Source organism: Porphyromonas sp. COT-290 OH3588 (assembly GCF_000769075.1).
Taxonomy (GTDB): Bacteria; Bacteroidota; Bacteroidia; order Bacteroidales; family Porphyromonadaceae; genus Porphyromonas.
Genome location: NZ_JRFC01000014.1, coordinates 403,701 through 519,043, shown reverse-complemented (window position 1 = coordinate 519,043; position 115,343 = coordinate 403,701). Strand labels below are relative to the sequence as shown.

At 49.1% G+C, this 115,343-nt stretch carries 86 protein-coding genes, 4 tRNA genes, 2 rRNA genes and 1 other annotated feature (2 of these 93 cut by a window edge); of the genes, 45 read left to right on the top strand and 47 right to left on the bottom strand.

What is annotated here, in order from left to right:
• From HQ48_RS03945 to HQ48_RS03905, 9 genes are all read right to left on the bottom strand, one after another.
• Positions 1-1,071, bottom strand: the 5' portion of a protein-coding gene (locus HQ48_RS03945) for a TraG family conjugative transposon ATPase (protein WP_044231752.1). Its footprint begins 1,416 nt before the window's first position; 1,071 of the gene's 2,487 nt are visible here — the first part of the coding sequence; the start codon lies at positions 1,069-1,071; its stop codon lies beyond the left edge, outside the window.
• Positions 1,068-1,445 carry a DUF4133 domain-containing protein gene (locus HQ48_RS03940; RefSeq protein WP_036845177.1) on the bottom strand — a complete coding sequence of 126 codons (378 nt, stop codon included), beginning with the start codon at positions 1,443-1,445 and terminating at the stop codon, positions 1,068-1,070. Before HQ48_RS03940 ends, HQ48_RS03945 begins: the two co-directional genes overlap by 4 nt.
• A 4-nt stretch (positions 1,446-1,449) precedes the next feature.
• Positions 1,450-1,749, bottom strand: coding sequence for a DUF4134 domain-containing protein (locus HQ48_RS03935; protein WP_044190206.1), 300 nt, complete (start codon positions 1,747-1,749; stop codon positions 1,450-1,452).
• Positions 1,750-1,924: 175 nt separating this feature from the next.
• The gene (locus tag HQ48_RS03930) at positions 1,925-2,512 is read right to left on the bottom strand and encodes a hypothetical protein (RefSeq protein ID WP_013815823.1); all 588 of its coding nucleotides are present in this window, start codon (positions 2,510-2,512) and stop codon (positions 1,925-1,927) included.
• The gene (locus HQ48_RS03925) at positions 2,500-3,240 is read right to left on the bottom strand and encodes a ParA family protein (protein WP_044231751.1); all 741 of its coding nucleotides are present in this window, start codon (positions 3,238-3,240) and stop codon (positions 2,500-2,502) included. Before HQ48_RS03925 ends, HQ48_RS03930 begins: the two co-directional genes overlap by 13 nt.
• Positions 3,241-3,269: 29 nt before the next feature.
• Positions 3,270-3,860 (bottom strand): hypothetical protein, encoded by a 591-nt coding sequence (locus HQ48_RS03920; RefSeq protein WP_044231750.1) that lies wholly within the window; start codon positions 3,858-3,860, stop codon positions 3,270-3,272.
• A complete protein-coding gene (locus HQ48_RS03915) occupies positions 3,857-4,234 on the bottom strand; it encodes a DUF3408 domain-containing protein (protein WP_235299999.1) in 378 nt (125 codons plus the stop codon). The genes HQ48_RS03920 and HQ48_RS03915 overlap by 4 nt, the downstream gene beginning before the upstream one ends.
• Before the next feature lies 1 nt (position 4,235).
• Positions 4,236-4,664, bottom strand: coding sequence for a DUF3408 domain-containing protein (locus tag HQ48_RS03910; protein ID WP_036845191.1), 429 nt, complete (start codon positions 4,662-4,664; stop codon positions 4,236-4,238).
• Complete coding sequence (locus HQ48_RS03905) at positions 4,648-5,430, bottom strand: ParA family protein (protein ID WP_036845193.1); 783 nt, start codon at positions 5,428-5,430, stop codon at positions 4,648-4,650. The genes HQ48_RS03910 and HQ48_RS03905 overlap by 17 nt, the downstream gene beginning before the upstream one ends.
• A 794-nt stretch (positions 5,431-6,224) precedes the next feature.
• On the opposite strand from HQ48_RS03905, the gene mobA reads away from it, so the two are divergent.
• From mobA to HQ48_RS09450, 4 genes are all read left to right on the top strand, one after another.
• Positions 6,225-6,638, top strand: a complete 414-nt coding sequence (gene mobA / locus HQ48_RS03900; RefSeq protein WP_036845197.1) for a conjugal transfer protein MobA — start codon at positions 6,225-6,227, stop codon at positions 6,636-6,638.
• Positions 6,623-7,852: a conjugal transfer protein MobB gene (mobB, locus tag HQ48_RS03895; RefSeq protein WP_044231748.1), complete on the top strand. Its 1,230-nt coding sequence runs from the start codon at positions 6,623-6,625 to the stop codon at positions 7,850-7,852. The genes mobA and mobB overlap by 16 nt, the downstream gene beginning before the upstream one ends.
• Before the next feature lie 16 nt (positions 7,853-7,868).
• Positions 7,869-9,881: a conjugal transfer protein MobC gene (gene mobC, locus HQ48_RS03890; RefSeq protein ID WP_044231747.1), complete on the top strand. Its 2,013-nt coding sequence runs from the start codon at positions 7,869-7,871 to the stop codon at positions 9,879-9,881.
• A 304-nt stretch (positions 9,882-10,185) separates the two neighbouring features.
• Positions 10,186-10,389, top strand: coding sequence for a hypothetical protein (locus tag HQ48_RS09450; RefSeq protein WP_028897442.1), 204 nt, complete (start codon positions 10,186-10,188; stop codon positions 10,387-10,389).
• Positions 10,390-10,652: 263 nt separating this feature from the next.
• Here HQ48_RS09450 and HQ48_RS03880 read toward each other — a convergent pair whose 3' ends face one another.
• The 10 genes from HQ48_RS03880 to HQ48_RS03830 all read right to left on the bottom strand — a co-directional run bounded on the left by HQ48_RS03880 (position 10,653) and on the right by HQ48_RS03830 (position 25,503).
• Positions 10,653-11,864 (bottom strand): ATP-binding protein, encoded by a 1,212-nt coding sequence (locus HQ48_RS03880; RefSeq protein WP_036849987.1) that lies wholly within the window; start codon positions 11,862-11,864, stop codon positions 10,653-10,655.
• 152 nt (positions 11,865-12,016) lie between these two features.
• Entirely contained in the window at positions 12,017-12,352 is a 336-nt protein-coding gene (locus HQ48_RS03875) for an RteC domain-containing protein (RefSeq protein WP_036845210.1), read from the bottom strand.
• A gap of 485 nt (positions 12,353-12,837) precedes the next feature.
• Positions 12,838-14,076 (bottom strand): DUF5074 domain-containing protein, encoded by a 1,239-nt coding sequence (locus HQ48_RS03870; protein ID WP_036849989.1) that lies wholly within the window; start codon positions 14,074-14,076, stop codon positions 12,838-12,840.
• Between the two features lie 35 nt (positions 14,077-14,111).
• Complete coding sequence (locus HQ48_RS03865; protein WP_036845226.1) at positions 14,112-16,454, bottom strand: TonB-dependent receptor; 2,343 nt, start codon at positions 16,452-16,454, stop codon at positions 14,112-14,114.
• Between the two features lie 10 nt (positions 16,455-16,464).
• Complete coding sequence (locus HQ48_RS03860) at positions 16,465-17,724, bottom strand: DUF1302 family protein (protein WP_036845229.1); 1,260 nt, start codon at positions 17,722-17,724, stop codon at positions 16,465-16,467.
• On the bottom strand, positions 17,724-18,509 hold the full coding sequence (locus tag HQ48_RS03855; RefSeq protein WP_036845232.1) for an outer membrane lipoprotein-sorting protein: 786 nt from the start codon (positions 18,507-18,509) through the stop codon (positions 17,724-17,726). Before HQ48_RS03855 ends, HQ48_RS03860 begins: the two co-directional genes overlap by 1 nt.
• Before the next feature lie 22 nt (positions 18,510-18,531).
• A complete protein-coding gene (locus HQ48_RS03850; protein ID WP_036849996.1) occupies positions 18,532-20,256 on the bottom strand; it encodes an ABC transporter ATP-binding protein in 1,725 nt (574 codons plus the stop codon).
• A complete protein-coding gene (locus tag HQ48_RS03845; protein WP_044231746.1) occupies positions 20,249-22,027 on the bottom strand; it encodes an ABC transporter ATP-binding protein in 1,779 nt (592 codons plus the stop codon). The genes HQ48_RS03850 and HQ48_RS03845 overlap by 8 nt, the downstream gene beginning before the upstream one ends.
• 20 nt (positions 22,028-22,047) lie before the next feature.
• Entirely contained in the window at positions 22,048-24,417 is a 2,370-nt protein-coding gene (locus HQ48_RS03840) for an RND family transporter (RefSeq protein ID WP_036850002.1), read from the bottom strand.
• 396 nt (positions 24,418-24,813) lie between these two features.
• Entirely contained in the window at positions 24,814-25,503 is a 690-nt protein-coding gene (locus HQ48_RS03830; protein WP_044190222.1) for a TetR/AcrR family transcriptional regulator, read from the bottom strand.
• Between the two features lie 249 nt (positions 25,504-25,752).
• On the opposite strand from HQ48_RS03830, the gene HQ48_RS03825 reads away from it, so the two are divergent.
• From HQ48_RS03825 to HQ48_RS03810, 4 genes are all read left to right on the top strand, one after another.
• Positions 25,753-27,147: a DUF3945 domain-containing protein gene (locus HQ48_RS03825; RefSeq protein WP_044231745.1), complete on the top strand. Its 1,395-nt coding sequence runs from the start codon at positions 25,753-25,755 to the stop codon at positions 27,145-27,147.
• 34 nt (positions 27,148-27,181) lie between these two features.
• Positions 27,182-29,311: a type IA DNA topoisomerase gene (locus HQ48_RS03820; RefSeq protein ID WP_044231743.1), complete on the top strand. Its 2,130-nt coding sequence runs from the start codon at positions 27,182-27,184 to the stop codon at positions 29,309-29,311.
• Positions 29,312-29,448: 137 nt separating this feature from the next.
• Positions 29,449-29,880, top strand: a complete 432-nt coding sequence (locus HQ48_RS03815) for a DUF1896 family protein (RefSeq protein ID WP_036889352.1) — start codon at positions 29,449-29,451, stop codon at positions 29,878-29,880.
• Entirely contained in the window at positions 29,867-35,359 is a 5,493-nt protein-coding gene (locus tag HQ48_RS03810) for a helicase-related protein (protein ID WP_044231742.1), read from the top strand. The genes HQ48_RS03815 and HQ48_RS03810 overlap by 14 nt, the downstream gene beginning before the upstream one ends.
• 104 nt (positions 35,360-35,463) lie before the next feature.
• On the opposite strand, the gene HQ48_RS03805 is transcribed toward HQ48_RS03810, so the two are convergent.
• Positions 35,464-35,781 (bottom strand): helix-turn-helix domain-containing protein, encoded by a 318-nt coding sequence (locus HQ48_RS03805; RefSeq protein WP_013815805.1) that lies wholly within the window; start codon positions 35,779-35,781, stop codon positions 35,464-35,466.
• The gene (locus HQ48_RS03800) at positions 35,765-36,118 is read right to left on the bottom strand and encodes a helix-turn-helix domain-containing protein (RefSeq protein ID WP_004584306.1); all 354 of its coding nucleotides are present in this window, start codon (positions 36,116-36,118) and stop codon (positions 35,765-35,767) included. Before HQ48_RS03800 ends, HQ48_RS03805 begins: the two co-directional genes overlap by 17 nt.
• Positions 36,119-36,339: 221 nt before the next feature.
• Here HQ48_RS03800 and HQ48_RS03795 point away from each other — a divergent pair, with 221 nt between their 5' ends.
• The gene (locus tag HQ48_RS03795; protein ID WP_036847881.1) at positions 36,340-36,618 is read left to right on the top strand and encodes a helix-turn-helix domain-containing protein; all 279 of its coding nucleotides are present in this window, start codon (positions 36,340-36,342) and stop codon (positions 36,616-36,618) included.
• A gap of 36 nt (positions 36,619-36,654) precedes the next feature.
• Entirely contained in the window at positions 36,655-36,957 is a 303-nt protein-coding gene (locus tag HQ48_RS03790; protein ID WP_036847878.1) for a helix-turn-helix domain-containing protein, read from the top strand.
• A gap of 49 nt (positions 36,958-37,006) precedes the next feature.
• On the opposite strand, the gene HQ48_RS03785 is transcribed toward HQ48_RS03790, so the two are convergent.
• Positions 37,007-37,369 carry a hypothetical protein gene (locus tag HQ48_RS03785; RefSeq protein WP_036847875.1) on the bottom strand — a complete coding sequence of 121 codons (363 nt, stop codon included), beginning with the start codon at positions 37,367-37,369 and terminating at the stop codon, positions 37,007-37,009.
• Positions 37,370-37,386: 17 nt separating this feature from the next.
• Complete coding sequence (locus tag HQ48_RS03780; RefSeq protein ID WP_036847871.1) at positions 37,387-38,622, bottom strand: site-specific integrase; 1,236 nt, start codon at positions 38,620-38,622, stop codon at positions 37,387-37,389.
• 722 nt (positions 38,623-39,344) lie between these two features.
• Between HQ48_RS03780 and HQ48_RS03775 the strand changes: the two genes are divergently transcribed.
• The 9 genes from HQ48_RS03775 to HQ48_RS03740 all read left to right on the top strand — a co-directional run bounded on the left by HQ48_RS03775 (position 39,345) and on the right by HQ48_RS03740 (position 49,969).
• A complete protein-coding gene (locus HQ48_RS03775) occupies positions 39,345-41,969 on the top strand; it encodes a DUF5686 and carboxypeptidase-like regulatory domain-containing protein (protein WP_081969712.1) in 2,625 nt (874 codons plus the stop codon).
• 11 nt (positions 41,970-41,980) lie between these two features.
• On the top strand, positions 41,981-42,148 hold the full coding sequence (locus tag HQ48_RS09350; protein ID WP_160225908.1) for a hypothetical protein: 168 nt from the start codon (positions 41,981-41,983) through the stop codon (positions 42,146-42,148).
• A 336-nt stretch (positions 42,149-42,484) separates the two neighbouring features.
• The gene (locus HQ48_RS03770) at positions 42,485-43,606 is read left to right on the top strand and encodes a glycosyltransferase (RefSeq protein ID WP_044231740.1); all 1,122 of its coding nucleotides are present in this window, start codon (positions 42,485-42,487) and stop codon (positions 43,604-43,606) included.
• A 105-nt stretch (positions 43,607-43,711) separates the two neighbouring features.
• Positions 43,712-44,299: a sugar transferase gene (locus HQ48_RS03765; RefSeq protein ID WP_044188805.1), complete on the top strand. Its 588-nt coding sequence runs from the start codon at positions 43,712-43,714 to the stop codon at positions 44,297-44,299.
• Positions 44,300-44,337: 38 nt separating this feature from the next.
• Positions 44,338-45,255, top strand: coding sequence for a polysaccharide biosynthesis/export family protein (locus HQ48_RS03760; RefSeq protein ID WP_081969711.1), 918 nt, complete (start codon positions 44,338-44,340; stop codon positions 45,253-45,255).
• A gap of 14 nt (positions 45,256-45,269) precedes the next feature.
• Complete coding sequence (locus tag HQ48_RS03755; protein WP_044231736.1) at positions 45,270-47,666, top strand: GumC family protein; 2,397 nt, start codon at positions 45,270-45,272, stop codon at positions 47,664-47,666.
• A gap of 36 nt (positions 47,667-47,702) precedes the next feature.
• Positions 47,703-48,569 (top strand): beta-1,6-N-acetylglucosaminyltransferase, encoded by an 867-nt coding sequence (locus HQ48_RS03750; protein WP_052408954.1) that lies wholly within the window; start codon positions 47,703-47,705, stop codon positions 48,567-48,569.
• Positions 48,570-48,615: 46 nt separating this feature from the next.
• The gene (locus HQ48_RS03745; protein ID WP_044231733.1) at positions 48,616-49,488 is read left to right on the top strand and encodes a hypothetical protein; all 873 of its coding nucleotides are present in this window, start codon (positions 48,616-48,618) and stop codon (positions 49,486-49,488) included.
• Positions 49,489-49,495: 7 nt separating this feature from the next.
• The gene (locus HQ48_RS03740; RefSeq protein ID WP_044231732.1) at positions 49,496-49,969 is read left to right on the top strand and encodes a S24/S26 family peptidase; all 474 of its coding nucleotides are present in this window, start codon (positions 49,496-49,498) and stop codon (positions 49,967-49,969) included.
• A 77-nt stretch (positions 49,970-50,046) separates the two neighbouring features.
• Here the strand turns inward: HQ48_RS03740 and tsf are convergent, their stop codons facing one another.
• The 4 genes from tsf to rplM form a co-directional block, all read right to left on the bottom strand.
• Entirely contained in the window at positions 50,047-50,871 is an 825-nt protein-coding gene (tsf, locus tag HQ48_RS03735; protein WP_044231730.1) for a translation elongation factor Ts, read from the bottom strand.
• 98 nt (positions 50,872-50,969) lie between these two features.
• Complete coding sequence (gene rpsB, locus HQ48_RS03730) at positions 50,970-51,791, bottom strand: 30S ribosomal protein S2 (RefSeq protein WP_044231728.1); 822 nt, start codon at positions 51,789-51,791, stop codon at positions 50,970-50,972.
• Between the two features lie 142 nt (positions 51,792-51,933).
• Positions 51,934-52,320 carry a 30S ribosomal protein S9 gene (rpsI, locus tag HQ48_RS03725; protein ID WP_044188821.1) on the bottom strand — a complete coding sequence of 129 codons (387 nt, stop codon included), beginning with the start codon at positions 52,318-52,320 and terminating at the stop codon, positions 51,934-51,936.
• A 10-nt stretch (positions 52,321-52,330) separates the two neighbouring features.
• Entirely contained in the window at positions 52,331-52,786 is a 456-nt protein-coding gene (gene rplM, locus HQ48_RS03720; RefSeq protein ID WP_044188824.1) for a 50S ribosomal protein L13, read from the bottom strand.
• Positions 52,787-53,996: 1,210 nt separating this feature from the next.
• Here rplM and HQ48_RS09285 point away from each other — a divergent pair.
• From HQ48_RS09285 to HQ48_RS03635, 17 genes are all read left to right on the top strand, one after another.
• Positions 53,997-54,152 carry a hypothetical protein gene (locus HQ48_RS09285; protein WP_160225906.1) on the top strand — a complete coding sequence of 52 codons (156 nt, stop codon included), beginning with the start codon at positions 53,997-53,999 and terminating at the stop codon, positions 54,150-54,152.
• Between the two features lie 28 nt (positions 54,153-54,180).
• Complete coding sequence (locus HQ48_RS03715; RefSeq protein ID WP_152568302.1) at positions 54,181-55,656, top strand: hypothetical protein; 1,476 nt, start codon at positions 54,181-54,183, stop codon at positions 55,654-55,656.
• 164 nt (positions 55,657-55,820) lie between these two features.
• Positions 55,821-57,812, top strand: a complete 1,992-nt coding sequence (locus HQ48_RS03710) for a DNA topoisomerase 3 (RefSeq protein WP_044231725.1) — start codon at positions 55,821-55,823, stop codon at positions 57,810-57,812.
• Between the two features lie 129 nt (positions 57,813-57,941).
• On the top strand, positions 57,942-58,694 hold the full coding sequence (gene lptB / locus HQ48_RS03705; RefSeq protein ID WP_044188832.1) for an LPS export ABC transporter ATP-binding protein: 753 nt from the start codon (positions 57,942-57,944) through the stop codon (positions 58,692-58,694).
• 94 nt (positions 58,695-58,788) lie between these two features.
• Positions 58,789-58,860, top strand: a tRNA-Glu gene (locus HQ48_RS03700).
• A gap of 34 nt (positions 58,861-58,894) precedes the next feature.
• Entirely contained in the window at positions 58,895-59,149 is a 255-nt protein-coding gene (gene rpsT, locus HQ48_RS03695; RefSeq protein ID WP_044188835.1) for a 30S ribosomal protein S20, read from the top strand.
• Between the two features lie 32 nt (positions 59,150-59,181).
• Positions 59,182-59,256, top strand: a tRNA-Glu gene (locus HQ48_RS03690).
• Positions 59,257-59,594: 338 nt separating this feature from the next.
• Entirely contained in the window at positions 59,595-60,539 is a 945-nt protein-coding gene (locus HQ48_RS03685) for a ribose-phosphate pyrophosphokinase (protein ID WP_044188842.1), read from the top strand.
• Between the two features lie 806 nt (positions 60,540-61,345).
• Positions 61,346-64,229: ribosomal RNA gene (locus HQ48_RS03675) — 23S ribosomal RNA — on the top strand.
• A 4-nt stretch (positions 64,230-64,233) separates the two neighbouring features.
• Positions 64,234-64,317: a sequence feature (23S ribosomal RNA rRNA prediction is too short), on the top strand.
• Between the two features lie 160 nt (positions 64,318-64,477).
• Positions 64,478-64,587, top strand: a 5S ribosomal RNA gene (rrf, locus tag HQ48_RS03670).
• A gap of 422 nt (positions 64,588-65,009) precedes the next feature.
• Positions 65,010-68,216, top strand: coding sequence for a T9SS type A sorting domain-containing protein (locus HQ48_RS03665; protein WP_044231723.1), 3,207 nt, complete (start codon positions 65,010-65,012; stop codon positions 68,214-68,216).
• A gap of 914 nt (positions 68,217-69,130) precedes the next feature.
• On the top strand, positions 69,131-72,412 hold the full coding sequence (locus HQ48_RS03660) for a SusC/RagA family TonB-linked outer membrane protein (RefSeq protein WP_235300189.1): 3,282 nt from the start codon (positions 69,131-69,133) through the stop codon (positions 72,410-72,412).
• Between the two features lie 7 nt (positions 72,413-72,419).
• Positions 72,420-73,970, top strand: coding sequence for a RagB/SusD family nutrient uptake outer membrane protein (locus HQ48_RS03655; protein WP_044188548.1), 1,551 nt, complete (start codon positions 72,420-72,422; stop codon positions 73,968-73,970).
• On the top strand, positions 73,970-74,596 hold the full coding sequence (locus HQ48_RS03650; protein ID WP_044188551.1) for a fasciclin: 627 nt from the start codon (positions 73,970-73,972) through the stop codon (positions 74,594-74,596). Before HQ48_RS03655 ends, HQ48_RS03650 begins: the two co-directional genes overlap by 1 nt.
• A 3-nt stretch (positions 74,597-74,599) precedes the next feature.
• Positions 74,600-75,085: a hypothetical protein gene (locus HQ48_RS03645; RefSeq protein WP_044188554.1), complete on the top strand. Its 486-nt coding sequence runs from the start codon at positions 74,600-74,602 to the stop codon at positions 75,083-75,085.
• Between the two features lie 85 nt (positions 75,086-75,170).
• Positions 75,171-76,493 (top strand): thioredoxin family protein, encoded by a 1,323-nt coding sequence (locus HQ48_RS03640; protein ID WP_044188557.1) that lies wholly within the window; start codon positions 75,171-75,173, stop codon positions 76,491-76,493.
• 143 nt (positions 76,494-76,636) lie between these two features.
• Positions 76,637-79,480 carry a pitrilysin family protein gene (locus tag HQ48_RS03635; RefSeq protein ID WP_052408951.1) on the top strand — a complete coding sequence of 948 codons (2,844 nt, stop codon included), beginning with the start codon at positions 76,637-76,639 and terminating at the stop codon, positions 79,478-79,480.
• A gap of 665 nt (positions 79,481-80,145) precedes the next feature.
• Here HQ48_RS03635 and HQ48_RS03630 read toward each other — a convergent pair.
• The 5 genes from HQ48_RS03630 to gldE form a co-directional block, all read right to left on the bottom strand.
• Complete coding sequence (locus HQ48_RS03630) at positions 80,146-81,795, bottom strand: fumarate hydratase (protein ID WP_044231722.1); 1,650 nt, start codon at positions 81,793-81,795, stop codon at positions 80,146-80,148.
• Positions 81,796-82,030: 235 nt separating this feature from the next.
• Positions 82,031-82,831, bottom strand: a complete 801-nt coding sequence (locus tag HQ48_RS03625) for a patatin-like phospholipase family protein (protein WP_044231721.1) — start codon at positions 82,829-82,831, stop codon at positions 82,031-82,033.
• Positions 82,832-82,871: 40 nt separating this feature from the next.
• Positions 82,872-83,807, bottom strand: coding sequence for a 4-hydroxy-tetrahydrodipicolinate synthase (gene dapA / locus HQ48_RS03620; protein WP_044231720.1), 936 nt, complete (start codon positions 83,805-83,807; stop codon positions 82,872-82,874).
• 1,007 nt (positions 83,808-84,814) lie between these two features.
• Positions 84,815-85,405 (bottom strand): 4'-phosphopantetheinyl transferase superfamily protein, encoded by a 591-nt coding sequence (locus HQ48_RS08995; protein WP_052408950.1) that lies wholly within the window; start codon positions 85,403-85,405, stop codon positions 84,815-84,817.
• A gap of 1 nt (position 85,406) precedes the next feature.
• Positions 85,407-86,711 (bottom strand): gliding motility-associated protein GldE, encoded by a 1,305-nt coding sequence (gene gldE / locus HQ48_RS03610; protein ID WP_044231719.1) that lies wholly within the window; start codon positions 86,709-86,711, stop codon positions 85,407-85,409.
• A 190-nt stretch (positions 86,712-86,901) separates the two neighbouring features.
• On the opposite strand from gldE, the gene HQ48_RS03605 reads away from it, so the two are divergent.
• From HQ48_RS03605 to HQ48_RS03580, 6 genes are all read left to right on the top strand, one after another.
• Positions 86,902-86,976: transfer RNA gene (locus HQ48_RS03605), tRNA-Pro, on the top strand.
• Between the two features lie 181 nt (positions 86,977-87,157).
• Positions 87,158-87,655 (top strand): hypothetical protein, encoded by a 498-nt coding sequence (locus HQ48_RS03600; protein WP_044231718.1) that lies wholly within the window; start codon positions 87,158-87,160, stop codon positions 87,653-87,655.
• A gap of 160 nt (positions 87,656-87,815) precedes the next feature.
• Positions 87,816-88,070 (top strand): type B 50S ribosomal protein L31, encoded by a 255-nt coding sequence (locus tag HQ48_RS03595; RefSeq protein WP_044188574.1) that lies wholly within the window; start codon positions 87,816-87,818, stop codon positions 88,068-88,070.
• Positions 88,071-88,316: 246 nt separating this feature from the next.
• A complete protein-coding gene (locus HQ48_RS03590) occupies positions 88,317-88,574 on the top strand; it encodes a hypothetical protein (protein ID WP_044231716.1) in 258 nt (85 codons plus the stop codon).
• A 22-nt stretch (positions 88,575-88,596) separates the two neighbouring features.
• Positions 88,597-89,997, top strand: coding sequence for a TIGR00341 family protein (locus HQ48_RS03585; protein ID WP_235300188.1), 1,401 nt, complete (start codon positions 88,597-88,599; stop codon positions 89,995-89,997).
• Positions 89,998-90,186: 189 nt separating this feature from the next.
• The gene (locus tag HQ48_RS03580) at positions 90,187-95,916 is read left to right on the top strand and encodes an alpha-2-macroglobulin family protein (protein ID WP_044231714.1); all 5,730 of its coding nucleotides are present in this window, start codon (positions 90,187-90,189) and stop codon (positions 95,914-95,916) included.
• Between the two features lie 89 nt (positions 95,917-96,005).
• On the opposite strand, the gene HQ48_RS03575 is transcribed toward HQ48_RS03580, so the two are convergent.
• The 14 genes from HQ48_RS03575 to HQ48_RS03510 all read right to left on the bottom strand — a co-directional run bounded on the left by HQ48_RS03575 (position 96,006) and on the right by HQ48_RS03510 (position 111,310).
• A complete protein-coding gene (locus tag HQ48_RS03575) occupies positions 96,006-96,923 on the bottom strand; it encodes a ribonuclease Z (RefSeq protein WP_044231712.1) in 918 nt (305 codons plus the stop codon).
• Positions 96,924-96,951: 28 nt separating this feature from the next.
• Positions 96,952-97,398, bottom strand: coding sequence for a nucleoside deaminase (locus tag HQ48_RS03570; protein WP_044189470.1), 447 nt, complete (start codon positions 97,396-97,398; stop codon positions 96,952-96,954).
• Positions 97,399-97,401: 3 nt separating this feature from the next.
• Entirely contained in the window at positions 97,402-97,605 is a 204-nt protein-coding gene (locus HQ48_RS03565; protein ID WP_044189467.1) for a hypothetical protein, read from the bottom strand.
• Between the two features lie 20 nt (positions 97,606-97,625).
• A complete protein-coding gene (locus HQ48_RS03560) occupies positions 97,626-98,999 on the bottom strand; it encodes a YihY/virulence factor BrkB family protein (protein WP_044231711.1) in 1,374 nt (457 codons plus the stop codon).
• 138 nt (positions 99,000-99,137) lie between these two features.
• Positions 99,138-99,221, bottom strand: a tRNA-Leu gene (locus HQ48_RS03555).
• A 140-nt stretch (positions 99,222-99,361) separates the two neighbouring features.
• Complete coding sequence (locus HQ48_RS03550; RefSeq protein ID WP_044231709.1) at positions 99,362-101,704, bottom strand: TonB-dependent siderophore receptor; 2,343 nt, start codon at positions 101,702-101,704, stop codon at positions 99,362-99,364.
• A 597-nt stretch (positions 101,705-102,301) separates the two neighbouring features.
• Entirely contained in the window at positions 102,302-103,093 is a 792-nt protein-coding gene (gene lpxA / locus HQ48_RS03545; protein WP_044231708.1) for an acyl-ACP--UDP-N-acetylglucosamine O-acyltransferase, read from the bottom strand.
• An 8-nt stretch (positions 103,094-103,101) separates the two neighbouring features.
• Positions 103,102-104,487 carry a bifunctional UDP-3-O-[3-hydroxymyristoyl] N-acetylglucosamine deacetylase/3-hydroxyacyl-ACP dehydratase gene (locus HQ48_RS03540; RefSeq protein WP_044231707.1) on the bottom strand — a complete coding sequence of 462 codons (1,386 nt, stop codon included), beginning with the start codon at positions 104,485-104,487 and terminating at the stop codon, positions 103,102-103,104.
• 1 nt (position 104,488) lies between these two features.
• Positions 104,489-105,538, bottom strand: coding sequence for a UDP-3-O-(3-hydroxymyristoyl)glucosamine N-acyltransferase (lpxD, locus tag HQ48_RS03535; RefSeq protein WP_044231705.1), 1,050 nt, complete (start codon positions 105,536-105,538; stop codon positions 104,489-104,491).
• Between the two features lie 11 nt (positions 105,539-105,549).
• Positions 105,550-106,386, bottom strand: a complete 837-nt coding sequence (pyrF, locus tag HQ48_RS03530; protein ID WP_044189450.1) for an orotidine-5'-phosphate decarboxylase — start codon at positions 106,384-106,386, stop codon at positions 105,550-105,552.
• Positions 106,387-106,401: 15 nt separating this feature from the next.
• The gene (gene prfA, locus HQ48_RS03525; RefSeq protein ID WP_044189448.1) at positions 106,402-107,490 is read right to left on the bottom strand and encodes a peptide chain release factor 1; all 1,089 of its coding nucleotides are present in this window, start codon (positions 107,488-107,490) and stop codon (positions 106,402-106,404) included.
• A gap of 27 nt (positions 107,491-107,517) precedes the next feature.
• The gene (locus HQ48_RS03520) at positions 107,518-107,931 is read right to left on the bottom strand and encodes a hypothetical protein (protein WP_044231704.1); all 414 of its coding nucleotides are present in this window, start codon (positions 107,929-107,931) and stop codon (positions 107,518-107,520) included.
• A gap of 50 nt (positions 107,932-107,981) precedes the next feature.
• Positions 107,982-109,145 carry an AIR synthase-related protein gene (locus HQ48_RS03515; RefSeq protein ID WP_044231703.1) on the bottom strand — a complete coding sequence of 388 codons (1,164 nt, stop codon included), beginning with the start codon at positions 109,143-109,145 and terminating at the stop codon, positions 107,982-107,984.
• A gap of 263 nt (positions 109,146-109,408) precedes the next feature.
• Positions 109,409-111,310, bottom strand: coding sequence for a T9SS type A sorting domain-containing protein (locus HQ48_RS03510; RefSeq protein WP_044231701.1), 1,902 nt, complete (start codon positions 111,308-111,310; stop codon positions 109,409-109,411).
• A gap of 10 nt (positions 111,311-111,320) precedes the next feature.
• Between HQ48_RS03510 and HQ48_RS09555 the strand changes: the two genes are divergently transcribed.
• On the top strand, positions 111,321-111,446 hold the full coding sequence (locus tag HQ48_RS09555) for a hypothetical protein (RefSeq protein ID WP_255327528.1): 126 nt from the start codon (positions 111,321-111,323) through the stop codon (positions 111,444-111,446).
• Positions 111,447-111,671: 225 nt separating this feature from the next.
• Here HQ48_RS09555 and HQ48_RS03505 read toward each other — a convergent pair whose 3' ends face one another.
• The gene (locus tag HQ48_RS03505; RefSeq protein WP_044231988.1) at positions 111,672-112,595 is read right to left on the bottom strand and encodes a glucosaminidase domain-containing protein; all 924 of its coding nucleotides are present in this window, start codon (positions 112,593-112,595) and stop codon (positions 111,672-111,674) included.
• 1,181 nt (positions 112,596-113,776) lie between these two features.
• On the opposite strand from HQ48_RS03505, the gene HQ48_RS03500 reads away from it, so the two are divergent.
• Both HQ48_RS03500 and HQ48_RS03495 read left to right on the top strand, forming a co-directional pair.
• Positions 113,777-114,085 (top strand): DUF3467 domain-containing protein, encoded by a 309-nt coding sequence (locus HQ48_RS03500; RefSeq protein ID WP_044231700.1) that lies wholly within the window; start codon positions 113,777-113,779, stop codon positions 114,083-114,085.
• 195 nt (positions 114,086-114,280) lie between these two features.
• Positions 114,281-115,343, top strand: partial view of a 4-phosphoerythronate dehydrogenase gene (locus HQ48_RS03495; RefSeq protein WP_044231699.1) — the 5' portion only. Its footprint extends 68 nt past the window's final position; only the first 1,063 of its 1,131 coding nucleotides appear in the window; the start codon lies at positions 114,281-114,283; the stop codon falls past the right edge of the window.

Here is a 115,343-nt window from a genome sequence, read left to right as displayed (position 1 = left end):
TGGCTTGCACTCCATCAGTGCCAGCTGACTACCCACATCATTGCGGATAAGGCGGAGTTCCTCCTCATCCTCGCTCCACGCCAAGACATTGCAATGACAGCGGACGGAGGTAAGCCCGAAGCTGTGCGCCTCGTTCAGATACTCGTCAATCCACTGCTTGTTGATCTGGTTGCTTCGGCTGTAACGGGAGAGCGAGTGCATGTTCCGAGCATTCTTCTCGAAGCGTTGCAGGTTCTCCGCACTGTCGTCAATCAGCACATACTGGTTATAGATATGGTTGCACGGCAACAACAGCCCCACGGGAGCGGCAAATGAAAGGCGGCAGTCACTTCGGTCGGTGGATAAACGCTCATACCGCATATCCGTAGCAACCTGTCCGGGCAGATCTTCCGTATCGGAGAGCGTATGCAGGCAGAGCCGTTTGTCGCCGATACGCATGCTGTCGGCACGGAGGTCAATGTCTTCCAAGACCGTCGTGTCAGAGAGGGACAGAGAGAAGTATTTTTCTATAAGTCCCGGCTTATCCTCTGTCCCGATAATTTCCTCATTGCTCAATCGAGTAAGACAGACAAAGCCGCTCTCATTGATAATTCTCTCGAATTGCTCGGTAGCTTCAAGAAATTTTCGGGCGGTATCCTTGTCCCGTACCTCCTTGGGGATGACATGCCCCCGGCAGAGGGAGGAAAAGTTGCTCTGCTGTCGGCTGCGGTTCTTGGTTGTCTTAGTCAGGAACAGATAACAGTCGTGATGAAGGAATGGTCGCTCGTTGAAGTGCCGCTCGAAACTTCGGGAAAGGAAGCTCATATCCTCCTTTTGCAATTCCGGGCGGTAGCCCTCCTTGACGAACCAATCCTGTTTGTGTACGATGCTGTAGGTCGGCAACACCTTGATTGCCTTCACCCAAGCCGAATGAATGGCGACATACTCCGCACTTGTCACCGTATAGAGTTCGGGAAGTTCGACCCGAAAAGCGACCGTGATGTCGGCGTCCTTCGAGAGGATGCACCCCTCTTCGACGGCAAGCAGCGGAAAGCGATTCTCCAGCGTGGTGGCTTTCAGTATATTTCTCATTGCCTTTTCTCCTTTTCTTTGTTTTTCCTTTCTTCCTGTTCTCTCTTTACTCTTCTCTGTTCCTTATGTCGGAACAGACGGGGAATGCGTCGTCGGTTGATAAGGTAACGGGGATGGCTGTGCAAGGCGGAACGCTTCATCAGCCCATATTCCCCATACTTCCTGTTCAGGGAGAAGGTCTGCCACACCAGAACGGATGCGGCAGTCCCTCCGAAGCCGATACAGATCCATTGATTGACACCCGCCATGTAGAGGATGACAAACAGCACGAAAAGGGCGAGTAGCCCTCCGGCGAAGATGAACAGATATTGGCTTTTGAGTCCCTGAAACTCTACCGAGCGACCGATTCCCTTGTTGATGGGATAGGTCTCCATAGGCTTAGAGGAAGAAACTTCTCAGAATGGTGGCTGCGACAATGAGGAAGATACAGGCCCCGAACCAGCTCGCGGCGGTCTTCGAAGTGTCCGGATCTCCGGACGAGAACTTTGAATAGACCTTTACCCCACCGATAAGTCCCACGACCGCGCCGATGGCGTAGATGAGTTTCGTGGCTGGGTCGAAATAACTCGTCACCATGTTGGTGGCTTGGTTGATGCCCGACAAGCCGTTCCCTTGGGCAAAGGCAGAGGAAATGGAAAGCAGCAGGACGGCTGCGATAAGAAAATGTTTCTTGGTCATAAATCTTTGTTTTGTGCCAGAAGGATTGGATATGTCCTCCCGACGGATGAATACTGTTGTTACTTTTGGATGTTAGTGGTGGCTCTCTTAGAGTCAGCCGTACTCTTTTTCTTTCATTGTTCCTGTTATATTAAAGGGTCCATACTATTGGGGGTAAAACCGATCGGAAAAGGTGTTACGCTTTTTTGCCGCTGTAAAGCTCCTCGAAACGGGCACGGACGATTTCATCGATCGTGGCCGAACGTTTCGCATCGCTTCGGAGCGTTTCCATCAGCCGGGTTCCTTCCAACGCTCTCAGCGTATCGCTGGTACTCTGTCGCTCTGCTTCGGTGTGGGCGTGGCGGTGAATGACCGACAAGGCTTCCAGCACCCGTTCAAAATCAATTCCCATGGCGTATTCTCTTTCCCCCTGTATGGGAAGTTCTTCGTCCTCCTCTTCAAACGATGGTGCATCCGAAGACTCATACGTTAAAGGAATCTCATCCATGTCGGGCAGATTATCCGGCTCTTCCGATAGTTCTTGTCCGTTTTCGAGGGCAAATGTAGAAGCCTTTTTTGCTTCCGCCTCGCCTTTGGCATAACTGCGTACTTGTGGCGTCGAGTGGCAGAGTTTGAAGCGACTTTTACCGATGATTTCTGCTTCAGAGACTATTTGGCAAGGCTTTTTGGGTGCTCCCTTCTTTCTTCTTTTCCGCTCATACAAGAGAAAAAGAAATAGCCACAGGAGATAGAGCAAGAGAGCGGCAAGGGCTATTCGGTACATAGGCGTTGCAGGATTTCGTGAAGTTCATCGCCTAAATGCTTGCATAGCTGACCCAACTTTCCGCCGTGAGGAGGGAAGAGGGTGCATACCCCTCTTCTGCGTTCGGAAAGCAGCGGACGATACAAACGGGAGTGGCTCAATGAGGTCTGCATCAGCAATGCTCCCGTTTCATCGGCAAGGGTGCGACAGCGTTCGTCGGCATCCTCGCGTTCCCAAGCCTGTATCATATTGCGAAGCAGGTAAAGCTCACGGATATTGCCCTTGCCCATCGTCAGTATCTGCTCTCCCAAGATGTCGATGAAACGGCGGACAGCTTCCATATCCATCGGACTGCCCGTAACGGGAAAGAGAACGGCGTCCATTGTCGAAAGCAGTTCCACTGTCCCTTCGGTACGCATCAATGTAGGGAGATCGAAGAGGATACAGCGAGGGGGATTGTCCGCACAGTGTCGCTCCACCCTGTTCAGGGCTTCCTGCACCGGAGCGCAGATAATCGGATAAGGGGTGCAGGGTATCCGATGCTTCAGGTGCATCAGGCTTTGATGATTTAGTTCCTTCGACTCTTGTTGCCGCAGACGGGCGATGGTATAGACGGGATGGTTGCAGTCCACGACGGCGACATCGTATCCTCTGTAGTAATGCAGAATGCTTGCGGCAAGTGCCGTAAGCGAGGTTTTGCCGACACCGCCCTTGGGGGAAGCGATGGCGAGATAAATGGGTTTACTCATATTTTCTCTTTTCTTTGAATGGGTGAATACTATGTCTTGATAAATCGTTTGTAATCGAAGTTGCCTGACTGAACCTCTTTCGGAGCTTCTTCGGCAACGCGCTCCAGCAGTTCGCGGACACGTTCTCCGGCCGCTTTCTTAATCGCTTGGAACATCGGGGAGTCGTGTATCTTATAGATGGTTTCGGCGGCTTTCGCAGCTTCCTCTATCGGGGCATTCTTACAGGAGAGGACACTGCCCATTTGTTGCAACTCTTCCGCGGTGATGCTTTCCGAAAGGGAGTGGCTTTCACCTTGGACTTCCACCAATACATAATCCTCTTCCTCTTCGGGAATGTCCGGAGAGGTCTCTTCCGACATTCCCGTTTCAGGCGTCTGTTCCTGTAACTCTTCGTCAATGGGCAACTCGGCTAAAAGGACATTCTCCTCTTGGGAGGATTCCTTTTGGGGGATACGGATGGTGACGACGACTTTCCCCTTGCCCCGTTCCTTGAAAAAGAGTTGCAAGTCACGGTAGAGTTTTATGGCACTCCGATAGCGTCCGTACAGGAAGCGGGCGACCTGCACGCTGCCGAGATAGGCTAAGCCGACCAAGAGCAGAATAAAGACGACCTGCTTCATCGCTCGAAACGTTTACGGAACTGTTGCTCAAACAAGGCGTCTATCTCACCACGGTGACTCTCTAAGTGATGCCGGAGGATATGTTCTACGAATGCCCCAATCGTCAATTTGCCTGCGGCTGCCACGTAGACGATTTCGGCAATCTCTTCCTGTGTCTTTTTGGAAATGAACACGCCCTTTCGGTCTCCGATGCTCAGGGGTTGCAGAAAGGCGGTTTCATAATCGCTTCTCTCTTCCTGAAAGAGACCTATAGAGTGTCCCTCGGAATGTTCGATGAGCGTGGTGGAGTTACGGATGGTTACTTTTGAAGAGACGCTTTTTCGTTCTCTGCAGGTCTTATTGCTTGCCATTGGTTGATCTTTTTTCTGTTTCATATCACAATAATTTCTTGAAGTTCTTTTCACTTAATCGGTTGATTTCTTCCTTGTAGTCCTCTAAATGTTTGAGCAGGATATTTTCCACGTACATGCCCAATGTCATCTCCCTCTTTCGGATGAAGAGGACGATTTCCGACAGTTTGTCCTGCAACTCTTTGGAGATGTAGATTGCCTTGCGGTCATACAGGTCATTGCGGTGCATGAAGAGTGAGATGTAACCTCCTTTGGCGGGATTCTTGCGACGTGTTCGGATGGGTAGTTGCGGTTCTTCCGAGACCTCTTTCCCTGTTTCCGGAACAGACACATCCACCTCTTCGACGGAGGCAGGCGGTATCATCTCGCTCTCTTTCTTTTTCATCGGGATACCCTGCGAAATCAGTTCCCGGATGGCGACGGGGTCTATCGCCCCTTTATTCTTCTCTGCCATACGCTTCAGGTTTTACGATGGATAGGATTTCCTCCACAAGCTCTTTCAGACGACTGCCTTTGAGCAGCGTGCGGGAGGCGGGAAAGATGGTCGAACGGAAGAGGGTTGTACCCTCATCCATCACTTCCTTTTTGTAGCGGGTCGTATTGGGGACTGCCGTCTTCAAGACCGGAAGTCCCAACTCGGCAATGACCTTTTCATACATCGTATAGAGGGGTGTTTTCTCTCTGCCGTCTACCATGTTCCAAAAGAGGTAGATCCCTTTGTTGGCAGTGTCTGTATTGTCGGTTATCACCTCCTTGATGATGGCTGAAAAGCTCAACGTGCTTTCCAAGGATATACGGTCGGCGGAGATGGGTGTGAAAATGTAATCCATATTGGAGAGAGTGGTCAGCACACCGTCATTGTTGATGGTTCCGGGCAGGTCAAAAAAGACGAAATCCGTATCCGACTCATGTGTTTCCAGATATTCCCTGACCGTATCCACGGCTGCCTCTGCCGTGGCACAAAGGATGGTGTACGTGGGCTTTTGCAACTCGGAGAACTGGGTGGCTGCCAATTCCTGCAGCGCGGGGTTGCGATCCACCCCCTGTGCGTCACGCTGACGCATCGCATTGATGCTGAATTGCGGATAGTCGCAATCCACCACAATAAGGTTATACCCGCAGGCATAGTGCAGGTAACTCGCCGTCAAGACCGTAAAGGTCGTTTTGCCGACACCGCCCTTCTGGGTGGAGAAGGCTATGAAAACAGGTTTCTTTTTCATTTCATTTTCTGTTTAATGGTTCTACATATATGTGAGGAAAGGCGTATGCACACCTTGGCTTGTTTCCTTGAAAAGGCAGATATGGAAATGAGTCCGTGAGGGAATAAATCTCCGGACAGGCATACGATAAGGTATTCCGATAAGAGAACATAGACCCACTTTGGGGGATATGTCCCTCCTTGTATAAGGGTGGAGCTATATGACGGGAGGCATACTTGCACACGTCCACCCATCCATACTTCCACGCTTGTACCCTTGCACAAGGGTATAAGGGTACATGGGTGCAATAACTTGTAGATATTCTCATTCCAGTTCCCATTTCCTTGATTGTCTGTTCAAATGGATGCGGACAGGTTTTTAGACTTGGATAGGCAGGTATGTCCACCAACCTGCCCCTGTTCGACGGAGCAAATATAGATGCCCTCAAAGCCTCTTTTCTACCCTTTTTGCTAACTGCGTACTTGTGGCGTCGATTTGCGTATTTGTGGCTCCGTGAGAGGTAAGTGGTTTAGACACAACGCTTAGTAACTTTGCACCCAAGTGGTAAGCCGAAGTCTTCGAGACATAAAGCGTTCTTTTTTGAGATACTCGACTTCCGTCCTTCGCGGACGGATTTATTTGCGTCGGAGCAAATAGCAAGGTATGTTTTATGCAGCACGACTCCGTTTTTGCAGCATAAAACCCTTGCTCTTGCAGAGGGCTGAAAAAACTCCGAAGTCGTTTTTTCTTGGAAGGGAGAATGCCTTGTCTCGAATGCCGGTGATGCCGTGAAACACTAAAATCCAAAGTAGAAAATGAAACAAAAGAAAATGCGGGGCATAAGCTCCAAAGAGAAGACCGAGAAACGAGTCTCGGTAAACTTTACCGCGATGGAATTTGCCGAGTTTCTCTTCATGAAAGAAACGGCGGGCGTACAAAGTCAGTCGGCTTTCATCAAGGCGAGGGTCTTTGACAAGACTTTCCGTGTCATAAAAGTAGACCGTTCGCTGCTCGACTACTATCAAAAATTGACGACTTTGTACGGGCAGTTTCGCAGCGTAGGGGTCAATTACAACCAAGTAGTGGTCGCCTTAAAAAGCAATTTCACCGAGAAAAAAGCCTACGCCATGCTTGCCCAACTGGAAAAACTGACACTTGAATTGGCAACTATCGGAGGCGAAATCGTACAACTCACCCGTGAATTTCAGGAGAAATGGTCGCAAAAATAAGCTACGGGAGTTCCCTTTTCGGGGCGTTAGCATACAATGGAGAAAAGGTAAACGAGAGTGTCGCGAAGATTTTGGAGACCAACAAAGTGTTTTGTTCTGCCGATGGCACACACGATATTGCTGCTTGTTTTCAGGACTTTCTGGCATATATGCCGAGCCAAGTTCGCACGAAGAAGCCCATTATTCATATTTCCCTGAACCCGCATCCTGATGATAAACTCTCTGATGAGCAGTTCTCTGCCATCGCACAGGAGTATATCGAAAAGATGGGCTACGGCAACCAGCCCTTTGTCGTGTATAAACACGAGGACATAGACAGACATCATTTGCATATTGTCACCTTAGCCGTTGATGAACAAGGGAAGAAGATTAACGATGGCAACAACTTCTACAAGAGTAAGCATATCACCCGAGAGATAGAGCAGAAATATGGCTTGCTGCCTGCCGAAAGGCAACGGGCAAAAGAGACTTTTCGACTGCAAAGAGTCCGTCCTGAAGAGGGAAATCTCAAAAAACAACTGGCTTCGGTTATCAAACCTGCAGCGAAGTTCTATCATTGTCCGAGCTTCAAAGAATACAGAGCCTTGCTCTCCACCTATAATATATGCGTGGAAGAGGTGAAGGGAGAAATATATGGAAAGCCCTATAATGGATTGGTCTATTTTGCTACCGATGATAAAGGTAAAAAGGTGGGGAATCCTTTCAAGGCTTCTCTTTTCGGGAAAGCTGTCGGATATGAAGCCCTACAAAACAGGTTCAAGGCTTCAAAGGAGAAAGTGAAAGAAAAACATCTTGCTCCCAAGACCAAAGCGGTCGTAGCCGGAGCATTGAGGCATTCTGCCACAAGAGTGGATTTCAGGGATAATCTCTATCACAAGGGGATTGATGTCCTCTTTCGTGAGAACGACGAAGGGCGGCTCTATGGCATCACCTTCATAGACCATAACAACGGCTGTGTGGTCAATGGCTCACGATTGGGCAAGGAACTTTCGGCAAACGCCGTTGCCGAGTGGTTCGACCGCCCGCATCCCGAACTGTCTGCTCCAATACAGCAGAGTGAGAAAGGCAGTATTTCCCAAACTCAGACTTCGGACGGAGATTCCGTCTTGGGCGGTTTGCTCGATTTGCCCTTGGAAACCCATGGTACGGATTGGGAGGAAGAGCTGTTCCGCAGACGGATGCAGCGTAAGAAAAGAAAACAACGTAAACTCTAAAAAAAACAGAAAGATTATGTCACAACAAGAAGACGATTTGAGGGCATTGGCGAAAATTATGGATTTTCTGCGTGCCGTGAGTATTATATTGGTGGTTGCCCACCTCTATTGGTATTGTTACGAAGCCATCAAATTATGGGGTCTGAATATCGGTGTGGTGGACAGGATACTGATGAACTTCCACCGGACGGCGGGGTTGTTCGGAAATATGCTTTATACCAAGCTCTTTGTGCTGGTACTGATGGGGCTTTCCTGTTTAGGAACAGAGGGCGTTAAAGAGGAACACATCACTTGGTCTAAAATAGGAGTGTTCATGGGCATCGGTTTTGTCTTTTTCTTCCTCAATTGGTGGATACTCGCCTTGCCTTTTCCCATTGAAGCCAATGCGGCTCTCTACACCTTTACGATAACCATAGGGTATGTATGTCTGCTGATGGCGGGACTCTACATGAGCCGCCTCTTGAAAAACAACCTGATGGAGGATGTCTTCAATCAGGAGAACGAATCCTTTATGCAAGAGACAAGGCTCTTGGAAAACGAGTATTCGGTCAATCTTCCGACCCGTTTCTATTATCGCAAGAAATGGAACAAGGGCTGGATAAACGTGGTCAATCCTTTCCGTGCGGTCTCCGTCTTGGGAACGCCGGGCAGCGGTAAGTCCTATGCCATCATCAATAATTTCATCAAGCAGCAAATCGAAAAAGGTTTTGCCATCTACTGCTATGACTTCAAGTATCCCGACCTCTCCACGATTGTTTACAACCATCTGCTGCATCATTCGGAAGGGTATAAAGTCAAGCCGAAGTTTTACGTGATCAACTTCGACGACCCTCGTCGATCGCACCGCTGCAATCCGATACACCCCGATTTCATGAGCGATATATCGGATGCCTACGAATCGGCTTATACGATTATGCTCAACCTCAACAAAACATGGGTACAGAAGCAGGGTGATTTCTTCGTGGAATCGCCCATCGTCCTTTTTGCCGCCATCATTTGGTATCTCCGCATTTTCGAAGGAGGGAAATACTGTACCTTTCCCCACGCCATTGAGTTTCTCTGCCGTAAATACGAGGATATATTTCCCATCCTGACCTCTTACCCCGAATTGGAGAATTACCTTTCTCCCTTTATGGATGCTTGGCTCGGAGGGGCGGCTGACCAGTTGCAGGGGCAGATAGCTTCCGCCAAGATTCCCTTATCGAGGATGATCAGTCCGCAGCTCTATTGGATTATGACGGGCGATGATTTCACGCTGGACATCAATAATCCCCAAGAGCCTAAAATCCTGTGTGTAGGGAATAACCCCGACAGGCAGAATATCTACGGAGCAGCATTGGGATTGTATAATTCGCGTATCGTCAAGCTCATCAATAAGAAAGGAATGCTGAAAAGTTCTGTGCTCATTGACGAGCTGCCTACCATATACTTCAAAGGGCTTGACAATCTGATTGCCACCGCGCGAAGCAACAAGGTGGCGGTATGCTTGGGCTTTCAGGACTTCTCGCAATTGAAGCGGGATTATGGGGACAAGGAAGCGGCTGTGGTGATGAATACCGTCGGAAACATTTTCTCCGGTCAGGTGGTTGGCGAAACGGCAAAGACATTATCAGAGCGTTTCGGGAAGGTGCTTCAAAAGCGGCAGAGCATGAGCATCACCCGAAGCGACAAAACGACCTCCATCTCCACGCAGATGGACAGCCTGATTCCACAGAGCAAGATTTCCACGCTCACGCAGGGAATGTTCGTGGGAGCGGTCGCTGACAACTTCTCCGAACGTATCGAACAGAAGATATTCCACTGTGAGATTGTGGTGGACAATGCAAAGGTGGCAAAGGAAACAGCTGCTTACCGACCGATACCTATTCTGACGGATTTCACGGATGAAAACGGAGAGGATATGATGGAGCAGGAAATCAAGGCGAATTATGAACGGGTAAAGACGGAGGTGCGGGAAATCGTGGAACGGGAGTTGCAACGGATTTCCGACGACCCGGAACTCTCCAAACTACTCAATACCAAGAAATAATGGCTGTTTTTCTTGGCTCTAAGGCTGGATTTTCGTACTTTTGAACACACAAAATGATGACACTATGAATTGTTTTAATCATACCCAAGAACCGGCGGTAGCCCAGTGTTCCGATTGCGGGAAAGGGCTGTGCTCCGAATGTGCGGGAAAGTATCAGCCGATACTCTGTACACCTTGTTTTCAGAATAGAAAACGCAGCGAGATTTGGCGAAGTATCTTCTGTATGTTGTTTCTCATCGCCTTGTTTGTCATAGGTTTCAAGTGGAACTTCTTGGCGACCAAAGGCTTTGAGGATATGAGATGGATGTCCGGATATGTGCTGATGGCGATATGGTCGGGCTATCTCTTCGTGGAGAAGTTTATTCCCTATAAGATGGTTGCGGGGACAAATGGACAGTGGATTGTTTACTATATTATCAAACTGCTCCTCTTTGTCGTCATAGGAGTTTTCACCGCACCTTTCACCTGCCTGTGGGCTGTCTACAGAGTTATCAGGGCTTTTCGGTAAGAGGATGCAAATTCTCCAACTAAGGGTTGGATTTTTCTAATCTTCTTTTGCGAGACACGAAGAGTTTCTGCGACCAATAGTTGCAGAAACTAAATCAAGGGAGGTACTCCGAAACCGGAATACCTCCCTTTTGATTTACTGCATCTTGTGTTCTCTTCATTTCGGCTCCCTTATAAATGAAGAACGCCCCTCAAGTATGCTGTCTTTCGACGCGCCTGAGAGGCTTATTGTCTTTTAGTTATATCCTGCAGAGAAGTATAACATCATCCCAACAATACCTCTATGTCACACCTCAGAAAGTCTTCCAACGAAACGCCTCCCGAGCCCACGACAAAAGATTTCTTGGGATGGAATGCCTCCACAAAGACAGGAAGACCTGAGTTCATCCCGCGACGACCGCTTTTCACCTCAATAGCTGTCACCTCACCATCGTTTACGATGATGAAATCCACCTCTTTGTCCTTATCTGCCTTGTTCCTTGCAGGCTCTCGCCAGTAATACACTTGATAGTCTGCCTCCTCTGCCATGCCCAGCAAATGAGCACCTACCGCACTCTCCACCCATCGCCCCCAAAGCGTCGTGTCCGTTCTGTCCATAAGGAACGACCTGCCTTTATATGCCGTCAGCAAGGCGTTGTTGTACACTTGGTATTTGGGAATGGAGCCACGCTTTCGGGCCTCATCATTGGCATACTTTTGCAATCCCGTCAGCAATGCACACTGGTCGAGTATCTCCAAATACGAAGCCAACGTAGTCACGTTGCCGGCATCCTGCAGTTGTCCCATCAGTTTTGTCAGAGAAAGTATTTCGGCAGAATAACCGCACCCTAACTCAAACAATTGTTTCATAAGGGCAGGCTTGTAGATGTTGGAGGTCATCAGTACATCCTTTTCGATGGCGGGAGCCACCAACGAATCCTTGATATACTTACGCCAACGCTTTTCGTCACCAATCATGTGGGCTGCACCGGGATAGCCGCCAAAGTAGATGTACTCGTCGAGTGTCACTCCGAAAGCGTCGTGCATCTCCTGATAGCTCCAATGCCCGAGGCGAATAAGTTCAAAACGCCCTGCCAACGACTCCGTAAGTCCTCTCTTGAGCAACAGACGGCTGCTGCCCAGCAGTACCACCTTCAGATTGACATGCTTGCGCGTGTCCTCGTCCCATTCTCTCTTGACCACCTCGCTCCAATTGTCAATCTTCTGGATTTCATCAATCACAAGCAGGCGTTCAGCCTCTCCACGGAGTGTCATGGTGGTTCGTGCTCCTTCCCACACTCGGCGTATCCAGTCGCTGTCTTTCGGATCGACGGCATCTGCTACTTCTACCGAATATGGAATAGGTACGTCCTGCAGCACCTGCCCTACGAGAGTAGATTTGCCTACTTGTCTCGGACCTGCCAATACTTGCATAAAACGCCTTGGCTCCTGAATGCGTGCTTTCAGCGTGTGATATTGTTTGCGAATATAGTTCATGCTCAAATCTAATGATGGATTTACTCAATTGTGATGAGTATTTTACTCAATTCTGCATGTAAAAATACTCAATTCTCTCTGTTTCTCCAAATAAAATTGCCGTAAACTTAAGGTAATCGGCAAATGAGAGGGAGAGAGTTCCTCCTTTTGATTCACCGTTTCTTGAACTTGCCGCCTTTCAGGTCGCTCTCCACCATACGCTTGTTCAGCTTCTCTCGGAGTTCATCAAGAAAGTAGGTTCGGCTGTCATCCTTGCGGCGTTTCATGTTCATATAGACGTTGTAGCAGTTCTTGATTTCTACACCAAAGATTTCAGAAAAGGTATCTGCCAATTCTTCTATACCGATTTCACCATCGTTAATACAGTCACAGGTATCGAGTGCATAGAGTAGTTCGACCAAGTCGGTTGCTTTACCTGTCCAATGGATACAGAAGGAATTGGATTGCAAACTCGGAGGTGATAAAGATAAAACTCCTTGCATTCGCATATACCATAATTCTAACTCTTTGTCAATGACGTATAGCAGCTCTGATACATTTTTTCCCCATCTCCGTTGTTAATCCGCTCTTTTCGTAGATTGTTTGTAAATGGAATCGAGTGTAACAAAGAGCCCGAAATAAAGATTGTGGATTTCTTTCCGTTTCGCTTAGTTTTATTACATCCTTGATAAAACTATCACAAACAGCCCTCATTTGGATTGCTGTCAAATCATTTGAAATTAGTTGTTCAAATGCAGTTGTTTGTATAAGTCGTTTCATATTGATAATTTATTCATTATAATCTCGTTTTCCTCTTTGTATTTCAATTGTTCATCTTTTTGTTCGATTGCAGGTTCTCCACATACAGAGGCAAATGATGGAGATTTGTAGTATCCGTATCGGTTCTAACTTGAACTAGAGGATAAAAAAGAGGGCAAAGAAGAAAGCAGAGGGTTCTGCTCCCGTCTTCGCCCTCTTGGTTATAGGCTATGATTTACTTGCCAATCCATTCTATTGCCATAGGGTTTCCTACAGTGGTTATCATAGGAGTTGGATTGACCTCAGATGTCCGAGGATTGAGATAATAGATTCCTTTGGTCGTTGCTGAAGCATTGCAGATGGCCAAGCCGTCTTTATACTTAGAGACCAATACACCATAGCCGTTGGACAATTCCAGTCCTTCAATTTTCGTCATCTTCTGATTGTACAGGTCAAATACAACGGCTCTGCTTGCGATAGCGGCATGCCCTGTTTCGCCAGGCTTGTAATAGCCCGGAACATCAATGTATCCGTAGGCTTTGCCGCTGGCTATATAACAGATAGAAGCCGCAAATCCGGCCGTTTTCTCTTCTCTTTCAATAGTTGCTCCGGTTATCGTCCAATGATATGTGGGGTCAAAATCCGTTTCGCCCTTTTTGATTCGCAGTATGCCAGCCTTATGTCCTGCTACCATTCCGAAATTGCCGAGACAAGAGATGTATATATCCCCTTTTTCATCCATGAACAAAGACTTCGGGTCAATGGGACGTGTAGCTTGAGAGAAACCACTGGCTTTCTCCGAAATCATCTTGACCAGCTTGTCCGTCTTCGAGTCAATGACGGCTACATCTGCTTGTTTGTAATCTTTAGGGCTTGTCCAGCCTCCCACCATCTGACTTAGACCTGCAAACACGTATCCGTCACGTTCTATCATAATTCCTATGTCGGGATTATTGTCCTGTATGCCCAAAGATGTCAGGTCTATCTCTCCCGTCTTCTGCATTGTCTCGGGATTGAAAATGTAGATTACCCCCAATCCGGCAAGCGACAGATACGCCTTTGTCGGAGACAGCTTGACGAGGCTGTTGGCACTGTTGTTGGCAGGCAATGGCATACTGCCCACTTTCTGCAAACCACTGTTTGTGCGGCGATACTTGATCAGTTCATTCTTGTCCATAGTCATGTGATAGCTTGGGAAGACATAGACCTCATCACCTATTACCATGGGGTAAGAACTGCCAAAGGGAACATTTATGCCATTTTTATTGTCAACAGCCATCGTCGTGCCCAACTTGGGCTCGTCAATGAGTTGCATATAGACTGTTCCATCCATGCCCGTAGCATTGGGCAAGGCTGTCAGTAGCAGTACATTTCCCGTACCTCCTGCTATGGGAGTGTCCGGATCGTTCTTGTCACATGAGTTGAGACACAGTGCAGCAAACATGGCTGCTGCGAAAATCATTTTCTTTTTCATTGCTTTTTTTGTTTAATTGATTATTAGATGATTGATTACTTGAACACATATCTGAATCTGACGATGAAACTACGTCCTGGCAAGGGGCGATTGAATTCGCTGATCATTTGCGTATCGGTCAGGTTGTTTATTTTCCCCATAATGAAGTAGCGTCCATTGCCGAAACTCTGCTCAAAGCCCATACTGCATGAGAAGGTTCTCGGTATGCGATGCTGCTGGAACTGGCTTTGCTCGAAATCATAAAGGTATTCTTCCACGAATGAGGCATCGGTAAATATGCGCGTGTTCATTCCTCTGCCTCCGAATAGATTCTCCTTGTGAAACTCCAGTCCTGCATTTGCCATCAGATAAGGTATATTGGGCATACGGCTGCCCTTCGTCGGATTGGCAATGGTGGTGTTTTGTTCATACCTACGCATATCTCGCAGGTCTTGATAGGTCGCGTTTACGTAACCATAGAGCCAACGTGTGACATCGGCTTTCACCTCTGCTTCCACACCAAGAGTCCTCATCTCGCCAAAATTTTGATACTGCGATTGCAAGAAGCCTCCCGTAAAGCGAATCATGTCCTGTAGATACATGTAAAAACCATTTACTTCTACTTGCATGTTGCTGGGAGACTTTCCTGTCAGGTCAAACATCATTCCCACGTTTACACTTGTGTTGCGTTCAGGAATCAAATTGCCCGCAGGAGCTATTACATATCCATCGCCCAGCAGTTCTTCTTCCGATGGAAGCCTTACATCATACCCGAGTGACGCTTTTGCCATCAGGGTGGGAGTGATACGGTAACGAAGCGCATTGCTGATGCCGAAATCATTCTTGCGAGTATCTATATCTTCCGCTGAATTTGTAAGAATACTTGCCATCCGCGTTTTCATCAAATAGTGGTAATACTTGATATTGACAGAATTGAGGAACTTATCGTCTGAAGAGCGATAGTCGTAGTTCAATCCCGCCACCCAGTTGAGCATATTGCTTGGAAATTCAGTACGGTAGCCAATGACCTTGTCCTTTATTACATCCTTGGGGTTGGCACGGGCATATTTCAGCAAAGAGTTAAAGTTGACCGAATGGTTTTCATTGACAAGATAGTTGAGATTCAATTTGTGCTGTAATTGGTGCTTATCATTCGTCAATAATGAAGCCCATTTGCCGATTTCGCCACCAAATTTGGAAGCCGCCGGATAATGCGTTCCGTCCCAATGTGTGCGATGAGAGGCGGTATCGGCAAAATTATAGTTGGTGTAAATATATCCCAGTTGCCAATCCAAGTCCAGCCCTTCCAAGAGAAAGTTGTCCTTCTCCATCTTATTGGCGAAAATAAAAGCGTTGGAATGGCTGTGGGCATACTGAATATTTGACTCTATCCCCTGTATATCCTTATAGGTATGTATGAAGACAGGTTCAAATTCCACCAAATCAAACCACCACTTCCGAGCCTTAAAGCTGCCGCCGATAACCGTCTTCTTAAACTTGTCGTGATCTCGGGTTATCGTAAGCCCCTCCTGGAAGGGAGACTTCATCTTGTAGTTATTGTCGGAATGGTTATAAAAACCTCCTAACCCGAACTCGATACCTTTTGAAGCAATGTTCATCTTGCTCACCACAGATGCTTTGTGGGTATTGAAACTTCCATAAGAATAATTCACGTCCAAATACTTGGGAGGATACTCTTTGACGACAATGTTTACGGCTCCTCCCACGGCAGATCCTCCGAACTTGGCGGGAACAACACCTTTATATATCTCAATGCGATCAATCATTTCCACCGGAATATCATTGATGTCGATAAAATCGGAATTATCGTTCATCGGATGCCCGTCAATGAAAAGTCCAATACGTTTTCCTTCCAACCCACGTACCGAAATACGAGAAGCACTGCCCACACCACCCATCGTCCGCACGGTGATACCGGCAGTCTTTGCCAGAACATCCTGCACATTGTTGACCGTTCCTTGTATCTGACTCATGCTGATTACGGATATAGGCATTGCCTGCTCCCGTATCTTACGGGCTTCGCTCTTGCCCATCACAATAACCTCTTCAAGCGATTGGGATTGGGCTTTCATGCGGATGATGATTTTCTTGCCTCTCTCCTTACCTACTGTGATCTTACTGGTTTGCGCGTGGTAACCCATAAATTTCACGGTAAGCGTATAGGTGGCTGGGGGGATGTCAGAAAAAGAGAACTCCCCATGCCCATTTGCTGCAACGCCCTTTTTCAGTTCCTCTATAAAGATGGTTGCACCGGGTAGCGGTTCTTCGCCTGAATCGTCGATAACTATGCCCGCAATCCGTCCTCCCCCTGTTTGAGCGGAGACACTAAGGCTCATGAGCATTAGTGATAAGAAAAGATAGAGTACTTTCTGTTTCATTGTTTTATTGCTAAAAATTATATTTTGCCTTTGCCCATATTTCTGAATTGTTTTTGTACCTACCGAATATCCCCTCATTGCCTCCAAACCAATCATAACCTACCGATAGTTGAATGTGGTCATTCAGCGCATAGGAGGAGGTAAAGCGGCTGAACCATCCCTTGTGGTTGAGGTCGAAATAGGTGAAGTTGGATAATTGCAATGTGCTGTCCAACAGTTTTTTAGACACATTGAGCGTGAGGAGTGACTGATGACGAGGTTGTGCTATTTGATTTTCATATCGCAGAATACTTTCCGAAGAAAACTGCGCCATCACCATCCATTCATGAGGCGCATACCAATCCACGCCCACGAGATAATTCACCGTGTTGAAGCCCTTCTGCTCCATAGCTCCCGCCTCGGGTTTGTAGCTGAAATGCTTGTCCACATTGAATGCTGCTTCGCCACGTAGGACAAACTGCCCCAACGGCTTGGATATATCTCCTCCGAAGAATCCCATGCGGTAATATCGTGGAGATACGGCCATGTGGGTACCTGAAGATCGGTAGGTAATCACAGGCATCTTGTTCCACGTATGCAAGGCAGCAATGGAAAAATCCACTCCCGGCAAGGTAAAGCAAAGTTTTCCTCCATATTCCATGTTGGAAAAACGGAACTTTGGGTGGCTTCCGTCCTCGTGCCAGACAAGGGGCTGAACGGTATTTTTAGGCAGCACGCTCCATGGATTTCCGGCATCGGTCGGCAACTTATACCCCTCGAAGGTCGGTACGGCAAGCAGCTCTAACTTCATCTTCTCATTAAAGACAAAGAAGCGCAGGGCATTGACCGGCATACGGATGTCATCGTAGTCCTGTGCCAAGAACTCCGTCATATCCATCGGAGAAACCAAGTCGGTAATGCGCACTCCGTCTGCCACACCCCAAATGACCAGTTGCCGACCGAGGCGAAAGCCCCAGTGCTCCTCTCTGTGGTCGAGATATGCCTCCCGCAGTTCAAACCCCGTGCGTTCCTTCAGCAAGGCATTGTGGGTGGCATTGAACGAGACAAAGAGCGTCGAACTGCCAAAACTTTTCCCTATTTCACCCTTTACCCGGGTGCGTGAAGACATAAAGTCGTTCGGCTTCTCGGAACGGGCGGCATGATAGGTATCAACAAAGCCTTTGAGTTGCCACGATGAAACCCCTTCTTCCTGTCCCCATGCGGCGTGTAGGGACAAGAGTGAGAGAAACAGCAGCAAAAACTTTATAGAACGATTACTTGTGTTTGTCATCAGAACCTACCTTTCTCCAAAGTGGTAACATTGAATTTTGTCTCCTCCATGGGAAGGTCATACTTGGGATTCTTAATTTCAAGAATCGTTTGATGCTCTGTCTGCACATTTGTCATGTGTAGCTTCTGTGCAACCCAGAATCCTGCTACTTTGGCAATGTCCGATAATTCAAGACGGCGGTGCAGCTTCCCCATTTTGTCATAATACTCCACCTTGACGGCTATCAGACAGTCTTGGCGTATGAAGGCTATTTTCTTGGAATAAATCTCGCGTTTGTCTTTGGGCGTAGATTCCAATTTCCAACACTTATGCCCATCTATTTCTTCTTTACCCAGCAGTTTGTGCGTGTCCTCATCCACGTTGCGACTGCCCATATCATCATAGGTAAAGTCACTGCCCATAAAGTAATCTTGCTTAGCAGACGAGCCGCTGATACGTCGGGTTTTCTTCATGGCGGGCAGGTAGAGCCATTTATCATCGTCCTTGTCGGGGTTGTCATAATCCCACGTGAGAAACCCCGTACCTTTTACGTCACCGGGGTATTGGAAGAACATAATGCTCTTGCGGTCTTTCTTTCCTTTGCCCACGTCGATGGAATAAGAAATCAGTTTGCGCTCGCGCACTGCTCCGCGCTTATTAATCAGTTTCATCACCAATTCCGATTGACGGGTATCGCCATCGGGACGGTCTTTTACTTTTTGGGCAATCTCTCTGCCCGTCTGAGCCATTGCCGTGGCGGCAAAAGCCAATACCACCAAACTTGTTAAAATAATTCTTTTCATCATGATTGATATTTTGTTGTTGATTTTATACCATTGACTTTTCAAGCATCTTCCGATAGGTCGCTGATTGTGCCTGCAACTCTGCGTCAGTGCCCATAGCCTCAATCTTGCCTTGATTAAGCAGCACTATTTTATCGGCTCCGCGAATAGTACGCATCCGATGGGCGATGACAATGACCGTCTTGTTTTTAATCAGCTCCGACAAAGCCTCCTGTATCAGGTTTTCGTTTTCCACGTCGAGCGAGGCGGTGGCCTCGTCCATCAGGATGATGGGAGCATCTTTCAGTATGGCCCTTGCTATGGAGATGCACTGGCGCTCGCCGCCGGAAAGCCGCTCGCCGTTTTCGCCGATAATGGTGTCCATGCCTTCGGGCATGCGGTCGATAAACTCATCGCAGCGGGCTATTTTGGCAACGCGAGCCACCTCCTCGTCCGTAGCTCCCTTTCTTCCTACGCGGATATTCTCTTTTATGCTGGTGTTGAACAGCACCACATCCTGAAAGACAATGGCGTAGTTTTTCAGCAGCGTTTCGGGGTCTATCCGGCTGATGTCCTCGCCACCCAACAGTATCTTACCCTGCTGAATATCCCAGAAACGAGCTGCTAATTTGGTGAGGGTGGTTTTGCCGCTTCCGGAAGGACCGATCAAGGCGGTAACTTCTCCTTGCTTGGCGGTGAAGCTCACGCCGTTGATGACGGTATGGTCCTCGTAGCCGAACACGACGTCTTCGAAATCAATGCTGTAATCCTTGGGACTCATTTCCTGTTTGCCTTCCTGAACGGGCATGGTTTTAATCTCTTTGATACGCGTCACCACGCCGTCGAGCGCCACGATCATCGCCATAAAGGTGAGGATTCCCTCGATAGGCAGGTAGATGCTTGCCGTAAGGATGAGATAGGCGATATAGACGAGGATGTTGATTTGTCCGGCAATCAGCATATTGGCGCCGACAATCGCCACCGTGACGATGCCGAGCTTCATCAACATGCCTGCCAATGACGTGGCAATACCGGCGTAGAACTCCCCTTTCATCTTTGTACGGGTATTGCTGTCCAGCTTGTGGCAGAACTCGTTTAGTGACCGATCTTCCAGGTTATAGGATTTGATTTCTTGTATTTGGTCTATTTTCTCTTGCAAATCGTCGAACACTTCGCGACCGGTTTTCACGCATGCGTCCATGGTTTTCCGTTGTTTCCTTTTAGAAAGGGAAAAGAGCAGCAACGAGACGGGAATAACCCACAATGCCGCCAATCCGAGCTGCCAATTGTAGGCGAGTATCATAATGGAAACGATAATCGTGGAAATGGAAGTGGCATAGATATGCGGTACGGAGTGCGAAAATATCTGTTCATAAAGTTGCAAGTCGCTCATCATGGTTGCCGAAAGGTCGGACACATCGCGCTTGCCGAAATAAGAAAGTGGCAGTTTCTTCAGGCGGTTGGCTATGTCGATGCGCGAGTTGGCACTCTCGTTATAAACATTGTCGTAAAGGCGCACATAGTCCCACCTTGCCACGATAAACATCACCAACAGCATCACTACGATGATGACAATATAGTCGGCAAGAGTTAGTTCTGCCGGTGCGGGAATGCCTTCCAGACCGCCCAGATACTGAAACAGAAACATAAATCCGACGATGGGTGGAAACATCTTGGTCAGATTCAGGATCGTGTGCGAGAAGATAGATTTTTTCAAGTTCTTCGCTCCCTGATCCGACATGGCATATTTTTGCTTTAAGAAATTATTCATTTTTACCTCCTATTTTCCAGTTGGCAGCTTTTTGATATTCGTTCCACAGCTTTTTGTAGGCACCACCTTGGGTTAATAATTCGTTATGTGTACCGCTTTCCACTATTTTGCCGTTCTCCATCACAAGGATTCTATCGGCATTAACCACGGAAGAGAGCCTATGGGCAATCATTAATGTGGTTTTGTCCTTTGACAGTTCCCTGAACGAAGCCTGAATAATATGCTCATTTTCGGGGTCGGCAAAAGCGGTCGCCTCGTCAAGGATGACAAAATCGGCGTTCTTCAGGAAAGCTCTCGCAATGGAAAGTCGTTGGGCTTCACCGCCTGAGAAATAGGTCCCCTTGGTACCGTAAACCGTATCCAAGCCCTTTTCTAAATTATCGACAATCTCTTTGGCTCCGGCCCTGACAAGAGCTTGCTCTATCTCCTCATTGCTGGCGTTGGGATTACCCAACAATAAATTCTCGCGCAGGCTCATCTTAAAGAGCTTGGACATTTGGAATACAAAAGCGATCTTTCGCATCAGCGCCGTTTTCTCATATTCCTTGATGTTGGTGCCTCCGACTAAAATTTCGCCTTCATCGGCATCATAGAAACGGGCTGCCAGACGTGCCACGGTGGTTTTTCCGCCTCCAGAAACACCGACCAAGGCAACAGTTTCTCCTTTGTTCACTTTGAAAGACACATTGTCCAGCACTTTTTCTTTCCCGTATGAAAACGAGACGTTCCTGAACTCCAGACCATCTTCAATTGCAGTTTTTCTGCCATAAGCGAAGTCGTCGTAATCCAAAGCGACGTCAATTTTATCCAATGCCAACTCGGCCAAGTAGATGAAGTTTTGAATAGATGCACTACGCATCATAAAAACACCGAATACTGGACCTATCAACAGATAGATAACAGAATTGCCCAGCACCTGCCGCATGTCGCCGCCTGTGGTGAACAGCATGATGGCAACGGGTACCAAGAAGAATGCTGTGGAACTTGAAATTGCCTCGTACAGCGACATTTTGTTTTTGAATCCCATGCTCCACCGTACCACGAAATCTTTCATCTTTACGATGAGCGAATAGAAACGTTCGAAACTCTCCACGCTCTGGGCAAAGGTTTTCACGACCGGTATGCCGCGCACGTACTCCACCGACTCGGCGGAAAGGTTGGCAAGTCCTTCGTAGTATTCTTCCCGCATCTTCATACCCTTTTTGGTGCTCATGGTTGCCATCAACAACATGCTTATGACCATCGGTATCAGGCTCACCAAGCCTAATCGCCAGTCGAAAAGGAAGAAGAATACCAACAGCACGATGGGCGAAACGATGGTCATGGCAAAGTCCGGCAGCTGATGCGCCAGCATGGTGTGGGTCTCGCCCGCTCCATCGACAATGGTTTTGCGTAGGTTACCGCTTTCGCGGTTGGCGAAAAAGCCCAACGGTTTCGCCATCATCTTCTTCACACTGAGCTTGATGATGTTCGCCTCTACCTCAAAAGCGAAGAGGTGGGATACCATTAGCGCAAAGAAATAGAGCAGCATTCCTGCTGCGGCAAAACTCGCCGCCAGAATTGCATAGTACCGTATGGAAACTCCATCGACACTATTGCTCAAAATAATCCCGCTGACAATCTTATGGATATAAACCATAGGCATCAGCACCATAATACCCGATAGGGATGAAAAAATCATCGCCAGCGGAAGCATATAGCCCTTCTTGCCTGCGTATGGCAGCAACCGCTTCAAAACGGGCGTTTTCTTCTGTTTTTTTGTAGTATTCATTTGTATTCAATTATGTTTGTTCACTCAACCCGAGTTTCGTTTGTATTTGTCTCCTTACCGAACAGGTTGAACTTTTGGAACAATATGGGAGTGACACAGAGATCGGCAAGCAGTGCCGATACAATACCTGCCACGGAGAGTACCCCCATGTGTATAAAGGAAAGGCTTTCAGAAGTAGTATAGACGGCAAAGTTGGTACAGATCACTATGCTTGTCAGCACAATCGGTGTTCCAATAGTGCGGAACGAACGGAGGATAGCCTCCCGGTAATTGCCCCGGCGGTCGAACTCCAAATGCCCGTGGTTGATAAAGTGAATGGTATCATCTACTGCCAATCCGAGAATCATCGGCATGATGGTGGCGGTCATCATATCCAACGGATAGCCAAACCATCCCATCAGACCGCCTACCACCAAAGCCGGGGTAAGGTTGGGTATCAAACCGATAAGTCCGATACGTACACTGCCGAAGACAAGCATCATCAGGATGCCGATAATCAGAAGTGAAATAGCGAAAGAAACCATCTGTCCGCGAGCTACATACTGCATCATCGCCGTAAACTGTGGAATGCTGCCTACGGTAGTGACTGTGGCTTTCGGGAAAAGCTTTTTGGCATGAGCAACTATATCGTTCAACTCCCGTTCTGTTTCTCCGGAATCGTATGAATTCATCTCGACCATCAGGCGAAGGCGCCGATAATCATAATCGATCCAGTACTCTGCCTCACTACCTCCTGCATTTTCATAAAGGAGTAGCAACTGTGCCACCTCTTCAGGATTGTGAGGGATAGTATAATAAGAGGCATCCCCATCGTGCAGGGTTTGGTTCAGGTCTTTGAGGATATTCAATACCGTGGTTGTGCGCTTGGTTAATTTATACCTGTCTACGTGTTGTGCTAAGGAATCTAATCGCACTAGGATTTCGGGCGATTTTGCCAATCCATTATCAGGCAGTTCTATCATCACATCATAGGTATAGACAGACCCAAGTTCACTCTCGCCCACTTCCAAGAGGTTGTTTACATAGGCTATCTTTCGCCCCATGGTTCGCTCCACGTCAAAGGCGGTCTCTATTTTGGTGAATTGATAGACAAGAGCGACAGTGATCATTCCGGTAAGCCATAGTATCAAAGTGCCGTGTTTAAGTACCCCTACCCCCATCTTCTCTAATTTTCGGTCTAACCATCGTCCGCCTGTTTCCTGCACTTTGGGGTGTGGTTTTCCGTCCTTACCAAAACTAAGGAGCACAGGCATCAATGTAATGGCTATAAAGAACGCCAGCATCACGCATGAAGAAGTCGCTATACCAATAAAACGCATGGGTTGCATTGGTATGGCAAGGAAGGAAAGCAAGGCGGCAAAGGTGGTGAGTGCGCTGAACAGCACCGGCCATCCCATTTCTCTCACTGTTTCTTCTACCGCTTGTTTCCTCTTTCCGTGTATGAGAAATTGGCGTTTGAAATAGGAATACACGTGGATGTTGTATGCAATGGAAACGGCAAATGTCAAGAGCATGGGAATCATCACCATGCCGCTATCTATTGTCATACCCACGTAACCTAACATACCGTAAACAATGACAATGGAGCCTACGGCAGTGACAAGCGGCACGACCACTCCTCTAAAGGAGCGCGTTACCAATAGCAGGATAAGTATGGAGATTAGGGTGGCGATACCCAGCACACGGGGCATTTCCTTATTTATCCATTTCATTTTCATGGCGGTAACATAGGGCAGTCCCGTTCCCTTGGGATGGAGCTTTTGGTATTTGTCCTTGGTGATGATATGCTCCAGCTCGTTACCCGTCAACACCTCAGGAGCAACGGCATTCTTCCCCTTGTTCCACACTGAGTCTTCTGGGAAAGTGCGCAGTTTGAGTATAATCCACGAGAGTGTCCCGTCTTTGGAAACAAGCCGCTCTGCAACGTGAGGTTTCAGGTAAGCCTTGTGGCGTATCTCCTCCAGTTTCGCCGGATCTGATGGGATAGTGTCCGGTACAATCTGTTCGATGTCAATGCCTTCTTCTCCACCCATCATAAACTCGATGTCGGTGAGCGACGTGATTTTGTCGGCATACGAAAGGCTGTCCATCATCTCGTTGGTGAGTTCACGGATAAGTTCCAAATTCTCTTTCGTAAACAAATTGTCGCATCGGGTCAGTACCGCTGCGAAATTGTCATTTCCGAATATATCCTTGAACTCTTCTGTCTTAACAAGCATCGGATCGTCTTCGAGAAAGTAGTCTTCCCACGAAGCACTCACCTTGAAGTATCTTAACCCTGTAAATCCTATGGCAAAGACGAGGATAGATAAGCTTAGTACCAGCCATCGTCTTTGTACCATCCATTTGCCCCGACGAGCAAACCAATCATTGATTCTTTCTATTTTCATATCATTTGCTGTTTGTAAGTTGTTTCATTCATTGAGGGCGGATAAAAGCGTTTCAACTTCTGATAATCGCTTCGATATTGTTGGCTCAAAAACGAACAAAAGTCTGTTCTGTTCAAAAACAAAGCGAGCCGCCCTAAGTGGGCGACTCGCTCTATGGAATACGTTATTGAAATATCCCGTTTCATACTTTTGATTGTTAAGGTAAGTCCCATAATTCTGTCTGAGTACATTCAGTACCGTTATTTTCGTCTTTCGTTGTAATCATCTCTTTATCCGAAATATCTTTACAATAGGTGTTTCTCCGATTTTGCGTAATCCAAGATTCCTCACAAAGGAAAAGTCCACCTACTCCCTGTACAAGAGTTAATTCTTCATTGTTAATAATATTAGTGACACTCATATACTGTTTGTTTTTATTCTACTGGAATAGGAGGAAGTCTTACTTCCAACCATTTTCTTTTCTCTGTTACATTCCACATTCATGAGCTTTTTCCATCCTCCCGTGCTAAAGTGGATATACTCACCAATAAAACATTCTATTTCCTCTTGGGAGAGTTCTTCATGCAGTACCACTTCTTTCATCATATTAATCCACCAAGAACAAGTGAAATGCATAAAGAATGGAGAAATCTGGGTGCGTAAATCCGGATAGAGTTCTTTCATTCTCTCCAGATATTCCATGCCGATTGCAGTGCTTTTTCCAATCCACCGCTCCCAATAGTCTTTGAGTCGGGAATCTTGTGTGTCGAGAAACAGCAACTTAAACTCTTTGCGATAACGGGTTATAATGCCCATCACCTCCTGCATGGATTTACGATGATACTCCTCAGAGGTGAAAATTTCAAGGGAAAGACTTTCGTTCCGGTTATGATTGTCCAGCATGCCGTTCATCGCCTCAAAAAGCGGATGTAGGACAACAGCCAGCAAATCATCTTTACAGGGATAGTAATTGTATATATTGCTCAGACCAACACCCGATAGTTTGGAAATTTCACGCATAGACACAGCCTTGTATCCTTTTTGGAGAAAGGCTTCCCGAGCTGTTTTTAGCAATAACTTGCGTGTATAATCCTTTGGCGTTTGCATAGATCGATATACACTGTCTCAATTTAGTTGCAAAGTTCTTAATATTTCCTTGCATAGACAATACCTAAAAATAGTGATTTTTGTCGGTTCTTCGTGATGCTATAGTTTTGCCCACACACAGTGTAAGGAGCCACTTCTATCCATATCGACGCCACAAGTACGCAGTTATCTCAACCCTCTAACATACACTGTTTCTTTGATTTACTTTTGCCCATGCACCGCTGTTGGTGTCATTAAATACATTGTAATATGGACGAAAAAATCAAGGACCAAGAAATCCTTTTGGTCAAGGATCAGAAGAACGAGAACCTCCGAGCCGTAGCCGGAGCAGATGAAAAAGGTGGACTGAAAACCGTACCGCCCACCGCCGAGCATGAACAGAGCTTCCTGAAGTTCGACAAGCACAGCAATGCGCTGGAGAACTTCCTTTCCAACTTCATGCGGCAGTTCAAGCACCCCACACCGCTGACTTTCTTCAAGGTTCCCTTTGAGAGTGCCGTTGCCAGTGCCCGCGTACTTTCGGAGATGCTCAAAGCTCCGGAAGTCCCCTCCAATAAAGAGATGCTGGACTCTGCCCGTGTCAATCCTTCGGACTATACAGGAGAGCAGAAGCAGTTCTTTCAAGGCATTGACCCCGACAAGGTGAAGTGGGAGCAGTTCGAGCAGATGGGTGTAAGCCGTGAGAGTCTCGAAAAGGGCAAGCATCTTGATGACCTACTTCAATACCGCAAAACTCCGCTTATTCCCATCGCAATCAAAATCGGAGAAGTCTCCCTTTACACCGATGCCCGTCTTTCTCTGAAAGCCTCCGGAGACGGTACGTTTATCCCCGTTGTCCACGCCATCCGTAAGGAACCTCAATTGGAGCGTGAGTTCTTCGGGCATACCTTCACCGACGAGGACAAGAAAGCCCTCAGAGAAACGGGCAACCTCGGTCGTACCGTGGAGCTGACCTTCCCCGGCAAAGATGAGCCAACCCGCAGTTTCGTGAGCATCGACCGCCTGACGAACGATATCATCGCCCTGAGTGCCGACCGGGTACGCATCCCCGATGAAATCAAGGGCGTGAAGCTGAGCGATGAGCAGAAAAAGGAGTTGTCGGAAGGCAGAAGCATCTATGTGGAGGGCATGACCTCCAAAACGGGAAAGCATTTCAATGCCAACCTTCAATTCAATGCCGACAAGCGGTCTATTGAATTTCGTTTCGGCTCTCCCAAGCAAGGACAACGCCAAAGACAAGCTCCCGAAGGACAGGAACAAACGGAGCAGAAAGAACTGCGTGTCCCCAAGAAGATGTTGGGACGTGACATCTCTCCCGAAGAGCAAGCGAAGCTCAAAGCAGGTCAGACGGTCTATATGACCGGGCTTATCGACAAGAAGGGAGAGCCTTTCAATGCCTATGTACGTCCGAACTTCGAGAAGAACAAGTTCGACTTCCTCAAATGGAATCCCGACAAATCCCAAGCCAAAGAAGTTACTCCAGACAATGCTTCCCGCACGCAAGTCGCCGTCAATTCCGAAGGCAAGACCAACGAGGCTACCAAGCATGTGAAAGAGCCACTCAAACAGGGGCAGACAGAACCTACCGCCCAGCAGGAACAGAAGGAAGAAGAGAAGAAGCGTTCCAAGGGAATGAAAATGTAATCCGCCACCACTAACATCCAAAAAGTAAGAACAAATGAAAGTCATCATAGCAGAAAAACCGAGCGTAGCTCGTGAAATTGCCCGTGTTATTCGGGCAACCAACAAGAAAGAGGGTTATATTGAAGGAGGCGGCTATGCCGTCACTTGGGCACTGGGACACCTGATAACGGCAGCCATGCCCGAAGCCTACGGCATCAAAGGTTTCCACAAAGAGAACCTGCCGATTCTTCCTCCCGTCTTTACCCTTATTCCCCGTCAGATTAAGGAGGGCAAAGGTTATAAAGCCGATGCTGCGGCAGTCGCCCAATTGAAAGTTATCGAAAAACTCTTCCGAGCGTGCGAAGGCATTATCGTCGCCACCGATGCCGGAAGGGAAGGTGAGTTGATCTTCAGGTTCATCTATGAGTATCTCGACATCGCCAAACCCTTCGACCGCCTATGGATCAGTTCCTTGACGGACAAAGCCATCAAAGAGGGACTTGCCCATCTGCAAAGCGGAGCGGCGTATGACAATCTCTATTATGCCGCCCGTGCCCGCAGCGAAGCCGACTGGTTGGTGGGTATCAATGCCACCCAAGCCATATCCATTGCGGCAGGAAGAGGCACTTACTCCTTGGGCAGGGTACAGACTCCGACTCTCTGTATGGTCTGTTCCCGTTTCTTGGAGAACAAGAAGTTCGAGCCGCAACCATTCTGGCAACTCAGCCTTACTGTAAAGGAAGGTGATGAGAGTTTCCGTTTTTCTTCTGCCGACCGCTGGTTTGATAAGACGGAAGCCACTGCTCTGTATGAGAAACTCCGAAATGCTTCTGTAGCTACCGTGGAAACGATTGTGCGTAAGGAGATCAAGCAGGAGCCACCGCTTCTGTATGATTTGACCACCCTACAGAAAGAAGCGAACAGTCAATTCGGCTATTCGGCGGAACAAACCCTTTCTTTGGCGCAGAAACTCTACGAGAAGGCGTACATCACCTATCCACGCACGGGCAGCCGTCATATCCCTGAAGATGTGTTTGCCGAAATACCTGCCTTGATAGCCTTTTTGCACGACCATTCCGTTTGGGGGTTCCATGCCCGCCGACTAACCGAATTTAATGCGCATTCGGTGGACGGCAAGAAAGTAACCGACCACCACGCCCTGCTCATCACGGGCAAGAAGCCGATAGACATGTTCGGAGAGGAAGCGGTCATCTACGACATGATAGCCGGACGTATGCTCGAAGCTTTTTCCACCCGTTGCGTGAAAGATGTCAGTACGGTTACTGCCGTCTGCGAGGATGTGAAGTTTATCCTCAAAGGTGAAATCATCAAAGAAGAGGGTTGGCGTGCCGTCCTCAAAAACAGCAGGAAGAAAGACAAGGAGCAGCAGGAAGCCGAAAAACGGGAAAGCAGGGAAAACGGAGAAGGCATCATCATTCCTCAATGGGAGGAAGGTAAGCAACTTCCACTCTACGCCTGTTCCTTAGCACAGGGAACGACCAAGCCCAAGCCTCTGCACACGGAAAGCTCGCTGTTGGCTGCTATGGAGACGGCGGGCAAGGAGTTGGAGGACGAAGAATTGCGTGCTCAGCTCAAAGATTGTGGTATCGGCACGCCTGCTACCCGTGCCGCCATCATCGAAACCCTCTTTGCCCGTGAATACATGGTGCGCCAAAAGAAGTCGCTCGTCCCCACGGAGAAAGGACTTGCCGTCTATTCCATCGTCAAGGAGATGAAAATCGGCAATGCCGAGATGACCGGACAGTGGGAAGCGGACTTGGCGAGAATCGAACGGGGAGAATTGAAAGAGCGGGATTTCCGCAAGGGCATCGAAAGCTATGCCACACAGATTACCGATGAACTACTCTCCTCCAAAATCCTCTTTCCCAAGAAACAGAGCGACATCCATTGCCCCAAATGCGGCAAAGGGTTATTGGTCTTCTATCCCCGATGTGTCAAATGCTCGGATGCCGATTGCGGGCTGACGCTTTTCCGCAGCGTGGCAGGCAAGAGCCTCACGGACGAGCAACTGACGCAGTTGGCGGTGAACGGGGAGACAGGCATCATCAAGGGCTTCACCTCCAAAGCGGGCAAAAGCTTTGAGGCTTCGCTCTCCTTGGACGGAGAGTTCAAGACGGTCTTTGTCTTTCCCGAACGCAAGAAAACGGGCAAATCCCGAAGGTAAATCCCCGTAAATTGCTAATTTTGCCACTGAATGATGCGGTCATAAACAATCATATTGTTTTTACTGCGGATTTTAGTGGTGGCACTCGGCGGGGACGTCGAGTGCCTTTGCATTATACACCCATTAAAATCACAGATATGACAGCCATTCGATTTTCATACTACGAGCTCTCCCTGCTCTCTTTTCTTCGGGAAAGCCATCCCGAAAAAGCCGATGACATTCCCTTCGTCAAAGAGCGTGCGGCAGCCGCTTCCGAAGTCTATGCCGAAGCCTTCGATACCGGTCTTCCCATAGCCGAATGTATCGGCATTGCCAATAAGACGCTCTATGCGGGTCTGCACTTTTCCCGCCACGATACCATCTCCTCTGTTCTTTGGAACGAGTTCTCTGCTGAAGTACCGCTTGAAGCGGTCAGGGAGACCGCTATCCGCCTGTGCCCGCTCTTAGAAAGCATCTTCGCCAAGTATCCGATTTCGGACGAGTTCGCCTATATGCCCGAATACAACTCCCTCTATACGGAGATTACGGGTTTTGTCCAACTAAAACTCGAAGAGGATGGCAAGCTATAACAAGAAGGAGCATCTAAGGGCAAACATAGAAGCCATCAAGACGGTCTTTGCCCTGCATCGGGAACAGCGCACGGCGACACCCGAAGAGCGTACGATATTGGAAGCCTATACGGGCTTCGGGGCTTTGAAGTGTATCCTCTCTCCTGCCAACACGATGGAGGACATCGCCCGATGGAACAAGTCGGAGCTGGAGCTTTTCCCCTTGGTGATGGAGTTGCACAGCATCATTAGAGACAACACCGCTTCCGAATCGCAATACAAGAGTTATATGCAGAGCCTGAAAAACTCCGTGATGACCGCTTTCTATACTCCTGCGCCCATAGTGCGGGAGATTGCCGTTGCCTTACAGGAGGCAGGTATCGTCCCCAAGCGAATCCTTGACCCTTCGGCGGGAATGGGCGAGTTCATCCGCTCTTTTGATGCCATTGCAGCCGAAGGACATACGACTTTCGGTTTTGAGAAAGACATTCTCACGGGGCAGATGCTCTCCGCCCTGTACCCCGAAAACAAGATACGCATCCGAGGGTTCGAGGAAATCGAATCCAAGTTCGGAGGTTATTTCGACGTGGTTAGCAGCAACATTCCTTTCGGAGATATGGCTGTCTTCGACCCTGTTTTCAGCAAGACGGACGAACCAGCCCGAAAGGTCTCCCGCATGTCCCTGCACAATTACTTTTTCGTCAAGGGGGTAGATATGCTCCGTGAGGGTGGCGTGCTGGCATTCATCACCTCGCAAGGCGTTATGAATGCGCCAACGAACGAGTCTGTACGGGAGTGGCTGATGAATCATACCCGCCTTGTTTCGGCGATTCGCCTTCCTAATAATCTCTTCTCGGAAAATGCGGGGACAGAAGTGGGCAGTGACCTTATCGTCCTGCAAAAGCAGAGAGGAAAGACAAGTTTGACCGAAGAGGAACTGCGTTTCATCAAGAGTGAGAAACGCCCTAGCGGGGTGCTGTTCAACACTTATCTGCGAAGTATGTCACAGATCGTACATACCGAGTGGAAGCAGGACACCGACCCTTACGGCAAGCCTGCCATTCTGTTCCATCACGAGGGTGGAGCGCAAGGCATCGCCACCGATATGGGTAAAATCCTACGGGCTGATTTAGCCAAACGCTTGGATATGGCGTTGTACCAAAAGCATATCTTCATACAGGAGCAACCCCAAGTTAGCATTGCCGTTCCTCCCGAAATAAAACAGCGAGAAGTGACGCTTACGTCTGCCACTTCGGAAGAAGAGCAATCACACCAAGAGGTGGTGCAACTGAAAAAGGAACAGCCGACAGAGCAACCCCGAAGCAGTGTTGCACCACAGGTACAACTACTCGACCTTTTTGGCAATATCATTCAAGAGGAGAAACCCAAACGAAAAACCTCCTCGATGAAACGTGCTGTGGCTTCCACCCCTTCTCCCACTGTCGAAATAAAGCAACAAGAGACTGCTATGGGACTGTTGGAGACAGGAGAGTTGTGGTGGCAGCAGAACAAGGAGAAAGGGATGCAGCAGCGTCCCTATGAGGGCTTATGGCATGAACACCTCAGAGAGGGTTCTTTGCTTGCCTCGGACTTTCAAGTCGGAATGCTTGTCCGTGATATGGAGGACAATCAAATGTTCCAGCCCATAGACCTCTCTTCCCAAGAACGACAAAAAATGTTACTCTACATAGACCTGCGAGATGCTTACCATACGCTCTATGATTATGAAGCGGAACGCGAGGTGGCGAATGAATCCCTGCGACAGAACCTCAATGAACTGTACGACCGTTTCGTGCGGCAGTACGGGTATCTGAACGATCGCAAGAACCACGAGCAGATCCTGATGGATGCCGGTGGCAGGGAGATCCTTTTCTTGGAACGAAAGGTGGATAAAGAAACGCTCAAAGCCGACATTTTCCATCAACCCGTTTCTTTCAGCCTGCACGAGGTAACAGAGGTGAGCAATGCCCAAGAAGCACTTTCGGCTTCACTCAATAAATTCGGAGCGGTGGACACCGGATATATGCTCTCTTTGCTTCCCGAAAGTTCCGAAGAGGAGATGCTCTCCGACTTGCACGGCAAAATTTATTACAATCCCTTGGAGGGAGAGTATGAAATCGCCGAAAAGTTCATATCGGGCAATGTGGTTGCCGCATCGGAACGTATCGAACAATATCTCTTGGAGCATCCGGAGGACACAAGGGCGCAAGTCTCCTTGCAGGCCCTGAAAGATGCCATCCCCGAACCTATTCCTTTCGTGGACTTGGATTTCAACTTCGGGGAGCGATGGATTCCCGTAAACCTTTACTCTGATTATGCCTCGCACCTCTTCGATACCGAGGTGACGATACGCTACAATTCAAGTGCGGACGAATACTCCGTGGATGCACGGGGCCACAATGCCAACATCTGGGACAGATTCTGTGTGCGGGGACAGCATCGTCGCTACGATGGTATTGCCTTGATGAAGCATGCCCTGCTGAATACAACGCCGGACATCACCAAGAAAATCATGGTCGGAGACAAAGAGGTCAAGGTACGAGATACCGAAGCCATACAGATGGCAAACGCTAAAATCGATGAGATACGAAACGGCTTTACTGATTGGTTGAACGAGCAGAGCGATGAGTTCAAGAAGCGATTGGAAAAACTATATAATGATACTTTCAATTGTTTTGTTCGTCCTCAGTACAATGGATCCCATCAGACATTCCCCGACCTCAACCTGAAAGGCTTGGGTATCGAAAGCCTGTACGACAGTCAGAAGGATGCCGTGTGGATGTTGAAGCTTAACGGAGGGGGTATCTGTGACCATCAAGTAGGGGCAGGGAAAACGCTTATCATGTGTGCTGCAGCCTATGAGATGAAACGGCTCGGCTTGGCGAACAAGCCGATGATACTCGCCCTCAAAGCCAACGTGCAGGAGATAGCACAGACCTTCCAAACGGCTTACCCGAATGCCAAGCTGCTCTATCCGGGCAAAAACGACTTCACCCCTGACAAACGGCAAAGGATTTTCCACGATATCAAGAATAACAACTGGGATTGCATTGTCCTCACACACGACCAATTCGGTATGATACCGCAATCGGACGAGATACAGCAGAAAATCCTTCAGGATGAGTTGGACAGTGTAGAGGAGAACTTGGATGTCCTGCGTCAGCAGGGGCGCAGTATCTCTCGTGCCATGGAAAAGGGGCTTGTCAAGCGACAGATGAATTTGCAGGCGAAGTTGGATGAAATCAAGTTCAAGATAGAGAACCGAAAGGACGACGTGGTAGATTTCAAGACCATGGGTATAGACCATCTTTTTGTAGACGAGTCGCATACTTTCAAGAACCTGATGTTCAATACTCGCCACGACAGAGTGGCAGGGCTTGGGAACAGTGAGGGAAGTCAGCGTGCCTTGAATATGCTCTTTGCCATACGAACGATACAAGAACGGACGGGGAAAGACTTGGGAGCCACCTTCCTTTCGGGTACGACCATATCGAACTCACTTACGGAGTTGTACCTGCTTTTCAAATACCTGCGTCCCCAAGCCCTCGAAGCACAGAATATCAAGACCTTTGACGCATGGGCTGCCATCTTCGCCAAGAAGTCTGTGGACTATGAGTTCTCTGTTACCAATGAAATCGTGCAGAAGGAGCGTTTCCGCTATTTTATCAAAGTGCCTGAGTTGGCGGCGTTCTACGCTCAAATCACCGATTATCGAACGGCAAAGGAGATCGGCATAGACCGCCCCGAAAAGAATGAGATTATGCACAACATACCGCCTACACCCGAACAGGAGGAATTCATAGCCAAGTTGGTGGAGTTTGCCAAGACAGGTAATGCGGAATTATTGGGACGAGAGAAACTCTCCGATAGAGAGGAGAAAGCCAAGATGCTTATCGCAACGGATATGGCTCGAAAGATGAGCTTAGATTTGAGACTTATTGATCCTAACAAGTACGGAGATCATGTGGACAACAAAGCCTCCCACTGTGCTGCCAAGATTGCGGAGTATTACCACAAGTTTGAGGAGCAGAAAGGAACGCAATTTGTATTCAGTGATCTAGGTACCTACAAGCCGGGCGAATGGAATCCCTATTCCGAAATCAAGCGCAAGTTGGTGGAAGATCACGGCATACCCGCTCAGGAGATACGCTTCATTCAGGAAGCCAAGACTGACAAGGCAAGAAAGACGCTCATCGCAGGCATGAATGAAGGTTCAATCCGAGTATTGTTCGGCTCTACTTCAATGCTCGGAACGGGTGTAAACGCCCAAAAGCGTGCTGTCGCTATCCATCATTTGGATACACCATGGCGTCCTTCTGACTTAGAGCAGAGGGATGGACGAGCCGTGCGTAAGGGAAACGAGGTAGCCAAACTCTATGCAGACAATAAGGTGGATGTTATCATCTATGCGGTGGAAAAGTCGCTTGACAGCTATAAATTCAACCTGTTGCACAATAAGCAGCTTTTCATCGAACAGCTGAAAAACAATCGTATGGGTAGTCGTACCATCGATGAGGGCAGTATGGACGAGAAGTCGGGAATGAATTTTTCCGAGTATGTAGCCATTCTTTCAGGAAATACCGACTTGTTGGAAAAGGCGAAATTGGAAAAGAAAATAGCCGGTTTGGAGAGTGAGCGACAGGCCTTCATCCGCAGTAAATCATCCTCCCGAAGTCGTTTGGAGGAGGTTATGCGAGCAGTGGATAGCAATAGGGAACTGATTGGTCGTTTCAGAAGCGATTGGGATTTATACCAAAGCCGAGTGCAAAAAGATAAAGAGGGCAACATACTCAACCCGATAACACTCAAAGGAGTAGAGGGTAAAGACCCGAAATGCATTGCAGCTAAACTGACAGAAATCAATGAAAAAGCACGTACTCAGGGGGAATACTTTAGTATTGGAAGCCTCTACGGATTTAATCTCGTGGTCAAGACAGAATCCTCTTCCAAAGATCTGTTTGACCTTTCACAGAACAAATTCTTCGTGATGGGAGAAAGCGGAATGAAGTACAGTTACAACAACGGCAAGATTGCGACAGACCCACAACTAGCCTGTATGAATTTCCTGAATGCCTTGGAGAAGATACCCGGCTTGATTGAGAAATATCAGGCAGACACGGAGAAGATTGCCAAGGATATTCCTGTTTTGCTGGAGGTGGTAAACGGTTCATGGAAGAAGGAAGAGCAGCTCAAAGACCTCAAAACGGAACTTGCCGCACTTGACCGAAAAATACAGCTTTCCCTAAAGCCGATTGAAGAGGGAGAAAGCCAACAGGAGGGAACGGAGATGATGCAAGATGAAGCAGGAGAGACGAAGGAAATGGAACGCTCATGTTCGATTGAGCCGTCCGTCATTGCTCCCTCTGTCGATACTTCTGTGGCTCAATCCGACAGACCATTAGAAAGCAACGGGCAGAGTATCTCTGCTACACAGTCCGCAATGGACGGACTACCGCCGTCTCTGGCAAGAAAAGTGTTTATTGTCAGACCTAAACTATAAAATGATTTCTCTCTAATTAATACCTCAAACAGTAGCCCCCGCCTTGTCATCACGACAAAACGGGGGCTTAACGACTGTGCACAATCAATTTACTCACTCTAAAGTCACATAGGTTTTTTCTTTGTTCTTTTTCGTTTTAGGTTTTCGGTAAAGTGGGCTTTCATGAAAGAGAGAATTTCCGATTCCAAGTACCAAGTTTTATGGTAGATAATGTGGAAAGGAAGTGTCCCGGAAGCACGGTAACGTTGCAGAGTACGCTTGCTGATTTGAAGCATCATACATACCTCTTGGTTATCCAACAACGGCTCTCCATCTATCATCGGACGTTGGGGAATGTCGGGAGTCGTCTGTTTCAACTCATCGAAACGCTTCATGATGCGTTCCATCCAGTCAAGAAAGGTCTCTCTATCCAATAGTTCCATCCTTTATCTTCCTACTTTTAAGTTTGAAGTTATGCCGTAGTTCTTCCATGTTCTTCGGATTACAGTAGAGACTTCTGTTGCGTATCGCCTCCTCGATGTCATGTAGGTCGTAGTAGCAACGCCCATAGATTATCTTGTAGCCAATTCGGTCTGCACTGCGCATACGCTGGAGGGTACGTTTACTGATACCGAGTATCTCGGCTAACTCATCGTTGGAGATAAGGCGGTTTTCATACTCCGTCTTTGCCTTTTTCTCCTGCTCCACATACCGAAGAATCTTTTCTATCTTACCTATCAGTTCCTGAAAGGCTCTGCTTTCTAGTGTAATGACATCCATAACTATTTTACTTGATTATGGCACAAAGTTCGGGAGGGACAATAGGATGAATTGTATGGTAAATATGTACTGAATAAAGATTTTTCGCCTCAGTTTCAAATATTCTTCGACAAAGGCATCCATATCGAAGCCAGAAGTACGCTATAATGGATAATCAGGGGTAGGAGTCTCTTTTCGTAACTACATTTGTGTGGAAGTGAAAATTAAAACGGACAAGAATTATGGAAGTAATAGCAATAGAGAGGAAAACGTATGAAGCCATGATGGAGCATTTCCGCATTCTGACAGCCAAAGTCGATGCCCTGTGTCGGGAGTGTGACGAGAAGCGTATGGGCAGGTGGCTGGACAATCAGGATGTCTGCCAAATCCTGAACATCAGTTTGCGTACCCTGCAAACCTATCGTAGCACCCGAATGTTGCCCTATACGCAAATAGGGTATAAGATGTTCTATAAACCAGAGGATGTCGGAAAACTGCTCGAACGATCCTCTGCTTTATAACCAATAAATAACATCACCACTAAATCCAACGTAAATATGAACAATAACGTAAAGACAAAGAACGACAAAGAGATTGCATACTTTTTCAACGCCGGCGACCGCATGATAAAAGGCATAGATGCTCTGCGGAAAAAGAATAGACCCTTGCTTGATGGGCATCGCTACCTGACGGATGATGAGTTGTCCCGTCTATTGCATATCAATCGACGCACGTTGCAAGACTATCGCAACATGGGAAGGATTTCCTTTATCAAGTTAGGCGGAAAGGTACTCTACCGAGAAGAGGATGTGGAAAAGCTGTTGCAAGAGAATTATCGCCCTCGGTTTGAGAAGCCTTGACAGAAAAACAGGCAGCAAGAAGCATTTTTCTTACTGCCTGTTCTCATATTCAGTTGTACCATCCACCTTTGCCATAACACACAAGTAGCGGAGAACTTGTTCTCTTCTTTTCGGTCACTCTTCCGATTATCCATTTACGGAAGCTCTTGGCTTCTGGAGAGGCAAATCGAAACGATAGTATCGTTATCATTTCAAGATTGTATAAATCTACAGCACCGTCCTTAAACATTAACCTTCGCATCACCTCATCTTCCCTGAGTAAGCCCTCTTTGAAGATAGACTTGATGTGGTTGCTTACCTTACCGGAGAATACGCCGAACAAATCGGCTATTTCACAAGCCGACATCCAAACAGGGCTTGTCGGAATATGTACCTTTCCGCCCTCTCCAATGGTTATGATTTCTCTTTTCATCGTTTGTCCTTCTTGTATTATATCGTGATCTCATTGAACTGCTCTACCTTACTCAGTTTATCGGAGAGTGCCGCCATGTCCCGACTCTCCTTTTCGTGAGTGATTTTGGCGTAAATCTGCGTGGTGCGGATATTCGTGTGTCCGAGCATCTTGGAAAGGGTTTCGATAGGAACGCCGTTGGTCAGGCAGATTTCCGTTGCCATGGTATGGCGACTGGTATGCCACGTAATCTCTTTTTCGATACCGCAGAGTCCGATGATTTTCTTGATGTTCTTGCAAGCGGTTATATACGTCGGAACGGGCAGAAGCAAATTATCATTCGCCATACCATCGTATTTCTCGATAATCTGCTTAGGAATATCTAAGAGCATGATGTTGGACTCCACCCCTGTCTTTTGTCGCTTGGTCATAATCCAGAGTTTCCCGTCAAAGGAGGTTTGAAGATTATCCTTGGTCAGGTTCTTCATATCGGTAAAGGACAAACCTGTAAAGCAACAAAAGATGTATAAATCCCGAACCAGCTCCATCGACTTGCGGCGGAATCTCAAATCCAACAGCCTGCGAATCTCTTCTTTCGTCAGATAATCTCTATCGGTACTCTCGGCAGATATGCTGTAATCGACAAAAGGGTCACGGACTATCCATCCGTGGTTCTGGGCAATGGTAATCATACGGCGCAGGGGCATCATGTAAATCCATACCGTATTGTTACAGCATTGCTTTTCGGTGCGCAGGAAGATGTCAAAGTCCGTAATGAAAGGCGGAGTGAGTTCTTTCAAAGCAATATCGCTGACATGGTAACGCATCTTGATGAACTCCTCCAAATGCTTGTAGACCGTACAGTATTTTTCGTAGGTAGATTTGCTTCGCAAACCGGCATTGAGCAGTTTGGCGAAGTCCTCATTGTGCTGCGCGAAGACTTTCAGCAAGGTTTCATGCCGCATTTCCAAACCCAAGAAAGCGTTCTTTACTTTCTCGGCAGTGACATAGTTATCCCGCTCGGCTATCTCCTTGTATTTGGCATTGATACCGACACGTATCTTGTCCAAGAAACGGTTGGTTTCCAACGCAACGGTACTTTTTCCAGAAGCGCGATTGCTCTTGATGTCCCACAAATCGGGATGGATGTCGCATTTGCAACTGAACTGGGCAATGGTGCCGTCAATGGTGATACGACACATCACGGGAACGGAACCATTCTTCTTGGGAGCGTTCTTTTTGAGGTAGAACAGAACCTTAAACGTACTACGCATAACTCTGACTTTTATGGTTTACAAAACTATTTATTGTCAGGTTATTTGTTGCTACGCAAAACATTGTCGTTCAATGGTAAAGAAGCAGTCCGCAATTTATTTGCCTGTTTCCTTTCATCGAAGTACCTTTGCAGGAGGTAATCCCCGAAGTTCAGGTCGGATATTGCGCTGTTCGTTACCGCTTTTCCCAACCCTCACTTGCAAAGGAGGTGGTAATGTTTTGGTAACGCTGCTCTGTCCGGAGGTGGCATAAATCCGTCTTTTCGAAGTTCTCCGCCAAATGGCTTAAAATCCAAAACTGACTGACTCACAATTTATTTGCGCCATTTCGCCTTTTCTTGAACCTTGAGGATAGATTTTTACATAAAAGTAGACGAATGCACAGGTGTAACTTTTGTGTTTTTAAGCCAAAACGTGCCGTCGTGTCAAGGAGCAGAGTGGTTTCTACTACTTTCAGAGTTCCGTACCGAGTCGCTTCACTTTCAAGAGCTCGTTCCTCTACTTCATGGGTACCTACAAGGACAAGTGGTAGCTCCCTTGGTATGGATTGGGAGGGAACGCTACAGATTTTACGCCCATTGTCGATTGTGCTTCTCGCCCTATGGTATGCTCAAGCATTTTGAGGCGGGACAATTTGGGGGGATCAAGATGCGTTTTTAAGGGGCGATTGCTTTTTAGATATCTTTGCATTTGATTTTGTATTTGAATAGATTGGATTGTCAATGACTTCTAGGATCGAAAACTCTATAAGGTGGAAGTGTATTTTCTGGATAACCTCATTACTCTGCCTCTGCCGTATTGATATGGTGGAGGCTCAGACTCTGAGCGGTCAGGTTGTTGATGCCAAAACCAAAGAAGCGATCCCATACGCCAACGTACTGGTTCAGGGAGGAGAGAAGGGTATCGGCACGTCGTGTGATGCTAGTGGGCGCTTTCGACTAGAGCTCCCCACGGCGTCTGTGAGCCGAGGACGAGTCAAACTCCTCTTCAGCTCTATGGGCTACAAAAGCCTTGAGTACACTTGGAGAGAAGATAGCCGACCTGCTCTGGGGCGGATCGCTCTACAGGAGGCGTATGACGAGCTCGAGGCAGTGGTTGTGCGCCCACGCAAGGAGCGGTATAGGCGCAAAAATAATCCAGCCGTTATGCTCATGGAGCGTGTTATCGAGGCTAAGGATCGCAACCGAGTCGCTGCATTTGAGGACTACTCCTATCAAGAGTATGAGAAGATCTTGATCTCTCAAGTAGGCTCTCGCCCGGGGAAGAGATACTTTGGCCTCAAAGCCGAGGTGGCGGATCGGTTTAGGGACTCGGCTACCCTCATTAGCTCTGTTACTATGCCCCTCTCCTTGAGGGAGAAGCAGACCGTTTTTGCCGCACGGGGCGGATCTTCCTTGCTGCCAGTGATCACGGGGCGTCGTCTGCATGGTGTAGAGGCTGCTATGGACGAGGGGGGAACGACCAACAGCATTGATATGCTGCTAGCAGACTTCGATGTGTATGACAATAATCTCCAGCTCCTGCTGACGGAGTTCCCCAGCCCGCTCAACAGGCAGTGGGCAACACACTTCTATAAGTACTATATACAAGATACTGTTAGCTACGAAGGGGCGCCTTGCTTCTTGATGCATTTTAGGCCTATGAACCCACGGAGTGTGGGTATGAATGGGCATATCTGGATCGATACGGTACAGCTCTCCATGCGCCATGTGGAGATGACGCTCCCCAACGTGGCGAGCGTCAATTGGGTGGAGCGCATGAGTATCTCCACTTCCTTCGCTCCCGTCCAGACGCCACGAGGAGAAGTTTGGCTCCCCAAGACCAAAAAGCTAGGGCTTGTGCTCAAGCCTACGGGGCTCATCAAGCAGGGACTAGAGGTTGAGGTAGAGCGTGACTACCATAGCTATCGCTTCGGGCAAGATGCGCTTCGGGCCGAGTATCTAGATCCGAGGAGCCTTCTGCCCGAGAGTGAGCGCCTAGCGGCTATGCTCATCAAGCCGGGTAACTATGGGCTTGTAGAGCGCCCTCAGGCGCTCTCTCGCAAGGAACAGAAGGCGGTGGACTTCGTCAATTATTTGCAGACTCACAGAGGGTTCAATATCCTTAGCTCAATTGGTCGCCTCTTCGCCACTGGCTTTTTTTCGATCCCCCTAGAACCTCTCAATAAGGAGCGCATCAAGTTCGATCTGGGTCCATACGAAACATTGGTTGGGTACAATCAGCTGGAGGGTGTACGGCTAAGGCTTGGAGGAATGACCACTGCCAATCTGATGCAACACCTCTTCCTCGAGGGCTATGCTAGCTATGGTCTGCGAGATCAGCGGTGGAAGTACTATGCCCAAGCGACCTTCACTCCCAAGCGGCGCAACTATCACGCCTTTGAGCATCCTCGTGATCATATTTCGCTGACGGCCCACCGAGATTTGTTTATCCCCGGAGATGAGGGCAGCTCTATGTTTAAGGACGGTTTGGCCAGTCTACTTGGCAACATTGACAATCGGATTCGTTTCTATGGTGATAAGTATGCTCTTAGCTACGTCAAAGACTGGACAGACCAGCTCAGTACCTCGATCTCGGCTCAATATATACGTAAGGTGCCTACGGGGGACTTGGCCTACTACCGCCTAGATGAGCAACTCGTCCCGCAGAGTGTCGATCATATTGCTCAGACCTCAATCAACCTTGGTGCTAATCTCTCGATCGGAGGAGGGAGATTTAGGCAGGTACGACAAGGTAAGTCTTTCGATCTCACTCGCTATCGTCCATCTTTTGGGGTGTCGCTCAGCCTATACCCCAAGGGACTCCCCGGTAATATGCAAACGTATGCTCACCTATCGGGTAGCTACAGCCAGCGGATCCATCTATCGCTCTTCGGGCGTCTTGATGCAGAGGTCAATGCAGGTATTGCCCTCGGTGCAGCTCCACAAACTTCGCTCTTCTACCCCACGGCCAATACTGGTTGGATTCTGCGAGGCGGAGCCTTCCAGACTCTGCAACCTCTGGAGTACATCGCCGATCGCTATCTGCGCTTCCAAGGTACATATCACCTCAATGGGCTGCTTCTAAGTAGGCTCCCCTTGGTCAAATACCTCAATCTAAGAGAAGTTGTTAGCTTGCATGGCTTTTGGGGAGATATGTCGGCCGATGCTCGCAAGCCTCGTGTCGGGGCAGAGTACTTGCCACAGTTTGCTCGGCCGATGAACAATCATCTACATCTAGAGCTGAGTGCTGGAGTGGAGAATATCTTCAATATCCTGCGTGTGGACTATTTCTACCGCCTAACGGATCCTCATTTGCCTGTATCTCATAGGCAGGCTATACGTGTACAAACGAAAATTACATTCTAGAAGACCAAGGTATGATCAACAGAAAGAAGCGTACAGCCTTGTGGCTAGCTGGTATCCTCCTATTGGTTGTCGCACTCATACTGGATCGGCTACGTGCAGAGCCCAAGGTAACGATCCCACTTATCATCATGATAGCCCTTGCAACCTTCCATACCTTTCGCCCTCGTCGAGAGGACTAAGCCTAGCGGTAAAGTAGCCGAGGGCAAACTATGTTTGTGAGTGTTGGGTTCTTCGTCTTCTATCTTCAGGTGTGCTTAGACGCCTGATATAGGGGCTTGGGCAAATGCCTTGGGTAAGGCCTAGAGCGCCATTAGATATTGGTAAAATGGACTGGGGATCTTCCCGGATTGCTAGAGCAATCCAATGAAGTCAGCCCAAAAGAACACAAGATTGCTCACGGAGGGATGAATAATTGTTTTTCTTTGTCAAAAAAAATTAAGTCTTTTTGATATCCCTTGTGATAGATCTCTCAAAATGCATATCTTTGTCAAGCAGAAGCGAAATAACGTGTGTTTATGGAACTAAAGGTACTTCAGCTTGGCAAGTTTCATCCTATCAAGGGGGGGGTAGAGAAGGTGATGATGGCTTTCGTGAGAGGGTTATCCGCTGGCAATGTTTATTGTGATATGCTCTGTGCTTCGGCCGATGATGAAGTGGGTGAAACTCGGCTAAATTCATACAGTAAGATTATTAAGACAAAGACCATCGCCAATAAGTCGGCTACCATGATTTCTCCAGATATGATTTCTAAATTGAGAGAGATCTGCCATGACTACCATATTATACACATTCATCACCCAGATCCGATGGCTACATTGGCCCTGCTCTTGTCCGACTACAAAGGGAAGGTCGTGTTGCATTGGCATAGCGATATCCTCAAACAGCGGTTTCTACTTAGGTTGTACCTGCCGCTCCAGAGGTGGCTTGTCAATAGGGCAGACCTTATTCTTGGCACTACGCCTACCTACGTACAGGAGTCGCCCTATCTCAAGCAAGTGCAAGAGAAGGTGAGCTACCTGCCTATTGGCGTGCGTGAGCGAGTCGCCGATGATGGTGTCATTGCAACCATTCGTAATGAGTACGCTGGCAAAAAGATTGTTTACTCCATGGGACGTCTGGTCCCCTATAAGGGATATGAATACTTGGTTGATGCGGCCACGATGCTTGATGATAGCTATGTTGTCTTGATTGGAGGTAGTGGTCCCCTCAAGGCTAGTCTGCAACGCCGTGTGGCAGACTTGGGCTTGTCCGAGAAGGTGCGTATCCTTGGCTTTATCCCCAATGACTTGGAAGCTGCCTACTATGCTGCTTGTGATGTGTTTTGTTTGAGCTCAACGATCAAGACAGAGGCCTATGCGATCGTTCAGGTTGAGGCCATGTCTGCGGGGAAACCTATTATAGCGACAAAGATCGAGGGGTCAGGGGTCTCTTGGGTTAATGCACATGGAGAGTCCGGACTCAATGTCGCCCCCAAAAATGCTCAGGCAATAGCAGATGCCATTCAGACTATCTGCTCCAGCGAAGAACTCTACGATAAATTGAGCCGAGGCGCAAAAAAGAGATATTTGGAGCTATTCACAAGAGAAAAGATGCAGGCTGGATTGTTCGAGCAGTATCGCAGAATCCTTGCGTGGTAGGACCTTCGCCTGTAGGAGATTTGCTCTATGCTCTTGATATAATGTCGTATTAAGTGTAATTTTGTGGCCTCAAACATAGATCTAGGTTACTATTAAAATTTATTTATGGGGTTGATACTTAAGCGTATATTTGACTTTCTTCTAGCGCTGATCTCTTTGATTATTTTCTCGCCGCTGATCTTGATTATAGCGATAGCTATCAAACTCGAGGATCGGGCGGGTACTGCTATATATAGTCAGGAGCGGATTGGATATAAGGGGCGCCCATTTGTCTTGTACAAATTCCGCTCTATGAAGATGAATGCAGAGGACGAAGGTGCTCGGCTCTGTCAGGGAGAGAAAGATGATCGTCTTACGAGGGTAGGGGCATTCATTAGAGCTCATCATTTAGATGAGTTCCCTCAGCTCTGGAATGTCCTGAAGGGTGATATGTCTTTCGTTGGCCCGAGACCCGAGAGGGAGTTCTATATCAAGCAGATTATGGAGCGCCGCCCAGATTACGTCCGCTTGTATGCCCTAAGACCGGGCCTGTTTTCGTATGCCACCTTGTATAATGGCTACACAGATACGATAGAAAAGATGATTCGCCGATTGGACTATGACTTACAGTACTTGGAGAGTGTTTCGATGTGGACGGATGTTAAAATTATCTTTCTTACGTCATTTTCTATTATCTTTGGGAAGAAATTTTAGTTCAGATAATATTGTATCTAGAGGTTAAGTAAACAATTATGATAAAACTGATAACCCGATCAACCCTTATTTGCCTACTCTCCATCCTGTTTTTGGGAACGAGCTGTGATGCACCGAAGCAGTTTGCATACATGCAGGACGTAGACTACGCAAAGCAATATGCCGTATTGCATAATAACGAGGTCGTCATTTCTTCAGGCGATCGTATTAGTATATATGTAGGGAGTGCATTCCCCGAACTTGCTGCCCCTTTCAATGGTGGCGCTTTTGATGCAGGTGGAGGACTCACAGCCCTTACTGGAGGACCGACATCAACTCAAGGTCTTTCTGATGAGGATAGCCGAGGGCAGCGTAGGCTGGGGTATTTGGTCGGTTTGGACGGCAGTATAAATTTCCCTGTGTTAGGTAAGGTGCAAGTTGCGGGTAAAACACTCCCAGAGATTAGAACCATGCTTGAGGGACTGATCATTGAGAGCAAATACCTGACGGATCCTAGGATTGAGGTGTTTCTAGCTAACTATAAAATATATCTCCTTGGTGCTATCGCCAATCAAGGCAAAGGACAAGCTGGAGGCCAAGGGCAGGCAGCCCAGTTCTCCATGTTCACGCCTCTTTCGGAGGTTCGAGGAGGTGTGTTGCGTGTAGAGGCTCAAGATCGGGTCAATATTCTAGAGGCTATTGCGATGACGGGAGATTTGCCTCAGAACTCAAGGGTGGATAAAATTAAGGTTATTCGTAAAGAAGCACTAGGCTACAAAACCTATGCTCTAGACCTTACGTCTGTCGATGTTTATCAATCGCCAGCATTCTATCTCATGCCTAATGACATTGTCTATGTTCAGCCTCGCTACCGCAATGTGGAAACTATCGACAGAGCTATGCAGCTTAGTGGGTATGTATTCTCAACCATATCATCTATCACAGCGCTAGTGGCGCTGGTTAAACTCGCTAAGTAAAAGGAATACGTCGTATGACTCCAGCTATTACACCGCAGTCTTCCTCGAAGCAAACCAAATCCGCAGGAGCAGTCGTCGCGGATATCAATCTGATTGACCTGTTCTTCTATCTCCTTGGCTACTGGAAGTGGTTCCTACTATCAATCCTCTTGTGTACGGGCTATATGTATTATAAGTCTGCTAAGCAGGCTTATACTTATGAAAGCGTTGTGACGGTCATCGTGCGAGATCCGGCTCAGCGTACTTCTATTGACCTTGATTTGGTCGGTAGACGTAGCCGTGTCAATATAGAGAACGAGCGTCTTCAACTACGCTCTCGTGTCGTAATCGCAAATGCTATAAAGGCTATTAATGGCCATGTCCATTACGGCATCATAGATGGTTTGCGCCCTATTGAATTGTACAAATCGGCTCCTATACAGGTTACCTTTGCTGATTCGTTGGATAAATACCATCAGTTTGAAGTCACATACAAGGATGCTTCTTCGATTGTGTTGAGCCGAGAAGGAGGAGAAACTAAGCAGGTACAGTTGGGGGAGGAAGTGACATACGAGAAGAGTCGGCTTATTGTAGTTCCGTCTAAGGATTATAATGAGCCGTGGCCTAATAAAGCTATTAAGATAACTCGCTTGCCAGTAAAGGATTTGGCTGCGTCCTATCAAGGCCGTTTGTTTATTGGACAACCTGAGAATAGGGCTACAGTACTCAGCCTAACGCTTACGGATAACTCCAAGCAACGTGCAACCGACCTGCTTGAAGCAATCGTTGATGCTTACAATGCAGAAACAAGTAGCGTTCGTAACCAAATTGCTGTCAATACTGCTCGATTCATCAATGAGCGCATTGCTAACTTGAGTGAGGAGCTAGATGCGTTGGCGAGTAATATTGATAGCTTCCAAAGGGCTAATAACTTTATTGCTCCCGAAGTGGTGGCTGGAGCATACACCAGTAGAGCGCAGACAGGGCATGAGGCTTCTTTTGAAATAGATGCTCAGAAGCGCCTCGCTAGATACTTCCTTGATTTTATCAACAATCCAAGTAAAAGGAATGAATATCTGCCGCAAAATATAGGTTTGAATAATGCAGCCTTGGAAACTGCTATCACAGCATATAACCAAGTTAAACCTGAGTATGATCGTTGGCTTGCTACTACTGGAGGCATGGAAGACCACCCCATGGTTCAGAAATACGCCAAGGCTATGGAGCAGACGAGAATGTCGATTAGGCATACTTTAGAGGGCTATATCAAGTCACTTGATCTACAGCTTAGAGAAATTGAGATTCGCAATAGACAAGGGCTGGTCGAGATGATGACGGTTCCTAATAAGCAGCGTCAGTGGCTTGACATTGAGCGTCAGCAGAGAATGAAGGAAGCTCTCTATACCCAGCTCCTATCCAAAAGGGAAGAGAATACTTTGGCTCAGACAGCTCAGAGTAACAATGCCTATGTTATGGATTTTGATACAGGGTCGAATAGCCCTATTAGCCCAAATACAACACGTACGTTGCTCATTAGCTTTGCAATCGGACTTTTTATTCCGACGGCCTTCTTCCTTCTAAAGCTCCTTACAGATACTAAGGTCCGTACACGCAAAGACGTCTTGGAGCGTGTCAGCATTCCTTATTTGGGCGATATCCCACAGTCGGATACGAATCTCTTCGTGGCTGTAGAGCCTCAGGGGTCTGACGCCATTACGGAGGCGTTCCGAGTGCTTCGTACGAATATGGGTTTTATGAAGAAGTATGGAAGAACTTCGGGGCAGCGCATCATGTGTGTGTCTTTTGGTGCTAATGCGGGGAAAACCTTCACGACTTATAATTTGGCAAGAAGCCTTGTCTTTGCAGACAAGAAAGTCGTGATAGTTGACTTAGACCTGCGCAAGGGGATGATGAGTAAACGCCTAGAGATGTCCGGACGAGGAATGACGAACTATCTATCCGACGATTCTATCAAAATAGAGGATGTTCTGCGTCAAGATAAGAACTGCCCGAGCCTTCATGTTATCCCAATTGGTAGTTCTGCTCCTAACCCTGCAGAGCTATTAATGAGTGAGCGAATAGATGCTCTTATGGATGAGCTGAGCGCGAGGTATGACTATGTTCTTATTGATGGTGTGCCGTTTGGTATTGTTGCTGATGCTACGATTGTCAATAGGGTTGTTGATTTGACATTGTTCATTCTTCGCTCAGGTACTGTAGACCGACGAGTATTGCCAGATTTACAGCTCCTCTATGACGAGAAGATATTAAATAATATGGCCATAGTACTTAACGGGATCTCCTCTCAGAATAAGGGCTACGGTTATGGTTACGGTTATGGTTACGGCTATGGTTACGGCTATGGTTATGGCTATGGTTATGGCAATAAGAAAGAGCGGAGTGGTATTTTCTCTCGGTTCAGAAAATCATAGTTACCTATGAGGTCTGCTAAACACTGTTATCTCATTATGGCACATACGGACAAGTACCTGTTACAGGTACTTGTCCGTATGCTTGATGATGAGCGGAACGATATCTATCTTCATGTAGATAAGAAGTGGAAAGAGTTTTCTCCCTCTTTTTTGTCTGTAGTGCATGCCAATCTCTATATTCTAGATAAACGTATCGATGCTCGCTGGGGACATGCTAACTTGATAGAAGTAGAATATAACCTGTTTGAGGAGGCTTATCGTAGAGGAGGGTACCTTTATTATCACTTGCTTTCTGGGGCAGACTTGCCCATTAAGCCTCAAGACTATATCCATCGTTTCTTCTATGAGCATCAAGGAACTGAGTTTGTTTCTTACTGGGGAACTGAGGATAATAACGCAGATGCTTACTATAAGGTAAGTCGATATCATTTCTTTATGGAGTATGAGAAAATCCCAAGTCGATTACTTAGCATCTTGATTGCTAAAGCTAGGAGGATTATTTCGGATGTTCTTTATCTTCTTCTAGGTGCTAGATCATATCCATGGCGCCTCTACAAAAAAGGAGCCAATTGGGTTAGCATAACAGATGGAGCCATTGGAACCCTTTTGCAGGAGAAATCTAAGGTCTTGAGGCGTTTTAGATGGACCCGTAATGGTGAAGAGATTTTTCTCCAGACGATTCTATTGGAATCACCTTTTCGAGAGAAGATTAATGTTTCTTCACCTGACGACCATGCTGCGATGAGGGAAATCCGATGGTCGACTGGAGCCGTTTCTCCTGATACCTATACGATGCAGGATAAGGACTTCTTGCTAGCGTCTGATATGTTGTTCGCTCGTAAATTTAGTTCCGAAGTGGATCGTGAGATTATTGACTTCATACAAAAAGAATTTGCGAAGTAATATTGATTGATCTTTCTCTATTCCCTCAACTATTTAATCCTAGACTATGCCTCAGTTGATCTATCGCATTGCAGAGCAGTATCTCGTGCTCAATACACTCGACCCTATTGCTACGGCAGCTATCTTGCCGAATTATGAAGCTTTTCGCCAAGCCTGCCTTCCCGATGGAGTGCAGCCTTTGGTTGAGGTATGGGGCGACTGCTCTTGTACCTCATCTGTAGACGACAAGCTCTTGGAGGAAGTCGAGGATATCTATTACCATTCCCGGGTATATAGGCGAACTAACGCTGATATACGCATAGAGATGATGCATTTGGGCGTAGAGGAGGTTGGCTGCTTTAGCCCCAACTGGCGTCAGCTCCATTGCCGATCTTCGCTGACTAACAAGAGAGCTCGCTATTTGATTGATCGTCTTATCATGATTGCTTTCAGCATCGTGACTTCGGAACTTCGTATGCTCAAGGTACATGCCTCCGTGACGGAGCTTCATGGAAGAGCTTTGATCTTCTTGGGCGTTAGCGGGACGGGGAAAAGTACTCATAGCCGTCTGTGGCGTCAGTTTGTGCCTGAGGCTACTCTGCTCAATGATGACGAGCCTATCGTTCGGGTTATGCCTGATGGTTCGGTTAGGGTCTACGGTTGTCCGTGGAGTGGTAGTACGCCCTGCTACAAGGATCGTTGGGCCGAAGCTGTGGCATTTGTACATCTACGCCAAAGCCCAGAGAATAAACTCACAAAGCTCTCGACACTTCAGGCCTTCGATTCTCTCTTTTCCTCCTCGGCTTTTATGTTCTCCGAGACTAGAGTTCGAGAGCAAGTGTTCAATACTGTTGCTGATGTTTTGGAGCGAGTACCCGTATACCGATTAGACTGTAGGCCAGATGAGGAGGCTGTTTCTCTGACTAGATCTTTGCTTTAGTATTATTATGGATACGCGCCTGAGCCGTGTGCTTGTGCTCGATAACGAGGTGTTCTTTGCCCAAATCCTCAAAGAGCTTGAAATGGGCAAGCGGGTAACGATATTTGCTAAGGGCTGGAGTATGCTTCCGATGATCTGGCAGGAGCGGGACACCCTACTTCTGGCGCCTCTATCGGTAGATAGTATATCGCTGGGGCGAATAGTTCTGGTCAAGCTCTCTGACAAAAGATATGTCATTCATCGAATAGTCAAAATGGAGGGGGAGCAACTAACTTTGCGAGGTGACGGCAATCCATATCAGATAGAGCTCTGCACCAAATCTCAGGTGTTGGCTGAGCTCGTTGGCGTAAAGCGCAATGGCAAGATGATGATGCGTGGCTCTAAGCGTTGGGCTATATTTGAGCATTTGTGGCCTAGGCACCCACTGCTACGGCGTGCCTTGCTGCGTATCTATCGTCGGCTGAACTCGATCTCTTCTTGATAAGAGGAACGAAAAAGCAAAGCCTCGGTTTCCTTTGTGGGAGCCGAGGCTTTTTGATTGACTGAGCTAGAGGATCATTACTCTGCTACTAGAGAAGCACGGTAGAATGCCGTTGGAGCAAGCGTCTTGGTCTGCTCGTGTAGGTACTGACCAATAGTCTTTTTGTTGTCCTTAACAAACTCCTGCTCTAGGAGCGTATTTTCCTTGTAGTACTTCTTGAGCGCACCCTGAGCGATGTGGTCGATCAGGTTCTCTGGTTTGCCAGCCTCGCGAGCCTTCTCACGTGCGATCTCGAGCTCACGCTCCTTGATCTCGGCAGGTACATCAGCCTCAGTGATACCAACTGGGTTCATAGCAGCGATCTGCATCGCTACGTCGCGAGCCACCTGAGCGTCGATAGCTTCGTTGAAAGCAACGATCGTAGCCAGCATATTACCGGGGTGGATGTAAGAAGTGGCAGCAGCACCCTTAACGAACTCGTAGATGCCGAGCTCCATCTTCTCACCCGTCACACCGCTACGCTCGGTGATGTGTTCCTGTACAGAGCGACCATCGGCCATGGGGGCAGCGAGGATCTCTTCCTTGCTAGCACCACGCTTTTCAGTAGCTACAGCTAGTACAGCCTTGGCTAGGTTGATGAAGTCTTCATTCTTGGCTACGAAGTCAGTTTCGCACTTAATGCCTACCACTACAGCGAAGTCGCCATCGTGAGCAGCTAGTACGCAACCTTCTTCGGCGTCACGGTCGCTACGCTTAGCTGCGATAGCCTGACCACGCTTGCGTATGATCTCAATAGCCTTGTCGAAGTCGCCTGCTGCTTCTTCGAGGGCCTTCTTGACGTCCATCATACCAGCACCCGTCATCTTACGGAGCTTGGCGATGTCTTGAATTGATACAGCCATTGTATTATCTAATATCTTTTGTTTGGTTTAACTTACTTCTTATTAGAAGACTCGGAGGCTACTCACTATGGGGTAGCCTCCGAGCTTTATTAAGAATCCTAGTCTTCCTGCTCTTCTGTTGCTACGGCTTCTTCTTGAGCAGCGCCACGCTCACGGCGAGCACCACTGCGTCCGCGACGGATGCGACGTGGTTCTTCTTCGCCAGCTTCTGCAGCTTCGCCCTTACCCTCAGCCTTGCGCTCTTGTAGGCCTTCTGCGATAGCAGAGCACATGGCGCTTACGATGAGCTCTACTGCGTTGGCAGAGTCGTCGTTGGCAGGGATAACGTAGTCTACATTGTTGGGGTTGCTATTGGTGTCCACAATAGCAAACACAGGGATACCTAGGCGATTGGCCTCGGCTACAGCGATGTGTTCCTTCATCACGTCTACAACGAAGAGTGCAGATGGCAGACGATTCATATCGGCGATAGAGCCTAGAGTCGTCTCCAGCTTAGCACGCTGACGTGTGATCTGGAGCTTCTCACGCTTAGAGAGATTATCAAAAGTACCGTCGCTGGTCATCTTGTCGATGAGGGTCATCTTCTTGACGGCCTTACGGATCGTTGGGAAGTTGGTAAGCATACCACCGGGCCAGCGCTCCGTCACATAAGGCATACCAACGCTCTTAGCTAGTTCGCCTACAGAACCCTTGATTTGCTTCTTGGTAGCTACGAATAGGATACGCTTCCCACTCTTGGCCATCTGCTTGGCGATCTCAGCTGCTTCGTCTATTTTGGCAACTGTCTTGTGAAGGTCGATAATGTGAATATCGTTGCGCTCCATGAAAATGTATGGAGCCATAGCTGGATTCCACTTACGAGTGAGGTGACCGAAGTGAGCACCAGCGTTGAGGAGTTGTTCAAATGAAACCTTTGACATGATTGTTTTCGTTTACGTTCTATTAATGTATTGAATACTTTCAACCGACAGGTAGTACTGAGCTAAGTATTATGCTCGTAATCCTGACGATTTAGATACTAAACGCGACAATAGTCTGCACCTATCACTAGGCGACAGAGTATTAACGCTTGCTGAACTGGAAGCGCTTGCGTGCCTTGGGGCGACCGGGCTTCTTACGCTCTACTGTGCGAGCGTCGCGAGTCATGAAGCCTTCGGCGCGTAGAGCTGCCTTGTCCTCTGGATTGATCTTAACCAGTGCACGAGAGATGGCTAGACGAGCTGCTTCGCTCTGACCCTTGAAACCACCACCCTTGAGGTTGATCTTGATGTCGTACTTCTCCACAGCGTCGAGCGTAGCGAGTGGCTGACGCACGATATACTGAAGGATAGACGATGGGAAATAAGTAGCGATGTCACGCTTGTTGATCGTGATCTTACCAGTGCCTAGAGATACATACACACGGGCAACGGCGGCCTTGCGACGGCCAATAGCATTGATTTGTTCCATGTCGTTTGTCTTACTTTAGGGTGTTAACATCTACGAAGCGTGGTTGCTGAGCTTCGTGCTTGTGATCAGATCCTTCGTAAACGTAGAGGTTGCCGATGATCTTATCGCCAAGACGATTCTTTGGGAGCATACCCTTAACCACCTTGCGGAAGAGGCGATCGCTACCCTTGGCCTGAAGAGCACGAGGGCTGAATGCACGCTGTCCGCCGGGATAGCCTGAGTACTTGAGATAAACGCGGTCGTCCCACTTCTTACCAGTGAGCACTACCTTTTCTGCATTGATCACGATAACGTTGTCACCGCAATCAACGTGAGGCGTAAAGTTAGGCTTGTACTTGCCACGAAGGAGCTTAGCCACCTTGGAGCATAGACGTCCAAGTGACTGACCTTCAGCATCGACTACTACCCAACCTTTGTTTGCAGTTGCCTTGTTTGCAGAAACGGTCTTGTAGCTTAAAGTGTCCATTTCTTTTTTGTTAATTGTTAATTTTTAATAGACGAAGCCTCCTGCTTGCTACTTAACTCCCTCATACTTGCAGCGGCTTTATTCGGACACAAGCCAGCCACTCGTATGCTATATACATATATTAATGTGTAGGATTAGGAAATCAAGTCTTAGCGGTAGACTCCTAGCACTATATTGATAATTTTAGCGGTGCAAAGGTACGAATAATAATCCGAATGACAATCTTCTGTTTATCTGCTTGTCATTGAGGGGGGGGAGGGAGCATCTCGAAAATATATGCTAGGCTATCTGTGGATACGCCAAGCTGAGGCTGATGTCTATCACCGTTGTTGGTTGTCGTTTGGTTTAGATATGGCTTTGTGCGCAGCAGGGAGAGTTGGCGTAACCCAAGGCGATTCTGCTATCTTTTGGTTAAGGAGTGTAAAAGACTTGCTGAGGAATTTCGGGAAACGGAGTCGGGGTTTCTAAAGTTTGATGCCATGGTTTGCGAAAGTTGTAGGGAAGATCCTCAGAGATGAGTGGACTAATCCTCGTTGATGTGTCCACTAATTCCAAAAGATTGATGGGAAGAAACTCTAAAATTTGTCCTTTGTCTTAGATGAAATCGTCGGAGTGTTTGTTTTATCTATTTCTTTGCTAGGTTATTATGTATTCCTTGCTTTAGGTGGCTATATTGGTTCGTCTGGGAGTAAGTGCCAGAATGAGGGTGCGTGCCGTGTGGAGCCTTCTAGGGGGTAAATATGAGGTCTGCTCGAATTTACGTCAGCTGTCCGCCCTTTCAGTTACGATGTGCCAGTCGATGCTGTTTGTAGTCGTTTTCTGTTAAAATCTGTATTTGTTTTCTGCTTGATGCTGCTGTTTAGCTGTGAGAGTGGGTTCAAGTGTAATTATTTATGATAAGACGGTAATTATCTGAAGGCGTTTTAGCTTATTTGATTGATTTTAGGCATTTTTAATGCTTTGGTGTTTACTGGTAATTATTTTATTTATTGAGTTGTTTGCTTTATCTTCGCACCTCGGATCTGCTTTCAGAGAGTGTAGAATGTATGGTAACGCATTGGGGTATGACCTCAGCTTCAGTAAACCTGTATTGGGGGTAGGAGATTGTGCCCATTCGTAGCTTGCTGGAGGGATAGATTTAGATGCACTAATGCGTACTTTAGTTTCAGAATTATTTTGTAGATTTATGAATGACAGCAATGCAAGGTCTTTGTTTAGAGAAAAGTATGCCGCTCCCAAGGTTGTGAGCGGTTGTAGGCTTGTTGGCGCTTTGAGTTTGCTCGCCTCTATGTCAATCCAAGGAGATGCTTACGACTATGAAGAGGGTGGTTCGCATGAGGGAGTGGTTGTAGATGGCGATTTGTAATTAACTTTTTGTCAATGATGTTATTTTTATGAGGAATTGGATATATACATCAAGTGTTTTGGCGCTATCTCTTTTGCTTGGTGCTGCTTGTAGCAAGGAACAAGATGTGGCTTCTCCGCAGAAGTTCTCCTTCTCTATCTCGGGGAGTGTAGCCCAGCCTGAGTGGGTCGATATGGAAGGGGACGACAACCTCAGGGCCTTTACACTCAAACCCAACGATCGAGAGTACCCCAAGATTGATCTGCCAGTGGTCAAGGAGAAAGGCTTCGAGTCTTTTGTGTCGGTGGTGTGGCTTTTCCCGCAGAGTCTTACAGAGAAGTTAAAGGCAGGGCAAAAGGGACCCGGAGTAGATCAATATGGTGAAGCGGTGCGGATCTACGTGGAGGATAGTGGGGATCCAGCAAAGATGGATAGCCATGCGGGTAAGAATATGAGCAATACCTCTATCAGTCGTAACCAGAAAGGGGTTTCTCGTATCATTAATCGTAATGGCAGGTATCGTGTTTTGATTGGTTTCGACGTACAGGGAGGAGCGACCTCGACTAATAAACATAATTCTATGCTTGACGCGTTCCGCTCAGGGCAAGAGTATAATACGTTCATAGCACTCAATCCACCACTTCAACAGGCCTCTCGGACTACGGTAAGTATTCATCGCATCTATTTCCCTGTAACGCACAACGCAGAGAGTACAGACAAGAATAAGGCCATTGTCCCTAATTTGCCACCCTTAAAGTATCTCGAAGATGGGGAGTCTTATGTAGTGGGTGAGTCTGCCACGAGTATGGCTGAGATAGCGACAAAAACGGATCGTGGCTATGAACCCAATGATCATAGTGGTTATTATAAAAACAAGTCTAATCCTAAAATCTTTGAGCTGCCATTTTTTAGTCGCTTTGGAGAGAAGGTTACAACAGAGAATCGGGAGAATCGCCTCACTCATGGTAGTGCTATTGAGGCACGCTTCAAGATGGCAGGAGTCTTGCTAGCCCTTAAGTTCAAGAATGATACAGGGAAGGCAATAAAAATCAAAAGCCTGCGTACCAAGAGTAGTCGGCTTGCTTACTCGGGGTACTACGAGCTTTGGCCAAGCATTCTAGGTAGTCGATATAAGAATGTCAAAAACTCCACATTTGACAATCAAGTAGGTGTGCCATTCTTTGCGAGAGGCCAAAATGAACAGCAGTCCAACCTTTTGCGCCAAGCGATGTATGAATTCAAGTTTCGTGATGCTCGAAATAATCTTAAGGAGATGGACGTAGCTCGTGATGCAACGACTCGTGGTCGTGCCTATCTTTGGGGGGCTATTGACTTGGATCAATCGTACACAGGCCCTAAGCAGACTCGTTGTCAAGTGGTTTATGAATACGCAGACCAGCCTGGCCGCCAGCTTGTATCCAAAGTGGTGGTCTTGTCGCAGAAGCCGGGTGGGGCTGAGGTTGATTTTGAGGAAGGTAAGGCTTACTTGATTACCGTCCCTATTGTAGAGAAAGGCAGGATTTAAGCCGCCCTCTTGGGGATAATTGGTCGAAATCTGAACTACCGAGGGCGATAACCATATCTTCGCTCTCGGTAGTTTGCTTTTTCCTCTACGTGGGCGATTGGGTATTGATGCGTACCTTTGTCACAACATAGATCAAGAGAGATAGAATATCAGCATAGATACGGATGATCGTTTGCATCGCAGAGAAGCCCAGTGTCGCCAAAGATATAGCCGCCCTGCTTGGGGCGAATAGGCGTGTCGTGGAGCGAGGTGTGGGGTATATGGAGGGGAATGGTTATCAGGTAACTTGGACTTTTGGCCATCTCTGTACACTTAAGGAGCCTCACGACTACCACCCCGAGTGGAAGCAGTGGAGCATCTCGGCTCTGCCTATGATCCCTGATAGGTTTGGCATCAAGCCCATTGATATAGATAACTACAAGAGGCAGCTCGAGGTTATCGAACGTCTGATGCAGACCGCCACGATGGTTGTCAACTGCGGCGATGCTGGGCAAGAAGGAGAGTTAATACAGCGCTGGGTGCTCCAGCGTGCGGGGTGCTCTGTACCCGTGAAGCGTCTATGGATCTCATCGCTCACGGACGAGGCAATTCGAGTGGGTTTCCAGAATCTGCGTGATGCCTCCGACTTCCAGTCGCTCTATGAGGCTGGGTTGGCTCGTGCCATAGGTGACTGGTTGCTGGGAATGAATGCTACACGCCTCTATACGGTGCGCTATGCTCCTCGTGGCCAAGTCCTCTCTATTGGTCGTGTACAGACCCCGACATTGGCACTCATTGTGCAGCGTCAAATGGAGATCGAACACTTCAAGCCCGAGGCTTACTGGGAGCTTAAGACGCTCTACCGAGAGGTAGTCTTCAGTGCTGAGAAAGGGCGGCATCAGGATCAAGTCAAGGCGATGCAGGCCTTGGAGGTTATCCGGGATCGACCTCTGACGATTACCTCGGTCAAGAAGAAGGCTGGCAAGGAACTTCCGCCAAGGCTGTTTGACTTGACGAGCCTTCAGGTAGCTTGCAATAAGAAGTTTGGTATGACGGCCGAGGAAACACTTACCACAATCCAAAGCCTCTATGAAAAGAAAATCACCACCTATCCTCGTGTAGATACCACTTATCTGAGCGATGATATTTACCCCAAGGTGCGTGATATCCTTCTGGGCTTGGTTACCTATAGACATCTGACTACCCCGATTGTGGCGGAGAAAACCATTCGTAAGAGTAAGAAGGTCTTCGATAACAGTAAGGTAACCGACCACCATGCGATTATCCCTACGGGGCAGCCCGTGCATGGCTTGTCTGCGAGAGAGGGGCAGGTCTTTGACCTTGTCGCGCGCCATTTCATTGCCGCCTTTTATCCCGACTGCGAAGTCAGCACGACTACGGTGCAGGCTCGGGTGGAGGAGGTCGGCTTCAAGACCAGTGGGCGAGAGGTTCTCAAGCCCGGCTGGCGTGTCGTATTCGAGCAAGACAAGGCTCAGGCTGGGAAGATTGAGGGTGATAAGGATGAGGAAGCCGAGGAGCAAGATAGTGATAAGGTATTGCCGGCCTTCGTTGAGGGCGAGAGTGGTCTGCATCAGCCGGATCTCAGAGAGAAGCAGACAACCCCCCCAAAGCCCTATACCGAGGCAACGCTCCTCAGAGCTATGGAAACAGCGGGTAAGCTGGTCGAGAGTGAGGAGCTGCGAGAGGTAATGAAGGAGAATGGTATTGGTCGTCCGTCTACACGTGCCAATATCATCGAGACGCTCTTTAGGCGTGGTTATATTGTCAAGGAGAAGCGTAGTCAGCTCAAGGCTACCGCCACGGGGATAGGGCTGATTCAGACGATCAACTATGAGCTACTCAAGAGTGCCGAACTTACGGGGCAGTGGGAGTACAAGCTCCGCCAGATCGAGCGCAGAGAGCTTGCTGCGGCAGACTTCATTCATTCGCTCAAGGAGATGGTTGTCGCTCTAGTGACTGAGGTTATGTCGGGGCGCTCGTCCATACCTCCAGCCGTCACCTCCGTGCCAAACGAGCCGATCGCTCCATTATGTCCCCGATGTGGAGTGGGGCGGATTATTCGTGGGCGTACGGCTTACGGCTGTAGTGCGTATGCCTCGGGTTGTGACTATCGTATGAGCTTCGAGGAGTACGAGCAGGCTTTGGGTGCTTCGTAGCCTCGCTGAGTAAGGCCGAGGGCGTGGATATTTTGCATTACCTTTGTTGTTTATGGAGCCTTAGAGGTGGGGTGTCGTAATCCGACGAGTCCTATCGCAGGGTGATATACATTATTATATATAGTAAAGATGATACTCAGAACTGAGGGGCTAGTCAAGAAATATCGAGCCCGTACGGTGGTTAATCATGTTTCCATTGAGGTGGGGCAGGGGGAGATTGTTGGTTTGCTAGGTCCCAATGGAGCTGGTAAGACGACAACTTTCTATATGACTGTAGGGCTCGTTGTGCCCAATGCCGGGCGCATCTTTCTCGATGAGCAGGATATTACTAAGTATCCCGTCTATAAGCGGGCGCGTGCTGGGATTGGTTATTTGGCTCAGGAGGCATCAATCTACCGCAAGATGAGTGTGGAGGATAACATTATGTCCGTCCTTGAGCTCACGGGGCGTACCAAAGCTGAGCAGCAAGCGCGTCTAGAGGAGCTTATCGGTGAGTTTCGTCTAGAGAAGGTGCGTACCAATCATGGTAATAGGCTCTCTGGTGGGGAGCGTCGTAGAGCTGAGATCGCTCGTTGCTTGGCTATCGACCCTAAGTTCATCATGCTAGACGAACCTTTTGCAGGGGTAGACCCTATTGCGGTGCAGGATATTCAAGCCATTGTCGCCAAACTCAAGCATAAGGATATCGGTATTCTCATTACGGATCACAACGTCTACGAAACACTAAGTATTACAGATCGGGCTTACTTGCTCTTTGAGGGCAAGGTGCTTTTCCAAGGTACAGCAGAGGAGTTGGCCGAGAATGAGATTGTGAGAGAGAAATATCTAGGTAAAGACTTCGAGCTAAGACGCCGAAATTTCGACTTGGAGGCACTTAGTTAGTGAAATATTTTGGCTGGCGTTTTGCGTAATCCAAATATTTGCTTTACCTTTGCATTCGCAATTCAGGGAATGGCCTTGTGATTGCTGAGTGGCTGGCCCATTCGTCTATCGGTTAGGACGCCAGATTTTCATTCTGGAAAGAGGGGTTCGATTCCCCTATGGGCTACAAGAATAAGAAATAAAAGTAGAAAGAAGCAGAAATGGCAAATCATAAGTCATCGATCAAAAGAATTCGTCAGACGAACGCTCGTCGTCTGCACAATCGTTACTACGCAAAGACAGCACGCAATGCTGTGCGTAAGTTCCGTGCTCTTACCGATCATGCTCAAGCTACAGAGATGCTACCCAAGCTGGCGTCTATGCTTGACCGTCTAGCTGGTAAGAATATCATCCACAAGAATAAAGCAGCTAACCTGAAGTCCAAACTGGCAAAGCAGGTTCTCAAGCTCGCTTAATCTACCGCATCCCTAGAGGGTGCTTCAAGGCTGGCCCATTCGTCTATCGGTTAGGACGCCAGATTTTCATTCTGGAAAGAGGGGTTCGATTCCCCTATGGGCTACCAAACTAAGTCTTCTCTTATTTTTTGGAGAAGACTTTTTCTGTATTTGTGCCTTTAGGTTTGTTTGATGTAATAGCTCCGTCGTTTGTTAGTGGGGCGCTGCGGCATAAAAGCATTTTGAGCAGATGAGTGGGATAGACTGAGGCTTAATCCTTTATGTAAAATCAATCTGTTTATTCCCTACATCTCCTCTGCCTCTTGGTGATCTATTGAGTGGGATAAACTCGTTTTAACGTTAGCTCTAGTGGAAGGTAAAAATGCTTGTGAAATTTTTTATTCTTGTAGGATAAAGCACTACCTTTGTAGGAGGTAAGGAGTAGATGATAATCATTCACAAATCAATGAATACAAATCCTAATAATTTCGCCATTTTTGCCGGGTCGGCCTCGCTCCACTTGGCAGAGCAAATCGCAGAAGGGCTTGGATGCAAGCTCGGTGATATGGAGGTAGAGCACTTCGCCGATGGAGAGTTCTCTGTTTATTATAAGGACAGCATCCGAGGTAAAGATGTCTTCCTTGTGCAGTCTACCTATCCTACGACGGACAACTTGATGGAGTTGCTGCTTATGGTTGATGCTGCCAAGCGTGCATCAGCTCACTACATTGCAGCCGTTATTCCTTATTTTGGTTGGGCTCGTCAGGATCGCAAGGATAAGCCCCGTGTCTCTATCGGTGCTAAGCTGATTGCAGATATGCTCTGCACTGCTGGTATTTCTCGTCTGATCACGATGGATTTGCACGCAGACCAGATTCAGGGATTCTTTGATGTGCCAGTGGATCATCTCTATGGCTCTACCGTATTTGTAGATTATCTTCGCTCAACTTGCGACTTGGAGAATACGGTGATGGCTACGCCAGACGTCGGCGGTACCAAGCGTGCCAATTCGTATGCCAAATTCCTCGGTGTTCCTATGGTGATTTGTCATAAGCACCGCGCCAAGGCGAATGAAGTAGCCGAGATGCGCATCATCGGAGATGTGGAGGGTAAGGATGTGCTACTTGTGGATGATATTGTCGATACAGCTGGTACAATTACTAAGGCAGCCGACTTGATGATGGAGAGCGGAGCTCGTAGTGTTCGCGCATTGGCTACACATGCAGTACTTAGCGATCCTGCTATTGAGCGTATTGAGGCATCGGCTCTTTCGGAAATGATCTTCACCGACTCAATTCCCTTGCGCAAGCCTTGCAGCAAAATCAAGGTGCTTTCCGTAGCCAATGTTTTTGCAGAGGCGATCAAACGCGTCATTAATCACGAATCTATCAGTATCCTCTATTCAATCTAGGGTATAGAGATGCTATATAAATTAGCTCAAGACTGGGACGGCTGAAGCAGGGCTTTCGTCGTCCCAGTCTTTTTATTTGTGTTGTGCTAATGCCTTTCCTCTTGCAGAGGGGTTGTTTTTTCTGTTTTCTCTGCTTGTTTTGCTGATTTGTCTTTGTTTTTGGTGCTATTTGCTGTGTATGCGCAGGCATTCCTCGCCGTGTTCTTTTGNGGGGTTGTTTTTTCTGTTTTCTCTGCTTGTTTTGCTGATTTGTCTTTGTTTTTGGTGCTATTTGCTGTGTATGCGCAGGCATTCCTCGCCGTGTTCTTTTGTAACTTCTTCTTGGTTTTCAAGTAAATTTGGTAATTGATATAAAAATTTTTTGTTGTTTTGTAAGTGCTTAGTATTTAATAAATAGGTGTGTAGTCTGATACCCCTAACTGTCAGTTGCTCAAAAATATTTTGCTGTTAGATTTGGTTGATAAATAAAAAGTGTTCTATCTTTGCAACCGCAAACGAGACAAACGGCGNACCCCTAACTGTCAGTTGCTCAAAAATATTTTGCTGTTAGATTTGGTTGATAAATAAAAAGTGTTCTATCTTTGCAACCGCAAACGAGACAAACGGCGTCACTCGAGCGAGAGTGTCGGTCTTGGAAGAAGGACTAAAACGATGAACGACCGCAGGGTTGTTTGTTGCACTACAGACGAAGCCTAGAGCTTAGTCGGGCGATCATTGACATGATTAATAAGAAAACGAAAACAACTGTAGAGCAAAATAATTAGCAAGTATACAAACCGTGTGCATATTTAGTTGTGTACATACGGCGCAAAATAGATAAGGGCAGACGGTGGATGCCTAGGCTCTCGGAGGCGAAGAAGGACGTGATAAGCTGCGATAAGCTGTGGGGATCGGCACATACGATTAGATCCGCAGATTTCCGAATGGGGCAACCCAGTACATTGAAGATGTACTACACCGCAGAGCGGTGAGCGAACGTGGGGAACTGAAACATCTAAGTACCCATAGGAGAAGAAAACAAAAGTGATTCCCTTAGTAGTGGCGAGCGAACGGGGATTAGCCCAAACCATTAATGTTTCGGCATTACTGGGGTTGTAGGACCACGCTGTATGATATATTCGATTAGAAGAACTACTTGGAAAGGTAGGCCGTAGAGCATGAAAGCTGCGTATTCGACAATTGAATTTATTGTTAGTGGTATCCTGAGTAGCGCGGGACACGAGTAATCCTGTGTGAATCTGGCGGGCCCATCCGCTAAGGCTAAATACTCCCGAGAGACCGATAGTGAACCAGTACCGTGAGGGAAAGGTGAAAAGAACCTCGAACAGAGGAGTGCAATAGACCCTGAACCCGTCTGCCTACAAGCGGTAGGAGCATCAGTTATGGTGTGACTGCGTGCCTTTTGCATAATGAACCTACGAGTTACTTTCACTGGCGAGGTTAAGTGATATTAGTCACGTATCCGAAGCGAAAGCGAGTCTTAAATGGCGCATAGTCAGTGGGAGTAGACGCGAAACCAAGTGATCTACCCTTGGTCAGGTTGAAGGTTGGGTAAAACCAACTGGAGGACCGAACCGGTAAGCGTTGAAAAGCTTTCGGATGAACTGAGGGTAGGGGTGAAAGGCTAATCAAACTTGGAGATAGCTCGTACTCCCCGAAATGCATTTAGGTGCAGCCTTTGTTGTTTCTTATACGAGGTAGAGCGACTGATTGGATGCGAGGCTTTCACCGGCTATCAAGTCCAGACAAACTCCGAATGCGTATAAGTTAAGACAAGGAGTGAGGGCATGGGTGCTAAGGTCCATGTCCGAGAGGAGAAGAATCCAGACCATCGGCTAAGGTCCCGAAATAATAGCTAAGTTGAATAAACGAAGTCAAGGTGCTAAGACAGCTAGGATGTTGGCTTGGAAGCAGCCATTCATTTAAAGAGTGCGTAACAGCTCACTAGTCGAGTGCTTTGGCGTGGATAATAATCGGGCATAAGCTATTTACCGAAGCTGTGGGATATTAATAATATCGGTAGGGGAGCATTCTAGCGGCGCAGAAGATCTGAGGACAACTCAGGTTGGAGCTTCTAGAAAAGCAAATGTAGGTATAAGTAACGATAAAGGAGGTGAGAAACCTCCTCGCCGAAAGACCAAGGTTTCCTGATCAACGCTAATCGGATCAGGGTTAGTCGGGCCCTAAGGGATAGCCGAACGGCGTACCCGATGGATGAACCGGTTAATATTCCGGTACTAATTATATGAGCGATGTGGTGACGGAGAAGTGACAGTCCTGCCAGCTGACGGAATAGCTGGTTGAAGGGTGTAGACGTTGATTGGGGTAGGCAAATCCGCCCTGAGAGTCGAACCTGATAGTACTCGGAGTGCATGCACGAAGAGATATGGACGTAATCAGGCTCCCTAGAAAACCCGCTAAGCATATTGTATAATTACCCGTACTCTAAACCGACACAGGTGGTTGGGTTGAGTATACTAAGGCGCTCGAGTGATTCGCGGTTAAGGAACTAGGCAAAATAGTCCTGTAACTTCGGGAAAAAGGACGCTCTCAGCAATGGGAGCCGCAGAGAATAGGCCCAGGCGACTGTTTAACAAAAACACATGGCTGTGCGAAATAGCAATATGCAGTATACAGCCTGACACCTGCCCGGTGCTGGAAGGTTAAGAGGAGATGTCATCGCAAGAGAAGCATTGAATTGAAGCCCCAGTAAACGGCGGCCGTAACTATAACGGTCCTAAGGTAGCGAAATTCCTTGTCGGGTAAGTTCCGACCTGCACGAATGGTGTAACGATCTGGGCACTGTCTCAACCGCGAGCTCGGTGAAATTGTAGTATCGGTGAAGATGCCGATTACCCGCAACGGGACGAAAAGACCCCGTGAACCTTTACTATAGCTTTGCATTGAATTTGGATAACAGATGTGTAGGATAGGCCGGAGACTAAGAAGCGGGTACGCCAGTATTCGTGGAGTCGCTGTTGAAATACGGCCCTTTTGTTATTTGGGTTCTAACTCGCAAGAGTGAGGACACTGCATGGTGGGTAGTTTGACTGGGGTGGTCGCCTCCAAAAGCGTAACGGAGGCTTCTAAAGGTACCCTCAGGCCGATTGGTAACCGGTCGTAGAGTGTAATGGCACAAGGGTGCTTGACTGGGAGACAAACAAGTCGCACAGGTAGGAAACTAGAGCATAGTGATCCGGTGGTTCCGTATGGAAGGGCCATCGCTCAAAGGATAAAAGGTACTCCGGGGATAACAGGCTGATCGCTCCCAAGAGCTCATATCGACGGAGCGGTTTGGCACCTCGATGTCGGCTCGTCACATCCTGGGGCTGGAGAAGGTCCCAAGGGTTGGGCTGTTCGCCCATTAAAGTGGCACGCGAGCTGGGTTCAGAACGTCGTGAGACAGTTCGGTCTCTATCTGTTGTGGGCGTAGGAGATTTGCGAGGACCTGTCACTAGTACGAGAGGACCGTGATGGACTAACCACTGGTTTATCGGTTGTTCCGCCAGGGGCACTGCCGAGTAGCTACGTTGGGTCGAGATAAGTGCTGAAAGCATCTAAGTACGAAGCTCACCTCAAGATTAGATCTCCTTATAAGGGTGGTTATAGACGATGACCTTGATAGGCTACAGGTGTAAAGATGGTGACATCAAAGCCGAGTAGTACTAATAGCCCGAANAGATTAGATCTCCTTATAAGGGTGGTTATAGACGATGACCTTGATAGGCTACAGGTGTAAAGATGGTGACATCAAAGCCGAGTAGTACTAATAGCCCGAAGATTTTGCGTGTAAGGTTTGCATACGTGCTAAGCTGTGCAAGTGGTTTAGTTTTCTTATTAGTCGATGGTCGCTAGAAATTGACATTTTGGTGGTTATAACGTTGGGGTTCCACCTCTTCCCATTCCGAACAGAGAAGTTAANCGCTAGAAATTGACATTTTGGTGGTTATAACGTTGGGGTTCCACCTCTTCCCATTCCGAACAGAGAAGTTAAGCCCAATTGTGCCGATGGTACTGCGTTTAGTGGGAGAGTAGGTAGCCGCCAGTTTTAGTAGGGGGGGAGTTAGTCGTAAGGCTGACTCCCTCTTCTCGTTTATAGAGCTAGCAAAGGACCAAGGGAGGNGTGGGAGAGTAGGTAGCCGCCAGTTTTAGTAGGGGGGGAGTTAGTCGTAAGGCTGACTCCCTCTTCTCGTTTATAGAGCTAGCAAAGGACCAAGGGAGGTCGGGGAGTGTCATATACGCATCTGATTAGAGAAAAAATCAATAAGGTCGTACACCAACGTGTACGGCCTTATTTTGTTAAAGGAGGTTCGTTGGTTTGTTGTAAATAAGCTAGCGCAATATTTTGCTGTTTGGGGAGAAAATTAGACCTTTGTTTCACGTTCTATTTTATTTAGGTTCTATAAGACCAGATTATCCTAACCCTAACATAAGTATTAACCGAAAAATAGTATTTCAAAACTAAGAGCTATGAAGCAGTTGAAGAACATCTTTCTTATTCTAGCTGGCTCGCTCCTATTTACCTGCACGAGCCTTGAGGCACAGCAGTCATTCGGAGGCAAGCCAAAGAGCTTTACCATTGAGCGAGAGCAATCTAATGGTTTGCGAGCTATGGCGTCGCATACCAGCTCAAACCTCCCCGTCTACACGGTTACACGTCAGTACTCGGCCGAGAGTCTGAGGGCGGCAGCGATGAAGATGATCAATGCGCCCATGATGGCAGGTGAGGCAATCGCAGTAGACTACAATCTCATTAGAGATGGCGTCCGTACCGAGCTGGCAGATGGCAGCGTCACTTATCGTATGCAGATCAAGGGCATGAATGCCAAGTCTATTTACCTGTTTTTTAGTCGCTTTGAGATCCCTCGTGGTGGCAAGCTCTATGTTTATGATGTGGATAGGACGACTATTTTGGGAGCCTATACCGATCAGACTAACCCGAGTGGAGGCGAATTTGCCGTTGAGCCCATACGTGGCGAAGAGCTCATTCTAGAGTACGAAGCGCCCAAAGCGCTCCCATTGCCTCGCATCATCATAGATGCTGTGGGCTACTTGTACTATGACTTGCAGACGCATGCACTCTATCAGAAGGCTGGCGAGGACGAGGAGCGCACGGGTTGCCAAGTCGATGCCAACTGCGAACAGGGCGAAGGCTGGGACGACCAAAAGAATAGCATCGTGCAGATCCTGCTCAAAAAGGGATCACATATCGAGATGTGCTCGGGAACCCTCCTGAATAATACGAACGAAGACTTCGCTCCCTATATCGTGACGGCAGGTCACTGTGCTGCTCATAAGGAGGGCACCTACAACTTCCCTCCCTCGGATCTTAATCGCTGGGTCTTCTCTTTTCACTACATCAAGCCCAGTTGTAGCCGTAGTACGATCGGTAGTATTGAGGCCAAAAGCCTTGTGGGTTGTAGTAAACTGGCCTATCTGCCTATGCATGAGTACTCAGATGGTATGTTACTCAAGCTTAATCAAGATATCCCGCTGAGCTATCGAGTCTATTATAGTGGTTGGGATAGGCAGGAGCAAGTCCCCGACAAGGGAGTTAGTCTGCACCACCCTCTAGGAGATGCTATGAAGATCGCAGTTTTCGACAAGAAGCCCAGAGTAGACAAATGGGACGGCCACAACAAAGGGGCCGAGAATGCTTACTTGGTCATGACCTTCGCTCACGGCGAAACTGAAGGCGGATCCTCTGGTGGCAGCCTCTTCGATGCTAAGACCAATCTACTCGTCGGCACGCTTACTGGCGGGCAAGAAACACTCAAATGTCTGCCAAACTCCGAGAGCTTCTACGGACGTCTTGCCTATCACTGGGATAAGTTTAAGGACAAAGGGGCGGATAAGCGCATGGATATCTATCTTGACCCTAAGACTCAGGGGAAGGCTCTTAGCCTCAAAGGAACCTATCGAGGGGATAATCGCTATCTGTACCCTGTGACCAAGGTAGAGGCACTAAGATCGTTGAAACAGAAAAATCTCGTTCAGCTCACTTGGCACAGTCCCAAGGACGTTGATCGTACTGGTAGCGGTAAGCTCTACTACGACATACGTCGTGGGGAGGTTATTCTAGAGCGTATTGAGCATACAGCAGGCAAATTGCTCTATACCTATGTTGATGATATTGACGCCCAATTTGGTGCCGATGCAGACTTGGCTTACTCCGTAAGGACAGTTCTCGTACAAGACAATGGACGCACTGATTGGACCTCGTGGAGCGAACCCGTTGGAGTTTACCTAGGTCAATTGACAGAGGAACTCAAGCCTAGTGTCGTAGATAAGACAATCCAGTGGCAGGAGCCTGTACTATACCAAGAGTGGACTCGTGTGCCTCGCAATGCTGATGATCCTCGGTTTGCCTCAATCCCTACTGCCTACATTCCTAAGTATGAGGGCGTGCAGATTGCGACGCAAGGATCTATCAAATTTGCTGAGAAGTGGCCTATTGGTTCGTTGTATCACACAAGAGATCTCCTCCAATATGCTACGGCTTATATTACCCAGATACAAGTGCTCCCTCGTAAGGCGGGTGAGAGTTTTAGGATCAATCTAGATCATGGTAATGGGCCTGTCTTTCGTCCCAATTCGTTTGCGGATCCTAGGCCAGATGATAAGCTCTACAAAAGGCGCTTGATAGTAAAGGTTCCCAGTAGCTGGAAGTCTGGTTGGATTACCGTTAAGCTTGATGAGCCTCTCAAGGTCTATCCCGAGTATATGCTAAGAGTAGGCTTTGAAACAGCTAATAACCAAAAACCTAGCTCCATGTCGTATATGCGCTTAGAGGAAACAGATCAGCGCTATCGCTTCGTTGGCCCTCTCGTTATGGCGAGTGTCAATAGCCGGGAGGAGTGGTACCAGATTTATTTCATGAGCCGTGTACACAAATTCCTCCCAGAGTTTTGGCAGGGTAACATGGCCTTTAGGCTGATTGTGAGCAATAGCAGCACGCCTTTGGAGCAAGAGCTCAAGGACGCTGATGTCCCTTCATATTCCTCTGCCCTGCCAGCTCTGCCTCGTCCTATAGCGTACGATGTGATCGTGGGAGGGCAGAAAGAGGCTACTGTGCAGGCTGAGGCAGGCAAACAGTCGTTCTCCTATACGCCCAAGCAGACTAACCTCTCAGCCTACTCCATTCGCCCCGTCTATGAGAGTGTACCCACTAGCCTCGATGCTCCTAGTGCTCGTAGAGAGGTCGCTGTCACAATCTCTAATCAAGGCCCCGGTAAGGTAAAGCTCTATGGCTACCCCGAGGGAACGAAGACCGTGAAAGAGAAGTCTGTCATTTGGCTAGATGCTTATCCTAAAGAAGGCTATAGCCTGACTTCCTTAGTTGTCAATGGCAAGGAAATCTATCCAAGCAGTGAGGTTTGGGTAGGTAGCGAAGCGCTCAATGTAGTGGCTAAATTTGAGAAGTCCAAGGATACAGGGCTTGATGCGCTCGCTCCTAAGACAGACCTATCGGTTTATCCCAATCCCGTACGCTACGAAGCCGTTGTAGAGGGTGTCGCTCCTAATAGTTTGGTTAAGATCTACAGCCTAGATGGTCGTCTGATGCATCAAGTAGAGGCAGTCGGTAGCTCGGTAAAGCTCAATGCTACTGGGTGGCCTGCTGGTATGTATTTCGTACAAACCGAGGACGGGCGTAGCACCAAATTCGTCGTAGATTAGTATCTGTATTGCAAGTTGTGTAGTAAGGCGGTGTGTCGAGATATAGATTTCGTCATACCGCCTTATCTGTTTTATCCCCAAAGAGCCTCTGTACAGTCTGCCAGAAACGTAGACTCTAATACGTCTATTCTTCTACTCAAGTGTTGAGATATGTTAAGGGATTATTGGAGAATTTTATGGAATGTGCTAGTAGTTTATAAAGGGCTATGTAGTGCTTTTGGAGTATTGAAGGGAAGATTTTCTCAGACTGATGGGCACATTCATTGAGATATGTCCACTAATACCAAAAGATTGATGGGAAGAAATAGCAGAAAGTGTGTCATAAAACGCCTAAAACTCGCTCGGAAGTTTTCTTATATATCTAATTTTTAGCGTATTATACTTGTGTCGATTTAAGGGGTTGTTTTATCTCGGATGCGGCTGAGTGCCACCAGTGGGTTTGGACGCAGCCTAGAGCTTTCTAGGGGCTAATCTGAGATTTGAGCAATTTGTCCACAGCTTATGCACATCAGCTTCTTTGGAGCAATGAATGTAGTCTGATATGTGTTTTTTTGTTAATCGTTATTGTGCCGCTGTGAGTGGGGTTTGGTCTAAGGAGTTTGGCCTCTGCTTAGTTTATTAGATTGGCCATTAGAACTAGGTTTGGTGAGGGCTGTTTACTTTGCTAATTATTTGTTTTACTAGCATCTAGGGTTACAGCAGGGCTTGCCTCACTGGGAGGGGTTGTAAACTAATTGAAAAGGGTTATATTTGCACGCATCGCTAGGTCAATGAGCCTAAGACTTGTAGTGTAAAAGACAACCAGACTTGATACAGAAGTGAATAACCTTTGCTCTTTTACCTCAACCAGTTGTAGGTCAGAGGTCTTTTTGTTTTTCAATGTAATAACTACAATTTTAACTAAAATAAGGTATATGCGGAAAAAGAAAATTAGCTGCTTGGGTACGCATACGAGAGTGGGACTATCTGGCTCTGGTCGTAGGTTACTCTCGATGGTTGCGCTATGGGCTATCTGCTCTCTGGTATACTCTCCAATGGTGGCACAGACCACCAATGGGAGTAAGCCCTCTGCCTCTAGCCAGAGAAAGCACCTCAGTGTAGGTGGTGTGGTGCGTGATGCCTCTGGGCAGGGCGTACCGGGGGCAACGGTCGTGGTCGCTGGGACTAAAAAGGGAGTCGTGGCCGACCTAGATGGTATTTTTGAGATCGAAGTGTCTAGCCTTACTGGTAACCTCGAGATTTCATCTATGGGCTATATTACCCAGACTGTTGCCTACAAGGTTGGCCAGTCGATGAAAGTCGTACTCAAGAGCTCTACCAAGGAGCTAGAGGAGGTCTCGGTCGTGGCATATGGCCAGCGCAAGACTCGTGAAGTGGTGAGCTCTATCTCCTCGATCAAGTCGGACCAGCTTAAGGATGCTACTGCGCCTTCTCTGCAGTCCCTGCTACAGGGGCACGTATCAGGTGTCGCTATTCAGTCCTCTGGTAGACCGGGCTCTGGTTCATCTATTGTTATCCGAGGACACAATACACTCGGTCAGGCTGGTGGTGCGAATATCAATAGCGGTTCCCCTCTCTTCGTCGTAGACGGCGTCCCAGTGCAGTCGGACACCTCGGGTGATACTGGCATCAATATGCTCGCAGGTCTAGATCCCTCGACGATCGAGTCTGTCGAGGTACTCAAGGATGCTGCATCGGCATCGCTCTACGGCTCTCGTGCAGGTAATGGGGTGATTCTTATCACGACCAAGAAAGGCCGCTCGGGGCGCCCTGAGTTTAGTGTCAATTTCTCTCAGTCTATTTCTTATCTGCCAGAAACACCTCTACAGATCATTGGTAAGGGGGAGCGAGACTTCAACTTGCTGTTGGCTAAAAAGCATAGAGTGGGCTACTATGACTGGCAGACCGAGAAGTCTGTCATGCCTAAGAGTCACAACGATACTTGGGGGCATCAGCCTTTGGAGTCTTCGTACGACTACCTGTGGAACAATGGTAGCACGGACGTTGCTATTACGGGTATCCCCGTACATATGCAGGACTCGCTCAATGCCTTCTATAACAACAAGACGAACTGGTGGAAATCAATCTTCCAGATAGGCCAAGTCAGCAGGGCAGATGTGCACGCCTCTGGCGGTACGGAGAATGTGCGCTATATGGTAGGCTCGGGGCTATACTCGGAGAAGGGTATTTTGGTAGACTCCAAGTTTAATCGTTTTAGCTTCATCTCCAACCTAGACTTTAACCTTACCCCAAAGCTCAGTGCCTACACTCGTGTCAATATGTCCTACACGGATATCGCAGGGGCCAAGACCGTACTGCAGGTAGATCCTCGTGGTATAAGTCCGTTCTTGCCCGGTAAGGGGACTGTGATCGAGCGTGAGGCGATCAATAAGCTCCGCAATATCGTCAATAAGAACTACAACTATAATGGACGCCTACAGTTAGGCTTCAACTATAACATCGCCAAGGGGCTTAGCCTCAACTCCTCGGCTTCGGTGGACCATTACCGAACCAGTAATACCGAGTTTACGCCATCTTTCTTGACCCAAGATCGACTTAGCCAAGCACGTCAGAGTCTAGGGGGAATGACCTCCCTTCAGTCCGAAACGTTGCTCAACTACAAGCGTGAACTCGTGGGAGCGCATAATATAGATGCTTTTGTGGGTTTTGCTTTCTACAAGGATATTCAAGAGGCGGCTTCTGGTACGGCTAGAGGAGGGCCCAGCAACCATATTCGCTATCCCGGTGACAACTGGCCTAAGTCTCGTATAGATGAGGCTGGCAACTTTACTCACCTACAAGACTTCACGGCTAGCCTCAAGGAGCAGGCCATGATCAGCTACTTCTCTCGAGTAGCCTACAACTACGATCAGAAGTATCTGCTCGAGGGGGCTCTGCGTGTAGATGGCTCTTCTGTTTTCGGTAGAGATGTGCGTTGGGCGACCTTCCCATCTCTGGCGGCAGGCTGGTCTTTCTCTCAGGAGCGCTTCATGAGAGATCTTTGGTGGCTCAGCTTCGGTAAGATTAGGGCTTCTTGGGGACGCTCGGGGCAGAAGCTCAACGAACCCTATTTGGCTCATGGGATTATGGGCTCGACTAATATCTTCCTCGGTACACTTGGTCTAGCTCCAACTACACTGGCCAATACGCACCTGACTTGGGAGAAAAGTGACCAGTACGACTTCGGGCTCGATGTAGACTTATTCAACTATCGTTACAAGGTCAAACTAGACTACTACCACAAGTATTCGAGTGCACTGGTCGCCTTTGCTTCGTTGCCCGGTGACTTTTTCTTGTTGAGCGATGTGTGGAGTAACCTCTCAGAGATCGAGAACCAAGGTGTAGAGCTTGAGTTTATCGGACAGATCATCAAGGGTAAACAGCTTAATTGGACTACACGTTTCAATATCTCGAGCAACTGGAACCGCTTCATGCGCTCACACACCAATATCGACGATGCTGGTCGTGTGCTAGGGCGTCCGCTCTATGGTCTTTATGTCTTCCAAGACGAGGGTATCGTGCAGAGAGAAGAGCAGATCCCTCAGTACTACAATCTGCTGGGTAAGAAGACTCCTCTATACTTTGGCAATGAGAACTATCCACTGCGCGTAGGTGGTCGCAAGATCAAGGATCAGAACGGTGACGGGGTTATCAACAATGCAGACCTGTACTACGCAGGCTCTACGCTACCTCTATTCTATGGAGGCTGGACGAACCAGCTTAGCTGGAAGGGCTTCACCCTGACAGCTCTGGTTAATTTCTCTATTGGCCGCAAGATGCTCAACACGGTACAGAACAAGGCATTCCGGTTTGACAAGAACTTCGGGGTCATCAAGAACGATTACACCAAGTATACTTTCTGGCAGCAGCCTGGAGATCAAACGGACTATCCATCTCTGGAGTTTGCAGATACTGGTTACTTGGGTCAGTTCGATGGGGTTCTGGACTCCAAGATCGAGAATGTGAGCTATGCGCGCCTCAAGCAGCTGACGCTCTCGTATGCACTCCCGGGGGCTTGGATCAAACGTACGCCTCTCAAGGACGTTCGTCTATACGTTACGGGTGAGAACCTCTTCCTCTTGACGAACTACTCTGGGCTAGACCCCGAGCTGGTACCCGAGAGTGAAGGGGAAGATACGGGCGGAGAGTATCCTCTAGACCGCAGGTTTACGCTAGGTGTTAATATTAAATTTTAGTAGACAAATGAAATATATCATAGGTGCAACATTGGCATTTGTACTAGCCCTCTCGTCGTGCAGCCTAGACTTGGTCACGGAGAATGACCTGACCTACGATACAGCCTTCAAGACAGAGCAGGAGCTCAACGCAACCACAGCTTCGATACACTTCTTCTTGAACTCCTACTTCGGTGGAACATCTCCCTTTTACCTCGTTGGAGCTATAGCAGACGAGAGTGTATATCCTTCATTACGTGTCTGGAACCCCCAAACGGTCGTGAATCATTTGGGCGAAGGCTGGAAGGGATTATACGATGCAATCTTTGAGAGCAATCTGCTTCTCGACAATATCCATCTGACCCAAGATCTTACTCCCGAGCGTCGCAACTTCCACATGGGGCAGGCTTACTTTGCCCTAGGGTTCTCTTACTTTACCCTATCGCAGAGATTTGGCGAGGCTGTGATCACAGAGAACTCTACTGTCATCAAGCATTATGCCCTCTCTAGCAAGCTTGAGGTAATAGATGCGGCGATCAACTATGCCAAGAAGGCACTAGAGATTCTACCCACTCACGATAAACTGACGGATAGAACTGGTAGCCTCATACGCTACAAGCAGTTTGCATCCAAGGGAACTAGCGCAGCGCTACTGGCTCACCTCTATGCATGGAAGGGGAGCATTATCGAGCTCTATAAGCTCGGTGGCGATGCTCAGGAGGCGTATAAGCAGTCGATGGTCTATGCCTCGATGCTGATTGATGGTCAGGTAGGACCGTACCAGTTGTGTGCAACGCCCGAGGAGCTCTGCCAGAGGCTATCATCGCCCGAGGAGGAGAATCCTGAAGAGATCTTCTCACTTATCTTTGATAGGTATCGTAGCGAATACTCCGTTTCGCCAATGCCTGCCACTAGCTACATTGGCTGGCCAGTCAATGAGTCACAGACCAAGGGGGATATTGTCAATGGAACTCTGCGCATTTACCGCAAGTCGGTTACTGAGCGACTCTATCCTGAACCTACAGATCTTAGGCGTGTAGCTTTCTTCTACCCTGTCAATGATGCCGATGAGGATCCCAGCGAACCTGCTGCTCGCTATGCTTTCCTATACAAGTGGCGTAAGGCAGTCTATAATGTGGACAAGGACTCTAGTCTAGGTAAGAGCTTCCGTACAATTGATGCCCACTATACCTACTGGCGTTTGGCTGATATTATCTTGTTGCGTGCCGAGAATGCTGCCAAGCTTGGCCTCACGGGGGAGGCTCTTGCCGATCTGAATACGATTCGCCGCCGTGCAGGCCTGGCGGACTATGCAGGCTCTGGCGATGAGCTGAAGCTAGAGATCTTCAGAGAGCGTGAGCGTGAACTCTTCGGTGAGCACGAGCGTTACTTTGATGTACTACGCAATGGCTACGTTCGTCAGGAGCTACAGGGTAAGTTCCAAGTCTTGACGCAGCAGGAGATCAATGACGGAGCACTGGTACTACCAATCCCCTCGACAGCCTCTAGGACTAAGGACGGGCGTATCATCAATACGCTCATCAAACAACATATATACTGGTCAAAATATACCAAATAATGAAGAAGTTCATCTATGCCCTCTGGGCAGTACTGCTGGTCGGGACGTCTAGCTGTACTAAATACAATCTGATAGATACGGGCGACGTCAATGGCAATCACGACACGACGCTCTGGGGCTATCTGCAGACCGATTCCTACAACTGGGACTCTCTGAGCCTGATGATCAAGCACGCAGAGATGGTCGAGGTATTCGAGGGAAAAGGTGAGTACGGCAAGGATATGACTTTCTTTGGCTTTACTAACCATAGCATTCGTAGCTATATGCTAGCCAATGGCTATAAGCGTGTGACGGATATCCCTAAAGAAGATTGTGCATACTTCCTCAAGATCTCGATTATACCCGGGCGTCATAAACTGGCTGATATCCCCAATGGCCGTCGCTCTACAGACCCCGACCAGATCATCGGTACTGGAGGTAAGGAATATAAGACCATGGAGGGGCGTAAGCTGTGGATCTTTACCTTCCGTGAGCCTTACGGAGATATTCCCAATGCAGGGCCGTATTCGATTTATGTAGCTTCGTCTGCTGCGAAGAAGATTACACGTATTGCCTCCACCGACATCACGACTAATACGGGTATCGTACACTCGCTGCCCTATCACTACCGAATAAATGATTTGTAGACAATGAAAGCGTTTTATATATCAAGCCTCGCAGTGCTGTGCTGCCTCTTGACTCTGGGAGCCTGCAAGCACGTGCCTATCGGCTATCTCGAAACACGTGATGCCAACTTCGCACCCGATACGATTTACGCTTACCGAGTAGTTAATCCTGAGTCGATACGAGCCAAGACTGGTGCGCCATGGACGTCGCTACGCATTCAAGGTATATCGGGGACTAACCCCATCAACTATGAGTTCAAGGACGTTAAGGCCAAAGAGGGAGGCGATGCGGATAAGTTCCGCCAAGCTGTAGCCTCTGGTGATATCCTCGTCGTAGGCGGCATCGTACAGGTCTTCCCCAAGGCTGTTGAACAGCTGACCAATGGGATCTATACGCTTACCCTTAGGGTTTTCAACGAGGGGCACTCCGCGATTCTGAGTGACATCATCACGTTCGTCGTGGCGGATAAGGAGCCAGAGTCGGTAGACATCGCTATCCCCGAGGATTAGTAACTAAATGTTTAATCAGCTTGTGGCTCTGCATCGCCTTTGAGGTGCTCAAGCTCGGTGCAGAGCTACCCAAAATAAGACACAGATGAGAGTAAAATCATGGTTGCTACTGCTCCTGTGGAGCGTAACAAGTTTGCTGGGTTCGGTACGAGCTCAGAGCCAAGATGGTCAAGGTATTGTTTTCTTCAAGGGATCCTATGACGAAGCTCTAGCCGAGGCCAAGAAGCAGAATAAGATGCTTTTCATCGACTTCTATACGACGTGGTGTGGTCCTTGCCGCATGATGAGTAAGGATATCTTCCCCAATCCAGAGGTTGGAGCGTACTTCAACCCTCGCTTCGTCAGTGTGAAGCTCGATGCCGAGAAGCAAGAGAACCTCGAGGTGGTCAAGAGATTTAAGGTACAGGGTTACCCAACACTGGCTTTCGTGACCAACGATGGCGAGATCAAGCTCGTCAAGACTGGTGGGCAGACTGTACAGCTACTGATCAGCACGGCTCGTATTGCCACGGGCGAGGAGTTGTCTTTCACCGATCTCTACGATCGCTACCGCAAGAACAAGGAAGATCTAGCTCTACAGCAGGAGATCTTGCAGAGAGCCTCCAACTACATCAGCACGCTCGAGGACATCGAGGCTGAGAAGTGGATCGTGCGTATGCGTCGCCTCTATGGAGCTTATATCGATAAGAAGATGGGCCCAGACCTAATCAACGTAGAGGACTATAAGCTCATCACCCAGCTTAGTGGAGATGATCAGGACCTGACCGATCGCTTGGTGGACTTCATCAACAAGAACCTAGCCGACTGGAGTGCCGTAGTGGGCGATGCCGCTGCTTACTTCGTCATTGAGCAGAACGATGCCAAGGTGCTGGCAGCGGTTAAAGATGCTAGTGAGAAGTACAAGGAGTATCTGGAGAAGATTAATGGAGAGTACAAAGAGGCCTACTCGGTCGTGACTTACAAGCAGGGTACGCCCTACGACAAGTCTAAGATGTACTACGATGCGCTCTTCCTGCTCTACAAGGATCGCAATGCTGCACAGTACGTCAAGGATCTGAATGCCTACTTCGCCAAGTATCCAGACGATACGACAGCCAATGACTATGCTCTAGCGGCTCAAGATCTCTACAAAGCTGCAGGCGACCGCCTAGGCAATGCTGAGCATCATCAGGCGATTAAGTGGCTAGGCGAAGCGCTCAAGAGCGATGCTCCACTGATGGATCGCATCAATTATATCGTGATGATCGGCGACTCGTACAAGAGTCTCAAGGAATACGACAAGGCTCAGCAACACTACAATCAAGGCTACCTAGAGTCGCTCCAGATGACCGATATGGAGATGACTCAGGGTATGATCCAGTACTCGATCAAGAGCAAACTGGCAGAGCTAGAGCTCCTGCGTAAGTAAAACTGGGCATTATATGAGAGAGGTCTTTGGGAGGGACATAAGTGGGAGTCCACTCCCAAAGACCTCTCTCTAGCACATATCATCAGTGTACTTTGATGCAGGTGTATCAAGTGCATTCAATCTTAAATATCACAAGTTATTTTATGAATAAGATTCTTCTTAGCCTCATGGCTCTCTTCATGGCTTTCTCTATGAGTTCGGCTCAGAAGCCTGTCGAGGGGCTACGCTCGGGCAAGCTACCCAATGGGCTATCCTACTATATATATAGGGACGCTGCAGCCGAGAAATACGTCAATTTCTATCTTTTCCAGAACGTCGGTGGTATCGTTGAGGCTGACAACCAGAGTGGTCTGGCACACTTCCTAGAGCACATGGCCTTCAATGCTACGGAGCACTACCCCGATGGCATCATGAGCTATCTGCGCAAGAATGGTATCTATACCTTCAATGCGATCACAGGGATTAACGAAACGGTTTACCACATCGACAACATTCCTACGGACAACGCTAAGATGACCGAGGCGATGATGCTGATCCTCAAGGATTGGAGCCATGGTATCAAGATTCGCCCTCAAGACGTGGAGAAAGAGCGTGGCATCGTGATCGAGGAGTGGCGCAGCCGACGCAATGTAGACCAGCGTCTAACCGATGCGATGGCTCCCATCGTCTACAACAACACGCTCTATGCACACCGCAATGTCATCGGGAGCGAGGAGGTGCTACGTAAGTTCACCGCCAAGGATCTCAAGCGGTTCTACGATGCTTGGTATCGTCCAGACCTGCAGTGCGTGATGATCATCGGGGATATTAACCCCGACGAATACGAGGCTAAGGTGAAGAAACTGTTTGGCTCAATGTCCCAGCCAAAGAATCCTCAGCCACGTACTATGCTGATAATCCCCGACAACAAGACTCCTCACTATAAGCGTTTTATCGATCCAGAGAATAAGGGCAATTCTTTTGGCCTCTACCAGAGGTCGTATCTCGACCCTACGGACCGTCGTATCGACTTCACACAGGAGAATCTCAACTCCCTCCTCTTCAATCGCCTTGCACCTACCTATTTCTCTGTACTGCGTAATGCTGGGCGCGAAGACTTTGTCGCAGCTTCCGTTAGCCACGAACCCTTGGTGCGTGCCTACTATCAGGTCGCATGGGACGTAGTACCTTACCACGGCCGTGAGCGTTCGGCACTCAAGCAGCTTCTGCAGGTACGTGAGCGTCTACGCAGAGAGGGCTTCACTGCTGAGGAGTTTGAGGCTGCACGTGTCGCCATGTACGAAGACCTCAAGCGGCTTATCTCGAGCAAGACACTCTCTTCGCCTAGCGATATGATGGACGCCTTCAAGAAGCACTACCTCTATGGCGCGCCTATCCGCACTTTGCGTCAGAGCCTAGAGGAAACTTCCCACGCCCTGCTTGAGATGGAGGTAGAGGATCTCAATAGCTGGGTGGCTAAGCTCCTCGGAGATGACAACCTAGCTTTCATGACCTTCTCGGCTAAGGCAGAGGATATGAATATGTCGCTCTCGGAGTTTCAAACCCTCTACTATGAGGTCAAGAATAATCCACTGCCGCCAGCACCAGTGATGGAGCCGATTACACGCCTCTTGGACTTCCAACCCAAGGTTGGCCAGATCGTTGTCGAGAAGACAATTAAGGATCTAGAAGCTAAGGAATGGACACTGAGCAATGGTGCTAAGGTGATCTACAAGCACGTTCCCAATGCGCAGAAGAAGTTCTACTTCGTGGCCTCTAGCCTAGGAGGTAAGTCGCTTGTTGCTGATACCGACCTCCCGTCCTATACGGCGATGCAGTCGCTCATCTTGCGCTCAGGCCTGCATAAGTACGACCGCAATCAGCTACACGGCTGGATGAAGGATCGCAATATGGAGATCAATATGTCACTCACAGACTACACCGAGGGTCTTGGGGGCAACACAACGATCGACAAGGCCGAGGACTTCTTCCAGTATGTGCATCTGCTCTTCACTCGTCAGCGTTTCGATGAGCAGGTATTCAGCAAGTATGTAGAGCGAAATAAGTATCAAGCCCAGACACGTGTGCTCACGGGTATGGACGCCGCTCAAGACTCTATACAGAAGGTGCTTTTCCCCGCCTCGCCACGCAACCCTCGTCAGGACGCTGCTTTCTACGATAGTATGCGTCTGGCTGATCTGCCTCGCCTCTTCAATGATCGCTATGGCAATGCTGGTGACTTTACCTTCTGCCTCGTTGGCGAGCTAGGCGAAGCCGAAGCCAAGAAGCTCATTCTAGACTATATCTCCTCTCTCCCCGGTAAGCCCGGCAAGCCTGAGAGTTATAAGGTGCATGACCTATCCTCGCCCGAGGCCAAAATTATCTTCGAGCTAGAGGAAAAGATCGATGGCGATATAGGTGAGGTCGAGATTGCTTTCAGCCACGATCTAGAGCTGGCTCCTCTCGAGCAGGTATCGCTCGATCTCTTCAAATTGCTATTGCAGAATAGACTCTTCGATCAGCTACGTGAGAGCCAGAGTGGCGTGTACAATGTGGGTGTAGATGGCGAATACATTGCCCAGCCTACGCCTAGAGGCAATCTGCGCATCCGCTTCCGCACAGAGCGTGCCAAGGCCGATGCACTCAAGGCCAAGACCTACGAGGCGCTAGAGGATATCAAGGCAGGCAGGTTCTCCGAGCAGGAGTTCAAGAACGTGCTTGTACCTCTACTACTCGAAGCTACGCAGAGAGAGGATACCTCCAATGAGAGTGAGATGGAGGGCAACCAAGACGAACCTCTACTGTGGGTGTCGATGATTAACCTCTACATCGAGCAGGGACGTATGCCGTCGGATGCTGATGTAGGACCAAGCCGTAGGGAAGTGCTCGAGCAGGTGAAGCCTGCCGATATCAAGGCGTTCTCGTCTAAGTTCTTCGACGGAGCTAAGCATCGTGAGATTGTTCTCAAGTCGCTTGCTCCAGAAGCGCAGGCCGTGATCAAGCATTAGCTTTAGCCTAGAACCTAATCCAAAGGGGCTGTGTAGAAGTATGGACTTCCGCACAGCCCCTTTGGGCTTGATAGCCTCTATTCAGTAGCTCAAGCCTATGCCATTTTTGCATAGTCTCGCCTATTTGCGACGAGTATCATATCCATGGCTCGGATAAGGAGTGTTATACATCTCTTTAATTTTCCGATGAAGATTAGATCCCTCTCTATATCCTACGGAGAAAAATAGCAAACTGCATATTTGGCCTCTAGGAGGCTCTAGATTGAGCGCAGCTTCGTTTGGGCACTTAGCCTCCAGACGAACAAAAATAACCGCCTAAAGCAGGTGTTTTTAATGAATTGATAAATAGTTGTTTATGGCGTTTCCTGGGTGGGATTTAAGTGCCAGTGTCGTTTTTTGGGAGGATTTCTTCCCATCAATCTTTGGGGATTAGTGGACACATCGCCGAGGATTAGCCCACTAATCGGCAGAAACTTTCCCATCAATTCCCTCAACGTCCCGATGGGCTTTTAGGAATTAGTGCCCCACTTTGTAAAATAAAAGGATAAGTCATTTACAGACTTTGACAGAAAAGTAGAAGAATGAGCTCTAGGACTAGAAAGCAGACGGGCATCGGGACAACCATTCGTCCCGATGCCCGTCTAGCGTTTGGTGCGGTTGCTTGGCTACTTAGTAATGCCGCAACCAGAGCACTTGTTTTTGATCTGCTCGAAGAAGTCATTGCCCTTGTCGTCCACGAGTATGAAAGCAGGGAAGTTCTCTACCTCGATCTTCCAAATAGCCTCCATACCTAGCTCGGGGTACTCGAGGCACTCTACCTTCTTGATGCTGTCCTGAGCGAGAATAGCTGCAGGGCCTCCAACACTACCGAGGTAGAAGCCGCCATACTTGTGGCAGGCGTCCGTTACTTGTTTGCTTCGGTTGCCCTTGGCGATCATCAGCATGCTACCACCGTGACTCTGGAAGAGATCCACATAGCTATCCATACGCCCTGCCGTAGTAGGGCCAAACGAACCGCTGGGCATGCCAGCTGGCGTTTTGGCTGGCCCTGCGTAGTAGATAGGGTGGTCCTTGATGTACTGAGGTAAGCCCTCACCACGGTCTATGCGTTCCTTGAGTTTGGCATGAGCGATATCGCGCCCTACGATGATGGTCCCATTGAGTGAGAGGCGTGTGGATACAGGATATTTGCTTAGCTCGGCAAGGATCTCGGGCATTGGGCGGTTGAGGTCGATCTTGACCACATTGCCCTCTCCAGCGGCCCTTAGCTCCTCGGGAATGAGGCGGCCGGGGTTAGTTTCTAGCTTCTCGATCCAAATGCCATCACGGTTGATCTTAGCCTTGATGTTGCGGTCGGCCGAACAGCTCACGCCCATACCCACTGGGCAAGAGGCTCCGTGGCGAGGCAAACGAATAATGCGCACATCGTGGGCGAAGTACTTACCGCCAAACTGTGCCCCTAGGCCTAGACGATGTGCCTCGGCGAGCACTTCTTGCTCGAGGGCAATATCTCGGAAGGCTTGTCCGCCTTCGTTACCCTCTGTTGGTAGCTCGTCGTAGTACTTAGCAGAGGCTAGCTTCACGGTCTTGAGGTTGGTTTCTGCCGATGTGCCACCAATGACGAAGGCGATGTGGTATGGAGGGCAAGCAGCCGTACCAAGTGAGCTCATCTTCTCGACGAGGAATTTAACGAGTGTCTGAGGATTGAGCAGTGCCTTAGTTTCTTGGTAGAGGTAGGTTTTATTAGCCGAGCCACCACCCTTGGCGATGCAGAGGAACTGATACTCCATGCCGTCTACCGCCATTAGGTCGATTTGTGCTGGTAGGTTGCAGCCCGTATTGATCTCTTTGTACATGTCTAGAGGTACGTTCTGCGAATAGCGCAGATTATTCTCTGTGTAGGCATCGTACACGCCGTGCGATAGGTACTCCTCGTCGTGTCCGCCAGTGAATACCTGCTGTCCCTTCTTGCCGAGCAGAATGGCCGTGCCAGTGTCTTGGCAGAATGGGAGCTGTCCCTTGGCCGAAACCTCTGCATTGCGTAGGAATGTGAGGGCGACGAACTTGTCATTGTCGCTCGCTTCGGGATCACGCAGGATCTTGGCGACCTGCTCTTGGTGCTCGGGGCGGAGGTAGAATGACACGTCGTGGAAGGCTGTACGGCTCAAGAGGCGAAGCGCCTCTGGGTCTACACGAAGCATCTCTGTATCGCCGAACTTCTCTACCGAGACATACTCTTTGGTCAGGAGGTAGTACTCCGTCTTGTCCTCACCCATAGGGAAAGGCTTTTGGTATTTGAATGGAGGTGTTGCCATCGACTTGATAATTTATACCGATTTATTTAGTGATAATTTTCCGCAAAGATACAGAAAGTCTACTGATATAAGCCATATTAAACGCCAAAAGCGAAGTAGCATCTTGCATGATTGATGCCACTTCGCTTGGACAATGTTGGGCTCGGGTAGGTTTAGACTACCCACATGGGGGTGACAGCCTAGAGCTGACAATCCGCATAGTGGAGCATATCTATGCGCCTGCCTACAAGCGCGGCTAGGGGGTATGCTCGGTTTGTTGTAGGGCTAGGGTAGAGAAAGCAGGGTGTGCCTCGAAGCCACTCTTGGCGAGTTCGTAGCCGATCTCCATGATTTCGGCTGCCGAATTGACTTGAAACATTCCGTACTTGGTGATGGCTTGTGTCTCTAATAGTAGGTCGCAGACATCTCTATCGGGCAGTGTGTTCTGACGAAAAACGAACTCCCAAGATCGCTCTGCCACACCCATAATCGTGCGCTTGTAGCTCTCCTCCTGCCAAGGGCCTAGGTTCATGCCCACGACGAAGCGACAATCCTCTCGTATGATGCTCACTGGGAAGTTGCGGAATAGCCCACCATCTACAAACGTAGCCCCATTGAGCTCTATGGGATTGAAGAGTACGGGAATGCTGCACGAGGCAGTGATAATCTGTGCTAGAGGCCCCTCTGTGAATACATGCTGCTCACCCTTGTCGAGATTGGTGGCAACGATGCGCATAGGTGTAGGCAGATCCTCCAGCCGCTCGTGTCGGAGTCGCTCGCTGATGTAGCGCACGAACTTGCTCGTGTCGAACATGCCACCGCCCATCGGCCTGAGCGAAGTCATATCCATGAAGCCACGCTCGGAGAAGAGGTCGTAGATCTCGCTAGGGTTGTAGCCGTCGGCATAGAAAGCCCCCATCAATGCGCCTGCACTGGTGCCTGCGATGACCTCGGGCCGACACCCAATCTCCTCCATATACTTGAGTGCCCCTAGATGAGCGAAGCCTTTGATGCTACCCCCACTAAGGGCTAGTCCTAGATCGTATTGCTGTGCCATAGGTTGGGCTGATCTTTTGCTTGAGATTGATTCTCGCCTTTTAGTCGCAGTGTGCGCAAGGGTCTTGGCTGGCGTGTATGTAGGCATCTACCGAGGCACGTGCGTTGGCTAGAGCTTCATAGACCTCCTGTGTCGCAGGAATCAAGGGTAGGCGAAGCTCGTTGTGAGCGATGATACCCATTTGGTAGAGGAGTGCCTTGATGCCAGCGGGGTTGCCATTGGCGAAGAGCTGTGTGTTCAGATCTCGTAGCTCGGCCTGTATCATATCTGCCTCGTTGTGCTGTCCTGCCATACTCAGATGAATGAGTTTGGCAAATAGCTCTGGGTAGGCGTTGCCCACTACCGAGATGACGCCTCTTGCTCCGCTCTGTATGAATGGGACGGATAGGGCGTCGTCGCCCGAGAGAATGGTGAAGTCATCGCGCTCGACGAGCTGCTTGGTCTGAGCGACCTGTGCCACGAAGCCAGATGCTTCCTTGATGCCGATGATATTGCTGTGTGTGTGGGCAAGGCGGGCGACCGTCTCGGGGACCATATTGATGCCAGAGCGTCCGGGTATGTTGTACAAGACGATAGGGAGCGAGGAGCGCTCGGCCAGATATGAGAAGTGTCTGAATAGCCCCTCCTGCGTCGGCTTATTGTAGTAAGGGACGACCGAGAGAATACCCCCGATGCCTGTCGTATCTAGATCCTTGATGCGCTGGCCAGTTTCTAGAGTGTTGTTGCCCCCGAGCCCAATCATAATAGGTGTGCGACCCGCTACACGCTCGACGACTAGCTGTGTGACCATATTGCGTTCGTCCCTAGTGAGGCAAGGGGACTCGCCAGTAGTACCATGGACGACGAGGAAGTCGGCATGACCTGCTATGAGGTGATCGACGAGCCTGATGAGGCTGTCCGTATCTATACTCCCGTCTGGGCAGAAGGGTGTCACCATCGCTACACCCATTCCCTCGAAACTATGTCTATTGTTCATCTTGCTGACTTATCAAAACCCGTCTTGCAAAAATAAGTTTTTTAGGATAGCCGAGCAATATCTCTCTTGAGATAATCCGCTTATCTAGATAGACCAAGGAGCTGTCCAGCGTATAAACTTGGTACAGCCTAGATTTGATAGGTCATTGTTGATTTACATACGCTCTCTATTAGATGTTTGTAACTATTGATGCCTTGTGTCGTTGTTTTGCCCAGCTCTCGTAGAGTTACGATACCCCGACTTGCATTGTGCTCCCCCTGTGTTTGGATATTTGATAGGGCGTAATCTAGGGTGCCGCTCGCTTCGAGTCTTGAAGCACTGAAGCGAAGGTAATAATAATTGACATCTCCAGCCGAAGTAAGTGTGCATAGACCAATAGAATAATCTCTTTGTCATAGAGAGGGTGGGGCCTCTGCTACAAGACTTACTTGGTAGAACAAGAAGCTTGGGCTAGGTGGTAGTGTTACAGCAGGTAGGTATTCAGGGACGATAGGCTCGAGATATCGGCTTGGCCAGCAGGGGCAGTAGGTCTATACAGCCCAGTATTCTAGTCGAATATTGGGAGTGGCTTTTCGCTTTTTTAGTTAAAGTGTGTAAATGATTTGGACTGAAATCCGAGCAGAAGAGCAAGCCAATCTTGTGGATTAGGGTAACTTCATGGGAGAATTGTAGGGGAGATTTATTCGGATTGATGGACTAATCCTTGGCGATGTGTCCACTAATCCCCAAAGATTGATGGGAGGAAATCACCCCAAAATGCCGTGCGAATATATGGGGTTAGCCTAGTATGTATTTTATGTATCTGTTTGACAGATGATTGTGTTGGGACTATTTTAGGTGGTTATTTCTCTCCGTCTAGGGGCGAAGAGCCCAAACATAGCGGCACGCAGCCTAGGGCTTGCTAGGGGGTAAATACGAGGTCTACTATTTTTCTGCTGCTATACATCTCACTTTCCCATCAATCTCCGAGAACATGAGCTGAAATATAAATTTAGGGCTTCTCCCTATCACTCCTGCATTAGGGCGAGGGCGAGGACATAACTCTCGGTATGGATCGCATCAACTCGTATGATTTCCCCGAGCCCTACTAGCTCTAGGGTTAGGTTACACCTATGGTTACCATGGATGTGTAGGCTGGATAGTCTGAATGCATGCAACGATTGGCTAGGCGGATTGATGAGCTTGTAGGCAGCCTCTTTGGCAGACCATAATATATGTAGCGCTAGAGTGGGGGAGGCTGTCGCATCAAGTCGTCGATACTCCTCATCGGTGCAGAAGCGGCTGCGAACCCGTGCGACCTGCTCGCCTAGCTCCTCGATATCTACGCCACAGGGAGCCTCGGAGGATATCCCTAGCAGCACGTGAGAGCCGCTATGACTGACGCTGATGTACTCCCTCGGATAATCGGCCAGATAGGGCGAGCCATTGGCTCTGTGCCGATAGTCCACTTTGCCTTGATAGATATTTTGGAGCAAGGACTGGAGTGTTCGCTGCTCTGCTTCACAGCGCTTCTCTCCCTCTTGCCTAGAGATAGGGCTAAGAAAAAGCCGGACCTCCGACGGAAGCCCGGGTATGGTGATGTGTGATATATCGGACATATTACGGTGCAGTGGGTGGTATGAGCTGTATCGTGATGATGCGGAACTTTTCTAACTCCGTGATGCGTAGGCTCCACGCTCCTGCCTGCACGGTGTCTTGTAGGCGGGGCAGGTCTTGCTTGATCTCTAGATACAATCCGCCGAGAGTGTCTACCTCCTCCTCGCACTTGCCGAAGGTGCCCGGCTCTAGGTCTAGATAACGCAGTACATCGCCTAGAGGAGTTTTTGCCTCGAAGAGGTAGCTACCGTCTGCTTGCTTCTTGTATGGCAATTCTTCTTCGTCATACTCGTCCGAGATATTCCCCACGATTTCCTCTAGGATATCCTCCATGGTCACTAGACCACTGGTGCCGCCATACTCGTCCACGACGATCGCCATGTGGATTTTATTGCTCCTCAGCTCCTCTAGTAGGTCATCTAGAGGTTTGTTTTCGGGGACGAAGTAGGCAGGTCTTAGAAGCCCGGTCCACTGGAAGTCGGCGGGCTTGTCTTTGTGTAGGATCAGATCCTTGACGTATATGATGCCTCGGATATTGTCTTCGGAGGTTTCGTAGACGGGTATGCGGGAGTATCCACAGTCTAGGGCGAACTGCAGCATACGGTGGAAGTCCCAGCTGATGTCGATGTCGAGCATATCAATACGGGGTACCATGATCTCGCTGGCAGTCTTGCCGTAGAAACTGATAATCTCCTCAAACATGGTTTTCTCCTCTACCTTCTTGTCGTTGAGTAGGTCTACAGCTTGGCTTAGGTCGTCCATAGAGATGTCGTAGCGCTTGCGTTGCATGCGCTTGGTGATGATCTTGGTAGATCGTACCAGAAAGGAGGAGCAGGGTCTGAGCAGCTTGTCTACAAGGCGCATATATGGTGCCGAGGTGCGGCTGAAGCCTAGCGGATTGGACTGCGCATATACCTTCGGTATGATTTCGCCGAAGAGCAATAGCAGGAGCGTGAGGATAACCGTCTGGAAAATGAAGCCCAGTATCATGGCGTCGCTGAAGTCGAAGATGAGGCTGAAGCCATAGCCCATCAAGATGACGATAGCTATATTGACTAGGTTGTTGCCGATGAGTATTGTGGCCAGTAGGCGCTCAGGGTCGCTCAGTAGTCGGTAGAGCGCTTCGTCGGCGGGGTGCTCCCCTCGACGCACATCGTCTAGCTCGGCAGGGCGAAGCGAGAAGAAAGCCACTTCGCTCGAGGACATGAACCCAGAGGCAAAGAGCAGCCCCGCTCCAATGGCTAGGGCGACCCAAGCACCGATGGGGATATTGGGGCTAATAATATCGTAGAGTATGGGGTCAGCCATAGATGTATGATGCGTAATCGGACAATTAAAATTGTTACAAACTTAGCACAAAAAGTTTACATATCCCCTTGTGTTTCCCATCATTCCCCTTTTGGTCATATTTGTATGAGGTATGCTTAGGCGAAAAAAAGATGCCGATATTTTGGCGAAATGGATTTTATCCTTACCTTTGCATCGCAAACAGAAAGAACGGGATGTAGCGCAGTCCGGTTAGCGCACCTGCTTTGGGAGCAGGGGGTCCCAGGTTCGAATCCTGGTATCCCGACAAGTTTGGTTTGGAGTTATGTCAAAATGCAGATTTTGATGTAACTCTTTTTCTTTTTTCGCACTTCTTGATTTGTAAAGAATTGGTAACTTTGTCGAAAATCTACAACGACATCGAATGATCGCTCTGCCGATGTGGACCTTGTAAGTAACTAAATGTTTCAATCAACTAATAAGGTATCATGAGTACGAAAACAATTATCCTACTGCTCTTGTCGGTGCTTATGCTTGGGGGCATTGTGTCTTGTCATAAGTCTACGGAAGTCCCTCCCGAGACTTTTGTACGCAACTTAGCGGTCACGAAGAAGGCGGTTAGTCCAAGCGAACCCGAAACGATCTTGCTCACGGCTCTGCCCAACGGATCTGTCAGATATCTACACTATAGTATATTGGCGCCCATTGAGCTGATTGGTACACCTCGCCTCGAGATTTCGAGAGATGGGCATAAGATTACGCTCAAGGAGGTATTCGTCGGCAACTCCGACGTCAATGGTATGGCCACCTATACCATACAAGCCGAGATGGGTTCGTTCGATGTGGGGCATCTCTATCAGTTGGTTCTGCTCAATCATGCTGGCAAAAAGATCGCTGACCTTGAGTTCCGCTATGGTGCCGTGCTTGAGCTGTTGTATGAGTTCCCCGAGCGCCAGACGTATCTGCGCTCCTCTCTAGGGCAGTAGCGCCGTGCGCTTGGTGCTCCAAGTCCGCTATCTGCTTCTTTGGTGTTGGTTCATTGGAGAATAATGTCTAACTTTGCAGTCCATTATAGCTCGTAATAGAAATAACGGTTACCAACGAACGTTTTTAAGCAAAGAAGTAAAACTAAATAAGATAAGCATAATGAAAAAAGGAATTCATCCTGAAAACTATCGTCCTGTAGTATTTAAGGACATGTCTAATGAAGATATCTTCATTACTCGTTCTACGATGGCTGCGAAGGAAACTATCGAGATCGATGGTGTAGAGTACCCTCTGATCAAGGTGGAAATCTCAAACACTTCACACCCATTCTTCACTGGCAAGGCTAAGCTTGTCGATACTGCTGGTCGCGTAGACAAGTTCATGAGCCGCTACGGTAACCGCGCTAAGAAGTAGTCCTTAGTACGTCAAGTATAACAGAGGGGTTGTGTCGAAATGTATGTTTCGGTACAGCCCCTTCGGCGTATAGTCTAGTTGGCTTTGCTTGCCATGGATTGAGTGAGCCAAATCAACTAAGTCTAACCTCTTTCATGGGCCGTGATATGAGAAATAGCCTAGTCTTAGCTTTCGCTCTCCTCTTCTGTGCAGGTACGGGGGTAGAGTGTCGAGCGTATTAATCCCAGAGTATAGAGCTGCACATCTATGGAGGTACGCATTGCTCTACCCGAGCAGGTCGCCCTAAGCTACCACAAGGGGCTAGCCGATAGCTATGCCATCGAGGCCATTTTAGAGGGCAAGACGAGCCAAGGTTGGCTCAAGATCCCGCTACATCAAATAGGGGGTCGCAACCAAATCTCTGCCCACGGGTTAATTAAACAACTAGAGATCGAGGCACTCAAGCTTACATGGCAGGCAGAGGCTCCTAGAGAGCTACGCCTGACTCTAGAAGCCAAGAAATAAACCAATATTGATATTTGGAGATATGATAGAAAACAATCCGCAGGGGCAACCTCAGACCGAGCCAGCCCCTTCCAGCCTGATGCAACTCATTCGTGGGCGCGTTCGGGATATTTTTGACTTGACCAACGATAAGAGCAACGAGCACTTTACCATAGATGCAATCAAGGAAGACGTGGACTTCCGTGGCTCCAAGATGTGGATCTTGATATTTGCCATCATGATTGCCTCGCTGGGACTTAACGTCAATTCGACTGCCGTGATTATCGGTGCGATGTTGATTTCCCCTCTGATGGGGCCAATCATTGGCTTCGGATTGGGATTGGGAATCTATGACTTCGAGCTGATTAAGCGTTCGCTCCGTAACCTCGGACTAATGACCCTGATCAGTATCCTCACGGCGACCATGTACTTCCTCCTTTCACCTCTGAGCCAAGCTCAGAGCGAGCTGCTGGCTCGTACGCAGCCCACGATCTACGATGTTTTCATCGCCTTCGTTGGTGGGGCAGCTGGCATTATTGCTAGCAGTACACGCAACAAGGGAAATGTGCTCCCCGGTGTCGCTATTGCTACTGCTCTGATGCCACCGCTCTGTACAGCCGGCTACGGACTCTCACAGGGTAATTTTAGCTTCTTCTTCGGGGCGTTCTATCTGTATCTAATCAATTCGGTGTTCATTGGGCTCTCGACCTTTGTGATGGTGCGTGTGCTCAAATTCCCCTACAAGTCTTTCGTCAATCCCGAGCGTGAACGCAAGATCCGTCGCTTCGTCACGATAATAGCCCTATGTACGATTGCACCAAGTATCTACTTCGGCGTGATACTCATTCGAGATAGTGTAATGGAAGATGGGGCTAATCGTTTCGTACTGGAGCAGCTCAATACCTCAACCAATCAGGTGGTTAAGCAGCACTTCATCAATCAGGGAAGTGAGAAGAGACTAGAGGTGGTACTGCTGGGGCAGGAGCTCCCCGAGGAGTATCTCGATAGCATCAGAGGGCGTATGCCTCGCTATGGCCTAGAGAATGTACACTTGGTAGTACGCCAAGGCTTTGGCACGCAAGCCGAGGACGTGGATATGAAAGAACTCAAGAGCGTCTTACTACAAGACTTGTACGACAACTCGGACAAGATCATTCGCCAGCAGAGCAGGCAGATTGACTCACTCAAGGCTCTGCTCAATCGCTATAGTCGTTACTCGGATCTAGCTCCCGATGTACAGCAGGAGGCTCGTGACTTATTCCCAGAGCTTGGCAAGCTGAGTTTCGCCCCTAGCTTCTCCAATGGCGCACAGTCCGACTCGCTACTAACGGTCGTCGTAGAGGGTAAGCGTCGCCTTCGACCAGAGGAGGAGGCTCGCCTCAAGGCTTGGCTAAAGAGCCGCACCAAGGTATCTAACCTACACCTCATCTCGGTAGTCCAGTAGCTTCAGAGCACTGTTCATAGACTAAAGGGTTGTGCTATCTGTTGGCACAGCCCTTTTGTATTATGAATCGGAGGGATAATCTGCCTGCCCCTCAGAAGTATATCTAAGAAAGCATTTGCGGAGAAAATGTATCTTTGTTAAGAAATGTATTTGAGTAAAATCGTTGTTGCTTAGAAATCAATATAGAGTATGAAAAGGACTATCGGCTTGGTCTACCTCTGCGTACTGCTCTGTCTGCTAGGATGGATAAGAGTAGATGCCCAGCGCACTGCCCAATATACCACGCAAGCTAGTAAGCTCAAACAAGAGCTTCGTCAGGCCCAAAAGCTCCGTCAGCCCAAAACGGCTCTAGATAAGGCACAGAGCTTGATGCGTCTGGCCGAGCGCAACCGACAGCTATCCGATTTGCTCCTCGCTCTAGTCGCTAGTCGTGATGCCAATAGGAGCATCAGTGCCGACCATGATGCGGAGGTATTCGTCCAGCTCGCTCGGGTGGCTCAGCTCAGTTGGCTCAACCCCGAGGAGCGCAGTCTGCTTAGTGCTGTTACACATAGCCTATATGAAGACTATCAATATAGGAGTCGCTACTACATACGGCGCAACCCCATGGAGGAAGGCGAGGAGTACGACGCGATCGACCCACGTCGTTGGTCGGATAGCCTCTATCGGCAGAAGCTAGAAGCCCTCGCTCGGGAAGCTCTCAAGGATCGCCGTGTGCTACATCAGCCGATGCGCCATGAGCTTCCACCGAGTGTGAGTAGAGGTGCATCCAAGTGGAACAGTACACTCGGCAGCTATGTGTATCAGCTTCTCGTCTATCGCTCGGGGGAGATCTCTCCCCTCATCTTGGCTAGTTTGCAGGCGTATGTGCAGGATCTGCCGATTGGAGCAGAGCGTCTGCACGCCGACTACTTCCTTCTAGAGCATAAGTATAAGGATGCATCCCATAGAGAGAAAGAACTCTGTCGCCAATTCCTTGATACATACGCTGGCCAGATCGAGGTGATGCAGTATATCACGGATATCAGCCAAAAACTCTATGAGCCGAGCGAGCCACGCCGAGCGGTGGAGCTACTCGACCGTTACCTACAGCGATTTGGCTCTAAGGCGTCGCCCACTCTAGTACGCTCCATTAGGGAGTATCGCTCGGGGTTATTAGTGGCTTCTCTAGACTACGAAGTCGGGACGAACATCGTCACGGGGCATCGTGTGCAGATGCTTCGACTAAATCATACGCTAGTGGATAGCGTTCGCCTCAAGCTCTACCACACACCATCGGTGCTACTTAATCTAGATGAGCAGTACGATCCTCAACAGCTCCACTTAGAGCAGGAGCGCACCATCGCCCTTCTTCCAGACAGTCTATGGGGGAGCCGAAGTGATACGCTACGTCTGGAGCATCGCCACAGAGGATTGTACTATCTACATCTTGAGCCCGTGCGTAGCCCACAAGCCTCCTCTCTGCGCAAAGCCTATCATAGCGATAGATATATTAGGTACTATGTGACGGATCAATTCGTCATCAATCACGAGGCGCAAGGTGTACGAGGAGGGCATCTACAGTGGCTAGATGCCCTCTCGGGACGTCCGCTCTCCGCCCTCGCTGTGCAGATGAAGCTGAGCAAAGGCACAGAGCAGAAGCAAAAGACCGATGAGCAGGGACGTGTACAGTTGCCGAGCCCCTTGGACGGACAGTGGTACTCGAGTGTCTTCGTTCGTTCGACGAACCTAGAGGATCCTCTAGGGCTATCGGTCGGCATCAGTCGTAATACAAGAGAGCAAGGTGAGCCGAAAGGACAAGTGGAGGCATTGCTCTCTACCGATCGCCCCGTCTATCGCCCAGCCGATACTCTCCGTCTGTGGGGGTATCTCGCAGAGCAAAAGGCACACGCAGAATTAGCACGAGTCTTGCCAGAGGAGAGCACCGAACTAATCCTATACGATGCCAACTCGGAGCGTATCCAATCAATCCATGTGACGACGGATAGCCTTGGGCGATTCGACGGTCAATTTACACTCCCTCGTGAGGCGAAACTCGGGCGATATCGCATCGTTTGCGAGCGAACGGGGCGGTACATAACCTCCTCCAACGTCCTTGTAGAGGAGTACCGCAAGCCTACTTTCGAGGTCAAGATGAACAAGGCGGAGCGATTACTTCGCTTGGGGGATAGCATTGACTTGAGTATTCGAGTGGTTGATATGACAGGGCTTCCGCTAGCTTCGGTTCGCCTAGCCCCCAAAGTACAGATTACGGGGCGAGCTTATCAGCCGAGATACGGCTATTTCATCACGATGAGCCGTGAGCAAGAGGAGCTCAATCTGCCCGAATTGGTAACTGATGCAGAGGGGCGTGCCATGCTTCGCTTGCATCTCTCTCGGCTCAAAGCCTTCGACCAACTAGATCGTGCAGTAGAGCTCTACCAATACTATCGAGTAGGTGTGCAGGCCACAGCGACGACGGGCGAGGTGCAGCGTGGCGAAATTCGCTTCTCTATCGGGAAAGATTTACCACAGATTACGGCGAAGCTCCCCCAATACATGGAGGTCAATCAGTCCAAACAAATACTAGAAGTTAGGGTGCAGAACTCCGACTACGAGCCTGTGCCCTACCTCGCCACATACGAGATCCGTAGTCGGCAGAAAGTATGGCTCACAGATACTTGTAGCTCCAATACCGAGCGTAACCTCTCTGGGCAACTGCGTAACCTTCCCTCTGGAGCGTACGACCTCAAGACTCGGATCACGCTAGAAGACGGCCGAGAGCTCTCCGACACGACTAGCTTCGTCCTTTACAGATCCAGCGACCGCATCATCGAGGTCAAGGGGGCGCCACTTGTGGCTACTGCGCCAGAGCTCACGTATAGTAGCCGTAGATCTCCCCTCATTCACTATGCTTCGGCCCTAGAGGATAGTTATATCTATTACCGCACCGAGATAGACGGCAGGGTAATAGGCTACGGAATGCTTCGCCCTCGCCCTTCGTCGCTCAATCAGTTGATGATTGACTTGCCAAGAGAAACGACTGAGCAGGTGCGTGTGTACCTCTATACGGTGCGCTCGGCTCGGCTATACGAACAGACGTTTACCTTCTCTCGTGTGCAACCCGACAAGGAGCTGACTCTAAGCTGGCAGAGCTTTAGAGATCGGCTGAGGGCCGGCAGTAAGGAAACGTGGCAGCTACGTGTCTTACACAAGGGCAAACCCGTCCGAGCCTCCATAGCTGCGTGGATGTACGACAGTGCACTAGACGCTGTGATGCCACTTAGATTTACCCAGCTATATGCTCACCCTCTGCTCAGACCATTCTATACCCATGCCTATGGGTTGACAAACGATAGATTTGCGCCTAATGCGGTTGGGCAAATCAACTGGGGGGCAAGCCAAAGCGAGGACTACGATGTGTGGCATCAGTCCTTCGTCCCTCTAGGTAGCATGCAGGAGGAATACGGCGGTGGTAATGCTATGCTACTAGAGCGGTCGGCTGTACCGATGCAGATGTCGGCAGAGGCTGGTGCGACACGAAGTAAGGAACTGAGATCTATGGTGCTGGCAAAGAGCAGTGATATAGCTGATGATGCGACTGAAGCTCCGCCCGTAGAGGGTGGATTGAGGCAAGACTTCGCCGAAACGGCTTTCTTCCGCCCTCGAATGCTCACGGATAAGTCTGGCGAGGTGAGCTGGTCGTTTCAACTCCCCGACAATCTAACCCGCTGGCGTCTCGAACTTGTAGCTCATACGGCAGATATGAATACGGGCTACCATAGAGCCTACATCGAGAGCTATCGAGAGCTGATGCTCAAGCCTTACTTGCCTCGCCTCATTCGCCTAGGAGATAAGCTAAGCCTTGCGGCGCAAGTGCAGAATCTAAGTGATCGAGAGCAAGCAGGTTCTGTACGCCTAGAGCTCTTCCGTCTCCAAGATCAGGCCATTATTCATCAAGATAGTTTGCCCCTAACGGTTGCTCCTGCCCAGACGCAGGATTTTCACTTCTCGGTTGCGCTAGACCAGTCGCTCGAGCTAGACTCTATCGGCGTGCGTATGATGGCTCACGGCTCTGGCTTCGCCGACGGAGAGCAGCGAGCTCTGCGTATCGCCTCGTCTAGAGAGGAGGCGATACGCAGTGAGGCCTTTACGCTACTAACTGCCGAACAGACCAAGGTTGATCTCTCGGCGCTCTTCCCCTCGACGGGCTTCATCCCTGATAGCGGTCGGGTTGAGGTACGTGTAGAGAGCAATCCTCTTTTCCTAGCCCTGCAGACTTTGCCGACCCTTGCTCAGGACAATCTCGCCAATGCAATCTCCATCAGTTCGGCGCTTTACGGGCAGGCTTTGGCTAAGGCTGTCGCTCAAACTCCGGGGCTACAGCATTGGCTTGCCGAGCGTCGTGCCGAGATGAGGGGCAGTCTGAGGGACGATAGAGATAGCCTGCTGAAGCGCCCTCTCTCGACCACACCTTGGGCTAAGGTCATCGCTAGCGAAGATGAGGGTAAACGTTTGGCCTCGCTGGTCGCCTTTTTCGGAACTCTAGGGCAGAGCGATCGGGAGGATCGTCTACTGCGTGAGCTTGCCGAGCTACAGGGGAGCGATGGTCTATGGCCTTGGTTTGCCCGTATGCGTGGCAGTCTGTACACGACAACCTATGTGATGCGTCAGCTGGTACGACTACGCCAGCTCAATCCCAGAGCAGTGGATACTCGACGCACCGAGCTGATGCTCCAGAGAGGGCATCAGGCACTTGACAAGGCTATGGCGGAGCTGATGCAGCAAATCCAAGAGGCCGAGCGTAAATCTAAGCAAATACATGGGCAGATCTCTAGCCTAGAGCTGAACTACCTCTATATTCTAGAGTTGAATAAGCGAGCCAAGTCCGAGACGAATGTTGCCCAGAGGCGATTCTTCCTTGAGCGTCTGCGTCGTGGTGCACACGAGCTGCCGCTATGGGCTAAGCCACAAGCTGCTATTGCCCTCGCTGAGTACGATAGGCCGCTGGCTCTACTCCTCGTGGAGTCCCTGCGTCAGCACTTGAGCGACGCAGAGGTCGGTGCATTCTTCGCTCAGATCAGCACGGGTGGTTATTGGTGGATTAATCGCTCCTATACTATGGTTACGGAGATGATCGAGGCACTACGCCTACTCGCTCCAGAAGACAAGGCTACGCTTCACTCCTTGCAGCAGTGGTTGCTCAACCAGAAGCGCTCGGTTCGCTGGGAGAGTACGACGGCTACGGCGGAGGCTCTATATGCCCTATTCGTTGGCTTTGGTAGTACGGAGCTTCGTGAGCCTAATCGCACGGAGCTGACCCTAAGGCGAGCTGATGGCACAGAGTTAGTCCAATCGGGCGAACGCATTAGGCTCGTCGAAGACTTCGATCGAGCAAGCTATCCTCTAGCTATTGAGGCGAGAGCCCAGCACTCGGGTCAAGTCTGGGGAGCGGCCACTGCACGCTATATGCTCCCAAGCATCGAGGAGCGTGCCTCTGGCAGAGAGCTACAGATCGAGCGACGCCACTACCTCAAAGCCGTGCAGGGAGGACGAGAGAAGCTCATACCACTGGCCACAGGGCAGAGTCTTGCCGTGGGCGATGTGCTGGTCACGAAGCTCATGCTCAAGCTAAGTCGAGAGATGGACTTCGTCGCTCTGAGCGATCCTCGCCTAGGCTGTACCGAACCTCGCCGCCAAACCTCTGGCTATGTGTGGCACTCTGGTGCAGGCTACTACTACGAGCCAAGGGATATGATGACCAATTTCTACTTCGACCGCCTTGGCCGTGGCGAGTATCAGGTCGAGTATGAGCAGTATGTCGTGCGCTCTGGCGTCTATCAAGCCACATCGGCCTCGGCGCAATCGGTTTATGCCCCCGAATATACTGCGACCTCAGGCTTTGGTGGCACACTAGAGGTGGCTGAGCGTAGAGAGTAGGTAGGAAGCTCGCACATGTAGAAAGCCCATAGGGGAGTGTTTGACCTCCTCTATGGGCTTCTTATTTTGACGAAGCGCCTCCCTGTCTGCTAGAGCTCTAGGCACATACCCTCGTTGGCCGCTTCTGTGCAGGGGAATATCGCCCGTGCCTCTGCGAGCAAATCGTCCGTTGCGTGGTACCGTGCCGAGTAATGGCCTATGAGTAGTCGCTTGGCTTCTGCGCTCTGTGCCATCAGCGCTGCTTCTCTAGCTGTGCTATGTCCCGTTTGGCCAGCTCGTGCCGACTCGCTAGTGAGGAAGGTGGCCTCGTGGTAGAGGAGTGTCACGCCCTTGATCAGTGGAGCGTTATTGGGTAGATAGGACGTATCGGAGCAGTAAGCATAGCTACGTGCCTCACGCCCACGCTTGGTCAGTCTGCTGTTGGGGATTACTTCTTCTCCCACCTCGCTAACGAAGTCCTCGCCACGCAGGATAGCAGGATACGCAGCTAGTGGAATGCCATAGAAGTCTGCCGAAGCCTTGTCTAGGTGTAGAGGGGTAACCTTCTCTCGAAAGAGATAGCCCTGCGTAGGGGTGCGGTGCTTGAGGGGAATAGTGCTGATCGTCACTGACCTGTCCTCCCAGACGGTTTGTGCTTGGCGGGTATCTGTTTCTGTAAGCACTACCCGATACGCCATTTGGTCGCAGAACAGCTCAAGGATTGGCTCAAGGAAGCGCTTTAACCCCACAGGGCCTATGATATGTAGGTCGCCCGTGCGCCCAAGCATACCGAGCGAAGAGATTAGCCCCGGAAGGCCGAAGCAGTGATCGCCGTGTAGGTGTGAGATAAAGATGGCGACAAGCTTGCCGAAGCTCAAGCGCTGTAGGCGCATCTGCCTCTGTGCACCCTCTCCACAGTCTATCATGTAGAGCTTGCCTCGTAGCTCTACGACCTGCGAGCTAGGGAGGTGGGCTACGGTGGGCAAGGCTGAGCCACAGCCAAGTATATGTACGTTGAAGTCGGACATTGGGTTTTGTTAGTTGGTTGTATGCCTGCTACCGCTTGCTTCGGAAGAAGCGTTGCATCAGCTCTCTTGCCTGCTCGGCTAGCACGCCGGTGGTCAGACGACAAGACCTCGGGAGAATCTGTGGCGAGAATATGCGGTAGCCGAACTTCTCCTCGCCTGCGCCATAGATCACACGAGATAGTCGCCCCCAGCGGATGGCACCAGCACACATCGGGCAGGGCTCTATGGTCACATACAGCTGGCAACCTACTAGATACTTACTTCCCACTACCTCTGTGGCAGCTGTGATGGCTAGCATCTCGGCGTGTGCCGTGGGGTCACCTAGCGCCTCTACTCTATTGTGGGCACGAGCAAGCACCCGTCCCCCAGCTACCACGACCGCTCCGATAGGTACCTCACCCTCGTCGTAGGCCAGCTGTGCCTCCTCGAGGGCGATGCGCATATAGTACTCATCGTCGTAGTGCAACCACTGCATGGCTTATCTCATTTCTTCTTCACTGAAGAGCATTGGGGCATCCAGCTCAAAACGTTTGATGATCTCCGTCATCATCAGCTCTCTAAGCCAATGGGAGCGGTTGTCTACCCGATACTTCTTGCAGTACTGGTCGAGGGCCTTGAGCTCTCGCTCGTTGAGTTTGACTATGAGCCTATGCGGACGTGCTGGGCGACCTAGTTTCTTCATCGCTCTAGAGGGGTGTCGGATCAGCTGTGTTTGAGGTCACGAAGTAGGATCCCTGCCTGTGGCTGCTCATAGCCTTGGCGAGTAATGAGCATAGCTTCCCATTGGGGGCGATAGTCTTCTTCATTGTCTATACGGAAGTCCTCGAAGCCATGTCGATCTAGCTTCTCTACAAGGTAGCCCACTGAGATGAGCTCTGGGTCTACTGCAGGGTGATAGTAGCCCTCCTCTATGGGGTCGCCATAGCCGATTTCGTTGATCACGCCCATTTCTTCTAGCTTAGCGAGTACTTGCCCGACCAAGCGAAGAGGTATTTGGCATTCGCTAGAGAGGGATTCGGCACGGTAGGGTTTGGCTCCCTCTTGGCCGAATCTCTGTATGATCTTGCTGGCTACAAGGATAGTCACGAAGTCGAAGTAGCGACGTGATGCCTTGAGCGAAGCCTCGCCGAAAGAGAATCTGCGAATGTTTTGTATCGAGTAGCAGAGCTGTGCCCCGAAGAGGGTAATCGTCCAAGAGAGCTGCATCCAGAGGAGGAGTAGAGGGAAGGCAGCGAAGCTACCATAGATAGCATTGTATCGTGAGATCCAGAGTACTCCGCTGATGTAGAGCGACTGGAAGATCTGGAAGGCAATACCTGCCAGAGTCCCCGAGATAAGTGCAGGGACGAAGCGTACCCGCACGTTGGGCAGCAACATATAGAGCGCCACTAGTGAGGCGATCGAGAAGATGTAGGGGATCAGGTTGAGAGAAAACTCCATGACCGAGCTGATAATCATCACATCGGGCGAAACCATATTGCGTACAGCGGTCCCGAGGAGCGTCACGACACTAGAGCCTGTGAGTAGGATCGGTAGTAGGAGGAAGAACCCGAAGTAGTCTAGGATACGCCTAGACCACGGACGGCTATGGGGTGCCTGCCAGATGCTGTTGAGTGCGTCCTCGATAGAGGCAATCAGCATCAAGACGGTGTAGAGCAAAACGATCAGACCGAAGCCGATGAAGAGCCCACCTTGTACCTGCTCAAGATAGTTCTCGACATAGACAAAGACCTGTGATAGCTGGTCTTCTTGCCCGGGAAAGGCCTCGACAAGTGCATCATGGACTACAGCTTGTAGCCCGAAGCCCTTGGCGATACCTACTATTACTGCCAGCATAGGCACGATGGATAGGACGGTACTATAAGTGAGTGAGGCTGCACGGCTCATCAGATCGTCGAAGATGAAGCTCTTGGTGGCCATGTATAGCACTTTGATGGTGTTGGCAATTAGCCTGAAGGGTTGTGGGATCTCATCAGGGCTTAGACGCCACATATCAAGGGTAATAAAGCGGAAGCTTCTCAAGCCCCATAGGCGCATCTGTCTGATGCTTCGTTTCAACCAATTTTCTTTTGTCATAGACTACAAAGTTAATCAACTCAATCCAAGGGGGCAAAAGTATGGGTAGTAGGGCAATAAGGTTTTCTACGCTGGGGTGTGCGGTCTGGCGGATACGGATAGTAAAAAGCCCCATTCTCCAACGAGAACGAGGCTTAGTACCCGGAGCCGGGATCGAACCGGCACGAACTTGCGTTCATTGGTGTTTGAGACCAACGCGTCTACCAATTCCGCCATCCGGGCGGCGATTGCACCGCAAAGGTAGATAATTATTTCGATTGTGCAAGCTACACGGCAGATCGCACGCTCCTAAGTATCTACAAGGGGCTGTGGCAAGATTTGATATAGCCACAGCCCCTTGGGTTACTCAAAAGCTACAAATCTTATGGCTTGTAGGATAGGCCTATGCGGAAGTTGGTAGGCCTATTAGGTACCATTTGGTTGCCTAGAGCCTCTTGGTAGCTCTCCGTGTTCAGCACGTTGTACACATTGGCACTTAGCCTTAGGTTCTGAACGATTTGGTAGGCGATACCAAGGTCAAGTAGCGTATAAGCAGGGAAATGATTCTGTCTGATTTTGCGCTCTCCCTGATAGCTAAACGCGTAGTTTAGGCTCAGGCTCTTGAGTAGACCTCTCTGGATTGTGTATTCGCCCAAGCTGTAAGCCTTGTGCTTAGATATACCATCGACGGCAGTTCCGGGCTTGATGATCCCATCGTTCTCGTTCTTTTTACGATACTTGTCGATCTGATTGTCCCCGTATTTGGCGTCGGTATAGCTATAACCAAACGAGAGGTTAAGCCCTTCGATAGGGCTTAGCTTAGCCTCTGCCTCCACTCCTTGCGAGGTGATTTGCCCAATCTGCCCCGTGAGAGAGTACGTTACGTCCTTACCATTGACTTGGCGCACCTCTCTGCCGAGGCCAACGATGGTGTTGTTTTGGAGAATATGATACACCGAGGCCGATAGCTCAAGCCACTTGAGCGGAGTAGCTCTCGTACCTAGCTCTATCTGATAGCCACTACGAGGCTTGAAGAGCCCTACTCCAGCCTTCGGCTCGATCTCGTTGCCACTATTGTCGATATAGATGCGATTGGGTCTAGCGAAGGTGCGATCGGGGTTGAAGTAATTGGCGATAGAGCTGTATAGGCTTAGCTGCTTGATAGGTGTATAGACTAGGCCAAGGCGATAAGTCAGTGCGGTATCGTTGATTTTGTTGGGATAGGTATCCACATCTTGGAACGAATGTTTGCCGTCGGCCACAGCAATATCTCCCGAGGAGCGGTAGCTGTAGAGGTCGTACCTAAGTGCCGTCATAGCTTGTATCTGAGGGCTAAACTCCCAGATATCCTGCACGAAGAAGCCGCTAGAGAACGTATGCGATGGGCTCGCTTTGCTAAACTTGCTCTTGAGCTCTCCCACACCCTTGGGCTCGTATGCCGATACAATCCAAGGTTGCGTAATGCCATACACATCAGGGTCACTGCCCTCTAGATTGTAGCCCTTGTACGTTACTCGGCGCATATAGCTCACATCGACTCCTGAAGTCAGGTTATGCTTGATGAAGCCTGTATAGAACTTGGCATCGAGGGTTAGCTGGTTCTGGAAGGTCTTGGCGATATGCTCGAAGCGCAATGGGAAGGTAAACTGTACACGGCTTAGATCAATGTATTGCTTCTTACCGCCCTTACCCTTGAAGTAGTGGGCATACTCTGTCTTGTCGCTCGTTACATAGTTAAGCTCCTCGGTGCTGAAGTAGTCGATGTCGTCCCAGTTGGCAGAGGCATGCTCAACCAATTTGATTTGGGGTGTAAACGTGTGTACCCAACGTACAGAGCCGTTTAGATTGCGGTGATACATGAAGTCGGAGCTATTGTTGTAGCGCACACTCCTGTTCTTGCGAATGCGCTCCTCTACTTCTCCTGCCTTGAGGTAGAGTTGGTCGCCTTGGGTTGTGTAGACATCTGACGATAGGGTAGGTGGTAGACCGGTTTCGGTACCATAGAAGTCATTGTTGTGGCTCACTCGTATATCTACTTCGTCTTTGCTCCATCTACCGTTGAGTGTACCATAGAGTTTGAGTGTCTTGTCACCAAGATCTCTCCAACCGTCCTCTTTGCTGTATGTGGCTAGGAATAGACCACTCCAGCCAGCACCAAGGTAGTTGCCAACCAGAGCTGAGGCACGCATATAGTTCCAGCTACCATAGTTGAGGCTTGCCTCGATTTCTTTTTGGGCCTTGGCCTTGCGACGAGAGAGGAGCAGAGCACCCCCTACGGCCGAATGACCTTGTAGCACAGAAGCTGGCCCTTTGAGTAGCTCTAGGCTCTCCACTTCGCTCAGATCCGATAGGGGGTAGGAGTTGAAGGTCGTACGCTCGTCCCTCATACCATCTACCGAGATAGGGGCATAGTCAAATCCTCTTACATTGAGCTGTAGGAACGCACCATAGCTTTTGCCAATCCCACTACCACCACCGATGAAACGGATAGCATCTGTTGGGAGATAGAGATTGCGGTTTTTGAGCTGATTGACCTGTAGGCTGCTGATGCTTAGCGGAAGTTTGTCGAGTGAGACACTACTGCGAGAGAGCTGAGGTTGAGCTCTTAGGTAGTCAGCCACTACCTCCACTTCGTTTAGCCTGTGCGTGGTGATGCTGTCTGTCTGCTCTTGGGCAACAAGTAAACTCGGAGCAACCAAGAGACAAAGGGATAGAATTTTCTTCATCAAAATTGGTGAATTAATTGTTTTGGTTTCGTCTTAAATATTCATACAAAGGTACATCTTTTATATGCATCGGGCAAGCGGAGGCGAGCTGGGGCATCTCTGTACGGTGCCTCGCCTCTAGATCTCCGTGCCTCAACTATCCGTTAGAGCTATCGGCTACTTTGTATCGGCTCTGTGCATATCCTAGGAAAGCCCTCTAGCACTCAGTGTGGAGAATGTGTATAAGTAGTGGATAACTTGTATATACATCGCTCCAAAAATTGAAGGGAAGATTTTTTTAGATTGAAGGGAAGATTTATTAAGGTTTGTCCTACAATCCAAAAGGATTGATGGGTAGAAAATTTGAAGTATGAACCACAGAGGGATCAAGAGGCTATAGGTATGGATTTATTTGATTGATTTTTATTTGTTTATGTGTGTTTCCTTTGTGCCCTTATACCCACTAGCCCAAGGTGGAGTCCGCTTCATCGGCTTGTGTGTAGTCTAGGACAGCTTTGTGGCTTGATGCATCAGCAAATAAAAAAGCACCTACACAGCAGATGTTTCTGTCTGCTGTGTAGGTGCTTCAGCCCTTGGGCTTAGTTGAGAACTAGGCTACTAGTCCATATTACCACGAATGATACCACGGCTAGAGGCTCGGATAAAGCCGAGGATCTCCTCTCGCTCTGGGCATTCGCCTATCTCCTTCTCCACAGTGGCCAGTGCTTCTGTGTTGTTTAGACCACGCTGGTAGATGGTGCGGTAGATATCGTTGATGCAGTATATCTGGTCGTTGCTCATGCCACGGCGCCGTAGACCAACGATATTGATCCCGCAGTAGCAGAGCGGTTCACGCCCGACGAGCGTGTAGGGGGGGATGTCTTTATTCACTCGAGAGCCACCTTGGATCATCACGTGGCGACCAATACGCACAAACTGGTGTACGAGCGTGCCACCGCTAGCGATCGCATAGTCGTCTATCTCCACCTCGCCTGCCAGCTGAGTAGCATTGCCGATGATGATGTTGTCGCCAAGCACACAGTCGTGTGCCACATGGCTATAAGCCATAAGCAAGCAATTCTTCCCGACAATGGTCTTGCCACGAGATACTGTGCCACGATTGACCGTAACGCATTCGCGTACACGAGTGCCGTCGCCGATGATGGCGATGCTGTCTTCGCCTGCGTATTTGAGATCCTGTGGGATACCGGCGATCACGGCGCCCGGGTGGATCTCGCAGTGTTTACCGATACGAGCTCCGGAGTGAATGACAGCTCCGGAGTGAATAATCGTTCCTTCGCCAATCTCTGTATTAGCCTCTATCACGGCAAAAGGGTGTACTTGAACCCCCTCAGCCAACTTTGCCTCTGGATGAATAGATGCCAGAGGGCTAATAAGTGTATTTGTCATATTGCGAATTACTTATTCTTTACAATCTGGGCCATAAACTCTGCCTCGCAAACGAGCGTATCGCCCACGAATGCAAGACCACGCATATTGGCCATACCACGGCGAAGCTCTGTGATCAGACGGAGCTTGAATACGAGTGTATCGCCCGGTACTACCTTTTGGCGGAACTTAACATTGTCTATTTTGAGGAAGTAGGTTGAGTAACGGTCGGGTTCGTCCAGCCCATTGAGTACGAGCAAACCACCCACCTGAGCCATCGCCTCGACTTGTAGCACACCGGGCATCACTGGTTCGCTAGGGAAGTGTCCTTGGAAGAACTCTTCATTGGCCGTCAGGTTCTTCACCCCCACGATATAGTCACGTCCAACCTCTATGATCTTATCGACCATCAAGAATGGGTAGCGGTGTGGGAGTAGCTCACGGATGCGATTGACGTCCATCACGGGAGCACGATTGGGGTCGTACGATGGTGCCTGTGACTCGTTTTGCTTGATGTCCTTGCGGATCTTCTGCCCCATCTCATTGTTGATCTTATGTCCCGGGCAGGTTGCGATGATGCGTCCTCGTATTGGGCGGCCAACGAGCGATAGGTCGCCTAGTACATCTAGGAGCTTGTGGCGGGCTGGTTCGTTGGGGTAGATGATAGGGGCATTGTTGATATAGCCAAGCTCTGGAGCGATCTTACGCTCCACTCCCATCAGCTGGCATAGCTTGTCGAGCTCCTCTTGTGGCAAAAGATGATCGTAGATTACTAGAGCGTTATCTAGATCTCCACCCTTGATGAGGTTGCCTGCCATGAGTGCCTCGATCTCTCTGACGAAAACGAAGGTGCGAGATGCTGCAATCTCCGTAGCAAAGTCCTTGAGGTTGTCTAGGGAAGCATATTGGTTGCTCAGTACCTGCGAATCGAAGTGGATATGTACATCTACACCAAACTCCGAGTCGGGGAGTAGCAGCAGACGAGAGCGGCCGTCGGCCGATGTTACCTCTTGGCGTTGCTTGACGATGTAGTACTCACGATTGGCCTCTTGCTCTACGAGGCCGACACGCTCGATCTCCTGAACGTAACGGATTGCACTACCGTCTAAAATAGGAAACTCGGGAGCATTGACCTCTATCAGACAGTTGTCTACGCCTAGGGCATAGAGGGCTGCCATGGCATGCTCAATCGTGCTGACGCTTGCATCGCCTTTTTTTAGCACGGTGCCACGCTCAGTCCCCTTGACGAACTCCGATAGGGCTGGGATCTCTGGAGCCCCCTCTAGGTCTACACGACGGATAACCCTCCCCGTATTGATCTCGGCAGGCCTGAAGGTAATCTCGATATTAAGCCCCGTATGTAGCCCCTTACCCGAGAGGGAGAAGCTACCAGCGAGGGTTTTCTGCTTTTCCATATTATTCTTTGAGTTTGATTATTTCTATTTCTTTCTCTAGTTTACCTAGTCGGCGATACATATCTGGCAGCTTGGGGATAACCACGAAGCTACGCATCGCATCGCCTACCTCCATAGCTGGAGAACCAAAGATCGATCGATCGCTCTTGATATTGCCAAGGATGCCGGTTTGGCCTCCCATCTGCACTCTGTCGCCGATAGATAGATGACCTGCGATACCCACCTGACCGCCAGCCTGACACCAAGACCCCATTGTGGACGAACCAGCCATACCAACCTGCGAGGCGAGTACGGTGTGTTCGCCGACTTGGCAGTTGTGTGCAATCTGCACGAGATTGTCGAGCTTCGCCCCACGTTTGATGACCGTGCTACCCATAGCCGCTCTGTCAATGCAGGTATTTGCTCCGATTTCGACGTCATCTTCTAGAATAACGTTGCCTAGCTGTGGTATCTTGTGGTAGCCGTCCAGCTGAGGAGCGAAGCCAAATCCGTCCGCTCCGACGACAGCACCTGCATGAATGATGCAGCGTTCGCCCACAACCACACCATAGTATAGGGTTGCATTGGGGTAGATGACCGTCCCTGCTCCTACTCTTGTCCCTTCTCCTACGAAAGCATTAGGGTAGATTTGGCAGCCCTCTCCCAGTACGACACCAGACTCCACGATAGCATTCGCCCCGATGTAGCAGTCCGCTCCCACTTGTGCGTCCTGCGCTACCACAGCTCTAGGGTCGATGCCCCTACGGCGAGGTCGAAGCTGGCTCTCGGCAAACTGCATCAGCTGCGCCAGTGCAGCATAGGGATCGGCTACACGGATTAGAGATGCCTGTATAGGTTGCTCAGGAGTGAAGCTTTCGCTGACCAAAACAGCCGAAGCTCCAGTCGTATAGACGAAAGGTTTGTATTTGTCGTTGGCTAGAAAGGTCAATTCGCCTTCTTGTGCCGTTTCGATTTTGCCGAAAGCTCTAATTAGTCGGCTGGTATCTCCCTCAACACGGCCTCCTAGCATCTGTGCGATTTGCTGGATTGTGAACTCTAGCTTGTGCGTCATAGTCTAGGATATTAAGCCTCGATGAGCTTATGTTTGATAAGGATCTCGGTCATCTGTCGGCGGAGCTTCTCCGCTTCCTCTGCTGCACGAGAAGCAAAAGCCTCGGTGCTATCGGCGAAGATGATGCTACGAGAAGCGTTGACAAGTAGACCACACTGGCTGTTGATACCGAACTCGGCTACCTCCTCTAGGCTGCCATTCTGCGAGCCGACACCGGGGACGAGGAGGAAGTGATTGGGGACAATAAGACGAATGCGCTCTAGCATCTGTGCTTTAGTGGCTCCCACTACATACATCAGCTGGTCGGCATCACCCCAAGCGCGGCTACGGCGTAGTACTCTCTCAAAGAGGTATTCGCCCGACTCGTCCTTCATCATCTGGAAGTCTTCGCTACCCTCGTTGGAGGTTAGGGCTAGCAAAATCGTCCATTTGCCCGGATATTTGAGCGTAGGCCTCACACTATCCTCTCCCATATAAGGCGACACGGTGAGGGCATCTACACGCAAATGCTCAAAGAAGCTACGAGCATACATATCGCCAGTATTGCCAATATCCCCACGTTTGGCGTCGGCGATGATGAACTGGTCGGGGTAATTCTTCTGGATATACTGTACAGTTTTTTCAAATGCCTGAATGCCAAAAGAACCCATGCTCTCGTAGAAAGCTAAGTTAGGCTTATAGGCAACACAGAGATGAGCCGTGGCGTCTATGATGCGCTTGTTGAAGGCGAAGATCGGATCATCGTCCTCGAGCAGATGCTGCGGGATTTTGCGAATATCTGTGTCTAGTCCTATACAGAGGAAGGATCGCTTGCGCTGGATATTCTCGAATAATTGTTCTCTTGTCATACGGATATTATGGTGTTAGAGGGCTGCTTCTTTCATGCGCTCGATATTCTCGGCGATGATCAGTTCGTCAATGATTGGCTGAACTTCTCCATTCATGATGGCAGCTAGGTTATAGAGTGTTAGGTTAATGCGGTGGTCGGTGACACGGCCTTGAGGATAGTTGTAGGTGCGGATCTTGGCAGAGCGGTCGCCAGTAGACACCATCGTCTTGCGTTTGGCAGCAATAGCCTCATTGTGCTTGGTGACCTCCATATCGTAGAGCTTGGTACGGAGCATCTGCATCGCTAGCTCCCGGTTGGCTAGCTGCGTACGGGCCTGCTGACAGACCACTACGATCCCTGTGGGCTTGTGGGTAAGCTGTACCTTCGTTTCTACCTTATTGACGTTCTGGCCACCTGCTCCACCCGAGCGAGCTGTGTGGAACTCAATATCCGCAGGGTTCAGCACGACGTCTACCTCCTCCGCCTCCGGTAGTACAGCTACCGATGCAGCTGAGGTGTGTACACGCCCCTGAGTTTCGGTCGCTGGCACACGTTGCACACGATGTACGCCACTCTCATACTTGAGGATCCCGTACACGCCCTCGCCGGTTACGGTGAATACGATTTCCTTGTATCCACCAGCCGTTCCCTCCGACATGCTTGTTACTTCTGTGCGCCAGCCACGCCCCTCGCAGTAGCGTACATACATCTTATATAGGTCGCCTGCGAATATGGCAGCTTCGTCGCCACCAGTACCGCCACGTATCTCCATGACGACGTTCTTCTCGTCCTCGGGATCTGCGGGGATAAGCAGTAGTTTGATTTCTTCTTCGAGAGATGGGATACGTTCCTCTGCCTCTTGCATCATCTCACGAGCCATAGCTCTGAGCTCTTGATCGCTCTCACTCTCGAGCGTTTCCCGCCCTTCTTGGATATTACCAAGTAGGTTGCGGTATTCTTTGCCTTTCTCCAGAATACGCTCTAGATCACGATACTCTTTGCTGAGCTTCATGAAGCGTTTCTGGTCGGCGATAATATCGGGTGCAGTAATCAGGGTGGATACTTCCTCGAAGCGGATCTCCAGCCCCTCTATTCTGCTTAGCAAATCATTGTCTGTTGCCATTTATTTTGTTTAATCGTATTTCTTGAATCAGTGAGCCTTCTGCCTCGGGCGGCGTACCACTTCCACGCCCCAGAGCAATGCGTTTAGTAGCAAAATCAATCCGCAGCAGAGTGGCAAGAGAGCACTTGCCCAGTCTGAGAGGGTTCCCTTAGACAGGTCGGCAGAGATTGGTAAGGAGTAGTACACTAGGGCAGCACCTACAGATAGGAGCAGCGCAATGGAGATGTACTGCCCTGAGAGGGGGAGCTTCCTCAAGATACAGCGTAGTGAGTCGGCACTTGGGTAAAAAGCCCTATACACCATATTAGAAACCACCAAGAATATCAAAAACGCCCCGATGACATCTCCAGCGACGGGGAAGTAACGATAGAGCATCGTCTGGCTTAGGAGGAATAGTAGTAGAGTCACTAGCAGTAACTTCTCTAAGAGTCTGACTTTCATTGCGTAGTCAATATTATAGAGTAATGAGATCCTTCACCTCTCTACCAAGCCTAGTACTCTAGGTCGCCGTAGGGCGAGCGAATGAGTAGGCTATTCGTTTCGGCATCTTCTACTCGACCGATGACTTGCGCTGGTACACCGAAGCTTTCGCTGATAGCGATGATGCTCTGGGCGTCCTCGGGCGAAACATACAACTCCATACGGTGCCCCATGTTGAAGACCTTGTACATCTCCTTGGCAGGCGTACCACTCTCTTTGTGGATTAGGTCGAAGAGTGGAGGTACGGGGAACAGATTATCCTTGATGACACGCTTATTCTTGACGAAGTGCATCACCTTGGTCTGAGCTCCTCCCGAGCAGTGAACCATACCGTGTACACGCTTACGCATCTCGTCTAGCACCTTCTTGATGATCGGTGCGTAGGTGCGTGTCGGTGATAGAATGAGGCGACCTGCATCTAGTGGTGCTCCCTCTACTGGCGAGGTCAAGGCCCGGCTACCACTATAGACGAGTTCCGCTGGCACTGCTGCATCATAGCTCTCGGGATATTTGCTCGCTAGCGAATGCTCCAGCACATCGTGGCGAGCAGAGGTAAGGCCATTGCTCCCCATGCCGCCATTGTACTCTCGCTCGTAGCTAGCTTGTCCGTAAGAGGCTAAGCCGACAATCACATCGCCGCCCTTGATATTGGCATTGTCGATGACGTCGCTACGCTTCATACGGCAGGTAACAGTACTATCTACGATGATGGTGCGTACCAAGTCGCCTACATCTGCTGTTTCTCCACCTGTCGAGTAGGCACGCACGCCCTGCTCTCTGAGCTCGGCCAATAGCTCCTCGGTCCCGTTGATAATAGCAGAGATTACTTCTCCGGGGATTAGGTGCTTGTTGCGTCCGATGGTCGAGGATACGAGGATATTGTCCGTGGCACCCACGCAGAGTAGGTCGTCAATATTCATGATGAGCGCATCTTGTGCGATGCCTCGCCACACCGATAGATCTCCCGTTTCGCGCCAATACATGTAGGCGAGTGAACTCTTGGTACCAGCTCCATCGGCATGCATGATGTTGCAGTACTCGGGGTCTCCTCCGAGAATGTCGGGGATAATCTTGCAGAAAGCCGAGGGATACAAACCCTTGTCCACATTTTTGATGGCGTTGTGTACGTCCTCTTTGGAGGCCGAGACGCCACGCTGCATATATCGTTCGTTCATAGAGTTTTTACTCTTGCTTATTTGCTATTGGTGTATGATACCTACGTGCTCTGTACCTGTTCTATTGGCGGAGCAAGTAATCGAAGCTGTACTGACCCAAAGAGAGGCCTAAGCATCCTAGTTTTGCGCAAAAATACAAATAATTAGCCCGTTCCCCAAACTGCTAGTTCCCTGCTGCTGATGCCTCGTGGCGGCACAAAACGATAGGGCGGAGCTCTGCATTGGCAAGAGCTCCGCCCTATATAATATATACGTTATCTAACCTACTTGACTAGGACCTTGTGGGTGCGATCTGCGATCCGCAGCATATAGATACCTTTGGGTAGAGTATCTACCGCCATAGTTACGATGTCGCCTTGTGAGATGAACGAGCGAACGAGTACACCTCTAGTGTCAAATAGCTGAATGCTGAGCCCCGCAGGTACTCCCTCTACCTTGAGTACATCCGTCGTTGGGTTGGGGTAGATATTTAGGCTTGCACTACCGAGCTGCTCAATAGCTTTGGATTTCATCCCTTCGTAAGGGGAAATCTGGTAGTCGCTGTCGATGGCTCTTACTTTCCAATTCTTCTTTACAGCGATAGCAACGTCCGTATCTAGGCACTTGTTGAGCTCTGGATTTCCGTCCTTATTGACTACGATAATGAGGGCTTCCTCTGGGGCTCCATCTTCGTGGCTTCTGCGAAATTTGGGCAGGCTCTCCATGAGCTCAGTCATGTTGGCGTCCTTGATTTCGTTGTCGAAGATGACTGCGTGGAATAGGCTAGGAGAGGTAAACTTGAGAGCCTTAAGGTAATTGCCTTGTAGCTGTACATCTCTGAGTTTGTGGTTTTGACTCAGGTCGATGGAGCGGATACCGCAGTCTGCTGCAATGAGTATCTCTAGCTTGGGGAGCTGCGATACATCGAGCTTAGACCACTTATTGCCCGTACAGTTGAGCTCACGTAGCTTGGTTAGCTTGCTTAGGTCTGGCATAGCGACGCCTGTACGCTGGCAGAATAGGGACTCTACGTTCTCTGCTTTCGAGAGGTCTATGCTGTTGCCGAGCTTGATGTCGCCAGCATACAGGTGGCGCAGTTTGCTGATGTCGCCGAAGATTACCTTAGATAGATAAGCATTGTCCTCTATGTTGAGGGTCTCTAGCTCTGGGTTTTTGCTCACATCAACATAGGTGATCTCTGCACTGCTACAGTCGAAGCTCTTGACCTTCCCTCTGATGATCAAGCTCTGGGAGCTAATCTTGTAGTAGCGCTTGCCGTTGGCTGTCGTAGTATACTCGCCACCCTCAACCTCAAACTCCTCAAGTTCGTGGGCCTCGATGCCTAGAGGAATATAATTGTCGCCTTGGCCGATGGTGAGTCGTGTCTTGATATGGATCTCTTCGCTAGAGAGCTGATTGGGCTTGTAGTCGTAGCCGGGGTAGCCTTCGTTTGTAGCATCACGTACGATCCAATTGACGGCCTTGGCATCACGTACATTCTTGGCGCTACACTTGTTTTGGTCCTTGGCACTTGGGTGCAGGTCAATGACGAATAGATATCCATTGTCCTCTCCACCGGGCTTGGGTGTTAGGGTCTTGATCATTCGGTCGAAGCCATCTGGCTCGAATAGGTTGCTTTGCATCTGTACCCAGTAGAGGGCAGAGCAACCAGTTAGGTCGAGCTCCTTGAGCTGATTACCTGCAAGGGCTAGGATTTCGAGTTTGCTACAACCCTTGACGTTGATCTCTTTGAGCTGAGCGTTGCTGAGGGCAAGCTTCTGCAGATTGGGGCAAGCCGAGAAGTCTGCCTTGTCGATTTGCCCTGCTTGTTGAGGCCTGGGCTCCGAGAAGAAAGACTCTAGATTGGGGGCACGCACGATCTCTACCCCAGAGAGCTTGAAGAATGTAGCATTAATGAGCTTGATATTCCCCGTGATAGTAACCTCGGGTTTGAGGAGCTTGTACCTTACCTTCTTAATTTGAGTCTTTTGGTCCTCCTCCAAGATGTCTACCAACTCTAGAGCTTGAGGATCGACCTCGGCACCATAGTTGAGCTCTAGGGTAACGAAAAAGCCAGTCTTGTGACCCGACTTGAGGACGACTTTGTCCGGCTCTTGTCCTTGTGCCACGGTTATCCCAATGAGGGATAATAGGGCGAATAGCACAAACGTAAATACTTTCTTCATCGCTGTTTGTATGTTTAGAGTGAAACGTGCAAGGACTTCCTACTTACTCATATCCATCTCCTCCACCTCGGCTGAGGCTCACGAGGCTGTATTCGTGAGCTTCGTCCTATGCAGATACCTAGAGAAGGTGACATAGTAAACTCGCTGTGAGCAAAGATAGAAAAAGTTCTTGTGTTTTCTTTCTTGGCTCAATGCGGTCGTGTATATTAAAATTTCGCTGTTTTCTACGTGCGTATTTATGTAAAAATTGGTGCTTGTCTGTGATTAATTGCCGAAGTCGATGTGTCGAAGAGGGATTTCGACGCATCGACTTCGGTGGTCAATTGCAAATCTGACTTTTGGGGAATAGGCTTGAGGGGTACTAGCGCAAACGTAGTACTTCTCCCTCTACGGGGACGTAGTCTTCGTCCTTGTCGTTGAGGTTGTACAGTGATTTTAGCTTGATGCCGTATAGCTGTGCAATGCTGTGCATAGAGTCCCCTATACGTATAATATGGGTAGTGTGCTCGGCAGTAGCCTTGCGATGCTTGTTTTGTAGATAGACGACCTCGCCCTCTTGTAGAGGATAGTCTAGTGGAGCATCATTGTAGCGGGCTAGCTTCTTAGCAGAGATACCCATATCCTCGGCGACCTTGTCGAAGCTGTCCCCTTGGTCGGCCAAGACATAGAGTAGGCCGTAGCTCACATAGCTTGGGCGCATGGGCTTGTCGTAGCTAACCTCCTTTTTGGCTCGTCTGTTGGCTTTGCTCGAGGTATTGGTCGTTTCGTTACGCATCCAAGAGGGTAGCCTGCCTCGGTCTAGGGCATAGAGCTCGTAGTCGTCGATGATTTTGATGAGCTTATTGGCATAGCCCTTGTTTGTAGCATAGCCTGCTTGTTGTAGCCCCCTTGCCCAGCCTTGATAGTCGTCGTATCTGAGGGTAAAAAGACGGCGATAGCGTGGCGCCTTGAGAAACTGTGAGTGATCCTCGTACGACTCTTGCCAACTGCGGTAGCTACGAAAGCATTCGTCGGGGAGATCGTCGGTGCGGAAGGTACGCTTGCCCTGCCACGATCTGTGGCACTTAATCCCAAAGTGGTTGTGGTGCTCACGAGCAAGTGTGCTCTGGCCTGCCCCCGTTTCGAGTAGCCCTTGCGCCATCTTGATGCTTGCTGGGATCTGGTGTCGCTCCATCTGCTTGAGCGCCTCGGTGTAGTGCTTGCGCACATAGGCCTCGAAATTGGAGTTGCGTATACTAGATGCAGCACCGAGTGCCATACACCCAAGTCCAAGCATCATGATCATATAGTAAATTATGTAGGCAGAACGGCCTGCTTTTATCAAATTCATTTCCTTGAACTTTTTTAAGTTTCCCACAAAAATACAAAATAATAGCACTCAGAGTCTATAAGAGCTTGCGGAGATGGGCGATTGCCTCTAGATTGTGTTGCCTCGTTGTGTGATGATAGCGGTACGGATCGGGTAAGCTGCAATTGTCCAGTGCCTTTACTCTGCTTCGCTAGGTTGGTATAGTACATAGTTTTGTCCTAGATATGTCTATTAGCCCCTCCCAAAACGATCAGCCTCTACCTCATATTGTACTTAGTTTGCAGCCAAGCAAGGGGTGTCTGTATGCTCGATTGTCTGCTTTTTAGTTAAATAATGTGAATTTATTATTGAGGGATTTTATGTAACTGAGGCTGGATTTGTAAAGTTCTGTGTGGCCTTAGCGGAGAATTGATGGGAAGATCTATTCGGATTGGTGGGTTCATACGCCGAAGAGTGCCCACTGACCCAAGCAGGTTGATGGGAAGAAATCTAGTTAAAAGTAGAACTACTGTGTCAGATGATTGCATTGGTAGATATAAGTATCTGACCAATAGGATTATATGAGAGCCGCTTTTTAAGCGGCTATTTTTGCTCCGCTAGGGGTAGGGTGCTCAAGCTAGGGTGAACGCAACCTAGAGCCTGCTAGGGGGCAAATACGCAGTCTGCCGTTTTGCCTCTAGTTTGTCTTTGCCTCTTGGGCGGTAGGCTCAATCGTCACCCAAAGCGTAAATTTCTGTTATCCGTTTTTGTTTTGATGGGTAGGAGCGTCCGCAAGCAGTGTCTAGAGTGGAACTGACTGATGGCACATTGAAGAATAACCTCTTTGCCCATCATAGCAATAAGTCAGTGTGGACCCGTATTGTTGCCACTTCTATCCCTAGTAATAGGTCTGATCCTAAGCTCAAGAAAGCTAAAATTAGATTTCACAAGAATTATCGTTGCGAGCTCAAGACAATAAAGAGCAACAACCCCGAGAGGTATTGAGCTTCATACCTTCCTCTTCTCATGCTATGCTGGCCACAGTGTCTAGCTCGCGCCCAAAGACTTGGGTAATCGAGTAGTAATAGGGGCTGCGTAGTGCTATGGGATAGGGGGATTTTGTATATCTTTGGGTGCAGTAAACGATTTTATTATTCACATACTTATTAACAAAAATAATGCAACAGGAAGATCAAAATCAGTCTTTCAATATCGAACTCCCAGAAGAGATCTCAAACGGCGTGTATAGCAACCTTGCAGTGGTGATGCACTCACAGAGTGAGTTTGTGTTGGACTTCGTTCGTCTTCTGCCCGGTAAGCAATCCGCCAAGGTGCACAGCCGTGTCATCATGACTCCAGACAACATCAAGCGTCTTGTGCGTGTCCTCCAGCAGAATATCTATACGTACGAGCAGGAGTGTGGTCCAATCGTTCTGCCCGAGGAGGGTCAGAACCCCAATGAAGCCTTCCCACAAGGGCAGGCATAGGCACAGCGAAAGCAAAGATTGATTAGCGGTGTGTCGTAATCAGCAAATTGCCGCTTAGGCTATGCCGATATGCTTGGAGGAGTATTCTTTCCTCCCTTGAGCACTTTGCACTTTGCTTAGCTAATAACCTACGAGAGGCTGTGCCGAAACATAGATTTCGACATAGCCTCTCTTTATATATATGATATTAGGACAATGAAACCACGTCTGGTCATTGAGGGCTCTATCCCCTATCTTAGAGGTGTCGCCGAGAGTATCGGTGAGGTAACTTATCTAGACAATGCGGATTTCTCGCCTCATACACTCGCTCAGGCTGATGCCCTGATTGTGCGCAGCATTACACGTTGTGGCCGTGAACTTCTAGAGGGGACGCCCGTTCGCTTCATCGCTACGGCTACAGCAGGCGCAGATCATATTGATGCCGAGTATTGCCTCTCGGCAGGGATCACATGGACGAATGCTCCCGGCTGCAACGCAACAGCTGTCGCACAGTACGTGATGTCTGCCCTGAGCAGGGTATCGCTTGAGGCCGGCGAGCCTTTGGAGGGCAAAACGATCGGGATCGTTGGTGTAGGGCATGTAGGACGTGAGGTGCTACGCCTATCTCTAGCCATGGGGCTTAGACCTCTGCTCTATGACCCCCCAAGGGCCGATGAGGAGGGAAGTGAGGCTTTCTGCTCTATCGAGCAAATCCAGAGTGAAGCGGATATCATCACTCTGCATGTACCATTGACTAGAGGTGGGCGCTACCCAACCTATGGTATGGTCAATGACCACTTCGTAGCCCAGTGTCGCCACAGCCCAATACTCATCAATGCCTGCCGTGGAGCTGTCACAAACACCGATAGCCTCATTCGGGGAAGGACACAAGGGCTCCTCTCTCGCCTCATTATCGACTGCTGGGAGGGTGAGCCTAGCATATCGCCCGAGCTGCTTGCTTTGGCTGATATTGCTACACCTCATATCGCGGGCTTCTCTGCGGACGGCAAATTTAGAGGTGCACGTATGTCGCTTGAGGCCGTAGCTCGGTACTATGGACAGCCTAGCGAAGGTCTGTTGGAGTCTGATGATGTGTCGCAGCCAGAGTATCCGTTTCTTGATCTGAGGCGTGTGCCGGAGAGCGAATGCCTTAGACGAGCGATGCTGCACAGTTTCGACCCTATACATATAGATAGTATGCTCAGAGCGGAGCCTAGTCGCTTCGAGAGTCTGCGTAAGCACTACGACTATCCCAGAGAGATGCAGGCCTATACAGCCA

Excerpts from the sequence above, each read along its gene's own strand:
- HQ48_RS03590 (WP_044231716.1), top strand. The coding sequence starts at position 88,317 with ATGGAGGTACGCATTGCTCTACCCGAGCAGGTCGCCCTAAGCTACCAC.
- HQ48_RS03825 (WP_044231745.1), top strand. The coding sequence starts at position 25,753 with ATGGACGAAAAAATCAAGGACCAAGAAATCCTTTTGGTCAAGGATCAG.
- HQ48_RS03830 (WP_044190222.1), bottom strand. The coding sequence starts at position 25,503 with ATGCAAACGCCAAAGGATTATACACGCAAGTTATTGCTAAAAACAGCT.
- HQ48_RS03570 (WP_044189470.1), bottom strand. The coding sequence starts at position 97,398 with ATGCAGTGGTTGCACTACGACGATGAGTACTATATGCGCATCGCCCTC.
- HQ48_RS03645 (WP_044188554.1), top strand. The coding sequence starts at position 74,600 with ATGAAAGCGTTTTATATATCAAGCCTCGCAGTGCTGTGCTGCCTCTTG.
- HQ48_RS03765 (WP_044188805.1), top strand. The coding sequence starts at position 43,712 with ATGGGGTTGATACTTAAGCGTATATTTGACTTTCTTCTAGCGCTGATC.
- HQ48_RS03650 (WP_044188551.1), top strand. The coding sequence starts at position 73,970 with ATGAAGAAGTTCATCTATGCCCTCTGGGCAGTACTGCTGGTCGGGACG.
- HQ48_RS03865 (WP_036845226.1), bottom strand. The coding sequence starts at position 16,454 with ATGAAACAGAAAGTACTCTATCTTTTCTTATCACTAATGCTCATGAGC.
- lpxD (WP_044231705.1), bottom strand. The coding sequence starts at position 105,538 with ATGACGCACAAGCTAGAGTTCACAATCCAGCAAATCGCACAGATGCTA.
- HQ48_RS03810 (WP_044231742.1), top strand. The coding sequence starts at position 29,867 with ATGGCAAGCTATAACAAGAAGGAGCATCTAAGGGCAAACATAGAAGCC.
- HQ48_RS03715 (WP_152568302.1), top strand. The coding sequence starts at position 54,181 with ATGAGGAATTGGATATATACATCAAGTGTTTTGGCGCTATCTCTTTTG.
- HQ48_RS03910 (WP_036845191.1), bottom strand. The coding sequence starts at position 4,664 with ATGGCAGAGAAGAATAAAGGGGCGATAGACCCCGTCGCCATCCGGGAA.
- gldE (WP_044231719.1), bottom strand. The coding sequence starts at position 86,711 with ATGGCTGACCCCATACTCTACGATATTATTAGCCCCAATATCCCCATC.
- HQ48_RS03625 (WP_044231721.1), bottom strand. The coding sequence starts at position 82,831 with ATGGCACAGCAATACGATCTAGGACTAGCCCTTAGTGGGGGTAGCATC.
- tsf (WP_044231730.1), bottom strand. The coding sequence starts at position 50,871 with ATGGCTGTATCAATTCAAGACATCGCCAAGCTCCGTAAGATGACGGGT.
- HQ48_RS03585 (WP_235300188.1), top strand. The coding sequence starts at position 88,597 with ATGATAGAAAACAATCCGCAGGGGCAACCTCAGACCGAGCCAGCCCCT.
- HQ48_RS03520 (WP_044231704.1), bottom strand. The coding sequence starts at position 107,931 with ATGAAAGTCAGACTCTTAGAGAAGTTACTGCTAGTGACTCTACTACTA.
- HQ48_RS03560 (WP_044231711.1), bottom strand. The coding sequence starts at position 98,999 with ATGACAAAAGAAAATTGGTTGAAACGAAGCATCAGACAGATGCGCCTA.
- rplM (WP_044188824.1), bottom strand. The coding sequence starts at position 52,786 with ATGGACACTTTAAGCTACAAGACCGTTTCTGCAAACAAGGCAACTGCA.
- HQ48_RS03840 (WP_036850002.1), bottom strand. The coding sequence starts at position 24,417 with ATGAAAATAGAAAGAATCAATGATTGGTTTGCTCGTCGGGGCAAATGG.
- HQ48_RS03850 (WP_036849996.1), bottom strand. The coding sequence starts at position 20,256 with ATGAATAATTTCTTAAAGCAAAAATATGCCATGTCGGATCAGGGAGCG.
- pyrF (WP_044189450.1), bottom strand. The coding sequence starts at position 106,386 with ATGACAAGAGAACAATTATTCGAGAATATCCAGCGCAAGCGATCCTTC.
- dapA (WP_044231720.1), bottom strand. The coding sequence starts at position 83,807 with ATGAACAATAGACATAGTTTCGAGGGAATGGGTGTAGCGATGGTGACA.
- HQ48_RS03880 (WP_036849987.1), bottom strand. The coding sequence starts at position 11,864 with ATGAACTATATTCGCAAACAATATCACACGCTGAAAGCACGCATTCAG.
- HQ48_RS03710 (WP_044231725.1), top strand. The coding sequence starts at position 55,821 with ATGATCGTTTGCATCGCAGAGAAGCCCAGTGTCGCCAAAGATATAGCC.
- HQ48_RS03760 (WP_081969711.1), top strand. The coding sequence starts at position 44,338 with ATGATAAAACTGATAACCCGATCAACCCTTATTTGCCTACTCTCCATC.
- HQ48_RS03875 (WP_036845210.1), bottom strand. The coding sequence starts at position 12,352 with ATGCGAATGCAAGGAGTTTTATCTTTATCACCTCCGAGTTTGCAATCC.
- HQ48_RS03505 (WP_044231988.1), bottom strand. The coding sequence starts at position 112,595 with ATGATCATGATGCTTGGACTTGGGTGTATGGCACTCGGTGCTGCATCT.
- HQ48_RS03820 (WP_044231743.1), top strand. The coding sequence starts at position 27,182 with ATGAAAGTCATCATAGCAGAAAAACCGAGCGTAGCTCGTGAAATTGCC.
- HQ48_RS03845 (WP_044231746.1), bottom strand. The coding sequence starts at position 22,027 with ATGAATACTACAAAAAAACAGAAGAAAACGCCCGTTTTGAAGCGGTTG.
- HQ48_RS08995 (WP_052408950.1), bottom strand. The coding sequence starts at position 85,405 with ATGTCCGATATATCACACATCACCATACCCGGGCTTCCGTCGGAGGTC.
- rpsI (WP_044188821.1), bottom strand. The coding sequence starts at position 52,320 with ATGGAACAAATCAATGCTATTGGCCGTCGCAAGGCCGCCGTTGCCCGT.
- HQ48_RS03500 (WP_044231700.1), top strand. The coding sequence starts at position 113,777 with ATGCAACAGGAAGATCAAAATCAGTCTTTCAATATCGAACTCCCAGAA.
- HQ48_RS03595 (WP_044188574.1), top strand. The coding sequence starts at position 87,816 with ATGAAAAAAGGAATTCATCCTGAAAACTATCGTCCTGTAGTATTTAAG.
- HQ48_RS03905 (WP_036845193.1), bottom strand. The coding sequence starts at position 5,430 with ATGAAAAAGAAACCTGTTTTCATAGCCTTCTCCACCCAGAAGGGCGGT.
- HQ48_RS03920 (WP_044231750.1), bottom strand. The coding sequence starts at position 3,860 with ATGAAGCAGGTCGTCTTTATTCTGCTCTTGGTCGGCTTAGCCTATCTC.
- HQ48_RS03930 (WP_013815823.1), bottom strand. The coding sequence starts at position 2,512 with ATGTACCGAATAGCCCTTGCCGCTCTCTTGCTCTATCTCCTGTGGCTA.
- HQ48_RS03795 (WP_036847881.1), top strand. The coding sequence starts at position 36,340 with ATGGAAGTAATAGCAATAGAGAGGAAAACGTATGAAGCCATGATGGAG.
- HQ48_RS03805 (WP_013815805.1), bottom strand. The coding sequence starts at position 35,781 with ATGGAACTATTGGATAGAGAGACCTTTCTTGACTGGATGGAACGCATC.
- mobA (WP_036845197.1), top strand. The coding sequence starts at position 6,225 with ATGAAACAAAAGAAAATGCGGGGCATAAGCTCCAAAGAGAAGACCGAG.
- HQ48_RS03540 (WP_044231707.1), bottom strand. The coding sequence starts at position 104,487 with ATGGAAAAGCAGAAAACCCTCGCTGGTAGCTTCTCCCTCTCGGGTAAG.
- rpsT (WP_044188835.1), top strand. The coding sequence starts at position 58,895 with ATGGCAAATCATAAGTCATCGATCAAAAGAATTCGTCAGACGAACGCT.
- lpxA (WP_044231708.1), bottom strand. The coding sequence starts at position 103,093 with ATGACAAATACACTTATTAGCCCTCTGGCATCTATTCATCCAGAGGCA.
- HQ48_RS03515 (WP_044231703.1), bottom strand. The coding sequence starts at position 109,145 with ATGAACGAACGATATATGCAGCGTGGCGTCTCGGCCTCCAAAGAGGAC.
- HQ48_RS03630 (WP_044231722.1), bottom strand. The coding sequence starts at position 81,795 with ATGGCAACACCTCCATTCAAATACCAAAAGCCTTTCCCTATGGGTGAG.
- HQ48_RS03935 (WP_044190206.1), bottom strand. The coding sequence starts at position 1,749 with ATGACCAAGAAACATTTTCTTATCGCAGCCGTCCTGCTGCTTTCCATT.
- HQ48_RS03915 (WP_235299999.1), bottom strand. The coding sequence starts at position 4,234 with ATGAAACAGAAAAAAGATCAACCAATGGCAAGCAATAAGACCTGCAGA.
- HQ48_RS03510 (WP_044231701.1), bottom strand. The coding sequence starts at position 111,310 with ATGAAGAAAGTATTTACGTTTGTGCTATTCGCCCTATTATCCCTCATT.
- HQ48_RS03855 (WP_036845232.1), bottom strand. The coding sequence starts at position 18,509 with ATGATGAAAAGAATTATTTTAACAAGTTTGGTGGTATTGGCTTTTGCC.
- HQ48_RS03745 (WP_044231733.1), top strand. The coding sequence starts at position 48,616 with ATGCCTCAGTTGATCTATCGCATTGCAGAGCAGTATCTCGTGCTCAAT.
- HQ48_RS03580 (WP_044231714.1), top strand. The coding sequence starts at position 90,187 with ATGAAAAGGACTATCGGCTTGGTCTACCTCTGCGTACTGCTCTGTCTG.
- lptB (WP_044188832.1), top strand. The coding sequence starts at position 57,942 with ATGATACTCAGAACTGAGGGGCTAGTCAAGAAATATCGAGCCCGTACG.
- HQ48_RS03740 (WP_044231732.1), top strand. The coding sequence starts at position 49,496 with ATGGATACGCGCCTGAGCCGTGTGCTTGTGCTCGATAACGAGGTGTTC.
- HQ48_RS09350 (WP_160225908.1), top strand. The coding sequence starts at position 41,981 with ATGATCAACAGAAAGAAGCGTACAGCCTTGTGGCTAGCTGGTATCCTC.
- HQ48_RS03660 (WP_235300189.1), top strand. The coding sequence starts at position 69,131 with ATGCGGAAAAAGAAAATTAGCTGCTTGGGTACGCATACGAGAGTGGGA.
- HQ48_RS03775 (WP_081969712.1), top strand. The coding sequence starts at position 39,345 with ATGACTTCTAGGATCGAAAACTCTATAAGGTGGAAGTGTATTTTCTGG.
- HQ48_RS03685 (WP_044188842.1), top strand. The coding sequence starts at position 59,595 with ATGAATACAAATCCTAATAATTTCGCCATTTTTGCCGGGTCGGCCTCG.
- HQ48_RS03925 (WP_044231751.1), bottom strand. The coding sequence starts at position 3,240 with ATGAGTAAACCCATTTATCTCGCCATCGCTTCCCCCAAGGGCGGTGTC.
- HQ48_RS03665 (WP_044231723.1), top strand. The coding sequence starts at position 65,010 with ATGAAGCAGTTGAAGAACATCTTTCTTATTCTAGCTGGCTCGCTCCTA.
- HQ48_RS03870 (WP_036849989.1), bottom strand. The coding sequence starts at position 14,076 with ATGAAAAAGAAAATGATTTTCGCAGCAGCCATGTTTGCTGCACTGTGT.
- HQ48_RS03655 (WP_044188548.1), top strand. The coding sequence starts at position 72,420 with ATGAAATATATCATAGGTGCAACATTGGCATTTGTACTAGCCCTCTCG.
- HQ48_RS03635 (WP_052408951.1), top strand. The coding sequence starts at position 76,637 with ATGAATAAGATTCTTCTTAGCCTCATGGCTCTCTTCATGGCTTTCTCT.
- HQ48_RS03750 (WP_052408954.1), top strand. The coding sequence starts at position 47,703 with ATGGCACATACGGACAAGTACCTGTTACAGGTACTTGTCCGTATGCTT.
- HQ48_RS03800 (WP_004584306.1), bottom strand. The coding sequence starts at position 36,118 with ATGGATGTCATTACACTAGAAAGCAGAGCCTTTCAGGAACTGATAGGT.
- HQ48_RS03565 (WP_044189467.1), bottom strand. The coding sequence starts at position 97,605 with ATGAAGAAACTAGGTCGCCCAGCACGTCCGCATAGGCTCATAGTCAAA.
- HQ48_RS03790 (WP_036847878.1), top strand. The coding sequence starts at position 36,655 with ATGAACAATAACGTAAAGACAAAGAACGACAAAGAGATTGCATACTTT.
- prfA (WP_044189448.1), bottom strand. The coding sequence starts at position 107,490 with ATGGCAACAGACAATGATTTGCTAAGCAGAATAGAGGGGCTGGAGATC.
- HQ48_RS03770 (WP_044231740.1), top strand. The coding sequence starts at position 42,485 with ATGGAACTAAAGGTACTTCAGCTTGGCAAGTTTCATCCTATCAAGGGG.
- HQ48_RS09555 (WP_255327528.1), top strand. The coding sequence starts at position 111,321 with ATGTTTAGAGTGAAACGTGCAAGGACTTCCTACTTACTCATATCCATC.
- HQ48_RS03755 (WP_044231736.1), top strand. The coding sequence starts at position 45,270 with ATGACTCCAGCTATTACACCGCAGTCTTCCTCGAAGCAAACCAAATCC.
- mobC (WP_044231747.1), top strand. The coding sequence starts at position 7,869 with ATGTCACAACAAGAAGACGATTTGAGGGCATTGGCGAAAATTATGGAT.
- HQ48_RS03780 (WP_036847871.1), bottom strand. The coding sequence starts at position 38,622 with ATGCGTAGTACGTTTAAGGTTCTGTTCTACCTCAAAAAGAACGCTCCC.
- HQ48_RS03815 (WP_036889352.1), top strand. The coding sequence starts at position 29,449 with ATGACAGCCATTCGATTTTCATACTACGAGCTCTCCCTGCTCTCTTTT.
- HQ48_RS03860 (WP_036845229.1), bottom strand. The coding sequence starts at position 17,724 with ATGACAAACACAAGTAATCGTTCTATAAAGTTTTTGCTGCTGTTTCTC.
- HQ48_RS03785 (WP_036847875.1), bottom strand. The coding sequence starts at position 37,369 with ATGAAAAGAGAAATCATAACCATTGGAGAGGGCGGAAAGGTACATATT.
- HQ48_RS03640 (WP_044188557.1), top strand. The coding sequence starts at position 75,171 with ATGAGAGTAAAATCATGGTTGCTACTGCTCCTGTGGAGCGTAACAAGT.
- rpsB (WP_044231728.1), bottom strand. The coding sequence starts at position 51,791 with ATGTCAAAGGTTTCATTTGAACAACTCCTCAACGCTGGTGCTCACTTC.
- HQ48_RS09450 (WP_028897442.1), top strand. The coding sequence starts at position 10,186 with ATGTCCGGATATGTGCTGATGGCGATATGGTCGGGCTATCTCTTCGTG.
- HQ48_RS03575 (WP_044231712.1), bottom strand. The coding sequence starts at position 96,923 with ATGTCCGACTTCAACGTACATATACTTGGCTGTGGCTCAGCCTTGCCC.
- HQ48_RS03550 (WP_044231709.1), bottom strand. The coding sequence starts at position 101,704 with ATGAAGAAAATTCTATCCCTTTGTCTCTTGGTTGCTCCGAGTTTACTT.
- HQ48_RS03600 (WP_044231718.1), top strand. The coding sequence starts at position 87,158 with ATGAGTACGAAAACAATTATCCTACTGCTCTTGTCGGTGCTTATGCTT.
- mobB (WP_044231748.1), top strand. The coding sequence starts at position 6,623 with ATGGTCGCAAAAATAAGCTACGGGAGTTCCCTTTTCGGGGCGTTAGCA.
- HQ48_RS03940 (WP_036845177.1), bottom strand. The coding sequence starts at position 1,445 with ATGGAGACCTATCCCATCAACAAGGGAATCGGTCGCTCGGTAGAGTTT.